Here is a 114056-nt window from a genome sequence, read left to right as displayed (position 1 = left end):
CGCCGAAGACGACAGAATGCACGGCGCCGATGCGGGCACAGGCGAGCATGGCATAGGCCGCTTCGGGTATCATCGGCATATAGATGGTGACGCGCTCACCCTTCTTGACGCCATGCTTCTTCAACACGTTCGCCATGCGGCAGACATGCTCGTAGAGCTCGTTGTAGGTGATCTTCTTGTGGAGCGAGGGCCCGTCCCCCTCCCAGATTATCGCGACCTGGTTTCCGTGGTCCTTCAGGTGTCTATCGATGCAGTTATGTGAGGCGTTGGTTTCGCCGTCCTCGAACCACTTGATCGAGACATTGCCCTCAAAGGACGCGTCCTTGACTTTGGTGAAGGGCTTCGACCAGTCGATGCGCTTGCCATGTTCGGCCCAGAAGGCATCGGGATTTTCGACGCTCTCCTTATACCATTCGAGATAAGTCTCATTGTCGATAAGCGTTCGTGTCTTTACGGACTCCAGGACAGGGTAACGATGGGATGCCACGAAATACTCCTCGGATTGTCTGAGTTGGCTTCGCGCTGCAATCGCAGCGCTAGTCCATTACGCTTTGCTTAGGGTCTCACCGCGCGTTGGAATAGCGGTCAGCAACGCGAACCTCCGAGCAGATCGTGCTCGATACGCACGACGGGTTCTTCGATCGGCTCGCAGAGCGGGATGGCCGCCATGGATGCTTACCTCCCCAGGCAGGACAGATTGCGTTAGATCAGCCGAGTGTGTGGCTGGCGAGCGCGTAGGTTCTGGGCTCGCGTGGCGCATCACCTTGACGCACAGCGAGCCAACGTCGCCCGAGCGACATGGTTGTCAAGGTGTCGTAGACCGGAAGGCCGCAGCGGGACAGAAACTCGGAAAACCTCCCGTCTCTTTCGCGGGTGTCGAGCCGTAGGAAGGAGGCGGCATGTCGGGTGGCATGCGGATGAACCACAGCGATTGCATCCCCGTCTCTGGCGGCCACAACAGGCCCGACGACGTGGCCACGCCCGAACGGCCGACAAAGCGAAAAAGCCTCGATCTTGCCGCCGCGCATCAGTCCGATGCCATTGGAGCATGCCAGCAGTCGGGCCAGCAATATCCTGCGATCTGCACCGAAGGCAGCCTTGTCTAACTCGACGATGGCATCCAGATCCATAGGCTCCAACGCCCGCAGCACGCTGCCGATCGGTGGATCAAGTTCCGGCGGAGCGATCGCTTCGCCATTGCACTGGTAGACAGTCCCCTCTTGAGTGAAATTCAGGGATTGGTACAGACGCCGCGCGGCTCGCGTGGCATTGAGCCCAAGGTCACGCCCTTCAAGCCGATCCAGCACATGGCCCATCAGCCATTGCCCGGCACCGTTCGATTGCAGACGGGGAGAGGTAATCACCATGCCGATCGTGGCAAAACGCACATCATAGGGAAACCACATCGCAGAGCCCATTATGCGGCCGATTTCGTCCATCGCAACGATGCCCTTGCCGATTTCCCGCAGCAACTGCCAGTCTTCGGCGCGATGCGGCCATCCGACAGAAATCGATAGCGCATGCAGCCGATCAAGCTCTGTGGTGCTGAGATCGGCAATGCGCATATCGAAACTGTCGACAACTCTCGATTCCTTTGGAACCACGTGCGTTTCTCCTGAACACCGATCTTCACGCCGAGCGCGATCACGCATCGGCAGGGCGACTTAATGCTATGCCAAGGCAACCGACAGAAATTGCTTGTGAGGTTACTGGAAACACAACAATCGACCAAATCTTGCGCGATTTCGGCATGTAACGCCTGGGTTGATGTCTAAACTCAACACGAACGCATGATCGACGGCACCGATTTCGGCAAGCAGGGTATGCTTTGAGGGCAACAATGATGCAGGCAATGGAAATCCTTGAAACGCTCGTTAGCTTCCCCTCCGTTGTCGGCACGCCCAATGCCGGGATCCTAACCTGGATCCGCGACTATTTACAAAGCCACGGCGTCGACGTCACGATCCTTCCCGGCCCGGAGGGTGACCGGTCGAACCTCTTCGCCACCATCGGCCCGAGGGACGTGGCTGGCTACATCCTTTCGGGTCATATGGACGTGGTCCCGGCTGCCGAGAGCGGCTGGACGAGCGACCCCTTCCAGCTGCGCGCCGAAGCGGGCCGACTATATGGTCGCGGCGCAACCGACATGAAGGGTTTCCTTGCCGCTTGTCTTGCTGCCGCTCCGGGCCTCGCGCAGGCGCCGCTCCGGCGTCCGATCCACTTCGCTTTCTCCTACGACGAAGAGGCGGGCTGCCGAGGGGTACCGCATATGATCGCGCGCCTGCCTGAGCTCTGTAAAACCCCGCTCGGCGCCGTCATCGGCGAGCCGAGCGGCATGCGCGCGATCCGTGCGCACAAGGGCAAGGCTGCCGCCCGGCTGACGGTCAACGGTCGTTCCGGTCATTCATCTCGGCCGGACCAGGGGTTGAATGCCATTCACGGTATCGCCGGCGTGCTCGCCCAAGCCGCGAGGGAAGCCGACCGGCTGGCAGGAGGTCCGTTCGAGTACGTTTTCGAGCCGCCCTATTCCTCTCTCCAGATTGGCACGCTGAGGGGCGGACAGGCGGTCAACATCATTCCGGATTCGTGCGAAGCCGAGTTCGAGGCGCGCGCAATTTCCGGCGTTGATCCCGTCGTGCTGCTCGCACCCGTCCGTGCCGCCGCCGAAGCGCTGACTGAACACGGCTTCAAGGTTGAATGGCAGGAGCTCAGTGCCTATCCGGCGCTTTCGCTTGCCGCCGATGCGCCGCTTGCAACGCTATTTGCGGACCTGACCGGGTGCGAGCCGCTCGCCGCCGTCAGCTTTGGCACGGAAGCCGGGCTTTTCCAGCGGGCGGGCATCGATGCGATCATTTGCGGGCCTGGCGACATCGGTCGTGCCCACAAGCCGGACGAATTCATCTGCGCAGACGAACTCTTCGCCTGCCAGGCGGTGATCGAGGCGCTCGGCGCCCGCTGCAGCGCCTGACGATCACGAAGGAACCACGATGACCTTCCTCTTTAACTCCAACGCCAAGCGCGGCGCAATTTTCGCCGAAGCGTTTGCGCACGAACTGCCCGACATTCCCTTTTCACTGGACCCGGAGACAGTCGATCCGGACGCGGTGCGCTACCTGATCACCTGGACGGTGCCGGAAAATCTCGCGCGTTATCGCAATCTCGAGATACTCTTTTCCATCGGCGCCGGCGTCGACCAATTCCGCATCGATGCCGTCCCCGCGCATGTGAAGGTGGTCCGCATGGTCGAGGAGGGCATCGCCCGAATGATGCAGGAATACGTGGCGCTCGCCGTGCTCGCGCTGCATCGCAACCTACCAGCCTATTTCGAGCAACAGAGACGACAATTCTGGCAGGCGATTGCTCCGGTTCAGGCTCAAGAACGCCGTGTCGGCGTGCTTGGCCTCGGCATGCTCGGCACCGCAGTGCTCGAACGTCTGAGGCCGTTCGGTTTCCCGCTGTCCGGCTGGAGCCGCAGCCCGCGCGAAATCGACGGAATCAGGTGCCTGAGCGGCCGGGACGGCCTCGATACACTGCTGCGCTCCACCGACATTCTTGTCTGCCTGCTGCCGCTGACGGACGAAACGCGCGGCTTTCTCAGCACAGAGCTCTTTGCGCTGCTCCCGGCCGGTGCCACGCTTGTCCATGTCGGCCGCGGCCCGCAGCTCGACCATCAGGCACTGCTCGACGCCCTCGACAGTGGGCATCTCGCCGGCGCCGTGATCGACGTCACCGATCCGGAGCCGCTCCCCGCAGACCATCCCTTCTGGATCCATCCGAAAATCCTGCTGACGCCGCATATCGCCAGCGTCACCCAACCCGAAACCGCCGCTATGGCGGTGATCGAAAACATCAAGCGCTTCCAAGCCGGCCTCGACCCTATCGGGCTGGTCGATCGCCACCGCGGCTACTGAATTATCAACCCACAGGAAAGAAAATCCATGTCCCTGTTGAAGACTATCGAAAAGAACCCGACCTTTGCGCCGCGTGAGTCCGACCCTCTTCCCGAACGGCTGATCTCGGGCAATCCCTCCTTCAAGACCTGGGCGCAGGATGTCGCCCGCGGAGAGATGGTCCATACCGGTGTCTGGGAAGCGACCCCTGGTGGAGACTCGCTCGATCAAGGGCGAAACCTTCGAATTCTGCCACATCCTTTCAGGCGTCGTCGAGCTCACCCAGGAAGGCGGCGAGCCGGTCATTTATAAGACCGGCGACAGTTTCGTCATGAAGCCAGGCTTTGTCGGGGTCTGGAAGACGATCGAGACCGTGCGCAAGATTTATGTGACCGTCATGTGACGCCGATGCGGCGCGACCCGATCGTCTTCGAATCTTCCTCCTCAGCACGGATCGCGCCCGCCTCGGTCCGGCAACGGTCCACCGCTTCCTGGCGGCCGATTCCTACTGGGCGCGCGGCATGACACTGGACCAGTTGCAGCGAGCGCTGGAATATTCTCTGCCGATTGGCGTCTACGCCGAAGACGGCACCCTCGCCGCCTTCGGCCGCGTCGTCACCGACGATGCCGTCTTCGCCTAACTGCGCGATGTCTTCACACTGCCGGCCCACCGTGGCAGAGGGCTCCCTGCTGGCTCGCCAAGAGATCCGCAGCCATCCGGAGCTCGCCGGCGTCACCAGTCGCATGCTGGCGACCGGTGACGCGCACGCCGTCTACGAGAAGGCCGGTTACCGTCCGGCTCCGCATCCCGAATATTACATGACCGTTCTGAAGCCGGACGAGACAGAGCCGCGCGAGCCATAACCGCAGGTTATCGGATTCCTTTCATGTCTTTCGTGGTCTCAACGGCTGCCTCCGCGCATCTTCTCATTGATCACACAAGGAGATGCGCCATGCATCGGCGCCACCGCCGAAGATTCGACTGCGGCGTCGCGCAAAACGTAATATTCCGCCGTCCAGGCATCGCCAGTCGATGCATGCTGCTTTTGTTATCGCCCTATCCTCGCCTTTAAGCCACGCAGAGGACGCGCAATGACACTAAGCTTTGATCCGGACAAACTTCCCTTGCCGGTCGGACACTTTATCGGCGACCGGCTGGTAGCGGCCGAAGGCGTCATCGACATGCATCGCCCATCCGATGCCAAGGCCTATGGCGGCTGCCCGGTCGCTGACGAAAACCTGGTTGATCGCGCTGTCCAAACCGCCAAACAGACCTTGAAGGTGAGCAACTGGGGCGGCGTACGCCCGCGCGAGCGTACTGTCGCGCTACAGCGTTGGGCGGACCTCATCGAGAGCGAGGCCGAAACGCTTGCGAAACTCGAGGCGGTTTCCTCAACACGCCCCGTCGGCCAGCTTGTCTCCGGCGACATTGCCGTCACCGCAGAGCAGATCCGTTTCTTCGCCGAATTCGCCGATAAGGAGGGAAGCGATCTCGTGCCGACGGACGACAGCAATCTCGGCATGATCATGGCGGAACCTTACGGAGTGGTTGGTGCCATCACGCCCTGGAATTTTCCTGTTTCCATGGCTGGCTGGAAGCTTGGTCCGGCACTTGCGGCCGGCAATGCGGTGGTTCTAAAGCCGTCCGAAATGACGCCGTTTTCGACCATTTATCTCGCCGAACTGGCAATCCGGGCCGGCCTGCCGGCAGGTCTCATCAACATCGTCCTTGGCGACGGCCAGGTCACGGGCAATGCCATTACCGGCCATCCGGAGATCGCCAAGATTAGCTTCACCGGCTCGACCGCAGCCGGTTCTGCCATCATGGCCAATATCGCCCGCAAGGGCGTCAAGCCGATGACACTGGAACTTGGTGGAAAGAGCCCGCAACTGGTGTTCGCAGATGCCGATCTCGACAAGGCCGCCTTGGTAATTTCCCAAGGCATACTTTCCAATGCCGGCCAGGCCTGTGTCGCCGGCTCCCGGCTGATCGTCGAGGAATCCATTGCTGCACCTCTCGCCGAAGCGATCGTCACGCGTATGAAGATGGTGAAGGCGGCGCCGACCTGGGACGAGACGAGCCAATATTCGCCGATCATCTCCAAGCGCCAGTTGGACCGCATCCACAGCATTGTCGAGTCAGCTGTTTCGGCGGGGGGCGAATGCTTGTTGGGCGGCGCACCGATGGATGCGCCGGGCTACTTTTATCAGCCGACGTTGATCGCCGTTCGCGACGCGTTCTCACCAGCAGTCATCGAAGAAATCTTTGGACCCGTCCTCACCCTACAGACCTTTGCCGACGAGGAGGAGGCGTTGATGCTGGCCGATCACCCAACCTATGGACTTGCGGCCGGGCTCTTCACTCGCGATCTTTCCCGAGCGATCCGGCTCACCCGCCGCCTGCAGGCGGGCACTATCTGGGTTAACCGTTACAGTCGCTCACGCGACCATATCCTGCCGACCGGCGGCTACAAGCAGTCCGGCATCGGCAAGGATCTCGGCCGCGAAGCCTATCTTGCCAACCGCAAGAGCAAAAGCGTGCTCATCAGCCTGTAAGGACCTGCGATGAAAACCTACAAGATCGCCCTTCTGCCCGGAGACGGAATCGGCCGCGACGTGACGGAAGCAGCCTGGGCCGTGCTCGAAAAGACGGCTCGCCCGAACGGATTTTCTCTTGATGCAACCAGCTATCCCTGGTCCTGCGACTTCTATCTGGAGAACGGCAGCATGATGCCCGCCGACGGCATCGAAACGCTCAGATCATTCGATGCCATCCTGCTTGGCGCCGTCGGCTGGCCTCGTAAAGTGCCCGATTCCGTGTCTCTGCATGGGCTTCTTCTGCCGATCCGCAGGGCTTTCGTGCAATATGCCAATATCCGCCCGCACCGGCTGCTGCCGGGTGTGCAGGGGCCATTAAGGGCTGACGGATTTGACATCCTCTGCATTCGTGAAAATACCGAGGGCGAATACTCCGGCGCCGGTGGCCGCGTCCATCAGGGTACCGACAGTGAGGTGGCGGTCGAGACCTCGATTTTCACCCGCAAGGGGGTTGAGCGCATCCTGCGTTTCGGCTTTGAGCAAGCGCGTGCGCGACGCGGCAAGCTCGCCTCGGTGACGAAGTCCAACGCGCAGAAGTATTCGATGGTCTTCTGGGACGAGATCACCCAGAGGCTTTCCGCCGAATATCCCGATGTCGAGGTGACCAGCTACCATATCGACGCCATGGCCGCCCGCATGGTCATGGCGCCGGAAAGCCTCGACGTCGTGGTCGCCTCCAACCTGTTCGGCGATATCCTGACCGACCTTGGCGCCGCCATACAGGGCGGGCTCGGTTTCGCAGCCTCCGCCAATATCAATCCCGATCGCTCAGCGCCATCCATGTTCGAACCCGTCCACGGCTCCGCGCCCGATATCGCTGATCTCCGCATCGCCAATCCGATCGCCGCCATCTGGTCAGGCGCGATGATGCTGGAGCATCTCGGAGAAACGGCTGCCGCCGGAAAGGTGATGGCCGCAATCGGGACGACGACGGCACGCGGCATCGGCGCAGTTCCTGGCAAGGACAAGACGGACGCGATCACGGCATCGGTGCTTTCGGCACTCGACTAGAGAATTTCCAGCAAAAGTACGCAGCGGCTTTGCGATCGGAATTGTAGAAACGGAATGCTCTGATGAAAGAGGATGGAATGAACGGATTGAGAGATAGCAGCCTGCTTCGCCAAAAAGGGCTGATCGACGGTGAATGGCGCGGGGCGGCAGCCGGGTGCACGATCGAGGTGATCGACCCGGCGACGCAGCATGTGCTGGGCACGGTGCCCGACATGGATGGAGCCGATACGAGGGCGGCAATCTCCGCGGCGGAAAAGGCCTTTGGTCCGTGGCGCGCAAAGACCAATGCCGAGCGTGCCGCGTTGCTGGAGGCCTGGCACGATCTGATGCTCGAAAATATCGAGGATCTGGCGCTGATCCTCACCCGGGAGCAGGGCAAGCCGCTCACGGAGGCGCGCGGCGAAATCCGCTACGGCGCCTCGTTCATCAAATGGTTCTCCGAGGAGGCGCGCCGCATCGGCGGAACGACCATTCCCTCCCCGACGGCCGACCGGCGGATCGTCGTTCTGAAGGAGCCTGTCGGCGTGTCGGCGATCATCACGCCGTGGAATTTTCCCAATGCGATGATCACCCGCAAGGTGGGGCCGGCGCTCGCCGCAGGCTGCACGGTGGTCGTCAAGCCATCGGAGCTGACCCCCTACTCGGCACTGGCCCTCGGCGTCCTGGCTGAGCGCGCGGGCATCCCCAACGGCGTGATCAATATCGTCACAGGCATGCCAGCCGCCATCGGCGACGAACTGATGGCGAACCAGACCGTCCGCAAGATCTCTTTCACCGGCTCAACCCGCGTCGGCTCGCTGCTGATGCGCGGCGCAGCCGATAGCGTCAAGCGGCTCAGCCTCGAACTCGGCGGCAATGCGCCCTTCATCGTGTTTGACGATGCCGATCTCGATCTTGCCGTGGAAGGCGCAATCGCATCGAAATTCCGCAATGGCGGGCAGACCTGCGTCTGCGCCAACCGCCTTCTCGTCCAGTCGGGTGTCTACGAGGCCTTTGCCGCCAAACTTTGCGCGCGCGTATCGGCCATGAAGGTTGGGGCCGGCACGGATGCCGGCACGGATATCGGGCCGATGATCAACAAGGCGGCGATCGATAAGATCAATCGTCACGTGGACGATGCGGTAAAAAAGGGAGCAAAGATCCTCACCACCGCGGGCTCCATGCCGGCAGGCGATCAATATGCGGCACCTATGGTGCTTGGCGGTGCGACGACAGACATGCAGCTTGCCAGCGAAGAGACCTTCGGACCTGTTGCCCCGCTTTTCCGTTTCGACAGCGAGGAAGAGGCAATCGTCATTGCCAACGCCACGCCTTTCGGCCTTGCGGCCTATTTCTACACAGAGAGCCTGAAACGCTCCTGGCGTGTCGGCGAAGCACTCGAATTCGGCATGATCGGCCTGAATACAGGGGCCATTTCGACCGAGGTCGCTCCCTTCGGCGGCGTCAAACAGTCCGGCCTTGGCCGGGAGGGCGCGCAATGCGGCATCGAGGAATATCTCGAAATGAAAAGCTTTCACATCGGCGGGCTCGCCTGACCGACCGGTGAGAGCGAATGGAGACGGGCGCCGGTGAACTCAACCTGGCGCCCTGTCTCATTGGCGCAATTTGAGTTGGCTGTGGATTCAGCCGATTCGGTTGCTCCGGAACGGGCTGGAGCGTAGTGTTGCGGCCGCTTTTGGAGCGGCAAAATGGACGATCTGGAGGTCGAGAGGCTGAAGGCGAGCGTGGCGGAGCAACTTGATCCGGCGCAATGCCTCGAGCTTTCCGAACTGCTGCGGCGCCTGGCTCGTGCTCGACGCGGTGACATTGCCATCGAACGCCGGACCCAGATGGTCCTGGAGAACCGCAGGGGTTCCTCTTGCGGCCATACCGATGTCGTGAAGCACGGCCGCGCCGGAAACGGCCGCCAGCGCTTTCGTTGCCGCAGCAAACTCACCGAGGATGGTGAAGTCCTCGCCTGCGAGCTGTTCGACACGCTCATCCATACCTATCTGCCGAACCCACCACATACGCCGGAAGTGCCATGAGCGGACCACTGTTCCACAGGATCGATTGTGTGATGCTCAAGGTGGCGGACCTGGATGCCGCTCTGGAGTTCTACTCCGAAGCCCTTGGGCATCCGCTTCTCTGGCGATCGCCAGAGGCAGCTGGGTTGGGAATGCCAGGAACGGACACGGAGCTTGTCCTGCATACCGATCTGGGTCCCGAGGTGGACCTGCTTGTGGACAGTGTCGACGCCGCGCTGGAGCGCTTCGTCGAAGCGGGCGGCACGATCATCAAGAAGCCGTTCGACATCCCGATCGGCCGTTGCGCCGTCGTTCGTGATCCGTTTGGCAATGCCCTGGTGATTCTTGACCAAACCAAAGGCACCTTCGTCACCGATGCGACCGGCCTAGTGCTGCGCGTCGAGTAAGTCCAGCGACAGAAGGTCGGCGGATGCGACGAAAACTGCGTGGATCCCTATGGTTCCGCAGCTAACTTAGATTGCACCTTCTCGTTTCTCGCTATTGAAACCGGTCCAGTGTCTTGTAGTACAAGCCGACCAACGGCAGGAACCAGGGTTTGCCGAAGTGGCCAGGAACGGCCGGCCAGTCGAGGCCCTTGATCGGGTTGCGATCAGCCTTGCCGAGGATGGCGTCGGCCATGATCATGCCGAGATGCGTGGACAGCTGTGCCCCGTGGCCGGAATAGCCCATGGCGTACCAGACACCATCGACGTAACCGGCACGCGGATAACGGTCCTTGGTCATATCGACAAGCCCGCCCCAGCAATAGTCGATCTCAACGCCCGAAAGTTGCGGAAAAATCTGAAGCAGGTTCCCCCGGAGGATTTCTCCGCTCTTTGCATCCGAACTCTGTTCGGATGTCGCCGAAAACCGCGCGCGGCCGCCGAAGATCAGCCGGTTATCGGGCGCCAGCCGGAAATAGTTGCCGATATTCATCGACGTCACGCAGGTCCGGTTTCCAGGCATCGTCGCTGCAATTTCGGCATCGGTCAGCGGGCGCGTGGCGATAATGAAGCTGCCGACCGAAACGATCCTGCGGCGGAAGTAGCCGAAGATCGGAGGCGAGTAGGCACCTGTCGCCACGAGAACGTGATCGGCCGTCAATGTGCCCCGAGCCGTCGTCAGGCTGTGCCGTCCGTTACCCTGCCGATGATCGGTCACCGCTGCCTTTTCGAAAGTGATGGCGCCATGGCGAGCGGCGGCATCGGCCAGCCCCACGACATAGCGCCCCATATGCATCATCGCGCTCTTTTTCGACAGCATGGCGCCATGAAAAGGCGAGCCGATTTCACCCTTGAGATCAGCCGCAGTCAGAAGTGCCGTGTCCGGATCAACCTCGGCGTGGACAGCCTCGAAATTGCGAGCAATGGCATCGAAATGCTGCGGCTTGGACGCGAGCTTCAGTTTTCCCGAGCGACGGAAATCGCAGTCGATCCCCTCCTCGGCGACAATCGCCTCGATCGTGTCGATGGAATCGTCGAACGCCTTATAGAGAGCGACGGCCCGCTCCACGCCGAGTGCAGCCTTGGCGGACAGGAAACTGTGAGCAAGGCCGTTGTTGAGGTGTCCGCCATTGCGTCCCGATGCCCCCCAGCCGATCCGTTCCGCCTCCAGCACCACGACCTTGGCGCCCGCTTTCGCAAGGTGGCGCGCCGCGGCAAGCCCGGTGAAGCCGGCGCCGATGACGGCGACGTCATAATGTCCCTCGACAGGGCCTTGCACGGCGCCTTGAAAGGTGGGCGCCGTGTCGTGCCAGTAGGATTTGAACTTCATCGCCATGTCCCCGTCAGAGCCCGACGACGCCAGGCAGGCCAGAGATATCCGGGATTTCGACATAGCCGTAGTAGGGGTTGGCTGGCTCGTGGCCGCGATTGACCCAAACCTTGTTCCTGATACCGAGATCGTGCGCCGACATCAGGTCGTAGCGGAATGAGGACGAGCAGTGAAGAATGTCCTCAGGCCCGCAGCCCAGCATATCAAGCATGTATTCGAAGCCCTTGAAGCGTGGCTTGTAGGATTGCGCCTGCTCGGCGGTATAGACGGCATGAAATGGTGCGCCGAGCTTTTCGACATTCGACATGATCTGTGAATTCATCGCGTTGGAAAGGATGACCAGCGGAATTTCCTTGGCAACCCTGGCAAGACCTTCCGGTACATCCGGATGCGGCCCCCAGGTCGGCACGCGCTCGTAGACCATCTGCGCGGCTGCCTCGTGGAATTTTATGCCGTTGCGCTTGCAGGTCCGCTCAAGCGAATTGTGAACCACCTCGTTGTACGGTTTCCAATCGCCGAGGATCTCGTCGAGACGGTAGGCGGCAAAGTTCTTGATGAACTCAGCCATGCGCGGCTCGTCGAGCTCTTCGCCGTAAAGATCGCGCGCCGCTTCCGCCATCTGGAAGTTGGTCAGCGTGCCGTAGCAGTCGAAGGTGATGTATTTCGGGCGGAAGCGAGTCATGGCCTGATCCTATACTGTGGCGGTTTCAACTGTAGCCATCATAGGCCGAGGTTGATCCTGCAGCTCGACTGAAATCCGAGCGATCAAAGCAGATTCTTTCGTATCCAAAGCCGGCTTTGGCAGAAGGTTGTGCGCCTTGGGTGCGGTTTGCGCTCTCTTCTGGGACAACGCATCTCTCGAGCGTGTCCCAGCCAGCATAAGATGCGGCGGCATGCGGCTGCAAAGCCATAAGATACCGTCCGGGCCGTGTCCTTCAGACGATCTTCCGGCCGACACTGCCTCACACTTGCGAGCAGAAACGAAGGACATTCCAATGCAAGCAAGTCAGATCGACCTTGTGACTTTCGGCCCCGACCACCTTGGGGCTGCCGTCAACCTCTCTCGGAAGGCAGGCTGGCCGCACCGGCCGGAAGACTGGCAGATGGCACTGGCGCTCAGCGAAGGGCTCGTAGCAGTTGAGAACGGCCAGGTCGTCGGCACCGTGCTCATGACGCCATATCGGGCGGAGTGTGCGACAATCAACATGGTTATCGTCGACGAGGCGATGCGCGGCCGCGGTCTTGGCCGCAGGCTCATGGACGCTGCATTCCAGATCGCGGCAGACAGGCCGCTGAGGCTCGTGGCGACGGCCGAAGGTCTGCCTCTCTACAAAAAGCTTGGCTTTTGTGAGATCGGCATCGTCATGCAGCACCAAGGCATTGTCGGAGAGATCGCCGTGCCAACGGAAACCCAGGACGCGGTCGCCACCGACCTTCCTGCGATCGCCGAACTGGACCGTGTCGCTTTCGGCGCCGATCGTGAGCGGCTCATCAGCTATGTCGCCGGGGTTGGTGAGTTCGCCGTCATCCGTCGAGACGGCCGCGTCTCCGGTTACGCAGCACTTCGCACCTTCGGCGGCGGAGAAGTGATTGGCCCCGTCGTCGCCGCCAGTCTCACCGATGCCAAAGCACTCGTCAGACATTTCATTGCGAAGCGACCGGGACGCTTCCTCAGGGTCGACACTACCGATGACAGCAACCTTTCGCCCTGGCTCGTGGAACTAGGCCTCGCCCACGTCGGCGGCGGCATCGCCATGGCCAAACCGCAGATCCACCACCTCGCAGATCGTGCTGCCGCCACTTTTGCCCTCGCCAACCAAGCCCTAGGCTGACCTGGAGACCGTCATGTTTAGCAATTCCTTGATCGAACTCGACCGCGCGCACCTCGTTCATCCGGTCGCCTCCTATCGCAGCCACGAAAATCTGGGCGTGCGGGTTCTCGCATCCGCCTCCGGCGCAACCGTCACCGATGCGAGCGGCAAGCAATTGATCGACGGCTTTGCCGGCCTGTGGTGCGTCAATGCGGGCTATGGCCATGACAGCATCGTCGAGGCCGCGGCAAGGCAGATGCGGGAGCTTCCTTACGCGACCGCCTATTTCGGCCTCGGCTCCGAGCCGGCGATCCGGCTCGCTGCCGAACTCGCTGAGCGCGCGCCAGGCGACCTCAACCATGTCTATTTCACGCTCGGCGGTTCGGATGCCGTCGACAGCACGATCCGTTTCATCCGCTACTATTGGAATGCGCGCGGACGGCCCGGGAAAGACCAGTTCATCTCAGTCGAACAGGGCTATCACGGCTCCTCGACAGTTGGAGCCGGCCTGACGGCCCTGCCAGCCTTTCATGCCGGTTTCGGCCTGCCATTCGACTGGCAGCACAAGATTCCCTCCCACTATGCTTATCGAAACCCCGCCGGCCCTAACCCTGAGGCCATCATCGCTGCCTCTGTTGCCGCATTGAAACAGAAGATCGAAGAGTTGGGCGGCGCCGATCGCGTTGCGGCATTCTATGCCGAACCGATCCAGGGCTCGGGCGGCGTGCTCGTGCCACCCAGAGGCTGGATGAAGGCGATGCGCGACCTCTGCCGCGATCTCGATATCCTCTTTGTCGCCGATGAAGTCATCACTGCCTTCGGCCGCACCGGCCCGCTATTTGCCTGCTCAGAGGACGAGATCGTGCCGGACTTCCTGACGGTCGCCAAAGGCCTCACCTCCGGCTACGTGCCGATGGGTGCCCTCTTCATGTCCGAGCATGTCTACCAGACGATCGCCGACGGCGCCGGCACGTCTGCTGTCGGGCATGGCTATACCTATTCGGCACATCCCGTTAGCGCCGCCGTCGGCCTTGAGGTTCTGCGGCTCTACGAGGGCGGCGTGCTCGAAAACGGCCGGAAGGCAGGAGCGCGCCTGATGGCCGGGCTTGAGAGCCTGAGGGATCATCCCCTCGTCGGCGATGTCCGCGGCCGCGGGATGCTGGCTGCCGTCGAGCTCGTCGTCGACAAAGAGCGCAAGACACCCCTGCCGGCTGACGCCGAGCCGGCACGCCGCATCTTTGACCGTGCCTGGAACAACGGCCTCGTCATCCGCGCCTTCACCCATGGCGTGCTCGGCTACGCCCCCCCGCTTTGCTGCACGGAAGCGGAAATCGACGCAATCGTCGAACGCACACGGCAGACGCTCGACGAGACGCTCGCGGACACCGATGTCCGGCGTGCCCTTATGGGCTGAGAATGGCGACCGTAAAATGTCGCGGAACCGTCATCTTCGGTATTTTGTGCCGCGCAGCGGCGTAATTTCGGAGACTTCTGGTTTGGGACAGCTGCCAAACTCAATTCCAGAAAAAGGCCGGTTCCCAGGAGCATGTGCCTTTTTCACCAAGAGCGGGAGCATCATCCCGCCAGGGAACAGAATATCCTTCTTCACGTAGCCGGCCTTCCCATGGAAGGCCGAGAACTGGGGATTTGCAAATGCGCAAGAGCCTTCCAGACTTCAAGTATCTGACCTTCGATGTCGTCGGCACGCTGATTGATTTCGAGGGCGGTCTTACGGAGTGTCTCGCCGGCATCGCCGCTGACGCGGGCGTCGCCATCGACGGTGAAGAGGCGCTGAGCCTTTACCGAGCAGCGCGCTACTCCAGGGATGCCGACCTCTTCCCGGATGATCTCGTTCGCGTCTATCTGGCGATCGCGCCAAAGCTCGGCCTGCCGATCGAGCGGAAATACGGCGAGCGGCTGCGCGATTCCGCAAAACGCTGGAAAGCCTTTAGCGACAGCGCCGAAGCACTGGCACAGCTCGGCAAGGACTACCGCCTGGTGGCCATGACCAATGCACGTCGTTGGGCCTTCGATTTCTTCGCCAAGGAACTGGGAAGCCCGTTTTACGCCGCCTTTACCGCCGATGACACTGGCACTGAAAAGCCCGACCCCGCCTTCTTTGAGAAGGTTTTCGACTTCGTAGCCGCCGAAGGACGTTCAAAGCATGAAATCCTGCATGTTGCCCAAAGCCAGTACCACGATATCGGAATTTCGCGGGAGCTAGGGATCAGTAATTGTTGGATCGAGCGACGCCACGGACAGAAAGGATATGGCGGCACCATTGAGCCGGCCAAATTCACCGAGCCCGACTACCACTTCACCTCCATGGCCGGCCTCGCCAATGCAGTGGCCGCTGCGCGAGGTGAATGAGAAATCTTGAACGCGAGACTGAACTCCGCACCAAGACGAAGACCTGCCAATCAAACCACGAAAAGGGGAATGCCATGAACGACAAGATCACAAACTGGACCACATCCGACGACACGATGGTCGAAAATGCCATCCGTCGTGGCGCCACGCGTCGCGAATTGCTTCACATGATGCTGGCCGGCGGTGTGGCGATGTCGGCGGGCGGCCTCATCCTCGGTCGCGCCTCGCGGGCGGTCGCCGCCACGCCGGTTTCCGGCGGCGCGCTGAAGGCGGCGGGATGGTCGTCATCGACCGCCGATACGCTCGACCCGGCCAAGGCATCGCTTTCGACGGACTATGTCCGTTGCTGCTCCTTTTACAATCGTCTCACCTTCCTCGACCAGGCCGGCGTCCCACAAATGGAGCTTGCGGAAGCAATCGAATCCAAGGATGCAAAAACCTGGACCGTCAAGCTCAAGAGCGGCGTTACTTTCCACGACGGCAAGCCGCTGACGGCAGAGGACGTCATCTTTTCGCTGAAGCGCCATCTCGACCCGGCGGTCGGTTCGAAGGTCGCGAAAATCGCCGCCCAAATGACGGGCTTCAAGGCAGTCGACAAACAGACCGTTGAGATCACCCTCGCCAATGCGAACGCGGACCTGCCGACCATCCTATCGATGCACCACTTCATGATCGTCGCCGACGGCACCACCGATTTCTCGAAGGCAAACGGCACCGGCGCCTTCGTCAAGGAAGCCTTCGAGCCCGGCGTGCGGTCGATCGGGGTCAAGAACAAGAACTACTGGAAGTCGGGCCCGAACGTCAACTCCTTCGAGTATTTTGCCATCAGCGACGACAATGCACGCGTCAACGCACTGCTTTCGGGTGACATTCATCTTGCCGCCTCGATCAATCCACGCTCGATGCGTTTGATCGAGACGCAAGGGGACGCTTTCGTGCTGTCGAAGACGACTTCGGGCAACTACACCGATCTCAACATACGGCTCGACATGGAGCCTGGCAGCAAGCGGGACTTCATCGAAGGCATGAAGTCTCTCGTCAACCGCGAGCAGATCGTCAAGTCGGCGCTCCGCGGGTTGGCTGTGGTCGGCAACGACCAGCCGGTGTCGCCCGTAAACTTTTATCATAATGCAGACCTAAAGGCGCGCGCATTCGATCCCGAAAAAGCCAAGTTCCATTTCGAAAAGGCCGGCGTTCTGGGGCAGTCCATCCCGGTGATCGCGTCCGACGCGGCGAACTCCTCAATCGACATGGCGATGATCATCCAGGCGGCCGGTGCCGAAATCGGCATGAAGCTTGACGTCCAGCGCGTTCCGTCCGACGGTTATTGGGACAATTATTGGCTGAAGGCCCCCGTCCATTTCGGCAACATTAATCCGCGCCCGACACCGGACATCCTGTTCTCGCTGCTCTACGCTTCCGATGCGCCGTGGAACGAGAGCCAGTACAAGTCCGAGAAGTTCGACAAGATGCTGAGCGAAGCGCGCGGTTCGCTCGACCAGGACAGGCGAAAGGCCATCTACAACGACATGCAGGTTATGGTCGCCCAAGAAGCTGGCACGATCATTCCGGCTTATATTTCGAACGTCGATGCCACCACGGCCAAACTCAAGGGCCTGGAAGCGAACCCGCTGGGCGGCCAGATGGGTTATGCCTTTGCCGAATACGTCTGGCTTGAAGCCTGACGAAGCAACTGGCCACGGGGCTCTCCGCACTGGCGCAGCCCCGGGCATCTTTGGATGCGGAACACCATCTCGAACGCTGAAAGGGAACGCGTGTGAAAAACCCGGTCCTATCGCTTGTCCTTGGAAGATTGCTCATTGCTGTGGTCACTTTGCTGATCGTTTCCTTCGCAGTGTTCTTCGCGACGACACTGCTGCCGGGCGACACGGCAACCATCCTTCTCGGCCAGGCTGCCACACCCGAGGCCGTCGCCGGTCTGCGCACCGCGATGCACCTCGACGAACCGGCGCTCTTCCGTTTCCTGCGCTGGATTGTCGGCCTGTTGCATGGCGATCTCGGCACCTCCTATGCCAACGACATGCCCATTGCCGATCTTATTGCCGGACGTTTCATCAACACCATGAAGCTTGCCGGCGTGACCGCCCTGTTCTCGGTCCCGATCGCGCTGACGCTCGGAATCACCGCTGCCATGCTGCGCGGCTCGCTCTATGACCGGATTGTCACCATTTTGACGATCGGCGTAATCTCCGTCCCCGAATTCATGGTCGCGACCTCAGCCGTGCTGATCTTCGCCGTCTACCTGAAGTGGCTGCCGGCGCTCTCTTTCGCCAACGAGGTTCACAGCTTGAGCGATATGCTGAGAGTCTATGCCATGCCGGTGATCACGCTGACCTTCGTCGTCTCGGCGCAGATGATAAGGATGACGCGCGCTGCAGTCATCGAGACGCTCAACACGCCTTATGTTGAGATGGCGCTACTCAAGGGGGCCTCCCGACCGCGCATTGTCTTTCGTCACGCGCTGCCCAATGCGCTCGGGCCGATCGTTAATGCCGTTGCACTCTCGCTTTCATATCTGCTGGGTGGCGTGATCATCGTTGAGACGATTTTCAACTATCCCGGGATTGCCAAGCTCATGGTCGACGCCGTCGCCACCCGCGACCTACCGCTGATCCAAAGCTGCGCGATGATCTTCTGTCTCGGCTACCTAATCCTGATCACGGCTGCCGACATCATCGCCATTCTTTCCAATCCGAGGCTCCGATGACAATGACGACTTCAAGCACTTCGACACCCGCCCGGAAATTTGGAATCCGGTTTGGCTATCGCTTCAACGTCGTGGGCATGATTGGCCTTGCGATCATCCTGTCCTGGGCGCTCGTTGCCATCTTCGCGCCGCTCGTGATCCCCTACCCGGTCGGTGAAATCATTGATATCGACTATTTCGGCCCGATGAGCCGGGATCTTTGGTTCGGCTCCGACTATCTCGGCCGCGACATGCTCTCGCGAATCCTGATGGGCGCGCGCTATACCGTCGGCATCTCGCTTGCAGCCGTGACGATTGCCTGTTTCAGCGGCGTGGTTCTTGGCATGATCGCCGCCGTCACTGGAGGCTGGATTGATACGATCTTAAGCCGCTTCCTCGACGCGCTGAACTCCATACCAAGCAAGCTCTTCGGGCTTGTGGTCGTTGCTGCCGTCGGCTCCTCGATCCCGGTGCTGATTTTGACGCTGTCGGTCATCTACATTCCTGGATCCTACCGCTTCGCTCGCGCACTTGCCGTCAATATTAACGCGATGGACTTCATCACCGTCGCGCGTATCCGTGGGGAGAGCACCCTCTATCTTATTCGATCCGAAATTCTACCCAACATCGTCGGGCCCGTGCTCGCTGATCTGGGCCTTCGTTTCGTATTCATCGTGTTGCTTTTATCCGGCCTGTCATTCCTCGGCCTCGGTGTTCAGCCGCCCTATGCCGACTGGGGCGCACTTGTCCGCGAGAATATCGGCGGCCTGCCTTTCGGCGCACCGGCCGTCATGTTCCCGTCGCTTGCGATCGCCAGCCTCACGATCAGCGTCAATCTGCTGATAGACAACCTCCCGCAGAAAATCCGAGATCGGAGCGAATGATGACCAATCTCGTCGAGATCTGTGACCTGAAGGTCGAAGCAACCACCGATTCCGGACGCCGCGTCGAAATCATCAAGGGCGTCAGCCTGACTATTGCTGAAGGCGAAATAGTCGCCCTGATCGGGGAAAGCGGTTCGGGAAAGACCACGATTGCATTGACGTTGATGGGTCACGCGCGCCCAGGCTGTCGCATTTCGGGTGGCACTGTTTCAGTCGCCGGCAAGAACTTGGTCGCGCTCACGGAAAAGCAGCGCGCCAGGATACGCGGCACCGAGGTCGCTTACGTACCGCAATCGGCTGCCGCCGCCTTTAACCCTGCCGCCACCATCATGGACCAGGTCATAGAGGTCACTCGCATCCATGGCCTCATGTCGCCGGATGACGCTCGCATCCGTGCCGTCGAGCTCTTCCGCGCATTGTCGTTGCCCGAGCCGGAGACGATCGGCAGCCGCTATCCGCATCAGGTTTCCGGCGGGCAGTTGCAGCGCCTAGCAGCCGCCATGGCTCTGATCGGCGACCCCAAGCTCGTCATCTTCGACGAGCCGACGACAGCACTCGACGTTACCACGCAGATCGAGGTGCTGCGCGCCTTTAAGGCCGTCATGAAGAAGGGCGGGATCGCCGGGGTCTATGTCTCGCACGACCTTGCTGTAGTCGCCCAGATCGCCGACCGCATCGTCGTTTTGAAAGGCGGCGAGACGCAGGAGACCGGCACGACCGAGGAAATCCTCAGCGCTGCGAAACATCCCTATACGCAGGAGTTGCTCGCCGCGTTCGAGCCGAAGCCGCGCGGGCCCGTCAATCCTTCCGAGGCTCTGCCCGTTCCGCTTCTAAGGATCGATGACCTTGTTGCCGGTTACGGCCAGCGTCAGAGCGACGGGCTGCCGCTCGTGCGCGCCGTGGAGCATGTGAGCCTCAAGGTGGAGAAGGGTCGTAACCTCGGCATCATCGGCGAATCCGGTTGCGGAAAGTCGACGCTCGCCCGCGCCATAGCCGGCATCTTGCCGGCCGCCGTCGGCAACATCGTCTTCGATGGTAAGGAACTTGGCCGCAACGCACGCGAGCGCTCGCGCGACCAACTGCGCCAGATGCAAATCGTCTTCCAATATGCTGACACCGCGCTCAATCCCGCAAAATCCGTCGAGGACATCCTTGACCGACCTCTCGTCTTTTACCATGGCATGGACAGAAAGGCGCGGAGCGCCCGCATCGACCAATTGCTCGATATGGTGCGGCTGCCGCGCAATCTGCGCCACCGGCGCCCGGGAGAGCTTTCTGGCGGCCAAAAGCAGCGCGTGAACTTTGCCCGCGCATTGGCCGCGGACCCGAAGTTGATCCTTTGCGACGAGATCACCTCGGCACTCGATACTGTTGTCGCCGCCGCGGTCATCGACCTCCTCAAGGAATTGCAACGCGAGCTCGGACTCTCCTACATTTTCATCAGCCACGACCTGTCCGTTGTCGAGGCGATCTGCGACGAGATCGTTGTGATGTATGGCGGCAGAAAGGTCGAGGAAATCACGCCGGCCAAGGTCAAGACTCCGCAGCACCCCTATTCGCAATTGCTCTTTTCCTCGGTGCCGAAGCTCGACCCCGCCTGGCTCGACGGACTCGAGCAGGACGCGGAGTTGGTTCGGGCCTATTGCCGGCGCTGAGGCGCCGGCGTTTCGTGTTCAATCAGGGTGATATGGAGAGATACGCAAAGCAAGATACAGCCTTACATCGGAAACAGGCTGGTCAGTGGCATGTGCGCCTTTACGATCGGCGACTTCAAAACGACGAAGCTGAAATATTTGTCGATGCCGACGTCCATGTCGGTGAGGCGTTCCATGATAGTTTGATACTCGCCGATTCCGGCAGTCACGAATTTCAGCAGATAATCGTACCCGCCAGATACCAGGTGGCACTCGATCACATTATCAATTTTCTCGATCGCGGCGAGAAACCGGGCAAAGTCTACCTGCCGGTGGTTCTTCAGCGTGATCTCAGTGAATACGGTAAGCGTCTGACCCAGCTTGCCGACATTGATCTGCGCAGCGTAGCCTCCGATGTAACCCTCCGACTGGAGCTTCTTCACCCGCATCAGGCAGGGGCTCGGCGAGAGAGCAACAAGCTCGGCAAGCTCCACATTGGTGATGCGTCCGTTCTTCTGCAGTTCGTAGAGAATCTTGATGTCAATCCTGTCGAGCTTCATGGGCCACCTTTTCGGATCCTCTATCTCAGCCAATGGCGCAGCAGATTCTGCTGCGGACACCTTTCGCTGAACCTAACACATAGAACGTGTCTGTCGATTCATTCTGCCTCATGTGTTCAAGCACAAAGGTCTGAGCACATTTGACAAGACAGAATTTTCTGCTGCCATCGCCCGAAGTCCGGCAACGATGGGGCAAAGAAACCGTTAGACTGCGTTCGAAACGGAGACCATGCCATGCCTGCACCGCTGAAATTTGTCACTACATCTACGGAGCTGCCCGCTGCTGCCGACGCGGTAATCATCGGCGGCGGTATTGTCGGTGTCTTTGCGGCCTATTATCTGGCCCAGCGCGGGGTGAAGGTAGCGCTCGTCGAAAAAGGTCGGATCGGCGCGGAACAATCGAGCCGCAACTGGGGCTGGTGCCGCCAGCAAAACCGCGACGCTCGCGAACTGCCCCTGGCAACGAAGAGCCTCGACCTCTGGGAGAGCTTTGCCGCCGAAACGGGAGAGGACACGGGCTTTCGCCGCTGCGGGCTCTTCTATTTGAGCAACAATGACGAGGAACTGGCCGGCTGGGCGCGCTGGCGCGACTTCGCCCGCACCACCGGGGTCACGACACATATGCTCGACAGTGCCGCGGCGACGGAGCGCGGCCGAGCGACCGGCAGGACTTGGAAGGGTGGTGTCTTTTCGCCGACCGACGGCACCGCCGATCCGGCGTACGCAGCACCGGCCGTCGCGGCCGCACTCCTGAAGCTCGGAGGAACGGTCTACCAATCCTGTGCCGCCCGCGGTCTCGAGACCGAAGGTGGTCGAGTCTGCGGCGTTGTCACCGAACACGGCACAATTCGCACTAAAATCGCGGTCCTTGCCGGCGGTGCCTGGGCCTCCTCGTTCTGCCATCAACTTGGCATCCGCTTTCCCCAAGCCTCGGTCCGCTCTTCGATCCTTTCCGTCTCGCCTGGCGCCACTGGCCTGCCAGACGCGCTACATACGGCGGCCGTTTCTGCCACCCGTCGCCGCGACGGCAGCTATACCCTGGCAATCAGCGGCGGCGGCCGCGTCGATCTGACGCCGCAACAGTTCCGCTTCGCGCCGCAGTTCCTGCCAATGTTCGTCCGGCGCTGGCGCAGCCTAGCGCCGGGTGGTTTGGAGGGAATTCGCTCTGGACATGAGACACTGGCACGCTGGCGGCTGGACGCGCCCACGCCGATGGAGCGCATGCGCATTCTCGATCCGGCCATCGATAAACGGACCATTCGCATTACCCATTCGCGCGCCCTCGGATTGTTGCCTGCTTTGAAGAACACCAAGATTGCTGCCGCCTGGGCAGGCTATGTCGACAGTACCCCCGATGGGGTGCCGGGGATCGGCGAAATAGCGAGCGTTCCCGGCTTCATCCTGGCCGCCGGCTTCAGCGGTCACGGTTTCGGCATCGGGCCGGGCGCGGGTCACCTGATTGCCGATATGGTCACAGGCGGTGAGCCGATCGTCGATCCTCGGCCCTACCATCCAGACCGCTTCTCAAAATCTGCCTGGGGGAAAGTGACTGATTTCTGAGCGGTGACGCCTTTAAATTTTAGTCTGGGCCGCAGCGAAAAAGCGTCCCGTGTGACGCGTCAATGGTCAACCCAGCCTCTGTCGCAATCGGCAGTCCTGCAGACGCAGAAAGAGCGATCAACGCCGCTGCACGGGGTGGATCTCAATCGGTACCCCACGATGTTGCCAATGATCTTGTCATTATCCTCAAGGTCCCGACCCAGACTTGCCCGAGCCGCTCGACGAGCTTACCCTTGCCCTTCGGGGCAGTTCAGGAGCGCGCGATGACCAGCGACACAGAACTTCTTGAGCACCTTTACGACCGTTTCAACGCGCGCGACATGGAAGCGGTGCTGGCGTTCTTGCACCGAGATGTCGTGTGGGCCAACGGATTGGAGGGCGGGCATGTCTACGGACACGATGGCGTTCGCGACTATTGGACGCGACAATGGGCGACGATCGACTCCCACGCGGAGCCGGTCGGCTTCTCGATCGGTGCGGATGGAACGACGGATGTTGAAGTCCACCTGACCGCGCGCGACCTCAAAGGCAACTTGCTGTTCGACGAGATGGGCGGCCATATTTTTCGGATAGAGAACGGCCTGATCAGACGCTTCGACATTCGTCTTCAGCCACCCTCGATCTAACCCCTGAATGGCAGCTATGCATTCACCGGGGTAACAGGTCGATGAGCAATCTCTTATGTTCCCCTCGAACGAAACAAATAAGCGAGGAACAATGAGATTTCCAATCAACCCACGCTTCACCGCGAAGAAGGTTCAGGGCGACCAGTGGTCCGTCTTCGACATGCACACCGGCAGGACAGCCAACGTGAACGGCATTGTCCTCGGTAAGCTGGACCATGGGATGGCCGTTGATCTGGCCAATTCGCTGAACCCTAAGGCACCTTCAATCAGGCTCTAAGCAGGGAGGCTCTGCCGCACGCGGATCACGTCATCGTGCCCCGGCCGCAGAACAACTGCACGAACACCCCGTTGATCCAATTGAAATTTGCTGAATTTTTGTGGTGCCCAGAGCCGGAATCGAACCAGCGACACGCGGATTTTCAATCCGCTGCTCTACCAACTGAGCTATCTGGGCATCCGTGCTTCGCAGAACATTCTTCGTTGAAAGAAGTGCGGGGCCTTGGTTCGCCCCCGGAAGCGAGCGGGTTATAGCATCTTGTCCGGCCATGGCAAGCATCAAATGACAGTTTTTTGCCAACCGGGGACATTTTGCTGATTCACAAGCAAATTGAATGGGTTCGCTGTGGATTTTCGCTACTTTTCGTCGTCGTAGTCCGCCCTCTTCTCGTCTTCGGCAACCGGAATGGCATAGGCGCCGTTCAGCCAGCGGGAGAGGTCGGCCTCGCGGCACCGGTTCGAACAGAAAGGATAGTGATCACGGTGCGAGGGCTTGGCGCATTCCGGGCAAGGGCGCGTCTTGCGCAGCGGTTCGACCTTGGCGGCGGTTTTATTCTCTTCGGGCACGGTGATCTTCCTCCGGGCTCAGCCTTCAGGCCACCGGCTATGCACGTCGAAGCCTTCGCCGGTCAGCAGCAGGATTGTTTCATAAAGCGGCAGGCCGACGACATTTGTGTAGGACCCCACCATTTTCTGCACGAAGCTGCCGGCCAGCCCCTGGATGCCATAGGCACCCGCCTTGCCGCGCCACTGGCCAGAGGCAAGATAGTTCTCGATCTCGAAACCGGAAAGCCGTTTGAAGCGCACTTTCGTCTCGGCGATCTTCTGGCGGATCTTTCGGTCGGGCGTCACCAGGCAGACGCCGGTATAGACCCAGTGGCTGCGGCCGGAAAGCAGATGCAGCGAGGCGGAAGCCTCGTCGGCGAACTCGGCCTTGCCGAGAATGCGGCGGCCGACGGCAACCACAGTGTCGGCAGCAAGGATATAGCTGCCCTTCCAGGCCATGTCGCTCTTGATCGCGGCAAGGGCCGCTTCGGCCTTTTCCGTCGAAAGGCGCCGGGCAAGCGAACGGGGATGCTCGGATTTCCTCGGCGTCTCGTCGATATCCATCGGCATCAGGCGCGAGGGCTCGATGCCTGCCTGGTTGAGCAGGTCGACACGGCGCGGCGAGCCGGAAGCCAGAATGAGCTTGTATGTGAGCGCCATGGACCCTCGACCGGAAACGGAAACCCTTGAGGCTTCCGGGCCAAGCTTATTTGAAACGATAGGTGATGCGGCCCTTCGTGAGATCGTAAGGCGTCATTTCCACAAGAACCTTGTCGCCGGCGAGAACGCGGATGCGGTTCTTGCGCATGCGGCCCGCCGTGTGGGCGATGATTTCGTGCTCGTTTTCGAGCTTCACACGAAAGGTCGCGTTCGGCAGAAGTTCGGTCACAATACCCGGGAATTCGAGGACTTCTTCTTTAGGCATATAAAGGTTTTCTTCCTGTCGGTTGAGATGACGGCATTGGCCGCCTTAAAATTTTCGCGGAAACTACACAATCAGGGGTCATTTGTGAACCTTGTTGATCGGGCTTTCTTCCTTTTGTTTCACGCCGATTGCGCCGCGATGCCATTTCTCCTGACGAGCCGTGTTTCGATGAGCATCTCAAGGTGATCACGCACCTCACGGTAGGCGTCCAGAATCTGCTCGCGGGTCCCGGTTGTGACCGTCGGATCCACCGTCGGCCAATAGATCACGTCGACGGCGCTCGACCGCGTCAGTTCCAGTGCGGCGTGATGGGCCTGCGGCGAGAGCGTGATGATCAGATCGAAGTAGTCATCCTCGAGTTCGTCAAGCGTCTGCGGCTGGCGACGCCCGAGCGAAAGGCCGATTTCATCGAGTACGACATCGACAAAGGGGTCGCGCTCGCCGGCGCGAACGCCTGCGGAACGTATATAGGTATTCCTGGGCAGGATGCTACGGGCGATCACTTCGGCGATCGGCGAGCGGATGGCGTTCAACCCGCACATGAAGAGAATCGCGCCGGGCGCCTTTCCTTCTGCCGTGGTCGGAGGCGGCGCCATCGCCGTCATCCGCGCCAGTAGAGCACGCAGACGAGCGTGAAAATGCGGCGCGCCGTGTCGAAATCGACCTCGATCTTGCCGGCAAGCCGGTCCTTCAATGTCTGCGAGCCCTCGTTGTGGATTCCGCGCCGTCCCATATCGATCGCCTCGATGCGGCTTGGCGAGGCAGAGCGGATCGCCTCGTAATAGCTTTCGCAGATCATGAAATAGTCCTTCACGAGCCGGCGGAAGGGGGTCAGTGACAGGATATGGGTCGCAACATTCCGTCCGTCTTCCGTGGTGATCGCAAAGACGAGCTTGGAATCGACCAGCGAAATCTTCAGCCGGTAGGGGCCGCCGCTGTGGCCGACTGGCTCGAAGCTGTTTTCCTCGATGAGATCGAAGATCGCGACGGCGCGCTCATGCTCGACATCAGGCGTCGAACGGCCGATCGTATCGTCAAGGACGATATCTGAGAGCCGGAAGTCGCCCTTCGCCATGCCTCACCTTTCGAGATTGAGACGGATCGCGACCGATCGCGCATGGGCGTCGAGGCCTTCGCAGACCGCGAGGGCGATCGCCGCCGGACCGAGATCGCGAAGCTGCTTCGGACCAAGCCGGAGGATCGAGGTGCGCTTGACGAAGTCGAGCACGGAAAGGCCGGAGGAGAAGCGGGCAGAGCGCGCGGTCGGCAGGACATGGTTCGAGCCTCCGACATAATCGCCGATCACTTCCGGCGTATGGGCGCCGATGAAGATCGCGCCGGCATTGCGGATTCCGTCAAGCAGCGCATCCGGATCGGCAACCGCGAGCTCCACATGCTCGGCGGCGATGCGGTTGGCAAGCGGTATCGCATCCTTCAGGTCCTTCACCAGGATGACCGCACCGAAATCCCGCCAGCTGCGGGCGGCGGTTTCCGCACGGTTCAAAGTCTTCAGCTGGCGCTCGACGGCGAGTTCCACGCCCTTGCCGAATTCGGCGTTATCGGTGACCAGGATCGCCTGGGCACTTGCATCATGTTCAGCCTGGGCCAGAAGGTCGGCGGCGATCCAGTCCGGGTTGTTATCCCTGTCTGCGATCACCAGCACTTCCGACGGGCCGGCGATCATGTCGATGCCGACCGTGCCGAAGACCTGGCGCTTGGCGGCGGCAACATAGGCGTTGCCCGGGCCGGTGATCTTTGCGACCGGGGCGATCGTCTCCGTGCCGTAGGCAAGCGCGGCAATAGCCTGCGCACCGCTGACACGGTAGATTTCCGAAACACCGGCAAGCTTGGCCGCAGCAAGTACGGCCGGATTGACCTCACCGCCCGTTGCCGGCACCGCAATGACGATGCGCTCGACGCCTGCGACCTTTGCCGGCACCGCATTCATCAGCACCGAGCTCGGATAGCTTGCCGTGCCGCCCGGCACGTAGAGGCCGACCGCCTCGATCGCCGTCCAGCGCGAGCCGAGCCCGACGCCCATGGCGTCCTCGTAGATATCGTCCTTCGGCAGCTGGCGGCGATGATGGGATTCGATACGGACGGCCGCAACCTTCAGCGCGCCGAGCACTTCGGAAGGCACTGCTTCCACCGCGGCATCGATTTCCGCTTCGGTCACGCGCATCGGCACATCGGCAAAATCGATGCCGTCGAATTTCTTGCAATATTCGGCGAGCGCTTCATCACCGCGGGCGCGCACGTCGTCGATGATCGTGCGCACGGCCGCGTTCACGTCTTCTGAAACCTCACGCTTGGTTGTCAAAAACGCGGCGAAGCGCTGCTCGAAACCGTCCGATGTCTGATCCAGCCAGATTGCCAACGCAGATATTCCTTCTCAATTCGACACGGGGACGTCTTCACGCACCGGGGTGGCGGGGCTTGGAGGCGGTTTCCCATGCCCCACCGATATCCGCAAGCTGCACTTCGATGCATTCGACGTCGAGGACGATCTCGGCTGCGCCGGCAAGCGTCAGCTCGACCGTGCCATCCGGCCCCTCGCCCTTCTGTTCGAAGCCGACGGACAGCAGGGACAGTACATCGTCCCGCCGCTCGCGGTCGATCCCGGTGGAGCGGACGGCCAGAACGCGCTTGAAGATCAGCGCCGCCCGGTGGCGCTCAAAGCCTTTGCGCTTGTTGAGGGCATCTTCCCAGACAAAGCGGTTGGCGGCTATCGAAAACTGCCCGTCCCGCGGCGACCAGGCCATGTCCCCGACCTTGAAGACGCTGTCCTGCATATGGGCGGAGACCACGGCAAGGTCTTCACTATCGAGCGCAAGAAGCTTCAAATCGGTCATGCAGGCAAAACCCCTGGATCCATCACGCACCGCCGGGATGGCGATGCGTTCGACAAGGGAAATAGGATGCCGCGGCTAAATGCGCAACCGGAATAAAGGGCGTAGAACCGCCCTTCCCTATTCGCTGACGCGCTCGACGATCGCGCCGCAGCGGGTGAGCTTTTCTTCCAGCCGCTCGAAGCCGCGATCGAGATGATAGACGCGCGACACCATGGTCTCGCCTTCGGCGGCAAGACCGGCGATCACCAGCGAAACGGAAGCACGAAGGTCCGTTGCCATCACCGGAGCGCCCTTCAGCCGCGGCACGCCCTCGATCTTCGCCGTCTGGCCGGAAAGCGAAATCTTCGCGCCGAGGCGGGCAAGCTCCTGCACATGCATGAAACGGTTTTCGAAGATGGTTTCCGTCACATGCGAAATGCCGGAGGAGCGCGTCATCAGTGCCATGAACTGCGCCTGCAGGTCCGTCGGGAAGCCGGGGAACGGATCGGTCACGACATCGACCGGCCTGATGCCGGCACCATTGCGCCTGACGCGCACGCCGTTGTTGGTCGGCGAGATTTCCGCGCCGGCACGGCGGAGGGTCTCGAATGCCGTTTCGAGCAGAGCTGCATCGGTGTTTTCCAGAACGACGTCGCCACCGGTCATCGCGACGGCCATGGCATAGGTGCCGGTCTCGATGCGGTCCGGCAGGACGCGGTGGCGCGCGCCGGAAAGCGATTGCACGCCTTCGATGGTGATCGTCGAGGTGCCCTGGCCGGAAATCTTCGCGCCCATGGCGTTCAGGCAGTTGGCGAGGTCGACGACTTCCGGTTCGCGGGCGGCATTGCCGATGACCGTGGTGCCGCGGGCAAGCGTTGCCGCCATCATCACTACATGGGTCGCACCGACGGAGACTTTCGGGAAAGTGTAGCGCGTGCCGATCAGGCCTCCGTTCGGTGCCGTCGCGTTGATATAGCCGCCGTCGATTTCGAGATTTGCGCCGAGCGCTGCAAGTCCTTCGAGAAAGAGATCCACCGGACGCGTGCCGATGGCGCAGCCGCCCGGCAAAGAGACGCGGCAGTGGCCTTCGCGCGCGAGCAGCGGTCCGATGACCCAGAAGGAAGCGCGCATCTTCGAGACCAGCTCATAGGGCGCGGTCGTATCGACGATGGTGCGGCAGGTGAAGTGGATCGTGCGTGCATAGGAGTCTTCCTGGCGCTCGCGGCGGCCGTTGACGGCAACGTCGACACCATGATTGCCGAGGATGCGCATCAAAAGTTCGACATCCGCCAGATGAGGGACGTTTTCGAGCGTCAAGGTATCGCTGGTCAAAAGCGAGGCGATCATTAGCGGCAAGGCAGCATTCTTGGCGCCGGAAATCGGAATGATGCCATTGAGCTCATTACCGCCGACAATTCTGATACGATCCATATGGGCTTACGGGCTGTGCCCGCCTTTCTGAAAGTTCTGCCTTTAAAAGGGATGGGGGTCTTTAGACGAATTCCGGGCACGCTTCAATTCGCCGTGAACCGAACATTACGATTCGTCCATTTTTGCGGCAGGAAGCCCATTTGTCTCGTCCGCTTGGCCGGAGCGGCGCGCCCGTGTCTGCTGTTTGCGGCGGGCGAGATTTTCGCGAAGCTTTTCGGCAGCGCGTTCGCGGCGCAGTTTCGCCTGCTCTTCGATCACCGCCTTGCGGCCCTTTGCGGCATTTTCGATCTTGTCGTCCATGCTTGATGTTTAGCGGATTCCGCCTCACGCAAAAAGGGCCTTGGCCTTAATACATGCGAAGTTGGAATTTGCGGCTTGCGCTTATCAAGAAGCTGTGGCAATAGGCCCCCCGTTCACGCAATGCAGCCGTTGGCTCATGCGTCCTGGTCCTGCTGCCGTAGCTCAGTGGTAGAGCACACCCTTGGTAAGGGTGAGGTCGGTGGTTCAATCCCACTCGGCAGCACCAGTTTTCCAGTAGAAACGTGGTCACAGCTTTCGCTCAACTCCTTGTGATCGAACCATCTCCCACGGACTGCGGTTCTATGAACAGACAATGGAGGATGCCCTCATGTTTATTCGTTTTATCGCGAGTTCGATCGTGGCGGTTGCCGTCGCAACCACTGCTCTCGCACAAACGACCGGCACCCAAGGAGGGTCCGGTGGCGGAACCACGATAGCTCCTACTCCCAACAATACCGGCTCGGCCCGCACGGATCCCGGCATCACCAACAGCACGATCAATTCCGGTGCCGTCGATCTGAACAGGAGCGGCAGCACGATCAACCCAAGCGGCGTCAACCCTGCGATTCCGTCATCGCCTGCCTGCACGAATGCAACGGGCAGCAGGACGACGCGGCAACCGGGACCTCCGGGCTCGGCTGCCCGCCACTTCCCCGATAAGGTCGCGAGGCGTAGATCTGGCTTTAAGAGCGCCCTGACTGCAAAAAGCGAGCGGTCACCTGGCAGGCGTGACGGCTCGGCGGCATCATTTCTGCCAAAAAATTCAATCCTCCGTCGCATCCGCGCATCTGCCGCGATCAATCCCGATTGCCGGCGACAAATATCCCGCTAATATATCCGTGTGCACGGTCCTTGTTAGGGGAACGCAAAGGGCTGGATGCGCGTTTTGGCGTAAACACTGGAGGAATACGCCTGTGGCAACAGAAAGATGGGGAAATCCGGTCAAAGTCGGCTTCGAAAACGCCGATGCGCGAACCGTGAACGGCCCGTTCGATGCATTGAAATGCCTTACCGACCTTTGGCCCGCAAACCGCGGGCTTCGTTATCTTAAGGCCCGCAGCGTCTGCCGCGCGGCGCTCGATGGACGCAAGACCGCCGAGGAAGCCCGCGCCGAGTTTCTGGCGGCGGCGGAAGAAGCCAAGCTGAAGCTGCACTGACGGGTGCACCGCGGCCGACTGTAATCGGAATTGCTGCCCTGTGCCGTTTAGGGATGGTTGTTCATTTTCTGTCGAAATCAGGTAGGCTGGAAACCCGTTCCAAAGGCGTTGCACGCGAGCGCTGGCTACCCATGAAACACCGCAGCCATCATGATGATGGTCAGAGGCTCGTTCCCCCAGCCATGCGCAGGCGAGCCTTGTCCGGGCAAAATCCCCATAGTCTTGCTCTTCAGCAGTTGCTGTCGCTTTCTATCTCGAGATAGCCGACGCCGATGATGGTGCCGTCCGGAGCACGGATGAAGGATGGCAGATAATGCGCGTCGGCCGGCTCACAGGCAGGCGCGCCGGTATATTCATTGAGCGCAATCTGATCCTGCGGCAATGCCGAATAATAATCGATATCGGTTTTGAGTGAGGCGGATGCAGGTGTGGCAAATGCGACGGATGCAACAAGAAGGGCGGCAGCGCCCAGTCGGAATGTCGTCCTCATAACAGTCTCCGGCGTTGAATTCAGACGATCAAACCCGTGAGATGCAGTTTTTGTTCCCGCTTTTTCTTGCGCATTCCCGCGAGAATCTTTTGGAACTTTTCTTTCGCTTGAAAAAGTTTAATTGAATTGTCTCAAATCACGGTATCCGAAGTAGAAATTGCCATGAGAACACTGATGCTTGTCATTATTGCAGCGATGATCGCCTCGATTCTCAGTATCCTGGTGGTCAAGCCTTTCGACAAGGGCGGGGGAAACGACGACACGCCACCGGAGACGATCCAGCAGCCAGAACCGAACTGACCGGTCGCCACCGCAGCAGTGGCTTTGACGCTCCAAAGCGGTTTTCCGTTGCATACCGGCACGCGGAGCTGATGGGGTCAACCATTGTCTTTGAAGCCACCCTTGGCGTTCGGTAGCAGGTTGCCCATATGCAACGGATCGACGGCCGGGGTAGTTCAATGAAAGTGATCATTTCGGCAATTTTCGCGGCGGTTCTGCTCTGCGCCTGCACATCCTCCGGCGCACGCCCATTCCCGGCAGCTTGACCTATGGCGGGCAGCCGCGAACCAAACTGACAAAATCACCGGTCGGCAGCGCCGTTTGCGACAATTTCTACAATTCAAGCGGCAACCGCGTGCGGGAAACCTACATTCTCCAGCCAGATCGGAGCTTGAAACTCATGCGGCAGGAAGTGGTGTCCGCCGTTCACTAAAGCTTGCGCTTGACAGGAATCATTATCGAGAACATTCAAGGAACGCCTAATCTGTCCGCGCCGTCATTGCGTGCGGGCGCCAACCGGATGGCTGGATGTATCTCGAAAAGCTCAATCCACAGCAGCGCATGGCAGTCGAACACGGCACGCTTGCCGGCGGTAGCCATGTTGCAGGTCCGCTTCTGGTGATCGCCGGCGCGGGTTCCGGCAAGACCAACACGCTGGCGCACCGCGTTGCGCATCTGATCGTCAAGGGTGCGGATCCGCGCCGCATCCTGCTGATGACCTTCTCCCGCCGGGCGGCCTTTGAGATGGCGCGCCGCGTCGAGCGGATTTGCGCTGAGGTTCTTGGCAGGAATTCCGGCATCATGGCCGATGCGCTGGCCTGGAGCGGTACCTTCCATGGGATCGGCGCGCGGCTGCTTCGCGATTATGCCGAGCAGATCGGGGTTGACCCCGCCTTCACCATCCATGACCGGGAAGACAGCGCCGATCTGATGAACCTCATTCGTCACGATCTCGGCTTCTCGAAAATGGAGAGCCGCTTCCCGACCAAGGGTACCTGCCTTGCGATCTATTCACGGGCCGTGAATTCGGAGACGGAACTGCCCCTGGTCCTGCGTGACGCCTTCCCCTGGTGTGCTGCATGGGAAAAGCAGCTCCGCGAACTTTTCGCCGCCTATGTCGAGGCCAAGCAGACCCAGAACGTCCTCGACTATGACGACCTGCTTCTCTACTGGGCGCAGATGGTCGCCGAACCGTTGATCGCCGAGGATATCGGCGGCCGCTTCGATCATGTGCTCGTCGACGAATATCAGGATACGAACCGCCTGCAGGCCTCCATCCTGCTTGCTTTGAAGCCTGAGGGACAGGGGCTGACCGTCGTCGGGGACGATGCGCAGTCGATCTATTCCTTCCGCGCCGCCACAGTCCGCAACATCCTCGATTTCCCGACCTCATTCAGCCCGGCGGCCAATATTGTCACGCTCGATCGCAACTATCGTTCGACGCAACCCATTCTCGCCGCGGCCAATGCCGTCATTGATCTTGCTTCGGAGCGCTTCACCAAGAACCTATGGACGGAGCGGCAATCGGGCGAGCGCCCGCGCCTCGTCACGGTGCGCGACGAGGCCGACCAGGCCCGGTATGTTGCCGACAAGGTGCTGGAAAACCGCGAAGAGGGCACGCGGCTGAAGAACCAGGCAGTGCTTTTCCGCGCCTCGCACCACAGCGGCGCGCTGGAAGTCGAGCTCACCCGCCGCAACATTCCCTTCGTGAAATTCGGCGGCCTGAAATTTCTCGACAGCGCGCATGTCAAGGACATGCTGGCCGTCCTGCGCTTTGCGCTCAATCCGCGCGACCGGGTCGCCGGCTTCCGGCTGATGCAGATCCTGCCGGGCGTCGGACCTTCGACGGCCCAGCGGGCACTCGACCAGATGGCGGAGGATCCAAGTCCCTTGCAGGCCCTCGCGGACATGCCCGCCCCGCCGCGCGCCGGCGAGAATTGGACCTCCTTCGTTTCGGTCATGCAGGAGCTGAGATCCGGGAAAGCCGGCTGGCCCGCCGAAATCGGCCTGGTCCGAGAATGGTATCAGCCGCATCTCGAGCGGCTGCACGAGGATGCCACAACGCGTCAGGCCGATCTCCTGCAGCTCGAGCAAATCGCCGGCGGCTATCCGTCGCGCGAACGCTTCCTGACCGAACTGACGCTCGATCCGCCTGATGCGACCAGCGACCAGGCGGGCGTGCCGTTGCTCGACGAGGACTATCTGATCCTCTCGACTATCCATTCGGCCAAGGGTCAGGAGTGGACCAAGGTCTTCATGTTGAACGTTGTCGACGGCTGCATTCCGTCGGATCTCGGCGTTGGCACCAGCGCGGAAATCGAGGAGGAGCGGCGCCTGCTTTATGTCGCGATGACGCGCGCCAGGGACAATCTCGATCTCGTCGTCCCGCAGCGCTTCTTCACGCACGGGCAGAATGCGCAGTGCGACCGGCACGTCTATGCCTCGCGCACCCGCTTCATCCCGGCGACGCTGCTGCAATTTTTCGAGGTCTGCGGCTGGCCGCAGGTCAAGAGCGAAAGCGCCTCCACGCAACAGGCGCGCCAAGTCCGCATCGATGTCGGCGCCCGCATGCGCGGTATGTGGCGCTAGAGGGCAAGCGGGCGATCGGCCGGTTTGAAGAACGGCGCGAGCACCTCTGCGTTTACCGCCTCGATGGTCGAAGGCGACCATTTCGGATTTCGATCCTTGTCGATCACCGCCGCCCGCACGCCCTCATAAAAGTCCCCGGATTTCAATATCTGCATACAGGCCCCTAACTCACGGTTCAAGCAGGCGGCGAGATTGACGCTCTGCCGTCCTTCCCTCAGCAGACGCAGAGTCAATTTCAGGCTCGTCGGCGAGCGCGTCTGCAGGGTCTTCCGTGTCTTGGCGGCGAATTCGCCTTGATCAGCGGCGAGCGCTTCCAGAACCTCTTCGACGCGATCGAAACAGAAGGCATGGTCGATCAACGGCCGAACGGCCTGCAAACGGCTTTCGGTCGCCTTGCCGGCAACATGCTTCAGCAGAGCCTCGCAAGCTATCGGCGATGACCCGACCGGCAGCCGAGCCAATGCGTCGATGACATCCGGCAGCCGCGACGACGGGATCTCAAAATCGGCAAGGCCGGCATAGATGGCATCCGCCGCATTCAGCTCCTGGCCGGTCAATCCTGCCCATGTTCCCGTCTCGCCGGGCATGCGCGGCAGCAGCCAGGTCGCTCCGACATCCGGGAAATAGCCGATGCCGGTTTCCGGCATCGCAAGCCTCGTCCGCTCCGTCACGATGCGGTGCCGCCCGTGCGCGGAAAGGCCGACGCCACCGCCCATGGTGATACCATCCATCAGGGCGACATAGGGTTTAGCGTAGCTTGCGATGCGGTGGTTGAGTGTGAACTCCTCGCGCCAGAACGTCTCCGCAAGGCCGGAACCCGAGCGCCCGCTTTCGTGAAGTGCACGAATATCGCCGCCGGCGCAGAAGCCGCGGTCGCCCTCACCCGTCACCACCACGCTTGCAACGCCGTCATCATCGGCGAATTCGTCGAGCGCCGCGTCGATCATGCGCACCATGCCGAGTGTCAGGCTGTTCAGCGCCTTCGGCCGATTGAGGCGGATGATCCCCGCCGTGCCGCGCCGTTCGATAATGACTTCCCGTTCGTGATTGTTCTGCATGTCCGCCGTCCACCCTCGATTGACCTCCCATCAATAAACAGAGGGAGCGCTTCATTCCAGTGGACTTTGCGTCGAAAAACAGGCGCAATCGCGTTTAGAAGGAAGCCGCGGCAAGAGCGCGGTGCACGCCCTGCAACTCCCCGACCCTGCGGTTGATCAGCGCCAGCTCCCAGTCCAGTGCGCTGCGAACGATCGTCTCAAGGGAATCGTATTTCGGCGTCCAGTCCAGCACGCGATGCGCCAAGGTGGCGTCGGCGACGACACTTGCGGCATCGCCCGGACGGCGTGGCGCCATATGAATTCTTGAACGCGTGGCCGTGCAGGCGCACCACCATGTTCAGCACGTCGAGCACCGTATAGCCGGAACCATAGCCACAATTCGCGACCAACGATCCCTTGCCCTTGCGCAGATGCTGCAGCGCCTTGAGGTGAGCCTCGGCAAGATCGGTGACATGGATATAGTCGCGCACGCCGGTGCCGTCATGCGTCGGATAGTCGATGCCGTAGACATGCACGCTGTCGCGCTTGCCGAGGGCTGCCTCGCAGGCGACCTTGATGAGGTGCGTCGCGCCGCTCGTGGATTGTCCGGCACGGCTGTGCGGATCGGCACCTGCAACGTTGAAGTAGCGGAGCGCCACATAGTCGAAATCATAGGCCGCAGCAGCGTCGCGCAGCATGAACTCCGTCATCAGCTTCGATTGGCCATAAGGATTTTCCGGGTTGAGCGGCGCTGTTTCCTTGACCGGATCGGAAGTCTTCTGCGGACCGTAGACCGCCGCCGTCGACGAGAAGACGAAATGGCGCACACCGGCAGCGATCGCCGCGCTCAGGAGCGCACGCGTCTTGCCGGAATTGTTGTCGTAATAGGAAAGCGGATCGGCAACCGAAGCCGGAACGACCGCGGAGCCTGCAAAATGGATGATCGCCTCGATGTCGTTCTCGATGAAGATCGTCTTCAGGACCTCAGCATCGGCGATATCCCCCAGGTAGAAGCGCGCAGCAGGCGCGACCGCCCAGCGAAAGCCGGTGGAAAGGCGATCGAGCACGACGACGTTCTCGCCTGCATCGAGCAGTGCCCAGACCATGTGACTGCCGATGTAGCCGGCGCCGCCTGTCACCAAAATTGCCATGTCCCGTTCCCTGTTTAATCGGACAGGGCATCTGACGCGGTTTTTCCTTTCAGATCTTCTTATCAGGCACCCGTTCGGACGCCTTTGAACCGGTAAGTTTGCTGCTGTGGTTAGAGGCTGATTTCCGGCTTTGCTACAATTTTAGCGATCCACCGTTTCCGACATCAAAAAAGGCCCGGCTGCGACGGCCGGGCCTTGAGCGTCAAAGCTTCAGAATGTAATCGCAGAGCTTGTCGGCTGCTACCTTGACCTGTAGCGGATCGCGCAGGAAACAGGCTCGCAGGAAAAGCTCGCCGCCTGCGCCGAAGGCGGTTCCGGGCGCCAGGCCGACGCCCGTCTTGTCGACGATATCCAGCGCTGCTTTGCGGCTGTCGGTGACGCCGTCGATCTTCAAAAAGGCGTAGAGCGCACCGTCCGGCTTCAACGTCTCGACGCGGTTTGTGGCAATCAGCGCATCGCAGAGGATGTCGCGCGAAAGAGCCGCCTTCCGGATATTGGCCTCGACGAACCCATCGCCCTCGTTGAGGGCTGCCACCGCACCCTTCTGCATGAATTGCGCAACGCCCGAGGTCGAATATTGGATCAGGTTTTCGAGCACCTGCCCGGTTTCCGGTGGCGCCACGATCCAGCCGACACGCCAGCCGGTCATCGACCAGTTCTTCGAGAAGGAATTGACGAACATGACCTTGTCGCCCGGTACCATGATATCAAGGAAAGAGGGCGCACGGGTGCCGGCGTAGAAATATCGGGCGTAAATTTCATCCGCCATGATCCAGAGATCGAGCTTGCGGGCAAGTTCAAGGATGTTCGCGAGATCCCTCTTCGTGGCGGTCCACCCTGTCGGATTGGATGGCGTATTGATGAACAGCGCCCTTGTCTTCGGGGTGATTGCTGCTTCGATGCGATTGAGATCGACCGCCCATTTGCCGCCCCCGAACTGAAGCTCAACCCCGACGGGGCGGGCACCGGCAATTTCCAGCGCAGCGGCGATATTCGGCCAGGCGGGCGTCAGATAGACCAGTTCGTCGCCCGGCGACGTCAATGCCTGCACCGCAATCTGGATCGCCTGCATGCCCGAGCCGGTGACATAGAAATGCTCCGCCGGCAGGCTGGTGCCGAAATGCCGGGCGTAATAGTCAGATAGTGCCTGACGAAGCTCCGGAATGCCGCGCTGCCAGGTATAGAAGGTCTCTCCCGCTGCCAGCGCCTCCATTGCCGCCCGGCTGATGAAATCCGGTGTCGGAAGATCGCCCTCGCCGACCCAGAGCGGCAGCAGGCCATCGCGGCCCCGGGCATAATTGACGACTTCGACGATCCCGCTTTCTGGCGCCGAAACGGCGCGCGGGCTGAGGCTGTTCATAATGGACATGCAGATCTCCGGTTTTCGCTTTCATAAAACAAAACCGGGCGCAAATCCCATGAGAATGCGTGATGCCCTATCGATTTTCGTGATAAATCAACCTCGCAAAATACGGGGCTGCGATGCCTTGATCAGACCGCCGGACGCTTGGCCAGCAGATCGCGGATTTCCGTGAGGAGCGCGACATCGGCCGGCGGCGGCGCCTCCTCCGCTGCCTTTTGCTCGTTGCGCTCGACCTGCCTGCGCAGCAAATTCACGCCCTTGATCATCAGGAAGATGATCCAGGCAAGGATCAGGAAATTGATGATCACGGTGATGAAATTTCCATAGGCGAAGACAGCACCCTGCGCGCGGGCCGCGGCAAGCGTCGGCGCGTTGACCGCAGACGAAAGACCGAAGAAGTAGTTGGAAAAATCGAAACCACCGACAAGCGCACCGACGATCGGCATGATGATATCGTCGACCAGCGATTTGACGATGCCGCCGAAAGCACCTCCAATGATGACGCCGACGGCAAGGTCCATGACGTTGCCTCGGGCGATAAAGGCCTTGAATTCATTGAGCATCCGATCTGTCTCCCTCTGATGCGCTCTCACGGACAGTCCGTTGTTTTTATTAGCTACATCTCTTGATTGATTATTCAATCGCAAAATCTGAAACAACCAGGACCTTCCTGCGCCTTGGACTTAATGCCTAGATCATCGCAATTTCCAAGACAGACGATTTCCCTTAGTCTTGATGTCTTTTGAAAGAACCGGCGGATGGCGCGCCGGCGGAGGGTCGATGCTTCAAGGCTGGGTCATCATCGCGTTTGCCTTCGGCTATCTGCTGCTGCTTTTTGCGGTCGCAAGCTATGGCGACCGTAGAAGCCAGAGGCTGGGCATACCGGATGGCGGCTGGCCGATCGTCTATGCGCTGAGCCTTGCGATCTACTGCACCTCCTGGACCTATTTCGGCGGCGTCGGGCTCGCTTCGCAGCGCGGCCTTGAATTTGCCGGGATCTATATCGGTCCGATCCTCGTCTTCACGCTCGGCATGCCGGTGCTGCGGCGGATCATCGAACTTGCCAAGGCCGAAAAGCTTACCTCCGTCGCGGACTTCCTCGCCGCCCGCTATGGGAAGAATCCCACGGTCGCAACGATCGTAGCGCTGATCTCGCTGATTGGCACAATTCCTTATATCGCACTGCAGCTGAAGGCGATCAGCAGCACGGTGACCGCGATGGTCAATCCTTCGGATTATGGCATCGGCAGCGGCAACCTCTACTTCCTCGATCTGCCGCTGATCGCAACCCTGGTGCTTGCCTGCTTCGCCGTCATGTTTGGCACGCGGCACACCGATGCGACAGAGCACCAGGACGGCCTGATCCTCGCCGTTTCGATGGAATCGCTGGTCAAGCTCGTCGCCTTCCTGACCGCCGGCATCTGCGTCATCTGGTTTCTGTTTGACGGGCCTGCCGACCTTTGGCGCAAAAGCGTGGACAACCAGTTGGTCAACGCAACCCTCGACTACAAGACGCCGATCAGCCGCTGGATCACGCTGATACTTTTGTCGGCCATTGCGATCATCATGCTGCCGCGCCAGTTTCACGTCACCGTCGTCGAAAACCGCTCGGCAAAACAGCTGCGGCTCGCCGGCTATCTCTTTCCGCTCTATCTCATTGTCATCAATCTCTTCGTGCTGCCGGTGGCGATCGGCGGCCTGCTGACCTTCGGCGGCGCAGGCAATGCCGACTTTTACGTGCTGTCCCTACCGCTTGCGGGGCAGATGCAGATCGTTTCGCTGATCACCTTCATCGGCGGCTTTTCGGCGGCGACCGCAATGGTCATCGTCGATTCCGTTGCGCTTTCCATCATGGTGTCGAACGACATCATCATGCCGATCTTCCTGCGCCGGAAGCTTGCCGGACGCACCGGCCAGCGCGACGACTTCGCGAAAAGCCTGCTCAACATCCGCCGCAGCGCGATCTTCGCCGTCCTGCTGCTCGGCTATGCCTATTACCGCTCGACCGACAGCACGGCCGGCCTTGCCTCGATCGGCCTTTTGTCCTTCGCCGCGATCGCACAGATCGCACCCGCCTTCTTCGGCGGTCTTATCTGGCGGCGGGCGAATGCACGCGGCGCCATTCTCGGCCTTACGTCGGGTTTCGTCATCTGGTTCTACCTGCTCTTTCTGCCTTCGCTCGGCGGGCCGGATTATTCCTATGTCGCGACCGCCTTCCTCAGCTTCATCTTTCCGGGCACGGCGCTTTTTGCAGCAGCCGATGCCGATCCGCTCGTCAACGCCACAGCGATGAGCCTGCTTATCAATACCGGCTTCTTCATCGTCGGCTCGATGACGCGCAACGCCCGCCCGCTGGAGCGCATCCAGGCAGGCATCTTCGTGAAGGGGCAGTCGCGCTCGCAATTTGCGACCCGCGGATGGAAGACCCGCATCAGCGTCGGCGACCTGAAAACGGCAATCTCGCGCTATCTCGGCGAAGAGCGCATGCAGCGATCGCTTGCGACATACGAGCAGAATTCCGGGCGCAAACTGGAGGACGACCAGCCGGCCGACATGGCGCTCATCCACTTCACCGAACAACTGCTCGGCAGCGCCATCGGATCCTCCTCCGCGCGGTTGGTGCTTTCGCTGATCTTGCAGAAGACCGAGGACGCTTCCGCCGACACGGCATGGCTGCTCGACCAGGCCAGCGAGGCGCTGCAGTATAACCAGGACATGCTGCAGACGGCGCTTTCGCAGATGGACCAGGGCATTGCCGTCTTCGACAGCTCCAACCAGCTGACGATCTGGAACCGGCGCTTCCGCCAGCTTCTCGACCTGCCGGAGGATGTCGGCCGTGTCGGCTTTCCGCTTTCGGAAATCGTGGCGATCTTGAGCCAGCGCGGTGACGTGCCAGCCGCCGAACTCAGCCAGACGGTGCGGCATTTCCTGACGCTCGACAAACCCTTCTCGCTCGTTCTCGGCGGCGGCGCACGGATCATCGAAGTGCGGTCCAACGCAATGCCGGACAAGGGCATCGTGGCGACCTTTACCGACATTACCCAGCGTGTTGCGGCCGACCAGGCGCTGAAGCAGGCAAACGAGACGCTGGAGCAGCGCGTTGCCGAGCGAACGGCGGAGCTGACGCGGGTGAACCGCGAACTCGGCGAGGCGCGAGCGGCCGCCGATGAAGCGAACATCGGCAAGACCCGCTTTTTTGCCGCCGCCGGCCACGACATCCTGCAGCCGCTGAATGCGGCGCGGCTCTACTCCTCCGCCCTCGTCGAGCGTATCGCGCAGTCCGAAAACGGTCCGATCGTGCGCAATATCGATTCCGCACTGGAATCGGTCGAAACCATTCTGGGGGCCGTTCTCGACATCTCGCGGCTCGATACGGGTGCCATGCGGCCGCGCCTGACATCCGTGCCGCTGGCCGGCCTGCTGGAGCGCATCGAGACCGATTTTGCGCCGATTGCCCGGGCGAAGAAGCTGAAGCTCGTCGTAATGCCGACATCGCTGCGGGTCCGCTCCGATCCCAACCTGCTGCGGCGCCTCGTGCAGAACCTTGTTTCCAACGCCATCAAATATACGTTGACAGGCAAGGTGCTGGTCGGCGCCCGGCGGCGGGGAAACCAGGTGGTGATCCAGGTGATGGATTCCGGCATCGGCATTCCGCCCTCGAAATTCCGCACCGTCTTCAAGGAATTCGCGCGCCTCGACGAAGGCGCGAAAACGGCCTCCGGCCTCGGCCTCGGCCTTTCGATCGTCGACCGCATCGCCCGCGTCCTCAACCATCCAGTCGAGCTGCATTCGACGCACGGCAAGGGCACGGATTTCCGCATCGTCATGCCACTCGATGTTTCCAAGGCCGGCGCGGCACCGTCCTCGGCAGCGCCGACCGAACGGTTGCCGCAGCCGCTCAAGGGATTAAGGATCCTTTGCATCGACAACGAGCCGAAGATCCTCGAAGGCATGCGGCTCTTGATTTCCGGCTGGGGTTGCGAGGTGGAGGCCATCGACTCCCTGGCCACGGCTTCGGGTTTCGACACGCGTCAGCCTGCGCCCGATCTCATCATCGCGGACTATCATCTCGGCGACGGGACCGGAATTTCCGCGATCCTGAGTTTGCGGGAGTGCTTCGGGACCGATCTCCCGGCGCTGCTGGTGACCGCCGACCGGACACCGGAGGTCAGGGTGGAGGCGGAGCGCCACGGCATCGCCATCCAGCACAAGCCGGTGCGCCCGGCCGCCCTTCGCGCCTTCATCACGCAGATTTCCGGGCTGAAGCGAGCAGCGGCGGAGTGATATCCAAGACGCTTGGCGCAAACGAAAAAAGGCCGGGCTAACCCGACCTTCCTGCCATCTCGACGAAACGTGCCAGTACATCCGTGGTCACGTTCCGGAGATGATATTCTCAAGCCTTGCGAGGCTCAGGCCGCCTGAAGACGGTCTGCCGACATCTTGCCCGAACGCTTGTCGGAAACGAGCTCGTAGGAAAGCTTCTGGCCTTCCTGGAGGTCGCGCATTCCGGCGCGCTCGACAGCGGAGATGTGGACGAAAACGTCGGCTGCGCCGTCATCCGGCTGAATGAAGCCGAAGCCCTTGGTTGCGTTGAACCACTTAACGGTACCTGTGTTCATGACGATATCCTTTAAAATCGTACGTAGAAGATAACGCACCGGCCAAAGCCGACACGCGATGAAGACCGATTTTGGAGGAAGTTCGCCAGGAACGGCACAAATGGCCGAAACAAAGTCCATCTAGCAAGATCGATGTGCGGGCTTCTACGCGAAAATTGTATCCAGTGCAAGACGGAACGAGAAGGAGCGCAATTTTCGTTCCTCATGGGCAGTCATACGATATCGGCGTTCCTCACCCGTCCGGCACTTTCATGCGCCGGTTTCCTCATCCTCCGCATCGCGCATACGCGCTGTCGTTGGGTGCGAGATTTGACCGAAGGCTCGTTTTATCTCGCAGGCACGATGCAGAACTGATTGCCCTGCGGGTCCTTCATCACCGTATAGCCTGGTTCCCTTCGCTGGACACTGCCGCCAAGCGCGGTGATGCGTTCGATTGCGGCTGGAACATCATCGACGGCAATATCCAGATGGACCCGGTTGTTGCTGTAATCGCGCAGCGGGACGCGCTGAAAACAGAGCGACGGGCCGGGGCCGTCCACCATCACGGTCGGGTCCGTCTCCGGCGTAAACCCACGCTTCGCCAGCCGGCTGATTTCGGCGTCGTCATAGGGACGGACCTGATAGCCATCGAGAATTGCCGCCCAGAAGGCGGCGAGGCGCGAGGGGGTTTCAGCTTCGACGACGATTTCGGCGATAGTGGCCATGAAAGTCTCCTGGGAAGGGGCGCGCCCCCTGCTCCGTCACCTTGAGGCTTAACAGACTAAACACAAACCATTGAGGCGGCTCACGCCACCTCCTTCTCCTTTGCATACGGATCAAACCGGCCATAAAACGTCTCGCCCTTCGCGGCCATGTCCTTCAGCAGCGACGTCGGCTTGAAATGCAATCCGTAAGAAGCGGCTAACGTTTCGCACAATTCCACGAATTTCTTGGCGCCCATGCCGTCGATGTAGCTGAGCGCGCCGCCAGTATAAGGCGCGAAGCCGAAGCCGAGGATGGAGCCGACGTCGGCTTCGCGGGGGTCGGTGACGATGCCTTCTTCGACCGTGCGGGCGGCTTCGAGCGCGATGGTGACCAGGAAGCGCTGCTTGAGGGTGTTGACGTCCACGCCCTCTGCCTTCTTCTGCGGGTAGAAGGACTTCAGTTCGGGCCAGAGGGACTTCTTGGCGGGCTTCGGAGGGTAATCGTAGAAGCCCTTGGAGTTCTTGCGGCCGAAGCGGCCTTCCTTTTCGACCATGCGGGAGACGAGCTCCATGTGGCGGGGGTCGATCGCCTTTTCGCCCAGGTCCGCGACCGTCGCCTTGAGGATCTTCAGCGACAGGTCGATGGCGACCTCGTCGTTCAGCGCCAAGGGGCCGACCGGCATGCCGGCCATCCTGGCGGCGTTCTCGATCATCGCGGGCGGCACGCCTTCGATGAGCATGTCATAGCTTTCGGCCATGTAGCGCAGCACGCAGCGATTGACGAAGAAGCCGCGGGTGTCGTTGACGACGATCGGCGTCTTCTTGATGGCGGCGACATAATCCAGCGCCACGGCGAGCGTATTGTCGCCGGTTTCCTTGCCGAGGATGACTTCGGTCAGCATCATCTTTTCCACCGGCGAGAAGAAGTGGATGCCGATGAAATTTTCCGGGCGTTTGGAATTTTTCGCCAGGCCGGTGATCGGCAGGGTCGAGGTGTTGGAGGCGAAGATCGCGCCTTCAGGGAGCACTTCCTCGACGGCTTCGATGACGTCCTTCTTGACCTCGCGATCTTCGAAGACGGCTTCGATGACGAGATTGGCGTCCTTCAGATCGGCGTAATCGGCAGATGGAGTGATGCGGGAGAGGATGGCGGCACCCTCTTCCTGCGTAAGACGTCCCTTACCGATGGACTCCTTCACCAGGCCTTCGCCGGTCGCCTTGCCCTTGTTGGCCGCGTCCATATCGCGATCGATCAGGATGACGTCGATACCGGCGGCGGCCGTAACATAGGCGATCGAGGCGCCCATGAAGCCGGCGCCGACGACGCCGACTTTCTTCAGGTCGGTCCTGGGCACACCTGCCGGGCGGCGGGCCCCCTTGCCAAGCTCCTGCATCGAGATGAAGAGCGAGCGGATCATCGAGAAGGCTTCGGTGGTCTGCAGCACCTGCGTGAAATAGCGCTGCTCGATCTTCAGCGCCGTATCGAAAGGCACCTGCAGGCCTTCATAGACACATTTGAGGATGGCAAGCGCGCCCGGATAATTCCCGGCGGTCTCGCGGCGCAGGATCGCGGGAGCGGCCGGCCAGAGCTGTGCGGAGGCAGGCGTCCAGATGCCGCCGCCGGGCGCCTTGAAGCCTTTCTCATCCCAAGGAGCGACGGGCTTCAGGCCGTCCTTGATCATCTGCTTGGCAGCCGGGATGAGCTGGTCCGGCTCGACCACCTGATGCACGAGATTGATTGCCTTGGCGCGGGAGGCAGAGAGCGACTGGCCGGTCGTCATCATCTGCAGGGCGGACTGGGCATCGGCCAGGCGCGCGACGCGCTGCGTGCCGCCGGCCCCCGGGAAGATGCCGACCTTGACCTCGGGAAGCGCGATCTTCACCGACTTGGCATTGGAGGCGACGCGGCCATGGCAGGCGAGCGACATTTCCAAGGCACCGCCCATGCAGGTGCCGTTGATCGCCGAGACCCAGGGCTTGCCGCAGGTTTCGAGCTTGCGGAAGAGGCCGGTCATGCGGCCGACGAGATCGAAGAGTTTCTGCGCAGCGGTCTGCGGGTTTGCGGCCTTCTCCTGCTGGTAGAGGGTAAACATCGACTTGATCATCGACAGGTCCGCACCGCCGGAGAAGGTGGACTTGCCGGAGGTGATGACGACGCCCTTGACGGCGGTATCGGCAACCGTGGCGTCGACGATGGCGTTCAGCTCGTCCATCACCTCTTCGGTGAAGACGTTCATGGACTTGCCGGGCATATCCCAGGTGACGAGCGCAATGCCGTCGGCGTCGGTTCTAACGGTGAAGTTCTTGTAGGTATTCATGGCGGGACTCCTCTCCCTTGAAATCTCTTCAGCAGTGCGACCCTGTACGGCCCCTTTCTCCCCGTCATGGTCGGGCTTGACCCGACCATCCAGCCCTTAGGCGGTGGATCCTCGGGTCAAGCCCGGGGATGACGGACATAGGCGAGCAGGCCGCCCCAAAGGCCTTCCGCGACTAAACTCTCTCGACCACCGTCGCCGTGCCCATGCCGGCGCCGATGCACAGCGTGACGAGCGCGGTATTGAGATCGCGGCGTTCGAGCTCGTCCAACACCGTACCGAGGATCATCGCGCCGGTGGCGCCGAGCGGGTGGCCCATGGCGATGGCGCCGCCATTGACGTTCATCCGGTCGTGCGAAATGTCGAAAGCCTGCATGTAGCGCAGCACGACGGCGGCGAAGGCTTCGTTGAGTTCAAAGAGATCGATGTCGGAAAGCTGCATGCCGGTGCGCTTCAGCAGCTTTTCGGTGACGTCGACGGGGCCTGTCAGCATCAGCGCCGGGTCGGAGCCGATATTGGCGAAGGCCTTGATGCGGCCGCGGGGTTTGAGGCCCATCGTTTCGCCGCCGGCCTTGGAGCCGAGCAGCACGGCAGCGGCGCCATCGACGATACCCGAGGAATTGCCGGCGTGATGGACGTAGTTGATGCGCTCGACCTCCGGATGGGCCTGGATGCCGACAGCCTCGAAGCCGCCCATTTCGCCTGGCATCTGGAAGGACGGATTGAGGGAGGCCAGCGCCTGCATATCGGTGCCGGGGCGCATGTGCTCGTCATGGGCAAGGATCGTCAGGCCGTTCTGGTCCTTCACCGGAATGACCGAATTCTTGAAGTAGCCCTTTTCCCACGCATTGGCGGCGCGCTTCTGGCTTTCGACGGCATAGGCGTCGACGTCGTCGCGGGAGAAGCCGTATTTGGTGGCGATGAGATCGGCCGAGACGCCCTGCGGCATGAAATAGGCGGGGAAATTGACCGACGGGTCCATGAACCAGGCGCCGCCGGACATGCCGAGGCCGACGCGTGACATGCTTTCGACGCCGCCGGAAATCACGATGTCATCGGCCCCTTGCGAAATCTTGCCGGCCGCAAGGTTTACGGCGTCGAGGCCGGAGGCGCAGAAGCGGGAGATCTGGATGCCGGGGGCGTGCGTCGAATAGCCGGCCTCGAAGGCTGCGGCCTTGGGAATGACGGCGCCGGCATCCATCACCGGGTCGACGCAGCCCATGATGATGTCGTCGACCGTCTTCGTGTCGAGCCCGTTGCGGTCGCGGATCGCCTCCAGCGTCTTGGCGGCGAGGCGGACGGAGGGCACTTCGTGCAGCGAGCCATCCTTCTTGCCGCGGCCGCGCGGCGTGCGGACGTGATCGTAAATGAAAACCTCGGTCATTGTCTCATCTCCCTATCGGCCGGGTGGCCGTTGAATTCCGTGTCTTCCCTTCCCCCCAAGCGGGGAGAAGTACCGAACAAGCGAGGCGATAAGGGTCTCCGGCAAAGCCGGAGCCAGAAGAAAGCCACGCCTGAGGCGCGCTCCCTCATCCGGCCCTTCGGGCTACCATCTCCCCGGCGGGGAGAAGGGGCAACCCAAATCAAAACGCCTCGGCGGGCAAGGTCATCATCGTCTCGGCGCCTGTCTCGATGCGGGCCTTGCGCAGCGCGGTTTCCGGCATGATGCGCTCCATGAAGAAGCGGGCGGTCACAAGCTTGTTCCTGAGATAGCTTTCGCGCGGCGAATCGCCGCTCGCAAGACCATCCTCTGCGGCTTTCGCCATCTTCGCCCACATATAGCCCAGAACGACGAGGCCGAAGAGATGCATGTAATCCGTCGAGCCGGCGCCGGCATTGTCGGGCTTTGCCATCGCATGCTGCATGAACCACATGGTCGCCGCCTGCACGTCGTTCAATCCCTTCTTCAGGTTCTTGGTGAAGAAGGTCATCTTCTCGTCGTTGCGGTTCTCCTCGCAAAAATCGCCGATCTCCTTGAAGAGCGCCATGACGGCGCGGCCGCCGTTGAGCCCCAGCTTGCGGCCGACGAGATCGAGCGCCTGGATGCCGTTGGCACCTTCGTAGATCATCGCGATGCGGGCGTCGCGCACGTACTGGCTCATGCCATGCTCTTCGATATAGCCGTGACCGCCGAAGATCTGCTGGGCCATGACGGCGTGATCGAAGCCCTTGTCGGTCATCACGCCCTTGAGGATCGGGGTGACGAGGCCGAGGATGTCATCTGCCGTCTGGCGCTCGGCATCGCTCGCGGCGCGGTGGGCGATGTCGGATTTCAGCGCTGTCCAGAGGAGGAACGCACGGCCGGCCTCGTTGAAGGCGCGAATGGTCATCAGCGTGCGGCGGATATCCGGATGGACGATGATCGGATCGGCCTTCTTGTCCGGCGCCTTCGGGCCGGAGAGCGAACGGCCCTGGATGCGCTCGCGGGCATAGTTCACGGCGTTCTGATAGGCAATTTCCGAGATCGAGAGGCCCTGTAGGCCGACGCCGAGGCGAGCCTCGTTCATCATCACGAACATGGCGTTCAGGCCGCGGTTTTCCGCGCCGATCAGGAAGCCGGTCGCCTCGTCGTAATTCATGACGCAGGTGGCATTGCCGTGAATGCCCATCTTGTGCTCGATCGCCCCGCAGGAGACGGCATTGCGGTCGCCCGGCGTGCCGTCGGCATTGACCAGGAACTTCGGCACGATGAAGAGCGAGATGCCCTTGGTGCCTTCCGGCGCACCCTCGATGCGGGCGAGCACCAGATGGACGATATTGTCCGTCATGTCGTGCTCGCCGGCGGAGATGAAGATCTTCTGGCCGGAAATCTTGTAGCTGCCGTCACCCTGCGGCACGGCCTTGGTGCGGAGCAGGCCGAGATCGGTGCCGCAATGCGGTTCGGTGAGGTTCATGGTGCCCGACCATTCGCCGGCAACCATCTTTGGCAGATAGGCCTGCTTCTGCTCGTGCGACCCGTGGACGAGGATGGCCGCAATGGCGCCTTGCGTCAGCCCCGGATACATCATCAGCGACATGTTCGCCGCGGAGGTATATTCGCCAACGGCGGCATGCAGCGTGTAGGGAAGGCCCTGGCCGCCGAATTCCTCCGGTACGGCAAGACCGATCCAGCCCCCTTCGCAATAGGTCTTGTAGGCTTCCCTGAAGCCCTTCGGCGTCGTGACCGAACCGTCGTCCGCCCGCCTGCAGCCTTCCTGATCGCCGGAATAATTCAGCGGGAAGAGCACTTCCTCTGCCACCTTTGCCGCCTCGCCCAGAATGGCCTCGATCATATCCGGCGTCGCATCGGCAAAACCCTGCAAATTATTGTAGCGCTCGATGCCCAGCACGTCGTTCAGCACGAAGAGCGTGTCATTAACCGGAGCCTTGTAGACGGGCATTGTTCGAATTCCTCCAATTCGGCAACCGGACGGGACCGGCATTTGAGAGTCTCTTACAAAATATTGACGTTTGCGTAAACGTCAAATCTTGCATGCAGGCAAATTTGTGGGAAAGAATCTCTACGCCTGTCGGAGGACCTCCGCTTGAAACGTCCTTGGGCTGTCAACCATTGTCAGCAAATAGACGAGGATACTATCCAATGGCCAAGGTCAGCACGAATATCTGGTTCGAAAAGGACGCAAAGGAAGCGGTCGAATTTTATGTCTCGATGGTGCCTAATTCTTCCATCCGGCGCACGACCGTAATTCCCGCGGATACGCCGAGCGGGCCGGAGGGCAGCTGCAAGGTTATCGAGTTCAGGCTTGGCGATCAGGAGTTCACGGCGCTGGAGGCCGGGCCGCTCGATCCGCTCAATCATTCCTTTTCGATCGTCGTCGCATGCGAGACACAGGCCGAAATCGACCGGCTCTGGGATGGCTTCCTGCAGAACGGCGGCGTGGAGGAGGCATGCGGCTGGCTGAAGGACCGCTGGGGGCTTTCCTGGCAGGTCGTGCCGCGCGTGCTCGGCGAGATGATGGCCGACCCGGACCGGGCCAAGGCGCGACGCATGACTGAAGTCATGCTGCAGATGGTCAAGCTCGATATCGCCAAGCTTGAAGCGGCATTCCGCGGCTGAGCGGGATGCCGGATGGTTCAGGCGGAGCCGTAGTTCCGCCTGCTGCTCTATCGCGCAAATTTCTTCGCTCCCGCAACGCAGGCCACGACGGCCAGCGTGACGGCAAACATGCTTAGGCTCACCTTCTCGTGAAGCAGCACAGCCGCAAGTGCCAGGCTGAAGAAGGGCTGCAGCAATTGCAGCTGGCCGACGGCTGCGATACCGCCGAGCGCAAGGCCGCGATACCAGAATATGAAGCCGATCAGCATGCTGAAGAGAGAGACATAAGCAAGACCGATCCAAGACGTGCTTGCTGCATCCGGGAAGGACGGCGGCATGACGACGAGTGAGAGCATGAACATGACCGGCAGCGAGAGAACGAGCGCCCAGGAAATAACCTGCCAGCCGCCCAGCTTGCGCGACAGCCGGCCCCCTTCCGCATATCCCAGCCCACAGACGATGATCGCCGCGAGCATCAAGAGATCGCCGACCGAGGATGCGGCATCCTCGCGCATCAGTGCAAAGCCCGCGACGATGGCGCTGCCGAGGCAGGAAAACAGCCAGAAGACCGGACGTGGGCGCTCGTCGCCGCGCAGCACGCCAAAGACGGCGGTCGCCAATGGCAGAAGGCCGATGAAAACTGTCGAGTGAGCCGAAGTGATATGCTTCAGCGCAAATGCGGTGAGCAGCGGAAAGCCGATAACCACGCCCAGCGACACCACAAGCAGCGAGAAAAGATCGGCGCGGGCAGGACGCTTTTCGCGAAAGGCGAGCAGCAAGCATAAGGCAAGTATGCCAGCGATCGCGGCGCGGGCGACGGTAAGGAACAGCGGATCGAAATTTGCGACCGCAACGCGCGTCGCTGGAAGCGATCCGCTGAAGATCAACACTCCCAGAAAACCGTTGATCCAGCCGCCTGTCCTGTCCATCGCCATGCTCCTGCGTTTTCATCGCTATCGACCGCAAGGGCTGGAACCGCCAGAGACAAAGCTATACAATCAGAACAAACTGTTATGGATACGGATACAGTACAGATGGATCAACAGTCGACGAAGCGCGATAGCGGCGGCAAGCGCATAGAAGCCGTCATGGCGGAAATCCGCGGCCGGATCGCAGCACGCGGGCTCGTGCCGGGATCCCGCCTGCCTTCGGTGCGCGCCTTCGCCAGGACGATGCAGGTCTCGCCTTCGACTGTCGTGGAAGCCTATGAACGGCTGGCCGGCGAAGGCCTGATCCGTTCACGGCCGGGTTCCGGCTTCTACGTTTCGAGCCCGCTTGCGCCGCTTACGCTTTCCGAGATCGGGCCGAAGCTCGATCGGGCGATCGATCCATTGTGGGTCTACCGACAGTCGCTGGAAGACGCGCCCGAACTGCTAAAGCCCGGATGCGGCTGGCTGCCGGCAAGCTGGATGCCGGAGGCAGCAATCCGGAAGGCGCTTCGCGCGATCTCCCGCGGCGAAGGGCGGGTACTTGCAGATTATGGAACGCCGCTTGGGCTGCCACAGCTAAGGCAGCTACTCTCGCGCCGCATGGGCGAGCGCGGCATTGCAGCAGCTCCCGACCACATCATTCTTACGGAGTCGGGCACGCAGGCGATCGACCTTCTGTGCCGCTTTCTGATCGAGCCAGGTGATGGCGTATTGGTGGACGACCCCTGCTATTTCAATTTCCATGCACTGTTGCGCGCTCACCGTGCGAACGCCATTGGCGTTCCGATGACGCCCAGCGGGCCGGATATCGAGGCATTCGAGCGGGCGATCGATGAGCACCGGCCGCGGCTCTACATCACCAACTCATCAATCCATAACCCGACAGGCGCGACCTGTTCACCTGTTGTGGCACACCGCCTGCTGAAGCTTGCCGAGCGCGCCGGCCTGACAATCATCGAAGACGATATCTTCGCCGATCTCGAGGACGAGCCGGCTCCTCGTCTCGCCGCATTCGACGGGCTGGAGCGTGTGGTCCATATCGGCAGCTTCTCCAAGACGCTTTCTGCCTCTGTCCGTTGCGGCTTCATAGCCGCGAGACCGGACTGGATCGAGCCGCTCACCGACCTCAAGATGGCGACAAGCATCGGCGGCGGGCGGCTCTCGTCCGAACTGATCCTTCTGCTTTTGAAGGATGGCAGCTACCGCAAACATCTGGACGCACTGCGCGTTCGCCTTTCAAGAGCGATGGACGAGACGGCAGCGCGGCTTGCGCCGCTCGGCATCACGCCATGGATAAGGCCGCAGGCGGGCATGTTTGTCTGGTGCAAGTTGCCGGACGGCATAGACGCTGCCGATATCGCGCAATCCTGCCTTGCCGACAACGTCGTCTTAGCGCCGGGCAATGCTTTCAGTCTGTCGCAGACAGCACGCGGTTTTCTTCGCTTCAATGTCGCCCAGTCGGATGATCCGAGGATATTCCGGTCGCTGGAGAGGGCGCTGAAGAATGCGGCGCGCAGCCTGGCCTGCTGACTGGCAAGCGCTGACTGGCAAGCGCTGACTGAAAGCAGCGTTTGCTTCTGCGGGCGAACACGCTACATTTCGCTGGCTAACCGAAGAGAGCCCTGGGAGGAGCGATTTCATGAGACGGATGTGGCCTGAGGAGTTCAATTCCATCCTGGACGGCGCACAGGAAGTGACGCTGACGCTGCCGGCGGTCGTCCACGAGGACGGATCGCGGAGCGAGGCGATCAGCAGGCAGGCTCTGAAAGTCCGCATTCCGATGGAGGATTACGAGCGCATCTGGCCATTGGCGGAAGCCCGCTACCGGCTCGGCGGAAAATTTTCCGGCAAGGCGATCACGCTGATCACCACCAATCCGCATTACCATGCCTGGCACCCGGCTGACGGCGGCAGTATCGAGAATACCTCCGATAGCGGCAGGCGCTACAGGACGAATTACATCGTAGCGCATTTTCTGCTCGATGATGTGCGGGAGACGGCGGCGGCCTGAGGCCGCCTGCCCTTACGCTTCGTCCAGAGCGAGCGCCAGATCGGCGATCAGATCGTCCGGATGCTCGATGCCGATCGACAGCCGGATTGTCGATTCCAGAACGCCGATGCGCTGGCGCACATCTGCCGGAACGCCGGAATGGGTCATCGCAGCCGGATGGCTGGCGAGCGATTCCGTGCCGCCGAGGCTGACGGCAAGCTTGAAGATCTTCAGCGCGTTCAGGAACTTGAAGGAGGCCGGCTGGCCGCCCTTGATATCGAAAGAGAAGGTGGAGCCGGCGCCTGTGCACTGCGTGGCAAAGGTGCGACCGACCGGCGATTGCGGATCATGGTAGGGCAGATAGTGGATCGTCTCGACCTTCGGGTGATCCCGCAGGAAATCGGCAACGGCGCGCGCATTGCTGTTGGCCCGCTCCATACGGATCTGCAGCGTTTCCAGCGAGCGCCCGAGCATCCAGCAGGAATGCGGATCGAGCTGCGTGCCGATCGAGCCGCGAAGCGCCTTGACCTGTTTGATCACCGCTTTGGGGCCGAGGACGGCGCCGGCGATGAGGTCCGAATGGCCGCCGACATATTTGGTCAGCGAATAGAGCGAGATATCCGCGCCATGTTCGATCGGGCGCTGGAAGACCGGGCCGAGCAGCGTGTTGTCGCAGACGACGATCGGCGTGTGGTCCTGCGTTTTTCCGATCGCATCGGCGATGCGGCGGATCATGGCGACATCGACGAGGCTGTTCGTCGGATTGGCGGGCGTTTCGACGAGGATGACCGAGACCCGGCCTTTCGACATAGCTTCTTCTGCAGCCGCTTTTACCGAAGCCTCGCTGACGCCATCGGCGAAGCCGACGGCGGAAACGCTAAGATTGAGGAAGGTCTTCGCCAGCAGCGTCTCGGTGCCGCCATAGAGCGGCTGCGAATGAAGGATCGCATCGCCCGGCCGGACGAAGGCAAGCAGCGTGGTTGCGATCGCCGCCATGCCGGAGGAGAAGAGCGCGCCGCTTTCCGTCCGCTCATAGACGGCGAGCCTGTCTTCGACGATCTCGCTGTTCGGGTGGTTGAAGCGCGAATAGACGAGGCCGGCACCCTTGCCTGCCGGCGGTTCGCGGCGGCCCGACACATAATCGAAGAAATCGCGGCCATCCTCGGCGGTGTTGAAAACAAATGTCGAGGTCAGGAAGACCGGCGGCTTGACCGCGCCTTCGGAAAGTTCCGGATCGTACCCGTAGTTCAGCATTAGCGTTTCCGGATGCAGCGCGTGATTGCCGATATGGGTTCTCGAAGGGTGCGGCGCGGTCATTGACGGTCTCCTCAGGCCGATGGATTGGAACTGAAACAGCAAATTATATCAAATGCGGAGGCACGTTCTTGCTATTTGGCGCAGGAGGATGTCTTTGGAAGCAACTTCCTGCGGAGCAATCTGAAATATGGCGCAGAAAATTGCCGATGAGACGGACCGGCGAATCCTGAAGGAACTGACGGCCGATGCGCGGATCACCAACAACGAGCTTGCCGAGCGCGTGGGGCTTTCAGCTTCCGCATGCCTTCGCCGGCTGCGGCGGCTGGAGGAGACAGGCGTCATAAAGGGCTACACGGCGCTGGTCGATCCGACCGCGGAAGGCTGGACGATGACGGCAATCGCCTCCGTACGGCTCAGCCGCCAGCACGAGGACGAGATCCAGATGTTCGAGACTGCCGTGCGCAGCTGGGACGAAGTGCTCGAATGCCATCTCGTCACCGGTTCGCGCGACTATGTCCTGAAGGTGATGAGCGCGGGGCTGGATCAATACGAGCGCTTCATCAAGGAGAAGATCGCGCGGCTGAAATGCGTCGATACCATCGAGACCAGCTTTGTGATGAACACCATCAAGGAGCGGCGCATCTAGCTCAAAATGTGTGCCGATTTACCGAAACATTAAAAAATTTTCACGGACATTAACGGCTTGTTTACCACGTTTCGTGAAAGGTGCGGGGTAAGCAGTGGTGATCCGCATTCCTTTTTCAAGTCTCGCGTTTACTTGGAGTGCCGCTACGCCGTTCAAGTTGAGAAAAGTCTAATAAACGGCTCTCCGGTGAACGGTCTCTCAAGCCAATGGCCTGGCCCTGACGAGGGTCCCGAGCAGACGAAGCGAGCAGGAAGATGAACGGATCGCGATCCAATATCCCCCGGCATTCCGACAGAGCATCGCTCGATGCGCTAAACCGCACGATCGAGGGGCTTGAGGCACGCATCGAAGGGCTGATGGGCAAGGGAAGCCGCGAGCCGAGACAGCAGCCGGCCGCAGCGGAGCGCGAAAGCTACGGCAGACCTTACGAACCGGCTTACATGAGGCCGGAAGCCCGGCCTGATCCGCTCGCAGAAATCCGCGAGCGCCAGCGCACGCTCGATGCCGGTCGTGAACGCGCAGCCGCCGAACGTGCAGCTTACCGCGAACCGGCATCGGCCCCGCGCATGCCGGCACCGCAGGCCGCACCTGCTTTTGGCGCCTCGCCCGACACGATGACCGAGATTGCCCAGGCGCTCGTCAACCTGCGCCAGGACCTGAAGCGCGACATTTCGGACGGGGTAGCGCGCGAGATGGATGCGCTGCGCACGGAACTGCGCGAGATCAAGACGAGCGCGCAGGACCGGCATTTCGCCGACGACATCCGCGAAGACATGGGCCGGCTCGCCCAGAGCATCAACCAGCTCTCCAGCCGTTCGGCTGGCCCGGAGACTGCGGGCCTGCGAAACGAATTCGAAGAACTGCGCTCACTGATGGACGGGCTTGCCCGCGAGGATTCCATCCGCCACATGGAACGCCGCTGGGACGGCTTCGAAAACCAGCTGCATGCGCTGGACACAGCAGGCCTGCAGGAAGAGCTGGTGTCGCTCGCCTATCGGCTCGACGATATCAAGCGCCATATCGGCGGCATGGGCGAAAGCCCGGCAGTGCGCGCGCTGGAAGACAAGCTGATTGCGATCGCGACCGCGATGGAGCAATTCGGCAGCATGATCCAGCCGCATGACCGCGCCATGGCAGAGCAGTTTGCCGCGATGGATATGCGCCTTGACGAGATCAGCCGTGCGATCGCGGCGAGCGGGCGCAGCGCGGCAAGCGGCGACCCGGCGCTGATGCATCGCCTCGAAGGCCGGCTGAACGCGCTGGCCGAGCAGATCGATATGGTGGGCCGCAGTGCGGAAAGCCACGCCCTGCCCGCCGAGGGCCTTGCCGAGCGGCTGGAAATGCTGACGCGGCGCGTGGAGGAACTCGCCAATACCAAAGCGACGGCACGCCTCGACGAGCGGCTCGAGCAGCTTTCCTTCATGCTCGAGCGTGCCCAGAAGACGGTTCCGCAGGCAGATCTCAACGGCACGCTCGCCGACATCTCCCGCAAGATCGACGCACTGGAAAGCGGCGCAGTCAACGACGTGCTGGCGGAACGGCTGGACTATCTTGCCCGCCGCATCGACCAGATGGACGTGCAGCCTGCGCCTGGCGCGGCTACCGATGACGGTGCATTCCGCCGCATCGAAGGGCGCCTCAGCGACATCGCGGCACGCCTCGAGGAAAGCACGGCGGCGCCCCCGACGGATTCGAGAGCCCTGAAGAACCTCGAAGACCAGATTGCCGGTCTTTCAGCGCTGATGAATACGCCGCGCGCCGGCGGTGACGGCATTCCCGTCGAGCTCGAGCGCCGCATGGGCGCGATCGAAGACTATATGGCGACCAGCGACGAATACATCATCGAGGCGGCCCGCCAGGCGGCAGAAGCCGTCGTCGAGGCTTATTCCCGCAACGGCGGTCTTCAGGTCGGCGGAGTGCCAGCCGCCGATATGTCGGCGCTAAATGCACTCGCCGAAGATCTGCGGCATCTGGAGGAGCTTAGCCGCAGCAGCGACGAACGCACGCACAAGACGTTCCAGGCGCTGCACGAGACGCTGGTGCAGATCGCCGACCGGCTGGACGACATGGAAACCCGCAGCCGGCCGGCCGCACGAATGCCCGCCGCAAATGCCGATTTCGAGATCGATCCTTACGCGCTGGTCCCCGCCGGTGCCGAGGAAAGCGAGACGCAGGCCGTGTTCGGCCAGAAGGGTGCCTCGCCGCTCCTGCGCACGGCCGAAAGCGTCAGCGAGCCTGTCGTGCCTGCGCATGTTCCGCCCAAAGCCGATACGAGCGTGAGCGCGATCGAAGCTGCAACCAATCCCGCTGGAGCTGCCACGCCCGCAAAGGGCAGCCTGCTTGCAGCACTCGGCAAGCGGCTGATTCCGGGCAAGAAGACGGAGAAGGCGAAGGCTGTCGAGCGGACCGTCATCGATCCCGCGCCGTCGATCGATCCGGTCGACCTGATGCCTGGCGAGGAAGCATCGAACGAGCCGCTGGAGCCGGGCTCGGGCGCACCGGATGTGAAGAAGATCCTGGAGCGGGTACGCGCCAGCCAGGCCACGGCACGCCAAAATCCGAAACCGGCAACGGAAAACGAGCGCGCCGACTATATCGCCGCCGCCCGCCGCGCAGCCCAGGCCGCCGCCATGGAAGCCGATCCAAAGGCCCAGCCGGTCAAGGCGGAGAAGAAAACCAAGGCACCAAAGCCGGCCGGCGGCGCCGGTGCCTTCAGCCGCTTCCGCCGTCCACTTATCCTTGCTGCAGGCGCCGTGCTGCTCGCCATCATGGCCTTCCCCCTTGCCCGCACGCTGACCAGTGGCGAACAGGCGCCTCCGGCCGAAGTCTCGGTGCTTTCGGATGCCGCGCAGAACCCCGTTGCAGCCAATAGTTCGGCCATGCCGGGACAGAGTGTGGAAGCAACCGCAGCCGTCACTCCGACGGGTCCTGCAGAACCCGAGGCCCCAGTACCGCTCGCCTCAGGGACGGCACAGACCGAGCCCGAAGCGATGCAGCCAGCACCACCCGGCCACCTGACCGACGCCGTACCGCTTGACGGCGAAGGTGCCTCGACGCTGACGCCAGGCGCGCCGGCACAGGATGCTGCAGCGTTTTCGCCCAAGGATGTACCGGCTTCCACGAATGCCTCGCCCGCGGCACCTTCCATATCCGTGCCCGATACCATTCAGCCGCAGGCGCTTGCAGACGCCGCCCGCAACGGCGACCAGCTTGCGCTCTTCGAGATCGGCGCACGCTATACCGAAGGCCGCAACGGCCTGGCGGCCGACCAGGCGCAGGCCGCAAACTGGTATCAGCTTGCCGCCGACAAGGGCTTTGCTCCGGCGCAATACCGTCTCGGTAGCATGTACGAGAAGGGGACCGGCGTCGCACGCGATATCGGCAAGGCCAAAACCTTCTACGAGCAGGCTGCCAATCAGGGCAATGCCAGCGCCATGCACAATCTGGCCGTGCTCTACGCCTCCGGCGCACTCGGCGAGCAGGACTACACGACCGCGGCAAACTGGTTCACCAAGGCCGCCGATCTTGGCATCACCGACAGCCAATTCAACCTGGCGATCCTTTGCGCCCGCGGCAACGGCGTGGCGCAGGACCTCGGCGAAAGCTACAAGTGGTTCGCCATCGCTGCAAAGGGCGGCGACAAGGACGCCGGCGCCAAGCGCGACGAAGTGGCAAAGGCGATGAAGCCCGCCGACCTTGAAAAGGCACGGGCTGCAACGAGTGCATGGAAGCCGCAGCCGCTCGACAACAAGGCCAACGGCATCGAAATCCCGGACGGCTGGGCGAGCAACGGCACGAAGACCTCGAGCGTCGACATGAAGAAGGCGATCCGCAACATTCAGGCGATCCTCAACAACAACGGCTTCGACGCCGGCCCGCCGGACGGCGAGATGGGCGCGAAGACGACCGCCGCGATCAAGAGCTTCCAGAAGTCGGTCGGCCAGGAGCCGAGCGGCAGGATCAACGACGACACGGTAAAGGCGCTCCTGGAGCGCAACGCCAAGAACACGACCAAGGCTTGAGGCAAGGACAACGAAAGCGTCCGAAACTGATTGGGAGTGAGCCCTCGTTCTACGTCCGTCAGCTCACGGGCCGTCGATTGCAAGCGGCCTGAACAAATCCGGCTGAGGCAACCGGACGCTAACAGGATTCTCTCTGACGGAAGCGAAGGACCGCTCATCTTGTGGCATTTGCCTATGCCGCAATTTTGAACGACCCTTTGCGTCCGCCGCAAAAGGGTCGTTTTGCTTGTGGAATTTCCCGGCGTGACTTGATCACCGATGGGGGATTCGTGAATATTCAGCGGGCCGACGTGCCCTATTTCAGCCAATGGGAAACGCCCGAGATGACGCTGGCGGTCGCGGCGGAGGGCTCTGCGGCGCTCATGCGCGATCCGCTGTGGCGGCATTCCGGCGCGCAGACGATCGAGGAATATGCCCGCTGGGGCGTCAATGTCTGCGGTATGGCCTGCCTGAAGATGATCCTTGCCGCGCGCGGTGAACTCCATGCGACGCTCGATCTTGCCCGCGGCTGCGCGACCTATGGCGGCTATGTCGTCAATGAGGCCGATGCCTCGATCAAGGGGCTGATCTATGCGCCGTTCGTCAAGTTCGTCACCGAACGTTTCGGGCTAGGCGCGGAGACCGTGACGAATGTCGATACGGCCGCCATTCCCGAACTTCTTTCCAAGCGGCAGTTTTTCATCGCCTCGGTGCATCACGCAATCCGCTGGCCAGAGCGTGAGCCACCATCGAAGGGCGGCCACCTGGTGCTGGTGACGGCGGCCTCGCCCGAAACCATCCGCTTCCACAATCCTTCAGGACACAATCTGGAAAGCCAGGCGCATGTGACGCTGCCGCTTGCCGTCTTCGACCGCTTCTTCGCCAACCGCGGCATCGCGGTCGGCTTCTAAGGCTTTTCAACACCAAGTTATTCCGGAGATTTTTACATGACTGCTGCATCAAACCGACTGCGCATTGCCGTGCTCTTCGGCGGACGCTCGACCGAGCACGATGTCTCGGTGCTTTCGGCTACGAACGTGATGCGCGCGCTGGAGCCTCAGAAATACGACGCCATTCCGGTGTTCGTCACCCGCGAAGGGCAATGGCTGTTGAGCAGCTTCGAGGATGGCACGCTTGCGAAACCGGAAAAGGGAGCCGAGGTCTGCCTCGTGCCGGGCGGACGCGGACGTATGTTTGCAATTCCCGCTGGCGGATCGGCTTACGAACTGCCAACGATCGACATCCTCTTTCCGGTCCTTCACGGCCTGCATGGCGAGGACGGCTCCGTGCAGGGCCTTGCGGAGGTTGCCCGCGTGCCGCTTGCCGGCTGCGGCATTCTCGGATCGGCGACCGCGCTGGACAAGGACATCGCCAAGCAACTCATGAAGGCGGCCGGGGTGCCGATCGCGCGCTCCGTGACAATTCATGAGGGCGCACAGCCTCCCTTCGCCGCGCTGGAAAACGACCTCGGCCTGCCGCTCTTCATCAAGCCGGCGCGGCAGGGCTCATCGGTCGGCGTCAGGAAGGTCCATGCCAGCCAGGAATTCGACGGCGCGCTTGCGGAAGGCTTCCGGCACGACCGCAAGCTGCTTGCGGAGGAGTTCGTTCGTGGGCGCGAGATCGAATTTAGCGTGCTGGAAGATACGGCAGGCAACCTCTTCGTTTCACGGCCGGGCGAGATCGTGCCGGCGGAGAGCCATGGCTTCTACAGCTACAATGCGAAATATATCGATGAGAACGGTGCAGCGCTGAAAATACCGGCAGAATTGCCGCCGGAGGTCGAGGCCGGCATGCGGGATATGGCCGCAAGGGCTTTCAGGGCCGTCGGCTGCGACAGCATGGCGCGTGTCGACTTTTTCCTGACACCGGACATGCGATTCCTCGTCAACGAGATCAACACCATCCCCGGCTTCACCGATATCAGCATGTATTCCAAGGCAATGGCGGCAAGCGGCGTGAGTTATGCCGAAGTCATCGACCGGCTCGTGGCGCACGGGCTGGCACGGGCCGGGCAGTGACGATGCGATAGCCCTCAGGCGCGGTCCTCGACTTGCCTTGCAAGCTGCTCGATACCCATGCCCCCAGCCATCGTGGAAGCCCACTTCGGCGTGCATGAGCGGTCGGCGCTGTCTGAAGCACGAGAGAGTCATGTCAAACGGCTCCGCGAGGTCGCTGATGCCGGCCGGGCCTTCGCATAAACGGCCGAGCACTGCACGGCGCGTCGGGTCCGCAAGCGCGAGAAAGATGCCGCTCAGCTGTTCTGAATACTGATCCATGAGGCTAAGTATCGCGGGAGAATACTTAGCCTCATGGATCGGTATTCTCCCGCGAACAAAACTCCTCGCGCGCCGTCGTCACAAAATCTGAAAAAAGCCCAATTAATCGGGACTTATCGCTCGCGTAATGCGCGGATCGCATGTCGTTTATCGAAAGCCTCTGGCAACGATTTCACCGTATGATGCGCCATTCGAACGGGACGCAAGATACCTGCCCGGCGGGGGCAGTTCATAATTCGGGGTCGGCTGTGACAATCTATCTGCCCATCGCAGAATTGTCGGTGAACATCTTCATCATCCTCGGCATGGGTGCGGCCGTCGGCTTCCTGTCCGGCATGTTCGGCGTCGGCGGCGGCTTTCTGATCACGCCGCTTCTCATTTTCTATAACATTCCGCCCGTGGTTGCCGTCGCGACCGGCGCCAACCAGGTGGTCGCTTCCTCGATCTCCGGCGCGATCACGCATTTCAGGCGCGGGACGCTGGACGTGAAGCTCGGGACCGTATTGCTTGTCGGCGGTCTTGCAGGCGCGACGATCGGCATCTGGATCTTCTCGCTGTTGAGACGGGTCGGTCAGCTCGATCTCATCATCTCGCTGATGTACGTCATCTTCCTCGGCACCGTCGGCGGGCTGATGCTGCTCGAGAGCATCAACGCCATGCGGCGCGCGGCCAAGAACGTGCCGCCGACACCGCGCAGGCCCGGACATCACCACTGGGTCCACCGCCTGCCGCTGAAGGTGCGGTTCAAGAAATCGAAGATTTTCCTCAGCGTCATCCCGATCGTCGCGCTCGGCTTTGGGATCGGCATCCTGACCTCCATCATGGGCGTCGGCGGCGGCTTCATCATGGTGCCGGCGATGATCTACCTGCTGCGCATCCCGACCAATGTCGTCGTCGGCACATCACTGTTCCAGATCATCTTCGTGACCGCCTACACAACCGTGGTGCAGGCTGCGACGAACTTTTCCGTCGATATCGTACTTGCCTTCATCCTGATGGTGGCCGGCGTCGTCGGCGCGCAATACGGCGTGCGCGTCGGCCAGAAACTGCGCGGCGAACAATTGCGGGCGCTGCTCGGGCTGCTCGTTCTCGCCGTCGGCATCCGCCTGGCGGTAGCGCTGGTCGTGACGCCCGCGGACATCTATTCCGTCGTGATGGGGGCGTACTGATGAAGCGCCTGCGCCTTTGCCTTTTCGGTCTCTTCTGCCTGCTGCCGGGGATTGGTGCAGCGCAGATGCTGCTGCCGGGACAGAATTCCGAAGAAGAGCGCGAGGGGCTGGAGATCGGCACGTCCAGCAGCGAAATCGCCATCACGTCCGATTTCCGCGGCGCGGACCTGACGATCTTCGGGGCGCTGACCAATACCGACAACCTTTTGCTTGCCGTCGGCCAATACGACGTCGTCGTCGTTCTGGAGGGGCCGCGCGAAGATGCGACGGTGCGCAAGAAGGAACGCGTCTTCGGCATCTGGATCAATACCGACTCCATGACCTTCGAGGGCGTGCCGCATTCCTATTCGATGTCGAGCTCGCGATCGATCGACGACGTCGTGACACCGCTCGACCTCACCGATCAGGGGATCGGCATCGACCATATTCCACTGACGCCCGTCGGCTTCGTCGGAGACGGCAGCAGCCTCGGCGAGTTCCGCACCGCCTTCCGGCGGCTGCAGCAGACCGGCGGGCTCTACGAGCGCGACCCGACCGGCGTGCGCTTCGTCAGTTCCAATCTTTTCAAGGCAAGCCTTCGCCTGCCCGCCAACATTCCGAACGGCGTGCATACGGTGCGTGCCTATCTCTTCAAGAGCGGTGTGTTCGTGACCCAAAAGTCGGTGCCGCTGCGCGTCATCAAGACCGGTATCGAGCAGATGCTCACCGATGCGGCTCATGAACAGCCGATTCCCTACGGCATGTTTGCCGTGTTCCTGGCGATCGTGACCGGCTGGGGCGCAAGCATCGTCTTCCGCAAGGATTGATCAGGCGGACTTTTTCTTTTTCGCAAGGACGTCGAGATAGGCTTCGGTCAGACGGCCTAGCACCGAGGGCGTTCCGGCTGGCAGTTGCTTGCCCAGGTGTTTGGCCCGCAATTCGTCCATGAAATCTTCCCAAAGCCGCAGGCCGCCATTTTCCAACAACTCGGCGCGAATGGAGAGCTCTTCAGACACCGGCAGATGCCTGCGGCCCCACGCGCCCATATGGGCAAAGAGCGGCACGAGGTCGATCGCCATTTCGGTGAGACTATAGATGGCTTTCTGCTTATGCGTGGGATCGTCCTCCCTGGTCAGCAAGCCCTTGTCCATGAGGCGGCGCAGGCGGTCGGCAAGGATGTTCGAGGCGATGCCCTCCTGCGAATTCTGCAGCAGCTCGCGGAAGTGACGGCGATTGCCGAACATGATGTCGCGAATCACGATCAGGCTCCATCGGTCGCCGAGGATTTCCAACGTCAGATTGATCGGGCAGCCGGAGCGGTGACGGTCGTCCATTTTTTCATTCTCCAAAAACCACTTGCATTTTGCCATCGGTTTATCTAGTTTTCAACCGGTTGCTTGTTGCAACCGGTTCTGTTGTGGTATGGATTGACTATCGGATGGAGGAAATCGACATGAGAAAGCTTGTTGTCTGGAATCTGATGACGCTCGACGGCTACTTCGAAGGCAAAAAGCCCTGGGACATCGACTTCCACACTCTGGTCTGGGGGCCGGAACTGCAGAAATACTCCGAACAATTGGGCGAGGAAGGCGACCTGCTCGTCTTCGGCCGGAAGACCTACGAGGGTATGGCCGCCTATTGGCCGACGGCAGAAGAGAACGACAAGATCAAGCAATACATGAACAACACCGCAAAGATCGCCGTGTCGCGGACGATGAAAGAGCCGGGCTGGAACAATGCCCGCATCGTCAGCGATCCGGTTTCCGAGCTTCAAAAGCTCAAGAAGGAGGATGGCAAAACGATTTTCATTTTCGGCAGCGCCGAACTCAGCGACGCGATGCTGAAGGCCGGTCTTGTCGACGAGATCCGCATCTGCCTGGTGCCGGTGGTTCTCGGTGCGGGCAATCCGCACTTCAAGTCGGCGACGGCGCAGCTACCGCTGAAGCTGCTGGAAGCGACACCGTTGAAGACCGGCGCGGTGATCTTGCGCTACGAACCGGCGAGCGCAGCGTGACGCCGACATTCGCGACAATTTGATGTAGATCAAGGTGTTAGGCCGGTTCCTCCGTCAATATGCGAGCGTTGAAGGAGGAGCCAGCCCATGCTCAAACACATTCTCATCCCGACCGAAGGTTCGCAGCTTTCCAACCGATGCGCTTGAAAAGGCGCTTGCCTTTGCAAAGGAGATCGGCGCCAAGGCAGCGGTCGTGACCGTCGTCGAACCGTTCCCTATCTTTTCCACGAATATCGATCAGCTGGAATCCACGCGCGAAGACTATGACCGGCACAGCCAGCAAGCGGCAGACCGGATCCTGGCGGATGCAGGTGCCCGGGCCAGAACGCATGGCCTCGATTGCGATAGACCCAGGTGACCAACCACGAACCCGCGAAGGTCATCATCGACACAGCCGCGAGCGCGGCTGCGACCTGATCGCCATGGCATCGCACCGACGCGAAGGCTTCACCCGCATTCATGGTCGGCAGCGTGACGATGAAGGTGCTCGCCCGTTCAAAGATCCCGGTTCCGGTCTACCGGTGATGAGACCCGGCGCTTGCGGCAGCGGGGCAAGCCTCGGTGCGTTGTGCATGTTCGCCTTTGACTAAAAACCGAGTGTTAAGATTTACGAGTTAGTAATCTCTCGAAAGCGAGAGGTTTTGTTTTGCGTACCCGTACTCTTCTCGCCCTGGTGCTGCTGGCGCTCGCCGCCGGCTGCGCCACGGCGCCTCGTCAGACCAGAAACATCTGCGCCGTCTTCGAACAGCGCAACGGCTTCTTCAGCAACTGGCAGCACGCGGCCGAGCGCGCCGAGAAGAAATACGCCGTGCCGGTGCCGATCCTGATGGCGACGATGTATGTGGAATCCGGTTTCCAGCCGAACGCCCGCCCGCCGCGCACGAAGCTTTTTGGCTTCATTCCCTGGACGCGTCCGTCGACCGCCTACGGCTATTCGCAGGCGCTCGACGGCACCTGGGACCACTATCAGTCGGCGACCGGCAATTGGGCTGCGCGGCGCACCAATTTCGCCGACGCGATCGACTTCATCGGCTGGTACCACTACAGCAACAGCCAGGCGACGGGCATCCAGCTCAACGACGCCTACAGGCTCTACATCGCTTACTATTCGGGGCCGAAGGGCTACAAGCGCGGCGACTGGCGCTCGAATGCGCAGCTGCAGAAGACCGCACAGAGGTTTGCCGATATGGCAGCGACCTATCAGCGGCAGTTGCAGGGGTGTAATTGAGCTCCGATTTCCATGGCGTGTGGCCATTCTCGTCTTTCGAGGCTTCGCCCTTGGAGCAAGCGCAGCATTGCCTATCGAAAAGCAACGGCGGCGAGAGCCCTCATCCTGAGGCGCCAGAGGGGCCTCACAATGGACGAGGGCGAGCGCTCAACGTCAGCTGCGCAAATTCGCGAATCTCACCGAATAAATCCGATCCCGCCCGAGAAGATGAGCGACCAGGGACGACCTGTCGAACAGGCCTGTCAACGCCTTGTGGCCGAGATCCAGTCCGCCGGTCATGACGCCGAAGGCGGGCATGAGGAGGCGGGCGCCGTCGGTGGCGAAACAGGGGCGGCGGACGGCTTTTTCCCGGCGGCGGACGGTGGCCGCGGGGTGCAGGTGACCGGCGATTTCACCGCTTTGCCACCCACCCTTCGGCTCGTGACGGAAGGTCAGGCCGGCGTAGTGCATTTCATCGACCGAAGAGCCGGGCAGATCGACCGTGCCGTCAGGGTCGTGATTGCCGTTGATCCAGATCCATTCGCGGCCGCGGGCCATAGCGTCGATCAGGGAGCGGAAAGTCTCCGGTAGATGCGCCGAGCCGACCCGGTCGTGGAAATTGTCGCCGAGGGAGACGACAAGCTTCGGATTGTAGCGGGTGATGACGGCGCTGAGCACCGTCAGCGTCGCCAGCGTGTCGTAAGGCGGCAATAGCATGCCGCGGCGGGCGAAGGCGGCGCCCTTTTCGAGATGCAGGTCGGAAACGACGAGCACGCCGGCGTCCGGCAGGTAGAGCGCGCCGAGCGGATCGCAGACGGCCGCAACGCCATGAACACTGGTTTCGACGCCCGGCATCGCGACCAATCCGTTCAATTCACGCGCAAGCGCCAGGCGGTTCATCAATTTCGTCTATCCTGCATTATCAAGCCATGGCCTCGGCGATCAGATCCCCGGCCGCTTCGGCGAGCACGGCATCGTGGGCCTCGCCGTGAACAGCCTCCTTGCCGATCTCCAGCATCACCGGCACTGCGAGCGGGGAAATATGATCCAATGCGCGATGCGTAATGTGGCCCTTGATTCGTCTCAGCATATCGCCAAGCCGGGAAATATCCAAAAGGCCGCTCGCTGCATCCTGGCGCGTCGCCTGTAGCAGGATATGGTCCGGCTCGTGGCTGCGCAGCACGTCGTAGATCAGATCGGCGGATACGGTGACCTGCCGTCCGGTCTTTTCCTTGCCGGGGTGACGGCGCTCGATCAAGCCTGCAATCACGGCACAATTGCGGAAGGTGCGCTTCAGCAGGAAAGATTCGTCGAGCCAGGCTTCGAGATCGTCACCGAGCATATCCTCGTCGAAGAGATCGGAAAGGCCGAGACGGTCGTTGCGGATCATCAGGCCCATGTCTTCCAGCCCCCAGATGCCGAGCGAATAATCTGTTGCGACGAAACCGAGCGGCTTGGCGCCGGCCCGCTCCAGGCGCCGGGTAAGCAGCATGCCGAGCGTCTGATGCGCGAGGCGGCCCTCGAACGGATAGGCCACCATGTAGGCGCGGCTGCCGCGCGGAAAAGTCTCGATCAGCAATTCGTCGCGCTTCGGGAGCATCGACTTGTCCTTCTGCAGCGACAGCCAGTCACGGACCTGATCCGGCAGATGGTGCCAACGGTCGGGATCGGCGAGCATCGATCGCACCTGGTCGGCAAGATAGGTCGAAAGCGGAAACTTGCCGCCGGCATAGGACGGGATTTTCGGATCAAAGGAGAAGGCCTGGGAGACAAGCGCCTCGTTTTCGCGGATGCCTTCGAAGCGGAGCACCTTGCCGGAGAAGATGAAGGTGTCGCCCGCAGAAAGCTGTTCGAGAAAATATTCCTCCACCTTGCCGAGGGTGCCGCCGCCGCGGCCAATCTTGCCTGTCTCGCCACGCTTCACCATCCGGATGTTCAGCATCGGGCTTTCAACAATGGTGCCGAGATTCAAGCGGTACTGCTGGGCAACCTGCGGATTGGAGACACGCCAGAGGCCCTCCTTCGTTTTGCGGATGCGCGCATATCGTTCGTAGGTGCGCAGCGCATAGCCGCCGGTCGCGACGAAATCGACGATCTGCTCGAAGGTTTCCCAGGAGAGATCGGCATAGGGCGAGGCGCTCCTCACCTCATCGTAGAGTTCCAGCATATCGAAGGGTTCGGCGCAGGCCATGCCGAGCACGTGCTGGGCAAGCGCATCGAGCGCGCCGCGGCCGACGGGCGGGGTGTCCTGTGCGCCGATATAGTTGGCGTCGAGGGCTGCCTGGCATTCCATGACCTCGAAACGGTTGGCGGGAACGAGGATCGCCTTGGAGGGCTCGTCCATGCGGTGATTGGCACGGCCGATGCGCTGGGCAAGGCGCGAGGCACCCTTCGGTGCACCGACATGGATGACGAGATCGACATCGCCCCAGTCGATCCCGAGATCGAGCGTCGAGGTGGCGACGACGGCGCGTAGCCTGTTGGCCGCCATCGCGGCCTCCACCTTGCGGCGCTGGGCGACATCGAGCGAGCCGTGATGCAAAGCGATCGGCAGGTTTTCCTCGTTGACCGTCCAGAGTTCCTGGAACAGCATTTCGGCCTGCGATCGCGTGTTGACGAAAAGCAGCGTCGTTTGATGCTCGGTCAGCTGCCTGTAGATATCGGGGATCGCGTATCTGGCGGAATGGCCGGCCCAGGGAATGTGCTCATCCGTCGAAAGGATCGAGATATCCGGCTTGGCGCCGCCTTCGACGGTCACGAGACCTGCGTGCCGTTCCCTGCCCTTCACCTGCGCAACCAGCCATTTCTGCAGGTCGATCGGTTCGGCAACCGTGGCGGAGAGGCCGATGGTGCTGAGGCCCGGCGCAAGGCGGCGTAGCCGGGCAAGACCAAGGGACAGCATGTGGCCACGCTTCGACGTGACCAGAGAATGGAGCTCGTCGAAAACGACATACTTCAAGTCCTTGAAGAAGCGTTCGGCTTCCTTATTGGCGAGCAAAAGCGCTACCTGCTCCGGCGTCGTCAGCAGGATATCGGGCGGATTGAGCTTCTGGCGCTGTCGCTTGGCGTTCGGCGTATCGCCGGTGCGGTTCTCCACGGTGACGGGCAGGCCCATCTCCCCTACCGGCTTCATGAGGTTGCGCTCGATATCGACAGCAAGTGCCTTCAGCGGCGAAACATAGAGCGTGTGGATGCCTTTAAAGCCGGCACCCGGCCGGCGTTTGCCGCGGCGGGTGAGATCGGTCAGCGCCGGCAGGAAACCGGCAAGCGTCTTGCCGGCGCCGGTCGGTGCGATCAGCAGCGTGCTTTCGCCTGCTTCGGCGCGGGCCAGCAATTCCAGCTGATGAGCGCGCGGCCGCCAACCCTTTTCCGCGAACCAGCGGATGAAGGAGGCGGGCAAGGCGGCGCGGGCTTCGGTTTCGATCTGGTCCACGGGACAAAGGTAATGAAACCGACGTGAAATAGAAGAGCGGCCGCGCTTCACATGGCGATATAGCGGTCCTTGCGATGGTTGATGGCGAGCGTGAGGTTGAGCACCACGGCGCCGAGCACCGAGCAGGCGACGATGAAGGGGCTGGCGACGAAGAAGGAGAGCGCCAGGACGAGGCCATCGAAACCGAGCTGAACGAAACCTGCGCGCCAGCCGAAGCGATCCTGGATGTAAAGCGCCAGGATGCCGATGCCGCCGAGGCTTGCGCGATGGCGGAACAGCGCCAGCATGCCCGCGCCGATGACGAGGCCGCCGAAGAGAGCACCGGCGACGGGATCGACGTGCGAGAGCCCGATGAGACGCGGCGCGATTTCCGAAAGCACCGAAGTAAGTGCAATCGCCACAAAAGTCTTGACTGTGAAGGCGGGGCCGAGGCGGCGGAAGGCGAGATAATAGAACGGCAGGTTCACCGCAAAGAAGCAGAGGCCGAAGCTCCAGCCCGTCGCATAGTGCAGCAGGAATGCCATGCCCGCCGTGCCGCCTGCCAGAAGGCCGGCGCTGGAGAGAAGCGAGACGCCGAGCACAGCGAGCATGCTGCCCGCCACAAGTCCCTGTGCGTCATCGAAAAGCGAGTGTCTGTCCGACGACGAGTTCACAAGTCCGGCCAGAGCGGCTTTTTCTGCCATTGTTTTCCCCTTGGTATGTTCGGTTGTTCTATCCAGCCGTTCGGGCTTGGCAAGCAGGATTTCGATCGGTTGTTGACACATCGATGAATCATGGATATTTTTTATCCACGAATTGAAGAGGACCCCGCATGAAAATGGGTGACGGCGTCGAACAGGCGATCCACAGCGTCGCGATGCTTGCCGGGCTTTCGGAAGGCGGCGTGCTGTCGGCGGCTGCGATCGCAGAGTTTCATGGCGTTTCGACGAGTTACCTGCTGAAGCACCTGCAGGCGCTATCCGGCGCGGGCATTCTCGACACGGTGCCGGGGCCGAAGGGCGGATACAAGCTTGCGAAAGTGCCAGAGGGTGTTTCCCTGCTCGATATCGTGCTTGCCGTCGAAGGACCGGCACCAGCGTTCCGCTGTGCTGAAATCCGCCAGCGCGGGCCAAACCCGCTGCCGCAGCGCTATTTCGCCAAGCCCTGCCAGATCAGCGCTGCGATGCAGAAGGCCGAGCGCGCCTACCGCACCGAACTCGCCAAGATCAGTATCGCCGACATCCTGGCCGAGCTTTCCGCCGCAGATGATGGCGGGATCGCCGCACGCGGCTGCGCATTCCTTGAGACCCACGAACGCAAAAAGGCTCTCTGAGCCATAACCCAAAGGAGAAAGATCATGCAGCCACGTTTTAACTTCGCAAAGGCCTCGCCGGAAGCCTACAAGGCGGTTGCCGCCCTGGAGCAATATGTCCAGAGCTCCGGCCTCGAGCGCCGCTTCATCCACCTCATCAAGCTGCGCGCCTCGCAGATCAACGGCTGCGCCTACTGCGTCGACATGCACGTCAAGGAAGCCCGCCATGACGGTCTTGGCGAACAGTGGATCAACCTGATCTGCGCCTGGAAGGAATCGCCAGTCTATGACGCGAAGGAACGCGCCCTGCTCGGCTGGGTCGATGCTGTCACGAAGATCGCAGAGACCGGCGCACCTGATGCGGACTTCGAAGCCCTCAAAGCGCATTTCAGCGAGGAGGAAATCACCAAGATCACGGTGGCGATCGGCACGATCAACGTCTGGAACCGGCTGGCCGTCGGCTTCCGCAGCCAGCATCCGATCGATCAGCCGGCGAAGGCTGCGTGAATTTTGCGCGCAGCAAAATGCCTGAGGCACAGCTCGAAGCGACCGACCCGATGAAAATCGGGTCGGCAAAAATGTCGATCAGTTGCTACGGGCACCTGATCCATCGAAGTTATTGATAATCTCACGGATGACTTGGGCGATCTTTTCCGCTGAGGAGCCCTTGGCGTACTCCTCGTTCATGCGGCGTCTGATAAGCTCTTCCAACTCTGACATGTCTTCACCTCATCTATCCGGCGCGGGGCGAGTGTCGCTCCCAGCCTGAGAGGAGGCAAGTTACGATTTGTTTATGATTGAACTGCCGCTTCGGGAACCTACAGCGCGATATAACGATCCGCGCGGTGGTTGATGGTCAGGAAGAGATTGAGGACGACCGCGCCGAGAACGGAATAGATGACCACCTCCGGCGTGGTGACGAAAAAGGCGGCGGCAAGCACACACATGTCGACGGAAAGCTGCACGAGACCGGCGCGGATGCCGAAACGCTCCTGCATGTAGATGCCGAGAATGCCAACGCCGCCGAGACTGGCGCGGTGGCGGTAAAGCGCAAGTAGGCCGAAGCCGAGCAGCAGGCCGCCGAGTAGCGCTGCCCAGGCCGGATGGATGCTGGAAATCTCAAAAAAACGTGACTGCACATCGGCAAGCACCGACGTGAGACCGATGGCGACAAAGGTCTTTATCGTGAAGGCGATGCCGAGACGCTTCCAGGAGAGATAGAAAAACGGCAGGTTGAGCAGGAAGAAGGCAAGGCCGAAATTCACGCCGAAAGTATAGTGCAGCAGGAAGGCGATGCCGGCCGTACTGCCGGTGAGAAGCCCGGCGCTGGCGAGCACATAAAGGCCGAGTGCAGACACGAGGCTGCCGGAGAATATGCCCTGCACATCTTCGAGCGGCGTATGGCGCGTTGCGCTGGTGTTCCAGAAACCGAGGGCACCGATGAGTTGAGCCATGGCGGCAATCTCCAACAGCAGAAGAGTTCAAAGCGCCGGAGAAGCCCCCGCGCAACGGATCGTGTATGGTGAACGGGCTGAGGCGTTCCTGCTTGTTCTTCCGCGGCGCCGGTCAGCTATGATGGAATTATCGGGCTTTTCGCACTTGCGAGCAAGCGAAATATGTAAGTAATGCTGACCTATTTTCAAATCGCAATATTTATGCGCAAAAGGCTATCGTCGTGCAAGGAACAGAATGCCGGCGACCGGTTTGCCGCCATCCTTTCGAATAGTGGTTTTGACGGTTTCGATGATTTCGAAACCGCAACGGCGACAAAGGCTGCGAACATAGGCTTCCGTGTGAGCGTAGCGCAGCGACGGCGCGAGATGAAAACCGTCTCCCTCGCCCGCGTCTTCGACCGAGAAGGCGAAATCCGCACCGGATGCGGCGAGGCGATCGACGATTGCGAAGGTGCTTTCGAGATTGCCGAGATACATGAGCACATCGGCAGCCGCGATCAGATCAGCGCGATATTCTGCGCCATCCGCAAAGACGCCTGAGCCTTCTGGCGCAAGAGAAAGGTCGGCCTGGGCCAAGTGATCGTAGATCGCCTTCTCCTCGGCCTTGGCGAGCATGTTGTGCGAGAGGTCATAGCCTTCAAGCCGCCCGGCACGGGCGCAAATTTCAAAACCAAGCAGGCCGGTGCCGCAGCCGAGATCAACGGCCAGCGAATATTTGCGGCCGGTGGCGGCGACAAGTGCTGCGAGTTTCTGAGGAACGGTATAATCCAGCTTTTCGACGAGCGAGGTTTCGAAACGGGCGGCATAATCATCGAACAGCCGCTCGACATAGCGGCTCGGAGGCCGGTCCGGCGTTTCGGAATCACCGAGCAGGGCGAGCTTGAGGCTTGCGCCGAAGATATCCTCGGGATCGAGCGCCAGCGTCTTGCGATAGGCTTCGATCGCAGATTGCACTTTGCCGGCCTTCTCGCGGTAGGTCGCGAGGCGATACCAGCCGGCAGCCCAGACGGGCGTCAATTCCAGCGCCTGCTCCATCAGTTCGGCGGCCGCATCCGGCTCGCCGCCCTCGTTAAGCATCTTCGCATAGTCGGCGCGGCGGTCGGCGATGACGTCGCCGGAGGAAAGCTGGCTTTGCTGCATGATGTGGCCCGTTGAATACCTGCGCATTTGGCGGCGGCCACAAAAAAACTCAAGTCCTATTTCAGAGGCGGAACGGCCGGTTCCGGAAAAGGCTTGCGGGCGACGCGCCGCAACCGTATTTCAGGGCAAACAGGAGATGGCGCATGTCCGATCAGGTAAACAAATTTCTGGGCGACTCGCTCGGCCGCACATTGGTGAAACTCTTAGTCGTTTCGCTGATTGTCGGTTTCGTGATGACCGTTTTCGGATGGGCGCCGCTGGACCTCGTCTATAGCATCCGCGATTTCATCCGCGAGATCTGGTACCGGGGTTTTTCGGCTCTCGGCCGCATCGGTGATTATCTGCTGCTTGGTGCAACGGTCGTCATTCCGATCTTCATTATCATCCGACTTTTCAACTTCCGCCGGTAAACATGACATCGATCGATCTTTCCAGGCGCAATCTGCTGCGCATATCAGGCCTTGTCCTCCTGACGGGCGTCGCAAGCTGCACGACCGCACCCAGAATATCCTCCACGCCTTCGGACGGGGACGACGAGACGGCGGCGGCGCTGCCGCTCGTCAACCAGCTTCGTGCCAAAAGCGGCCTGACGGCGCTTCGCGTCGATCCGGCGGCAAGCGCTGCGGCAATCTACCAGGCCAAGCGAATGGCAAGCGCCGGCAAGATGACGCATCTGATGGGCATGGCCGACAGTTTCGGCGCACGCGTGACGAAAAGCGGCGTGCAGCTTCCAGCGGCCGAAAACATCGCCGCCGGCCAGCAGAGCGTCGAGGCCGCGGTGACGGCCTGGATCAACTCGCAGCACCATCTCGAAAACATGCTGGGACGCTATAACGGGCTCGGCGTGGCTGTTGCGCACAATACGTCTTCCCGGAACATACCTTATTGGGCCATGGTTCTTTCTAGCTGAGGCGATTCTGCCTCTCGCGACCGAGGCAGAAATGGATACCGGAACCCGCGAAAACCGGCTGGCATTCGATGTGACGCACCGGCTGGTGCTGTCGATCGTTGTGCCATTTTCCATTTGCCAATCCTATCGCGCCTCTTTGCGGCGGCACCTTGTCGTTTCGACGTCCTGAGATCATCTGGTCATCCTGCAGGCGACCCGCCGAAGGGCCATGCTGGACGCGCGTTCGTCAGATTGGGTCATCTCATTGAGGCGCGCCTTTCGGTTCAGTAGGAAATCTGCCCGTCCACGATCTGCCCTCCGCCCGGGGAAAGCTCCCGCTTCAGGAGCTCGCGCTTCAAGACCTCGCGCGCCTCCGGATTGATGACCGCGACGGGAGCCGCAACGGCTACGCGCGCTGCCGAACCGGCGAGATTGGCCGGCAGTCATTCCGATCTGCTTCGTAACGCTCGCCTTTCCGCCATCCAGGCTCTGTCCCGCCAGCCGCCGCCCGAGCAGGCGAACGATCTCGGGAGTGTCGGCGAAGGCATTGTGGCCGAGCGGATCGCTCGTTGCGATGGCGGTCGTGTCGATGACTGAAACGCCGAGTTCTTCGAGCAACGGTGCATAGGGCCTGAGATCGGATCCACCGACGCGGTCGACCCCGCCCGACAGCCAACTGGAGACCTCCAGGGCCTTGTCGCGTGTCGACGTCAAGATTGCAAAATGCGGCCGTTTTGGCCCCATTTCAACGAACTGACGACGAAACACGTCGATATCGATGTCCGGCGAGGCCAGTATGACATTCTTGACCTTCGCCGGGATCGATTTCTCGCGCATGGCGACGCCCCGCAACGCCTCTGCCGCAAGCCAGCCTCCCATGGAATGAGCGAGAATCGTCACGTCTTGAACATCAGGACTTCTTGCGGCCTGAAGGATGAGATCCTCCAGTGCCCGACGCGAGTAGTTGGCGCTCTCCTTGTCATAGAGGTAGTCGAACGCGCGCCCCCGCGACGGCCAGGTGAAGAGGATCGGCGCGGCGTCGGTTCCGGAGTCATGGACAATCTGCGCGAAGCGGAAGACCGCGTCGGCATAGGTGTTGTTAAATCCATGTACGAAAATGATGACCTGACGCTTGGAGTTTCGATTCCTGCGGTACCAGTCCAGGGCCTTGCCTTCGGACCGGACTTTCGCGACTTGCGTGACCGCAAACTCCCTTTCCGGCTTGGGCGGCATGCGGTACGGCCACTGCACCTCCCCGATCTTGCGGTTGCGGTCGGGAGGTATGGACACATCGACGCTGTTGAGGGAAATCGCCGTCCCGCGGTCGCCGGAATAGAGTTTGCCAGGATCCTGCGACGGTTTGCGCGTCGTGGCGACCAGCATGGTGACCCGGTTCGTGTCCGTCGGGGCTACGGCGAGCGGCTGAAGAACATCCTGCACCCGGTTGGCGCAACCCGATGCAACGAGACATAGGGTTAGAAGAAGCGGGACGGTTCGCTCGATGCACGCGCGATGGATGGCAGCGATCGTCTGAACGAACCCAAGCAGGGTGAGCCCCTGGGCATTGCGCCTAGGGAGCAAGAAGGATGTTGTCATCTCAGGGCTGCTCGATTTCACGGGGTATCCGGAACCAGGCAACGTAGAGCGCCGGCAAGAAGAGGAGCGTCAGCGCCGTGCCCACGACGATACCCCCCATCATCGCATAGGCCATGGGTCCCCAGAATATCTCGTGCGAGATCGGGATTAGCGCGAGCGTCGCGGCTGCGGCGGTGAGCATGATGGGCCGCATGCGGTGTTCGGTCGCCTCCACCACCGCCTTCCAGGGCGACTTTCCCGCGGCTCGCAATTCCTCGATCTCCACGATCAGGATCACGGAGTTGCGGATGAGGATGCCGACGAGCGCGAGCACGCCCAGGAGTGCGACGAAGCCGAGCGGCGCATGGCTGGTAAGCAGCGCAACGACGACGCCGATCAGCGCCAGCGGGGCAACCGAGAAGACCAGGAAGAGCCTGTGGAAGCTCTGGAGCTGGATCATCAGGAGCGTCGCCATGATAACGAACATGGCCGGTGCCGCGTTTGCAATGGGACCCTGGGACTTGGCGCTTTCCTCGACCGCGCCGCCGACTGCAACGGAATACCCAACCGGCAGCGTCTTTTCGAAGGCCGCAACCTTGTCGGAGAGCGCCTTCACGACGGTCGCCGGCTGGGTTGCATCGCCGATCCCGGCCTTGATCGTGATGGTCGGAACTCTGTCGCGCCGCCAGATCGTCGGCTGTTCGAGCTCATAGTGGAAGGTTGCGACCGATGACAGTGGGACGGATTGACCACTGCTGCTTTGCAGTTGCAGATCAAGCAGGGTGTCGATCGAGCCGCGCTCCTTTTCTGCGGCACGGCCGATGACGTCGACCAGATAGATGTTGTCCCGGACCTGCGTCACCGCGTTTCCCTGTACGACGGTGTTGAGCGCCATTGCGATATCCTTCGACGAGACGCCAAGCTGTCGGGCCTTGTCCTGTAGCACGTCTATCTTCACGACGCGGGCCGGCTCGTTCCAGTCGAAGGCAAGGTTCCTTAGGGAAGGGTCAGTGCCGACGATCGATCCAAGCTTCCGTGCCAGGTCGCGCACCGTCTGCAGATTTTCGCCGGACACACGGTACTGAATCGGCTTGCCGACCGGCGGTCCGATTTCAAGCAGCTTCACATAGGCATCCGTTCCGGGAAAGGTCTTCTGAAGATAGGCTTCCGCTTCTTGCTTCAGCTTGTCGCGGGCGTCGAGTCCCTTGGCAACGATGATCGTCTGACCGAAGGAAACGTCAGCCGGCTGCACGTCGAAGGAAAGGATGAAGCGCGGCGCGCCTCTCCCGACATATGTCGACCAGTGCTCGACCGTCGGGTTGCCGGCCAGCATCTCGTGTTCGAACTGAGCCATTTGACGGCTCGTTTCGGCAATTGAGCTGTTCTGCGGCAGATTCCAGTCAACGATCAGTTCCGGCCGATCCGAACTCGGGAAGAACTGCTGTTGCACCATTGTCAGGCCGACGATCGATCCTGCGAAGAGAACGATTGTTGCGGCGATCGTCATCCAGCGCCAGCGTAGGCAGAATTGCAGCATGCTCGAGAATGCTTTCGCAAACCGGCCCTTGTGCTCGGCATGCTTCTTCATCGTCTTCGGCAGCAAGGTCACACCGATCAGAGGCGTGAACAGGACGGCAACGATCCAGGAGACGACAAGCGATACGGCGATAACGACGAAGAGGGTGAAGGTGAACTCGCCCGCGCTGCTCTTGTTGAATGCGACGGGGATGAATCCCGCGACAGTCACGAGCGTGCCGGTCAGCATCGGAAAGGCCGTCGACGTGTAGACGTAAGTGGCGGCCTTCCTGAGACTGTCACCCATTTCCAGCCGTGCCACCATCATCTCGACGGCAATCATGGCGTCGTCGACGAGGAGGCCGAGCGCGATGATCAGCGCTCCGAGCGAGATACGCTGCAGAGATATGCCTGTATAGAGCATCACCATAAAGGTGATGCCGAGAACGAGCGGGATCGCGATTGCCACGACGAGGCCGGCCCTGAACCCGAGACTGATGAAACTGATCGCGAGCACGATCGCGACCGCCTCGAACAGGGCCTTCGTGAAGCCACCCACTGCCTCGTCAACCACTTTGGGCTGGTCGGAGACCTGTTCAACGGAAACGCCGACCGGAAGATCCTGTACGATCTTGCTCATCGTCTTTTCGAGCGTTTCGCCGAAGGCAAGCAGATTGCCGCCCGTCTTCATACCAATCGCAAGCCCGATGGCCGGCTTTCCGTTGAAGCGGAAGAGCGACGTCGGCGGATCGACGTAGCCGCGCGTGATCGTTGCGACGTCGGTCAGCGGGAAGAAGCGGTCGTTTACCCGAAGGTTGATCCCACGCAAGGTCTCTTCGGAGATGAAGCGTCCGCCGACCCGCAAAGCGACCCGCTCCGGCCCGGTTTCGACAAAACCGGACTGGGTGACGGCGTTTTGCGCCTGCAGCGTGTCAATGATGGCGGCGCGGTCGATACCGAGGGCGGCGATCTTGCGGGTGGAGAACTCGAGATAGATCACCTCATCCTGCGCACCGACGATGTCGACCTTGCCGACGTCCTGGATCTTGAGAATCTGCGTTCGGGCACCTTCGGCGAAATCGCGCAGTTCCCTCTGACTGAGGCCGTCGCCCGTGAAGGCAAAGATATTGCCATAGACGTCGCCGAACTGATCGTCGAAGAAGGGTCCGACCACGCCTTGGGGAAATTCGTGCTTGATATCGTCGATCAAGTTGCGGACACGCGACCAGGTGGGCTTTACGTCCCGCGCGTTTGTATCCGGCAACAGAGTCGACGAAGACGATCGTCTGACCAGCGGTCGTGATACTGCGGGTATGTTCCAGCTTGTCGAGTTCCTGGAGCTTCTTTTCGATGCGGTCGGTAACCTGCTGTGTCACTTCCTCGGCAGAAGCGCCGGGCCATTGGGCCTGGATCACCATCGTCTTGATCGTGAAGGATGGATCTTCCTCGCGGCCGAGCGCCAGATAGGCAAAGGCGCCCGCGACTGCGAACATGATCATGAAATACCAAACGAGAGAACGATGCTCGAGCGCCCAGTCAGAAAGATTGAATTTATTCACGGGCGTGGCTCCTGTTCGAGTTTCACCTTCTGTCCATCGGCAAGTTCATTGACTCCGGCGATGACGACTTCTTCTCCCTCCCGCAAACCGGACAGAACCCGGACGGAGCGGGCGTCGGACGCCCTGTCATCGAGCTGAACCGGCCTCGGGGTGACTGTGGCTAGCGACCGATCCACCACCCATACGTGGCTGGCACCGCCTTCGCTGCGGATAGCGGAGACTGGCAGCGCGATCGCCTGCTTCCTTTCTTCGGCAAACGGTGTTGCGGTGACCACTGCGCCGAGACGGAAGATGTCCGGCGCACGATCGATGGCGATCTTCAGCCGATAGGTGCGGGTATTCGGATCGGCCTGAGGCGCGATCTCGCGGACGACACCAATGGCTCGAATCCTGCTGTCAAGCTGAAGGGCGACATTAAAGCGGTCGTCCAGGCGAATATTGCTGAACTGCGCCTCCGGAACGTCGACGACCACGTCGCGCTGCTCCAGGCGTGCCAGCTTCAAGACAGGCTGGCCCGCCGAGACGGTCTGGCCCATTTCTCCGAACGTTTCGGTGACGACGCCATCGAACTCAGCCCTCAGCTCGGAGTAGCCAAGCTGCTCATGCGCCTTGGCAAGGCTGGCCGTTGCTTTGGCAGCATTGGCTGCAGCCGACTTGAGCTGCTGTTCGGCAAGATCGTGATCGGCAATGCTGGCTGCATTGCTCTGGACGAGCCTTCGCTTGCGCATTTCGGTCGTCGCGGCGTTCTCCAACTGCGCCTGGGCGTTGCGCAGATCGGCTTCCGCGCTCTTGACCGCGAGCTGCAGACTGAGAGGATCGATCTCCGCAAGGACATCGCTCTTGTGGACCAGGTCGCCAACATCGACCTTGCGAGACACCATCCGCCCGAGAGTCCGGAACGCCAGATCGGTCTCGATGCGGGCTCGCACGACGCCAGGCAAGCTTGCCGCTTGATCCCGTTCGGCCGCAGCGATGACAACTTTGACGGGACGGGGACCTGCCTGCTCTCCTGCAACCGAGCTTTGGTCGCAGCCGACAAGCAGGGAGACTGATAGAATAAGTGGAAGAGAGGTGCATATGCGGTTGAGGGTCATCTCACTTGCCTTCCCAGGAGACTGCCTGGCCTTCCTTGAGGAACTTTCCGCCTTCGGTGACGATCAGGTCGTGCGGCGCGACGCCGCTGGTCACGACGAAATTGCTTTGGCGGTAACGGCCGACCGATATCTTGCGGAGCGAAACGGAGCGGTTTTCGGGGTTGACCAGCCATACGGCGGGTTCGCCTTTGGCGGACGCGATCGCGGTATAGGGCAAAGCGATCCCCTGGCGCGGCGGTGAACGGAGCTTGCCTACCACCGGCGTGCCGAGCGGCCATAGCGCGGCCTCCTGGAGCCCGACCTTGATCCGGATTGTGCCGGCTTTCGCGTCTATCACGGGAGAGACCTCCCGAATCTTGGCGTGCACGTCGAGCGCGCGGTCCGTCACTCGCGCGACATCCACGTCGGTCAGCGGCGGGCCATCCAGAAAGAATGCCTCGAAGACATCAAATACCGCGTCTCGCGGGCCGTCGTGGGCGAGCGTAAAGGCGGACTGTGCTGCAGACACCACCTGCCCTTCTTCTATGCTGCGCGCCGTGATGATTCCGTCTGCGGCGGACTTCAACTCCGTGTAGGACAGCGCGTCCTCGGCCGTCGCGAGCGCGGCCTCGGCGACCTCCAAGGAAGCCTGCGCACTCAGCAGTTCCTTTTGGGCATCATCAAAGATCGCCCGCGGCAACTGCCTGTGACCGTAGGAGCGACCTTGATCGCTCGAAAGCCAATGTCTTTTGTCTGACAACGGCCTGCGCCGATTCCAGTGCCGCGCGGGCGACGCGAACGTCCGCCTGTTGTTCCGTGTCGTTGAGCCGGGCAAGGACGTCGCCGGCGCGAACATGCGATCCAACGTCGACCTTTCTCTCAAGAACGCGACCACTGACGCGAAAGGAGAGTTCGCTCTGAACTGTCGCCTTCACCTCACCGGTGATTTCCGCACCCTGTTGATACTGAGCCTCGGCAGCCGCAACGACGCGCACTTGCTGCGGCGGCGGCGCCACTTCGGCTTTGTCTTCGCAAGCAGCCAGACATGCACAGGCGAGACCAATTCCCAGCAATCGAAAGGACTGCATTTTTTTCTCCGGTACGGTTTGCGACCAAAAGAGAGCTGCGCTGTTCGTCGCAGTCTCCAATCTGATGCGTGTAATGGGCCATCGCCCGATGTTGACAGCGCCCACTTAAGGGTTAGAGTGGGCATTGTCAACATCGTTTGCGTAAAAAGTTGACACGCGCAACTTATAAACCTAAATGGACGATCATGACCAAAGACATGTCCAGCACAGAGACGCGCCCCTACCACCATGGTGACCTGCACAGGGCGATTGTCGGGGCCGCACTCGATGTCCTCAGCGAATCCCAAAGCACAGAGTTCTCGCTTCGGGAGCTCGCCCGTCGCGCGGGCGTCAGTCATAACGCCCCTTACAAACATTTCGCCGACAAGCGTGAATTGCTGGCGGCCGTCTCGGCGGTAGGGTTCGAGCTCCTTGCAAAGCAGATGACCGCCGCGACGAAAGAACTCGACAGTCCGCGCGAGCGGCTGGCAGCTATAGCGCGCGCTTACGTTTCCGGCGGCGTCAACAATCCTGCGCTCTACAGATTGATGTTCGGCGGCTATCTTACCGGTCAGGACAATGGGCGCCCTGCTGTCGAAAGAACTGCGGCAGAGAACATGAAAGCGCTTCTGGTGGACGCGATAAGCGACGGGGCGCTCGGGCGGCTCATTCCGAACACGGCCGCAAATACGCGGAAGATTGACGGTGCTATTCTAATTTTCTGGTCGCAAATGCATGGTCTCACTTTGCTGCTGGTAGACCGCCTCGTCGGCCCCAACGACAAGATGGAGGCGCTGACCGAGAGCGTCTTGCAAGGCATGCTCGACGGATTGGCGAATAGTATCCCCGCGATACCAGCGGGCGTGTGGGTAGGACCTCGGCCCGCCGAATAAAACGTCCCAAGCCTCGCGCTCAGTAACCAGCTGACATTTTGGCGAGGATGCTTGTATTGGGGCTGATGTTTTGCTGGCGACTGAGCGGGTGATTTCCGCACTCAAATCAAATTGGCCGGGATTGGGGTGCTGCGCTCGTAGACCTGGGAAATATCCGACCGACCTTAGCCTTAAGCCGCTGCTGTCAACATATTTCCGACCTGGGTATACGACGACTTGGCCTTCGCAGCCTTCTCCCTCAAAGCAGCCAGCTCTTCAGCAAGCAGTTCCACGGCGATCTTCTGGACGGCTGCCTTCAACCGATCCTCGACTTCGAAACTGTCCAGCATGTAACTGGTTATTGCGTCTTTCATCAGTTCTTCGATGGCAGGATCATTTTGCTCCAGCATATCAGTCATACTGTGCTTCCTTTGGTTGCGGGCATTTCCCTTCAGTTGGCACCTTTGAAGCTAGTCCCAAGCGTTATCTCGGTCCATAATACTTGCGGAAGACTTTCTGAATTCTAGGCATGCTCATTTCCGCCTTTGGTTTAACCCGCTCCACCAGATTCCCGGAAGCTATCGCGCTTTATCCTGCGAGGCTTTGGCGGAGGTCGCAGTGGCTATTTCAGTTTGGACCCGGCTGATAGGATTGGAAAGATCAAAGTCGGCGCCGAAGGCAACGGTGGGAGTGTTTGGATCGGCTGGTTTTTCCTCCCTGTTCTGAAGTCATTTGCAACGATTTCGGCCGATCCGCGCCAGCGCTTGTCGACGAGCCGAGGCATTGGGGACCTTGAGTTCCCGCAAGTCGGCCAACCTAGCAGCTTTATTGACGCAAAGGCGGATTGGCGACGTACCGTATCGGTTCGATAACTCAGGGGGGATCGGTCGAGGAGTGGGCGCCGTCATACTGGACGAAGGACCGATGGCGGACAGAAATGTGCGGCTTAGTGAAGACGGGGGCACGCACGACATCCGCGTCATAGTTGGTTAGCAATCATGCCCGAAATCATGTCGACCGACCGCGCCTTCGACCGTTTGCCAACCGACCAGGATCTGGGGCGGCTGCAATTCACCACCTTTGCTTTACTATCTCCAATGCACGAACCCGGACAACGGTCTGGTTCGCGACAAAACCGAACCGAATGCCCCAGCAAGCATCGCGGCAATTGGCATGGCTCTGGCGACAATCCCCGTTGTTGTCGAGCGCGGGGTAATCATCCGCGAATTAGCTGCAAAGATCACCCGCAAGCGAATGCGGTTTTTGATGGAATGCCCGCAGGGGCCACAGCCCGATGCATCCGGGTACATGGGCTTTTTTTATCATTTTCTGGACATCGAAACGGGCCGCCGGGCCCGGCAATGCGAATTGTCCACCATCGATTCGGCTTTCCTGTTCGCCGGAGCCCTGACCGCAGCGACCTATTTTGATGGCGATACGGCCGATGAGGCAGACATCCGCCAGCTTGCGACGGCGCTTTACGAGCGAGCCGACTGGATGTGGGCTTGCGATGGCGGCCCCACTTTGACGCATGGCTGGCACCCGGAAAGCGGGTTTATTCCCTATCGTTGGCGCGGTTACGATGAAGGTCTGCTGCTGTACATTCTCGGGTTGGGATCGCCAACCCATCCACTGCCTCCGGAGAGTTACGCCGCCTACACCGCGAGCTATGAATGGAGAAACATCTATGGTCGCGAATTGCTTTATTCGGGGCCGCTTTTTCACCCACCAGTTGTCGCACATGTGGGTAGACTTTCGAGGCATTCGTGACGAGTTCATGCGCCAGCACCACAGCGACTACTTTGAAAACAGCCGGCAGGCATCATTCGTGCAGCAGGAATATGCAATTCGCAACCCGATGCGTTTTGCGGGTTACGGGGAATATTGTTGGGGGTTTACCGCCTGCGACGGACCAGGTTGGGGTAAGCAGGCGATCAATGGCGTCGACCGGGAGTTCTTCGACTACATCGCCCGTGGCGCGCCCTTCGGACCTGACGATGGCACCGTCGCGCCATGGGTCGTTGTCGCCTCGCTGCCGTTCGCGCCGGAGATCGTCGTGCCGACAGTCCTCAACTTTGCGCGAATGAAGCTCGGCATGACGCGCCTTTACGGTTTCAAACCGTCGTTCAACCAGACCTATGCCGTGGAAAACAGTCCGACCGGATGGTGGGTGAGCCCCTATCACTTTGGCATTGACCAAGGCCCGGTGGTGCTGATGATCGAAAACTACCGAACCGGTTTGCTCTGGAACATCATGCGTCGATGCAAGCCTCTGGTAATCGGATTGCGTCGCGCGGGATTTTCAGGGGGATGGCTTTAGATTGGATGCGCTCCGATCCCTTGAGTTTGCCTCGCCTACTGCGGCAAATCGGACCCAGAGGTTGTGGTTACGTCGAAGCCGTTGAACCCCGGATTGAAGTGGAGGTGCAGCCCGCTTTGCCTAGGAGAGGTCTTTGCGACCTCATGAACCGCTTTCGCCCTCGCTACTGAGAGCCAGCGCAGAACGGATGCAATCAAGCAAAACCTGTTCGCCAAACGGTTTTGTCAGGCAGCCGATGATGTCTGCGCCCAACGCAGACGCGCGCACATTCTTTTCCGGAAAGGCGGTGATCAAGACAGTCGGAATGCTCTTGCCCAGCGCGACGAGCCGGCGGTGCAGATCGAGCCCGCTCATTCCGGGCATATTGATGTCCGTCACCAGGCAGGCCGTGCGGCGCATATGGGGGAATCTTCAAGAAATCATCCGCGGATGAAAAGGTCTCGGCGTCAAATCCCATCGACCTCATGAGCCCCTTGATAGCCTCGCGCATCGACTCGTCGTCGTCGACGATCGCAATCAGAGGTTTCTTGGTTGGCACTGCCGCCTCCCGACTTCGCCGATCGGCGTCTTACCGAATTGGCGTTGTGGCGCGCTTGAATGGATGGATTTAGTATCTAACGGCGACGAAGCCATCGCAAGCTATACGATCGTATAGATTGTGTGAGGCTTGCGGCAACGAGTGCGGCATCTGCTCAGGAGCGCCCGCTCATGGGGATGAGACAGTCGATGTAATTTTGAGATCGACGCGCCCTGCGAAAGCGGCACCAGGCGCGCGTCGGGCTGGTCGGCCGATGCAGAATAGGTCGGTGCGAGGAAGGTCTCGACTGTTCGCGCGGAAGGGTGGCGAAATGGCCGCACAGCGGCGCGGCCACCAGGAGCTTTGGCTGCGGCTTGGCCACGTGCGGCGCCTGGTCCAACTCAATCGCCCGGCCGAAGGGGCCCTGATCGCGCCGGTGAGGCCGCCTGAGCTTCCGATTGACCGCGACCAGCCGGCCGAAGGGGCGTTCCCAGGCGATGATTTCGCTCAGACCTGCTGGCCGTCAAGGAGCGTGGTCGCAAGCCTGAACGCCGGCTTGTCGTGGGCCCGCGTCGTCGTCTCGATGAGCGGGCAGACGGCGGCGATGGTCCGGGCGTAGACTGTGCCGGCGAGAGGGTCGCATCGATGCTCGAAGATCCGTTTCATCCCCGCTTGGCTGCCCGTGCAGGAGCGAGCATCACTCGGCACAGCGTCGCTAATGCTTGGTTTGGCTGCCTCGCGCCGCTCACACTTGCGGCACCCGTCCCTCGTGAGGCAGACGCCGGCCATGGAGCGCATCGGCACGCTATGGCAGATTGCAGGACGCGCAAGCGCTCTCGTGGGCAGCCCGCATTTAGCCTTGTGGCCGAAGTTATTAGCGCGCATTCTGGTGTGCGAAAAAACTCCGTTTCGGCATCGACGAAGGAGAGAGGAGGAGTGTTCTCATCGCGTCATTGGCGCTCTGCTGGTTGGGCTTTGCCCGCTGTTGCTGCAGTGGGTGCAGATCCTGCACGTCCCAACGCTTCGGTTGACCTTGGGGGGCGCTGGCGATGACCGAGGCAACCATCATTGTCATCGATGATGATCCGGCGATCCGCGACGCGCTTGGCAGTCTGCTGCGTTCCGTCGGTTTTGACGTGAAACTCCTCGCCTCTGTGGACGACTTCCTCAGGTCTGGACGACCCGACGGACCGACCTGTCTCGTGCTCGATGTCCGGCTTCCGGGACAAAGCGGTCTTGATTTTCAGCTCGAGCTGTCACGAGAAAATATTCAGCTGCCGATCGTCTTCATCACCGGGCACGGCGACATTCCCATGTCTGTCCAGGCGATGAAGGGGGGCGCGGTCGAGTTCCTGACGAAACCGTTCCGAGACCAGGATTTGCTCGACGCCGTTCACGTCGGCCTGGCGCGCGACCGCGTGTGGCTTGAAAATGAAAAGGCATTGGCGACGGTGCGCGCGCGTTTCGATAGCCTGACCCCGCGCGAGCGCGAGGTGATGGCTTTGGTCGTGGCCGGACGGCTCAACAAGCAGATTGCCGGCGATCTAGGCGTGAGCGAGATTACCGTAAAGGTTCATCGCAGCCAGGTCATGCAGAAGATGGGTACCAGGTCCCTGCCCGAACTCGCGCGTATGGCTGACAAGCTGATGTTCGCGCCGGGAAAGCCGCAAACGCACTCATAAAGGTCTTGGCCGCGCGTATAGGTCACCCCCTCCTCATTGATAATCGATCCTTCCTGGTGACCAATAGCCCGGGCGGGAGCCCTCCTCTATGATGCGGGTTCCTTCCTCCTCCCAGGCCGTATCGCCCCCGATCGGCCCGCCTTGAGCCTCCCAACCCCCGGGAGGCTTCTTTTTGGATCTCTCGCATGGCAGACAAGGTCGCGCTCTCAAGACCGACCGAATGGATTTGTCTATAAGATCGCACCACGGCATGTGGGGCTGCCGGGGTCATGGTTAACAAGTGCTCTGTGCCGGGGGAGAATGCCGTGCGATTCGGGGGACCAATCCTCGTCAAAAGGTACGGGCGGCCGGATGGGATATGAGCTCACCAACGAGGTCCGCATGAGCGCAAAGGTGCCGGAGCGCCATCGCTAGTGCAGCTTCGGCCAAAATGGAGTCGCCACGGCTGCACTATCTTTTTGATTTTATGCAAATTCCGGACCGATCCACACTTTTCCTGGATTTGTTCTAGGCGGTCGGGCCTCCGTGCTGACGACGAACGCGATCTTTGTCTGCGGCGTCTCGATCATGCGAGACGCCGTAATGGGGTGGCAGCGAACTCACGGTGTCTATAGTGAGAAGGAATCCCGCGCCATGATGCGTTGGAGGCTTCTTCGATGCATACAAAGCGTGCGCGCAGTGCGCGATACGTTCGCCCCGCACATGGTGTAAATTCTCTTAATATGCTCGATGCGAACGGCCTCGGGGCGCGAAATCGTATCGGGTATCGGCGCGGAATCGAGATTTCGTCCGAGCAGCACGGCCAGCACGACATCGACCTCCATCGGCTTCGGCAAAACGTCACTGGCTCCCTCTCTGACGGCACGGACCGCCGTACTGATGTTGCAGTAGCTACTTTGGACCACGACGCGTGTAGTGCCCAGTTTTGCCAACGCTTCGACGATCTCAAAACCATTGCCGTCAACGTATTTGAGTTCAATCAGTGCGAAATCGGGCACGTCGCTTTCAAGCTGCGCCTTGGCTCCGGCAACGCTGCGTGGCCAGTCCGAACCGTCAGTCCCTCAGAAAGGAGACGTGCAACAAGCGGGGAAAAAACGTCGATTTCCGGATCCGCGACCAACACACTGGCTTTCCTGGTGCTGGATGCCGAGGACGCCTCGGGGACAAAGTATGAGGATACCATCATGACCGCTCCCTGTTTCAGGATCGCTTCGAGTCTAAGACAAGGCGGCTGGAGAGGACATTATACGCTTGGATAGTTTTCAATAGCCGATGGTTGTTGACGGTGCCTGCTTCAGCTGGCTAACGCGCCTGGAGCGACGGTGGTAATTGCCGATCGATGAACATGTCTCGCGCTGAGCACGTTCGCGGATGGGCTCGATGCTGGTATTCCAAAGTATCGCAAGGAGAAACCGCCGTATAGTTTTCCGTCGTCTTTTTAATCGCTAGTCTCTAGTCGTTGCCTCACGACAGGCAGGTAGCGAATTTCCCCCTGCTACCAACAAGCTTCGCCGGCTCCAGGCTCCGAAGCTCTGCGGTTCCACGATCCGCCCGTCCATCCGGCCGTCGCTGGGCGGTCTTTCGTCAGCAGAGGCGGACCATGCATCGAAGGGGCGAGTGGTCGCCGCTCGGCTGATCCGCTGGGACGAACAGGCGAGATGTGGTAAGAAGGCAGGGAAGTGATTACGGTTCATCATATGTGCTCGCTTTGGCCAATGTGATTGGACGGATCTCCGAAACGAGAGTGGCAGTGCCAAATGAGACAGGCGAGGTGACGAAGTCGGCAAGTAAGCACATCCTCTTTCTTCGGCGTTGGTGGAGATAGCAGTTTGGAGGTTTTCTGGGAGGATGGTGATCGCGTGTTCCACCGGGAACGGCGCAGGGGCGCCGACGGCAAGTGGAACCCGGTACTGGTCGTGCTTCCTGCCCTCGAGCACCCGACACTTTCAAGCCTCGAACGCCTCGACCATGAATATGGATTGAAGGATGAGCTCGATAGCGCATGGGCGGTGCGACCGCTTGAGTTGGTGCGTGAAGGCGGCCGGACCATGCTGGTGCTTGAAGATCCGGGCGGCGAGCCGCTCGCCCGGCGGCTCGGAACGGCAATGGAAACGGAGCTTTTCCTGCGCCTCGCGATCGGCATCGCCGCTGCGCTCGGCAAGGCCCACCAGCGCGGCCTCGTCCACAAGGACATCAAACCGGCCAACATCCTGGTAACGGACGCGGGCGCCGAGGTGCGGCTCACCGGCTTCGGTATCGCCTCGCGTCTCTCCCGCGAACGGCAGGCGCCTGAGCCGCCCGAAGTGGTCGCCGGAACGCTTGCCTATATGGCCCCCGAGCAGACCGGGCGCATGAACCGCTCGATCGATTCCCGCAGCGACCTTTATGCGCTCGGCGTGACCCTCTACGAAATGCTGACCGGGAGCCTGCCCTTCGCCGCTTCCGACCCGATGGAATGGGTGCATTGCCACATTGCACGGCAGCCGATGCCGCCCAACGAGCGGGCGGCGGATGTTTCACCGGCGGTCTCGGCCATCGTCATGAAGCTGCTCGCCAAGACGGCCGAGGAACGATACCAGACGGCAGGCGGCGTCGAGCACGATCTGAGCCGCTGTCTCAGCCAATGGGAAATGCAATGCCGGATTGATGCATTCCCGCTCGGCGAACGCGATATCCCGGACCGCGTGCTGATTCCCGAGAAGCTATACGGGCGAAAGCGCGAGGTCGAGACCTTGCTCGCTGCCTTCGACCGCGTGGTGTTGAGCGGGGCGCCGGAGTTGGTGCTCGTCTCTGGCTATTCCGGCATCGGCAAGTCGGCGGTGGTCAATGAACTCCACAAAGTACTGGTGCCGCCGCGCGGGCTGTTCGCGTCCGGCAAATTCGACCAGTACAAGCACGACATCCCTTATGCGACCCTGGCGCAGGCCTTTCAGGGCCTCCTCAAGGGACTCCTTGCCAAGAGCGAGGCCGATTTGGCACCGTGGCGCGAGGCGCTGAGCGAAACGCTGGGGCCGAACGGACAGCTGATGGTCGATCTCGTCCCCGAACTGAAGCTCATCATCGGCGACCAGCCGCCGGTCGCTGAACTTCCGCCACAGGACGCGCAACGGCGATTCCAGCTGATATTCCGGCGGTTCATCAGCGTCTTTGCCCGGCCCGAACATCCGCTAGCGCTGTTCCTCGACGATCTCCAATGGCTCGACGCGGCGACACTCGACCTGCTGGAGGATCTGCTGACCCGATCGGATCTGCAACAGCTCATCCTGATCGGTGCCTATCGCGACAACGAAGTCACCGCCGCCCATCCTTTGATGCGGAAGCTTGACGCGATCAAGACCGCCGGCGGCAAGGTCGCGGAAATCACGCTTGCGCCGCTTACTCAAGACTATCTCCGGCAGTTGATTGCGGATGCGCTCCACTGTCAGCCCGAGCGTGCAGCCCCGCTCGCACAGATGATGCTCGACAAGACCGGCGGCAATCCGTTCTTCGTCCGTCAGTTCCTGTTTTCGCTCGCCGAAGAGGGAATGCTCACCTTCGATCATGACGCGGCATGCTGGTCCTGGGATCTCGAGCGTATTCACGCCAAGGGATACACCGACAACGTCGCGCACCTCATGGTCGGCAAGCTCGCGCGCCTGCCGCCCGAAACGCTGGAGGCGTTGCAGCAGTTCGCCTGTCTCGGAAACATCGCAGATACCACGATGCTTTCGCTCGTCCTCGAAACCCCGGAGGAGCAAGTCCCCGAGGCCCTGTGGCCTGCCGTCGCTCATGAACTGCTCGAGCGTCTGGCAGGCGCCTACCGGTTCGTCCACGATCGCGTTCAGGAAGCTGCCTATTCGCTGATCCCGGAGGAGCGGCGCGGCCAGTTGCACCTTCGCATAGGGAGACTGCTTGCGGCGAACACCGCGCCGGAACTGATTGAGGATTATGTTTTCGAAATTGTCAGCCAGCTTAATCGCGGGGCCGCACTGATCACCTCAGCTGAGGAGCGCGAGCAACTGGCGAAGTTCAATCTGCTGGCCGGCAGGCGCGCCAAGGCCTCGACGGCCTACGCCTCGGCGCTCAACTATTTTGTTGCCGGCACGACACTGCTGCCGGAAGACGCCTGGGCGCGCCAGCACCAACTGGCGTTCGCGCTTGAGCTGAACCGAGCCGAATGCGAGTTCCTGATTGGCGCGCTGGCGGACGCGGAGGAGCGGTTAACACAGCTTTCCAATTGTGCTGTGTGCTCCGACGACCAGGCTGCTGTCGCCTGCCTGCGCATCGATCTCTATGCTGCGCTCGGTCAGACCAGTCGCTCCGCCGCCGTCGGTCTTGACTACCTGAGGCAGCATCTCGGCATCGACTGGTCGCCGCATCCGGCCGACGAGGAGGTGCAACGAGAATACGGCCGGATCTGGGCGCAGCTGGGGAGCCGCGCAATCGAGGAGCTCATTGATCTGCCGTTGATGAGCGACCCGGCATCCTGCGCGACGCTGGATATCCTCACCCGGCTCGTTGGGGCGGTATGGCATACCGATGCGGAATCTTGCATGCATGGCGATCTGCCTGGCTGTTAATCTGAGCCTCGAGCGAGGCAACAGCGACGGTTCCTGCTACCATTATGTGTCGCTTGGCTATATTGCCGGACCGCGCTTCGGCGACTATGCGGCCGGATTTCGATTCGGTCGGCTCGGCTGCCAACTTGTCGAAGAGCGCGAACTGAAGCGCTTCCAAGCCAGGACTCATAAAAGACTTCGCGGCCCACGTCATACCGTGGACGAAACATGTCAGAACCGCCCGCGACATCTTGCAGCGAGCGCTTGAAATTGCCAACCAGAGCGGCGACCTCACGTTTGCCGGATACAGCTATGCCAGTTTGAATTCGAACCTGCTGGCGGCGGGAGATCCGCTTACGGAAGTGCAACGCCAAGCGGAGATTGGCCTTGCGTTTGCGCAGAAGGTGCGGTTCCAGTTCGTCATCGACCTCGCCAGCGCGCAACTCGGCCTCGTCCGGACGCTGCGCGGGTTGACCCGGAAATTCGGCTCCTTCGACGACGACGGATTTGACGAACTTGAGATCGAACGCCGGTTTTCCGACGATCCGAATTTGATTCTTGCGGAAACCTGCTACTTCGTCAGAAAACTCCAGGCGCGGTTCTTTGCGGGCGACTATGAGGCGGCCGTCGATGCGTCATTGCGGGCGCAGAGGCTACCATGGACATCGGTGTCGCATTTCGAAGAAACGCCGGAACATCATTTCTACGCCGCCTTGGCCCGCGCCGCATGCTGCGACTCTTCTGTGGCTGAACAGCGGGAGCGGCATACGGAGGCCCTGGTCGCCCACCACCGACAGCTTCAGATCTATGCGAAGAATTGCCCTGAGAACTTCGAGAACCGAGCCGCGCTGGTCGGCGCCGAGATAGCACGCCTTGAGGGCCGCGAAATCGACGCCGTGCGGCTTTACGAACAAGCGATCCGCTCGGCGCGTGCCAACGGGTTCATTCATCATGAAGCCCTCGCATATGAACTCGCCGCCCGCTTTTATGCGCAGGGAGGTTTCGAGGACTTCACTCGTCTCTATCGCCGCAACGCACGTGGCTGCTATCTGCGCTGGGGCGCCGACGGTAAGGTGAGGCAACTCGACCAACTTTATCCTGATCTGCGAGGGGAAGAACGCGCTCCTGATCCAACCAGCACCATTGGTGCACCGATCGAGCAACTCGATCTCGCAACCGTTATCAAGATCTCGCAAGCCGTTTCGGGCGAGATTGTCCTTCAAAAGCTGATCGACACGGTCTTGCGCACCGCCGTTGAGCAGGCGGGGGCCGAGCGCGGCCTGTTGATCCTGCCGCGTGGCGGTGAGTCACGGATCACGGCGGAGGCCACGACCGGCGGCGACACGGTCGTGGTGCAGTTGCGTGATGAGATCGTCACCGCGCTCACGCTGCCGGAATCGCTCCTTCATTATGTCTTGCGCACAAACGAAAGCGTGGTTCTCGGCGACGCCATAGCTCAGAATCCATTTTCCGCGGACCCCTACATCTGTCAGCACCATGCTCGTTCCATTCTCTGCGTGCCGTTGCTCAACCAGGGCCAACTGACCGGAGTACTCTATCTTGAGAACAACCTCGCCCCTCGGGTCTTCGCGCCGGCCCGGATCGCGGTGCTGAAGCTGCTCGCCTCTCAGGCGGCGATCTCACTGGAGAATACCCGGTTGTACCGCGATCTCGCTGAACGCGAAGCCAAGATCCGTCGCCTCGTCAAGGCCAACATCATCGGGATCGTCATCTGGGATATCGAAGGTCGCATTCTTGAGGCCAACGACGCCTTCCTCCGCATGGTGGGATACGACCGGGAGGATCTCGCCTCGGGTCGGCTATGCTGGACGGACCTGACGCCGGCCGAATGGCGCGACCGCGACGCGCGGACCATCGCAGAGCTGAAGCTGATCGGGGCAGTCCAACCGTTCGAGAAGGAATACTTTCGGAAAGATGGCAGCCGTCTGCCCGTGTTGATCGGCGGTGCACTGTTGGAAGGAAGCAGGAACGAAGGTGTCTCTTTCGTCCTCGATTTGACGGAGCGCCGGCAGGCGGAAGAGGCGTTACGCGAGAGCGAGGAAGCCTTGCGCGAGGCGCAGGGGCAACTGGCCCACGCAAACCGCGTCGCCACCATGGGGCAGCTCACAGCCTCCATCGCCCATGAAGTCAATCAGCCGCTCGCCGCGTCGCTTACCAACGCCCAGGCGGCCTTGCGCTGGCTCGGAACCTATCCGCCGAATCTGGAGGAGGTGGCTCAGGCGCTCGGCCGGATCGTCGAGAACGCCAATCGGGCCGGCGATGTCATTGGCCGGATCCGCGCCTTGGTCAAGAAGGAGCCCCCTCGCAAGGGGCAGTTCGACCTCAATGAAGCCATTCGTCACGTGATTGCCTTGACCGGCAGTGAAGTGCTCCGGCAAGGCGTGACGCTGCAGACCGAATTCGCGACGAGCCTTCCGCCCGTGGAAGGGGATCGCGTCCAGCTACAACAGGTGATCCTAAACCTGATCATGAACGCCGTTGAGGCGATGAGCGGCATTAATGAGGAAGAGCGCGAGTTGCTGATCAGCACCGAGACAGAGGCCTCAGGAGGCGTGGTCGTCGGGGTGCGCGACTCGGGTCCAGGCCTGGACCCGCAAAGTATGGACCGCGTTTTTGAGGCCTTCTACACGACCAAATCCACCGGTATGGGTATGGGCCTGGCGATCTGCCGTTCGATCATCGAGGCTCATGGGGGCCAGCTATGGGCCACCGCGAATAAACCTCGTGGGGCGGTGTTTCTGTTCACCCTGCCTCTCGAACGAGACGAGCCCGCTGGCGCAAAGCATGCCGACGAAATGGCAATGTTGGGAAACTAATCGGGCGAACGGCTGGCTGAAGCTCTCGCAGCTAGTGCAGGTCTCTGCGAAGAGTGAAGGCCGTCGGCCTGGCCCCTCTCCACCGCAAGACCGACTGAGGCGTGGCCGAAGCTGAATTCATCTTCATGACGCGCCATTGTTGTCGGGCGAAATGAACGGAAGATGAGGCCGGATCATATGCCGGTTCCATTCCGGCTGGCCGGCGCAACCAACGTATGAGATGAGTTTTGGACGCGATGGCTTGGGAGCGGGCTTAGCCTTGACCTTGCGGGCTTTTGCCTTCAGCTTCTTGGGTTTGCTGGCTTTAGCGGGATTGGTTGATCCCTTCGCCCTGCCCTTGCGCGCGATAATGACGACTTCGCAGTCTTCCGGCCTCGCATAGCATCGGAACGCCGTCTTGCCGTTATAGCCTTCGCCCTTCAACATCTGGGCCAAGCCCATGTCGCGAAGCTGGTAGTAGAGGTAATAGATCGAGCGGCGATGACGGTAGCCGAGGTCCGTAGCTGCCTCTTCGATGCTAAAGGCTATGTCCGTGCCGATCGGCCCCCATGACGACATATAAGCAAGGAAGGTTTCCTGAGCTTCTGTTATTCTCAAAGGCGCGGTCATGATCACGCTCCCTGGTTCGGAACGAATAGGCAAAGCGTATGGTCGCCTAGCTCAAAGTTGGCGCCCTTCCTCAAAGGCAATATTTGGCCCTGATTGACCATCCGCCGGCATCCGGAGCGGAGAGCCCGGCGCCAGCGCCCCAGCCTGCCGATATGCGCTGGGAAAACAGCGTCAACGGGACCAGATCGATTTCGATGCGGTTGAGTTCTTGTGTCATGGTGACAATCCTTAAAAGGAGCGCGGAGGAACGAACAGGCAAATGGTGCGACCCGTGGGCTCGCCGGCCACCGTGCATTGGTGAAACTGCCCGTCTGGACTGTTCTTGATGCGAGTATCCAGTGGCGTTATGAGCTCCCCAGTGAGCTTGATGACATATCCGCGGGGGCCCTCGAGAACCCCTTGATCGCGGACCTCGCGGCAATCCATCCCGCTGCAGCACGAAAACGGATATGTCCATCCGTGCGGCTGTGCCGCCGTTGGCGTCGCATCATGCGCCACTGCCGGAGCAGCGATCACGACTGCAAAGAAAATAGCTGCTGGCTTGCTCATGATCCGCACCTCGATTCGAAGCTTTCCCTTCGATCCGCTACGAATAGCGTCTCCATCTGTCCGGGCAGCTCCACGTCCCGAAGCGCCCTTTCATTGTTTGCGGCACTGCGGGAGGATGTACCCTGACCGTAGCAGGACGCTGCCCGACCTGCATATTGATCGGGAGGAAGGATCGGGTAGCGAAGAGGAGGGGATGACTTATACGGGGGTTTAGAAGTCCTTGATCCGAGGCCGGCAACCCGCGTGATGTTTCCGCTAGAAAGTCGAGCATCACCCCGCTCCTTCGCGTTTGGATGCCGCCGGCCGGGATCGACGACCATGACGCCGATATCGACCATGCAGTAGCTAGGCAATACCCGGACGTGGCTGACGCTGTTGTGGCAGGAATATCGCCGACGGCACGCCATGCACCTGGTGGAACCAGTTGACCCACTCAGCGCACTTAGGAAATCGCTGACCAACTGCCACAGGATCTAAAGCCGCATGCAGGAAGTTGAAGCGAAGGTTCCGCATGGTCGCCCCGCGAAAGGAGAAATGGGCGATGTCCCTTTTCAGCCGCCCTAAACCGGTTCCTGAGCGGCGAACCAAGCGGAGATCTCGGGCATATTGCGTTCAAATCCACCGGGTATGAAAAGATTGAGCAGCCTGGCGGTCGTCTCTCCGGGGTTTCGGAAATCGTGGACGACGCCGGCCGGTATTCGCAGGAAAGTGCCCGGTGTGCACCGCCGCCAGCAGTCGCCGACGAGGATTTCGGGCACACCTTCAAGCACGTAGAAAACCTCGTCATTTGCTGCATGGCTGTGCCCGCCGACACCTTTCAGACCAGTCTCGAGAATCCACTCGGACACGGAATAGGCGGCCCCCGTCTCGGCTTCATCGGCCTTGAACACGCCCGTGAGCGGGCCGAGCTCGGTAGCGCCGCCCCTCTCCCAACTCTAGAAGGATCACGTCACAGCAGCGGTGCGATGGACTGCCTTCCCCCGCTCCGCCGTCTCCTTCACTTCGATTTCCGTCGGCCGCGTTCACGCCCCGGTCTCCTCGTCCCAGCGGCGCTGCATTTCTTCAGGCGCCACAACTTCGATCTTCTGCGAGAGCATCCATCGGTGACCGAATGGATCGACGACCATGGCGACGCGCTCGCCATAGGCCTGATCTGCGGCGGCACGCAAAACGACGGCCCCCGCTCCGACGGCCCGCGCAAGATTTGCGTCGACCGTCAAAGTTGCCAGGTGGAAGGTTACGGGAGAGCCCCCGATCGTATCGGGGCTCAGTGCGCCGAAGTCTGGATACTCGTCGGCGATCATGACCGTGTTTTCGCCGAGCTTGAGCTCCGCGTGGCCGATCCGACCGTCATGCGGGTCGGTCAGCCGGAAAAGCTCCTCGGCCCCGAAGGCGCGGCCATAGAAAGCAATCGCTTCCCGAGCATTCTTGACGATGAGATAAGGCGTCAGGGATTGGATCGAGGTGGACATGGCTGGCCCCTTGCCGCTGGCATATAATTACGTTACGTTACGTTTCATAATTAGTTGAGTCAAGAGCACATGAGCCCACCGAAACGGCGTGGAAGACCGCCAAGCCAATTGGCCCGGGCGAGAATCCTGAAAGCCGCGCACGACATACTGATCGAGGATGGATTCGGCCGTCTCACCGTCGAGGCGGTTGCCTCGAAGTCCGGCGTAGGCAAGCCGACGATCTATAGGCAATGGGCGAATGCCTGCGAACTCGCTATGGCTGCGCTGATGTCCGGAGATTCGGGCGCCATCGAAGAAGACGGCATAAATTTGCGATCGGCGCTGACGGCGCAAATGCGATCGCTGATCCAGGCTTTTGCGACCACCAGAGGGCGCCAAATCGCCATGACGCTCGCGGCCGCCGACCCCGAAAGCGAATTCACCAAGGCCTTCCGCAATCAGGTCATTCTCTCGAGCCGCGAGGCGGGTCGCGCCTTGTTGATCGAGGCAGCCGCTCGAGGAGAAATTATGCTGCCGCAAAACCTCGAGGTGCTGCTCGATATGATGTACGGACCTGTTTTCTACCGGCTGCTGGTCGGACATCGCCCACTCGACGCGAGCTTTGCCGAAAACATCGTCGCGATCGCGCTGAAAGTTGTAGCGAGCCCGTAGCGACGGCTAAGAGCTAACGGCCGACGGCCGATGTTCCCGTTGATACATTATCGATTTCGAACATAGAACGGGAATATTTCCGTGGTTCGCGCCTAGGCCCGCGTCGGGCGGCTCCTCTCGACACGTTACGCACGGACCGATCTGGCGCGTCTATAGTTATTCGGACGTCCCACCGGATGCCCGACAGCGCTTCGAACTCGGACGCGCGACCGGCCTGGAAAGACGCGGGCATCAGCGCCCGCTGAAGCACCTCCTCCAGTCGCAAAGAGTTTGGCCTCAAGTGCCTTCCGCAGGAAATGACGTGAGGCTTGGCTTCCGGGCCGGATCGGCTTGCCCACCAAAACTCCCATTGCAATGCACTGCACTGTGCAGTATAGGCACATTGTGCACTTGGTAGTGCAAACGATAGTAGTAGAAAGGTATTGGGCATGAAAGTTTGCAATGGTCCAGACGAGGCCTTCCTGAAGGCCCGGTCACCTGCGCGGCACGCCGGCAGTGCGCCGACTGGTCTGTCGCCGCGGTGGCCAGCGCTGAAGACGATAATCTTTGGGAATGCCAGTCGGGCCGCTTTGTTCGGCGTCTTTGTAGGGTTCGCTGCGGTGCCGATAGCCCGAGCAGCTGAACCGGATCCGCCGTTCAAGCCGGCGATCAGCGATGAAGCAGCCACCGCCGTCTCGCAGATGGGAAAGACGCTCCTGGCCAAGGAACAGTCGATTACGGCGAGAACCATCAGGGTTTATCTGGGCGAATCCGGACAGCCGCTTCACGTCTTCCACACGATGAAGATCGTCGTGCGTCGGCCTAGTCGAAATCGCCGTCGAGGTTGCCGGCGACGACGGCAAGCACAATCTGTTCTACAACGGCAAGGCGGCCTCAATCTTTTTCCCCGACAGCAAAGAGTACGCGGTGATTGCCGCATCCGGCGATATACCGTCGGCACTCAATGAGGTGGTAGACAAGATCAACGTTGATTTTCCGCTCGGCGGCTTCTTTGTGGACTCTCCGGACAAACTGCTGTTGAGCGATGCTATCTCCGCCTGGCAGGTCGGGACGGCCAATGTCGACGGAGTCGAATGTCGGCATCTGTTTTTCCATCAGAAGTCTGGCATCGATCTGGAGTTGTGGGTCGAGAAGAATAGCGCGGCCACACCACGTCGCCTCGCCGTCACCCACCGGCTGCTCCCGGGCCAACCCAGTTTCATCGCGGAATTCACCAGCTGGAACACCAAAGCCCGCCCATCCGAGTCCGAATTCGCCTTTCAACCGCCCGCCGGTGCAAAAAAGATCGAGCTGACTGCGGCCGCAGCGCCGGCAACTAAGAGGACCCAGTGATGAACCATCTCAAACGAACCTTCGTCGCTCTTCTTGCGATAACGGCGGCAACTTCGGGCGTCGCGTTTGCCCAGTTCGGTCCGCCGCCGGGGGGCCTGCCGCGTCCGCCGATGGGCGGGCCGCCGCGCCCGCCCATGGAGCGGCCGCACCGCCCGCCGGTGGAGCGCCCGCACCGTCCACCGGTGGCCAGCCACGGTCGTCCGCCGGTGAGCGCCCACAACCGTCCGCCGGTGAATCGTCCCACCCATGCGCCAAATGTCGGTGGCGCAAAGGGGCGATTGGCGGAAGGGGCTGGCCGCGGAGGGAATGGTTTACCCGGGAATATCAGCCGCAAAACGCTGCACTCCGGAGGTAACATCAATGCGAACCGCACCTTCGCCAACACCGGAGGCAATATCATCGCAAAGGACTCAGGCAATCTCACGGTGAACAGTTCTGGCGATATCAAAGTCTCTGGTAACGGCAACGGATACTTTGGCCGTGGAATCTATAGCCGCGGAGACTATGGCGGCGGAGACTATGGAGACGGAGACCATTATGGTCGTGGATACTATCGCCGCGCGGCCTACGCCCTCGGCGGATACGCGGTCGGAGTGACCACTGGTGCCGCGATCGCTTCGAGCGGTACCGGAAACACATATGATTACGGATCTCAGTCGGGGTCTTCTTACACGGGTTCTTCTCCCTCAACTTACTCGAGTTCGTCCTCTCCAGGTTCGTCTGGCGGCACGTCTTCGGGCTCCTCTCGCTCAACTTACTCGAATTCGTCCTCTTCGGGTTCGTCTGACGGCACGTCGTCCGGTGCGTCTTACGCAACCTCCTCGGGTTCTTCCGGCGGGACTTCTTCAGGTGCTTATAATCAGGGCAGCTCCGAGGCATCCGTTGGCGGTCGGCAAGCCGGATCGAATCAGGGCGGCAGCAACGGGAGCGCGCCGTCTGTGAATCTGCTGATGGTGGGCCTGTTTGAGAGCCTGCCGCCGGATGGCACGGCATGGACCATGGAAGGTGCGGTCGGTTGGCTTCAGGCAGCCGCGGCCAACCTGCGGATCGCTTACAAGATTCCGGAAAATATCGCGGTCACGGGCGAAACTTTGCCGTCTGATCATAGCAGCGCGCCGGGCGGGAACTAGAGCCTGTTCGAAATGGTGACGGCAGAGGTTCAGCTCGGTGGGCCGGATCGGCCACGCATCCGGCCCTTGAGATGCACTAGACCGTGCAATACATTGTGAATGCACTTATTGTGCAAGGAGATTGCTATGGATACTCACACTGGTTCAAACGAAGTCGGCGCGAAAGCCCGGCAGGGCGGGTCGAGGGAGGCGATCATCGAGGCGGCCGGGCGGCTATTTCTGGACCGGGGGTTCGGTTCAGTTAGCATGGACGACTTGGCTAAAGCCTCCGGCGTAGCGCGGCGGACGCTCTACAACCAGTTCGAAACAAAGGAGGAAATCTTCCGGGAGATGCTCCTTCAGGGTATCGGGACAGCTCGAGGGTGCGTTTCCGTCCGGCATCGAACCTGACGGCGACGTCGAGGACGTGCTGCGTGTCGTCGCGCGCACGATTTCGGAGTTTCACAAGAAGCCGGAATACTGCGGGTTTCTTCGAATGGTGGTGGCCGACTCCCGGCAGTTTCCTTGGATCGCCGAGGAGTTCGCCGCGGTGATGGAGCCTCGGACGGAGAGACTTGTGCGCTACCTCGCCCATCTGACTGCACTGGAGATCCTGGACTGCCGCAATCCGGTGCTTGCGGCTCACCAGTTCATGGGGATGCTGAACGAGATATCTCTGTGGCCCTGGATGATCGGTCGCGAAGGCCTACCCTTCGCGGCCGACGAGGTCGTTGACGAGACGATTCGGATGTTTCTGCAGCGATATCGGCGCCCACTATCGAAGGGGAAATAAATGCCTCGCAGGCGCGCATTTTGTGCATACAAAACAGTGCGACTTGCGAGGTCGGTTCTCCCAGGAGGACGGAGATCGCGCGGGCTCACCAGCCGAGAACTTCGAGCACACGCTGAGTTATCTGAAGAGCGTGCTGGCTTTCATCGGCATCGCCAATCCTGAGGTCATCGCTGCCGACGGGGTCAACATAAGTTCCGATCAGCGAAAGTCGTCCCTGACGAAGGCAGAGGCACAGGTTGCCACCCTAAAGATAGCATAATTCCATATTGCCGTCGGGTGGCGAATATAACTGGGAAATCCAAGCCGTACGTCCGTGACGGCGGCGACTAGTTTGCAGAGCTGAAAGGAAAAGGATCCGAGCACCTCGCCCCAAGGCAGCTGTCGCCGTCAATCGCAAGCTGATCCCTGTCGCTTTCGGCCGGGCTCAAGTTCATCTGGCCAGAATCGGCGGTCGCGCAGCCGACGTGCATCTATTTCTCCATCCGGATCCTTGCCGCCCCTGCAGCTCTCGCGAACTATGCGATCCTCGGTTTGGTGCTCGGGCGCTGGCAAGGCGGCACCCGGTTTTTTCTGCAGGTGCTGATCAACGGCCGGCGCGGCCTGGGGCCTGATGGTGGGCGAGACGGCCGGTGCGCTGGCTGGCCTCTTCCCCGTTCTCAGAAGCTTCAACGCCGCCGATCGCCAAGTCGCACGGAAATCTTCTCGCAGCATCGGCTGGCGGAACTCTTCGCGCTCAATCTTGACATCCTGATCCGCACTTGCGGGCCATGGCTGTCGATGAACGCCTTCCAGCTCTTCCGCGGCTTCTTCCGGTCCATGCTGGCGAAGCGGCGGACTTATCAGACGTTTTGGGTGGCCCAGCGATCAGCGCGCGTGTCTCGCAGTTGGCGGATCGACGAGACCTGCTCACGGTCGAGGAGCTTTGAAAGGCCGCGTACGATCTCGCCCGGAAGACCCGGGCCCTCATAGACCATGCCGGAATAAAGCTGCACCAGATCGGCCCCCGCCCTGATCTTTTCCAGTGCGGTCTCCGCCGAGGAAACGCCGCCGACGCCGATGATCGGGAGCGCTGCGCCGACACGCTTGCGCATTTTCGCGAGAACCGCGGTCGACTTGTCAAAAAGCGGCTTGCCGGAAAGACCGCCCGCTTCCTTCGCCTGCCGCTGATCCTTCAGACCGTCGCGGGCGAGCGTCGTGTTCGAGACGATCAGGCCCTCCAGCCCATGGGAGAGCGCTTCGGCGGCGATATCGTCCATGCCCTCCTCGGTGAGATCGGGCGCAATCTTGAGGAAGACCGGGATTTTCCGGCCCGATGTCTCGGCCTCTTCATCGCGGGCGGCAATTACGGCGGACAGAAGAGCGGCCAGGCTCTCACGTGCCTGCAGGTCACGCAGGCCCGGCGTATTCGGCGAGGAGATGTTGGCGGTGAAATAGCGCGCCACCGAATAGAAACGGCGGATGCCGGCCACATAGTCGGCGATGCGGTCTTCGCTGTCCTTGTTGGCGCCAATGTTGACGCCGATAATGCCCTGGCCGCGGATCGCCGACAGACGCCGGAAGGCGGCGTCATGGCCCTCGTTGTTGAAGCCGAGGCGGTTGATAACCCCCTCGTCGTCCACCAGACGGAAGATGCGCGGGCGCGGATTGCCTGATTGCGGCTTGGGCGTCACCGTGCCGATCTCGGTAAAGCCGAAACCGAGCTTCAAGAGGGCCTCCGGCACTTCGGCATTCTTGTCGTAACCGGCCGCCATGCCGAGCGGATTTTCGAAGGTGAGGCCGGCGACCGTCTGCACCAGCCGCGGATCAGGCGAAATACGGCAGGCGGGAACCAGGCCGGATTTAAGCGCGGCGATTGACATGCCGTGCGCCGTTTCGGGATCGAAGAGGAAGAGCCCCTTGCGGGCAGTGTGCTTGAAGGCGCCAATCATGACAGGAGTTCCGGGAAGATATGCTGTCCGGCATCATCGAGCGGCAACGGCCTTTCCCAGATAACTGCCGAAAGCGGCAGTTCGGCATAAAGATGCGGGAAAAGATCGCCATCCCTGGAGGGTTCGAAGATCAGCTTGTCGCCGAGCTTGCCGCTATCAATGGCAATGAGCAGCAGGCCTGGCTGGCCTGCGAAAAACAGCGCCACGGTCTGCCGCACCTGTTTTTCCGTCGAGAGATGAATGAAATTGTCCTTAAGGTCGATGCCTGCGCCGCGAAAAACGCCGCTTTGCCTGGCTTCTTGCCAGAGAGCCTCGGTCACGATCTTGTAAACGACGGGTGTCACGCTCATGATGGCCTCATGCAATGGCTGATGCTGTAGGTGAGCGCTTTGCCGGAAAGGAACGGCGATGTCCACGGCTCCCCCATGAAAAACAGGATAGCCGCAACAGAAATCCGGAGGATCAATCATGAAGACGATCGCAATCGGGATTGCCGCAATTCTTCTGTCGCTGACAGCGCTCGCCGCCGAGCCGGACCCGGCGCGCTACCAGCTCGAGCGCAGCGGCGACCATTTCGTCCGCCTCGACAAGCATACGGGCGCGATGGCGCTTTGCGAGGAAAAGGACGGTTCGCTGGTATGCCGCATGGCGGCGGACGAACGTGCAGCTTATGACGACGAACTCGACAGGCTTTCCGACCGCGTGACTGCGCTCGAAAACAAGAGCATCGTCAACAAGGCGCTGCCCACCGATGCCGAGATCGACCGCTCGATCAGCATCATGGAGCGAATGATGAAAAGCTTCATGGGCATGGTGAAGCAATTCCAGGAGGAAGAAAAGTCCGCGCCTCTTCCGCAGAAGACCTGATTTGATGTAGTAATATGAAGCGAAGGCATGTGCGGCGCGAAGCCTCGCACATGAGGGGGATGAAATCGAGCTCTTGGGAGGGAGTTTTCGATGCAGGAACAGACGATCATCATTGCGGACGACCATCCGCTTTTCCGGGATGCGCTGCGCCAGGCCGTGACCGGCATGGAGGGGCAGCATGCGATCGTGGAAGCCGGCGATTTCTCGGCCGCGCGTGCTGCCGCGACCGATCATCCGGACGCGGATATCATGCTGCTCGATCTTGCCATGCCGGGCGTCAGCGGCTTTTCCGGGCTGATGTCGCTGCGTGCCGAATTCGCCAGCCTGCCGATCGTCATCATTTCCGCAACCGACGACGCGACGACGATCCGTCGCGCGCTGGAACTCGGCGCTTCCGGCTTCATTTCCAAATCGTCCGGCATCGAAGATATCCGCAGCAGCATCCAGACGGTGCTTGCCGGCGATATTGCGACGCCGGAGAATTATCGCGACGGCCATGAACAGGATCCGGACGTGGCCGATCTCATTCACCGCCTGCACACGCTCACGCCGCAGCAAAGCCGCGTGCTCACCATGCTCGGCGAAGGTCTGCTCAACAAACAGATCGCCTACGAACTCGGCGTTTCCGAAGCGACGATCAAGGCGCATGTCTCGGCCATCCTCCTGAAGCTCAACGTCGACAGCCGCACGCAGGCCGTCATCCAGCTCGGCAAGATCAACATGGCGATGGTCGCCTTAGACTCCAAGACAGGATTTTATTCCTCTTTTTGCTTTACTCTGAGAAAGCTTGGCGTTAGTCTTCCTGCCGACTGGAGAGCGGCACGGGGCGCAGGATCAGGCAAGATGCTGTCACACGAGCAGATTTGGGCAGCGATCGACAGGCTTGCCGAACGGCATGACCTGACGCCGTCTGGTCTTGCGCGCCGGGCGGGTCTCGACCCCACCTCCTTCAACAAATCCAAGCGGCTATCTGCCGATGGCCGCCTGCGCTGGCCTTCGACGGAATCGATTGCCAAGGTACTCGTTGCGACAGGCGCCACCATGGAGCAGTTCATGGGCTTCATGCGGCCGGCAAACAGCTTGTCCGCGCTGCCGGACGGCACGTTCCCGCCGCAGGCAGGCTCCATTCCCCTGCTCGGCTTCGCACAGGCCGGTGCGGGTGGCTTTTTCGACGACGGCGGTTTCCCCGCAGGCCAGGGATGGGATGTGGTGGAATTTCCAGCCGCCCCCTCAGCAGAAGGCTGGTGTCTATGCGCTCGAAGTGCAGGGCGACAGCATGATGCCGCTTTATCGCGATGGTGACGTGCTGATCGTCGAGCCGGGCGCGCAGGTGCGCCGCAACGATCGCGTCGTCGTCAAGACGCGCGAGGGCGAGGTGATGGCAAAGGTGCTGCTGCGCCACAGCCCGCGTTCCATCGAACTGATGTCTCTCAATCCCGAACATCCGAACCGGACGATCGAGCTTTCCGATGTGGATTGGATCGCGCGCATTATCTGGGCCAGCCAATAGGAAAATCTTCCATGCGGCCTGCAGCACTTCTGACAGCTGTTGCGGGAATAACAATCGTCGCCGGGATGCTGGCGGCAGGCAGGGAGCGATTTGCCGAACCGGACGCGGCGGCAACCGCGAGCGAAGAACCTGCCACAACTGCCAAATCCAAGGAGACTCCAAAGCCGCCGCTTGCCCTTCCCGATCCGAAAGATCAGCATGAGCGCGCGGCCGGTTGATGAAGCCAGCCGATTTTATCCAGCGCAGGCGGATGGCAAGCCGCTCGAACGGGTTGCCACGGCCGAGCCGGAAAAGCCAAAGCCGGAGCCGCAGAAGGCCGCGACATTGCCGAGGCCGCTCGCCGAGAGTGCAGGCATTCTCGCCTTCGGAAACAGGACGCTGCGCCTTGCCGGTATCGTTCCGACACAGGCCGACAAGGTCTGCAAAGAACCGGATGGGAACGAATGGCCTTGCGGCATGCTGGCAAAGACGAATTTCCGGCTCTTTCTGCGGCTGCGCTCGGTCACTTGCGATCTGGAGGATGCCAACTGGACCGGTACTCACGACCGCCTCCTGCAAGATCGGTGCGCAGGACCTTTCTCAATGGCTCGTCGAAAACGGCTGGGCGGATGCGGCCCCCGGATCGGCACTGACCGAAGCCGGTGCGAAGGCCAAAGCGGAGAAGAAAGGCGTCTATGGCGAGGATCCGCGCAAGGGCGCGCCGCTGACATTGCCACCCGGACCGCCGCCGGACAATCCTCTCGATCCGATCTAGCGATCCCTTGTAATGGCGCACGGCAATTCCTAAACTCCTGCCGAAACAGAGGGAATGACCGTATGAACAAGCCGCTTTCCGCCCATGACGCGCTGATTTACGTGATGGTGATGGCATCCGCTGTCGACAGCACGATGAACGACCGGGAAATGGAGCGCATCGGCCAGCTGATCGGCTTTCTACCGGTCTTCAAGGATTTCGACCACGACAAGCTGATTTCGATTGCCCGCGACTGCGCATCGCTGCTGGCCGGACCGGAGGGCCTCGATGTCGTTTTGGAAACCGTGAAGGACACGCTGCCTTCGCGGCTCTACGATACCGCCTATGCACTTGCCGTCGAAGTCGCCTCCGCCGACCTTTCGGTCAAGGCCGAGGAGCTTCGGCTGCTGAGCATGCTCCGCGACAGGCTGGAACTCGACAAGCTCACCTGCGCTGCCATCGAACGCAGTGCGATCGCCCGCTTCCGCAAGGGTTAAAAGAGCCCGTAAGGGAAATAACGCAAATAGATTTCCTGCAGGCGGCCGTTTTTGGAAAGCGCTGCAAGCGCGTGGTCCAGCGCTGCGGTCAATACGCCGTCGTTCTGGCGAAGCATGATCGTCATGCCTTCCCCCAGAAACTGCTCCGACAGATAAGGGCCGTCGAAGAGCGCACAGCATTTTGCTGACGCCTGGGAGGAAACCCAGAAGGATAGCTGCAGGGCATCGGCAAAGGCGGCATCCACCTTGCCGTCCTTAAGAGCAGTAAGCATCGCTTCCTTGTTCTCGAAAGGCACGGCTTTTATTGCCGGAAAAAAGGCGGCAAGCATGGCCTCATGGACCGTCGCCTTGACGACGCCAACCGGACGTCCGGAGAGCGATGCGGCGGTATTCCCTTTGATCTCTGCCTTCGCATTGCGCACAAAGCGGGCCGGCAGCATGAGGTAGGGACGGGTGAAGGTAAACTGCTTTCGCAAGTCCGCGGTTACGGCCAGTCCCGCGATGACGGCATCGCCCTGAGAGGCTGCAAGCGCTTCCTTGAGATCGGCGAAGGGCAGGGCCTGGATCTCGCATTTCGCTGCAACTTCCAATTCATCGCAGATCTCGCGGGCCAGATCGATACTGAAACCCGCCAGCTTGCCGTTCTGATCGGTAAAGTTGAAGGGCGGGAAGTCGACTGAGGTCGAGAAAGCGGAGGCGGACGAGCGACGAAAGGTCCGGCTTGGCAAGTCTTTCGCGAGCATCAAAAAGCAGCGGCAGCGACGACGGCGTCTGCTGCGCAAAGCCAGGCGCCGCAGATAATGCAGCCAATAATTGCAGTAGGGTTGAAAACACCTTAAACTTCATAGAGGCGAGGAAAGATTGTCTCATGTCCGGCTCGTGGGGTCGGGGCATCGTCGCTCGGTGATCCGTGTATCAGAGTCATGCGTTTCGGGGAATATGCGCCGGGCCGCACCGTCTCGACGATGGCAAACGGCGGTGTCGAGGTGCAGCAGATGGGTATCTCGGCTATGGGTATCCTCGGCTTTGACGCGCGGCAACGGATATCCGCTCCGACAAAAGGCGCATGCCGAGATCGGCCTCCCCATCCCGCCTCGTCGATCCTGTCGGCATCGATCTCTTTCATCGTCTTCTGGGGCTATACGTCTTCATTCTGCTCGGGCGAATTGAAGATGGACAGCTGCAAACAGGCGACCCGGCTGCGACGGATCGGGCGCCGCTCGGCCGGCTCATGCTGTCCGCCGCCGCGTAGCGAGCCGTGCTAGGAGCTCCGGACGAGCCCTTCTTCCGGCACAATACGCCTCATACTCCGAGCGAGATTCCAGCATAGGAAATTGCGCGAAATGCGCGCCTCGAATTACTGGGGATCGGCTTTGAACGTTAGGCCACCGTTAAGCAAATTCAATTCTTATGCCGCAGACGACGACGGCTTTTATTCAGCCAGCTGCATGACGCAGACGTCGAGCCTCACCAGATCATTTCGAACATGCCGCAGCTCTATGCCGAGTTTCGAACCATTGATTTTCCAGAATGCCGGGCAAGCAGAAGGCCTAAGAAAGCGGGTATTTTCCATGCGAACACTGCTGAAGAACCTGAAAATTCGAACCAAGATCATGTCCATCCTCATGCTTCTGGGGGTGATCGCCATGGGCGGTTTGATTTACGTCATCACCGAGTTCCGTCATGCGGATGCGACATACAGCGCCTTCATCGACCATGAAGCATTGGCGGCCATGCAAGGCGCGCGCGCCAGCGCGTCTGTCGTCGCCGCCGTGCTGCAGACCACGAGGCTGGCGAGCCTGAAGGCGGGCACGCCCGCTTTCCATACCGCGCTTTCCACACCGAGCAAGCTGCCGCAAGCGCGTGACCGTCTCAACGAGGCGGCCGTTCTGGTGCCCAGCCGTAAGCCGGCGATAGACGATATTCTCAGCGGAATCGCCGAAATAGAAACGATTTCAAGCAAGGTTGCCGAGATGAGCAAGTCCGGTGACAGCGCCGGAGCCCAGATTGCAGCCGCTCAGCTGAACGCCAAGCTCACCGTACTGACACCGAAGATGACGGCGAATAACGATGCCTTGATGTCGATGCTCAACGATGGCGGAGACGCCGTTTCGGCAAGCGTCAATGACCGCATCAATCTCTGCCTTGCGATAATCGCGGCGGCCGTTATCGGCGCCATCGCGCTCGGCATCGTCATCGCACAGGCCGGCATCACGTCGCCGATGGCGAAGCTTCGTGAGCGAATGACACGCCTTGCCGAAGGCGAGACCGACGGCGATGTGCCGGGCCTTGAGCGCCGCGACGAAGTGGGCCAGATGGCCGAAGCGCTCGAAGTTTTCCGCAACAACGCGATCGAGCGCGCCCAGCTCGAAGCCCAGGCGGAAATCGATCGCAACCTGACCGATGGCGAACGCCGCGAGCGCGACGCCCAGAAGGCTCGCGAAGCGGCGGAATTATCCGGCGCGGCAGAGGCGCTCGGCGACGGGCTGCGCCGTCTCGCATCGGGCGATCTTGCCTCGCATATCGATGTTCCGTTCGCAAAACATCTCGATGGATTGCGCCAAGAACTTCAACCATTCGGTCGAAAAGCTGAACGAGGCCATGCGCACCGTCGGCGCCAATGCGCGGGCGATCGGCGCGGGGGCGAATGAAATCCGTTCATCGGCCGACGAACTTTCGAAGCGCACGGAGCAGCAGGCCGCATCGGTGGAGGAAACCGCTGCCGCGCTGGAACAGATCACAACGACTGTAAAGGACGCCGCCTGCCGCGCGCAGGAAGCAAGCGAACTCGTTGCCCGCACCCGCGCCAGGCGCCGAGAAGTCCGGCGAAGTCGTCCGCCATGCCGTCAAGGCGATGCAGCAGATCGAGCAGTCCTCGGCCGAGATCAGCAATATCATCGGCGTGATCGACGACATCGCCTTCCAGACGAACCTGCTCGCCCTGAATGCCGGCGTCGAGGCAGCACGTGCGGGCGAAGCGGGCAAGGGCTTTGCGGTCGTCGCTCAGGAAGTGCGCGAACTGGCGCAACGTTCGGCGAATGCGGCAAGGGAGATAAAGTCGCTGATCACCAATTCCGGCACACATGTCCGGACCGGCGTTGCCCTTGTCGGCGAAACGGGCAAGGCGCTCGATGCCATCGTTCATGAGGTGCAGGAGATCAACCAGCACGTCCACGCAATCGCGGAAGCTTCCCGTGAGCAATCGACAGGCCTGCAGGAAATCAATACGGCCGTGAACACTATGGATCAGGGCACGCAGCAGAATGCCGCCATGGTCGAAGAAAGCACGGCAGCAAGCCACAGCCTGGCAACGGAGGCCGCCGCGCTCAACGAACTGCTCGGCCAGTTCAAGCTGAGCGGAACGGATAGCCTCATCGCAGCGGCACGTCCGATGCCGCAAGCACCAGCACGGCCTGCGGTGACCCGTCCGGTGCCGTTATCAAAACCCGCAATCCGCATGGCGACAGTGGGCACGCGGCCCGCCGCTTCGCCTGCACGCGCACTTGGCCAGACGCTTGCCGGCGCATTCGGCATGAACAGCGCTTCGGAAAACAAGGACGCCGATTGGACAGAATTTTGAGAGCGGGCGGCCAGAGGCCGCCCAACCGTTTATAGGCGCCCCACCTGTGGATCCGTGAGCAGCTGAAGGGGGTGAAGGGGATCGAACCCTCGTATTCAGCTTGGGAAGCTTCGAGAACCTTGAGGAAAAACAAGGCGACGTTTCACTAACAAGTCCCCTCGCCGGTTAACATCCGGCGAGGTTTTGAAACGCGAGATGGGAAGTCAGGTGTCCGGCAAACGTGAGAAATCAAAGACTTGCAGAAACGTGGGACCATTTTCCAATCAACGAACCTATTATACTTTTCGTTCTAAGTGTCCCACAGTTTGAGTCATGCTGACCGAAATTTCAGGCTGCTTTTTGGGGCCTGGAGGGCGTGCGAAGAATGCCTCGCCGTTGATAAACTTCGGAATTGTTCGGTTTGGGACGGGCAATGATGACGGAAGAATATCAGCCGAAATACAAATGGCGGGAGACATGGCCAGGCGAAGACCACCAGGACTTTGTCTCATTGGATGGCGACTTGCAGTTCGTGCGCATTTATCTCGACCTGACCAGCGGGTCGCGCGCCCGCCAGTGGCGATGGGCGATCAATACCATCCCTTGGCAGAGGCAGAACATCCTACCGCACAACGGCTGGGAACCAACGGCCAGAGAGGCGTCGAGAAAGGTCGAAGAGCTATACGAGCAGATCAAATGGCTGCATGGACGGTAAGCGATTTGCGTTTCATCCTGCGTTCAGGATTGATCTTCGAAAATAGACCATCTTCTTGGGGAGTGCTGAACCATGACCAGAGATGATTTCGCTGCGAACGATGCACCATTGCAGAACGAAGATATCGTGATCTGCAAAAGAGTCTTCGATCATATCTGCGCGACCGGGCACATAACGGGTGACGACGCCTGCGACGAGCTCGCAACCCAGATCATCTATTTCTATCAGCACGGCGTCAGGAACGAAGAGAGCTTGGAACAGTTACTCGCCAGTATTGCCGAGAAACAGAGGTAGACGTGAATATGCCAATACGCCTGCAGTACTACGCCAGACGCGACGGGGATGGCAGCTGGTCGATCGTCCATACGCAAACGCACAGGGTCGCTGTCATTGCTGAAACTCTGCCGCTAACACGCCTTGATGAATCCACCGCCATGGAGATTATCGATGCCCTGAGTGAGAGGCATTCGGCGTCCGAAGCGCCGGCACGTTCCCTGAATGCGCAGGGGACCGGACTGAGCCGTTTTAACTGATTTGCTCTCTTTTGATCGTCTGTCGCACGTTACTCCGGCCAAGGAGCGCGGCCGGAATACAGGGTCGCGTCGCGCCGCACTCATTCCGTGCAGCGAAGGAACTATATCCTGCCGGTAGCGTTTTATCGGCACACTGAAAATCCTGGGAGGATAACATGAAAAAACTGGTCATCTCTGCCGTATCGCTGTTTCTGTCGCTCGGTGGGGCGGCGGTCGCGCAGACAGCGACGGTCGTCGTTCCCGGCGAGGTCAGAACCTATGTTCTTGAGCAGAAATCGCCATCGGTCAAATTCGAAGGTGAAGTTGCGGTCGGTACGGCGCTGCCTGACACAGTCGAGATCCACACGATCCCCGATCAGCCCGATTACGGCTATGTGGTCGTCAACGAAAAGCGCGTCCTCGTCAATCCGAAGACCCGCGCGGTGATCGAGGTCGTCGAATAACTTGAAAGCACTGCGGGCCCGCCCCCGGGCCCGCGATTTCTCCCCGACGGCACGACGACCTAAGCCGTTTTAACTAATTTGCTCTCTTTTGATCGTCTGCCATTCTACTAGTGCGCGGTAGAGGCGAACCCCTTCCCCTCTTTCACGCGGTTTGCAAAAGGGCTCGCGTTGTTCATCCAGCGCGAGCCTTTTATAGAAGCGGACGACGAGGAACATTCAACCGCCTTGGACGTTCGGCGGAATGGATCGTGCGGCCAAGCTCTCCTGTAACCGTGCTTTAGCCCCTTGCATGCGGCTGTGCGATCCGCACCAGGTACCTGTGCCTGTATCGAGGACTGATCCCCTCCAACACATGGCCTCGCTTCATTTGGCGGGGCTGCTGGCGGAACACTCTCTGCGGTTAAGTCGTTGACTTGAACGGATTGCGCGGCACCATCTACGCTCGCGCATCTAGCCGGCGACCTGGCCCTGCTCAACACCCCGTACGCAGGGCCGCTTTTTGTGCGGAATCGCACTAATACCTTTGGGCTAGTTTAACGGTAGATCGCCTCACCCATGTTATAGGAGCCGCGCACCCCTAATGAGCGGTATTCGTCACTTCCCCTTTGCCCCGTCGATCGACAGCGGGGCGCTTTTTTTAAATCAATCTCTCTTCAGGTGCGCTTATGGAGCTATTGCGCCATCTTTTTTGATCACTTCGGCGAACATAATAGCCATGACGAGCGCGACAAAGATCATTCCCCACATCTCAAGCGTATGGCCTTGAGCGTGCTTCTTTGCCGCTATGAATATGCAAGTGCCACATAGGGTAAGCCAAGCCAGCCCTATCAGCCTCTCAATTGCCAATTCCCAATCCATATTAGGGAGCCATTATGTGCGCCTTCGGTGCGATCGATAGGACCGCGTTACCGTCACCCGGCGCGCTCTTGCCATATCCAGTGATCGCTAGGCCGATGAATGCCACAACGAATAGAATGGATAGGACGCCGATCCAGTCCGCCCGGAGCGTTACGCCAGCGCTTGCCCTTTGCGTGTCTGCTATGTCTGTCATGCCTTAACCCCTTAGCCTTCCCTCCCATGGCGCTAAGATAGACGGTCAGCTGCACCTAATGAACACGCCAATGACGCCCACGGAACATCTAGCGGGTAATCGCCAGCCAATCGCCGGGTCATTTTTTGACATTATGTCAGTGAGAGCTTGCCTGTGGGAGCCGATCGCGTTCAGGTTCGCGACCGAAAGCCGTGTCGTGCCGGTCCTTCGCGTTCATATATCCCACTAGGGCACTTGCAAGGCCAAACGATAAGCGAACTTGAACTGCGTCCTCCCATACCGCGACCTGATCGTTTCTTCGATGATCTATGATACGGTAGGTTCCGTTGTTTTCCCGCTCAATTTCGTATCTCATCGCCGCGCCTATCTTGAACTCAGACGACACATAAAGCCGTATTCTAGCTGATTCGCCATTTTGTGACATTATGTCAGTTAGTAGAGTCTAATAAACTATCTCCTTTAGTTCACTCTTGGTTGCTTCTCGGTTCCCTTCATTACCTCTTTTGGTTGACCTGAACGGTCCCCTTGGAGAAGATCGTCGGCGACCGAGATATTAACGCCTTTAAAGCGTCCGACTTTTCCCGTTGGTTCACCGGCTGGAAAAAGAAGGGGCACCGTCGAGCTTCAGGCGCGATCAAGCTTCTCCGCTTGATCCTTTCCTACGGCGCAGGCGAGCGGCTCCGTGGCTACAAGCAGGCGCGAGATATCCTCTCGGATATGCGCTTCGAGCAGCCAGACGCGCGTACGGTCACTATGACCTACGATCAGTGCTTGGCAATCGTTAAGAAGAGCGCCGAGAGGAATGCCCCTCGATTGGGTTCGTCGAGGCGCTGAAGTTCGAGGCGGCGCTGCGCCGTATCGACGTTATCGGCGAATGGTGCCGCCTCCCGAAGGTGGCGAGTTCCGTTGGCGCGGTCTCATGGCCGGCGATATCTCAAAGGATATGATCCTGACCCTGAAGACCAGCAAGACGGGAGCTGCGGTCGCTCGCGATCTGAACAGCTATCCGCTCGTGACCGAAGCTCTGAAAGCCTACACGCTTCCAGAGATCGGTCCGGCCGTGATTGATGAGGACTACGGGAAGCCTTATTGGAAAACCGGATGCGGAGAAGTTCCGCAAGGTTCGCGTTGCTGCGGGGGTTCCCAACAATGTCTGGTCGATGGACACGCGCGCAGGCGCGGTTTCGGAGACGGTCGAGGCAACCGGATCGATCGAAATGGCAAGCAACCTCGCTACCCGCTCGACGGTGAAGATGACGAAAAAGTACAGCCGTGGCGACGGGCTGAGGCTAGCCGCAAGATCGCCGAGGCCCGCGCCGAATCGCGCAAGTGAAACGGCAGTGAAACGCCAATTTTAAGTTATTGAAGTTGCTGGAGCGGGTGAAGGGAATCGAACCCTCGTATTCAGCTTGGGAAGCTGCTGCTCTACCATTGAGCTACACCCGCGATGACGGAAGCCTTCCAACAGATGGGTGGCGGTGTCAAGGCTCTCAGATGCGGAAGTGCTTCGAGAGTTTCAGGCCCTGGGCCTGGTAGTTCGATCCAAGGCCGGAGCCATAAAGGCTTTCGGGTTTCTCCAGCATGTGCTCGTAAACCAGGCGGCCGACGATCTGGCCGTCCTCGAGGATGAAGGGCACTTCATGGCTGCGGACTTCGAGAACGGCGCGGCTGCCCATGCCGCCGGCAGGTGCGTGGCCGAAGCCTGGATCGAAGAAGCCGGCGTAGTGCACGCGAAACTCGCCGACGAGCGGATCGAAGGGCGTCATTTCGGCTGCGTAGTGCGGCGGAACGTGCACGGCCTCGCGCGAAACGAGAATATAGAACTCATCCGGATCGAGGATCAATTCGTTGCGACCGCGGCTGTAAAGCGGCTCCCAGAAATCGAAGATATCGTGCTCGGCCTTCTTATCGACATCGACGACGGCCGTGTGATGCTTGCCGCGGTAGCCGATCAGGCCATCATTGTCGCCTGCCAGGTCGATCGACAGCGCAATGCCGCCGCCCGAAACGTTCGGCTTGGCGCTTGCGACCAGCGTTTCCGCATCATGCAGCGCCTGCAGTTCCGGCTCGCCGAGAATCGAATACCCGACCCGGAACCGTATCTGCGAGAGGCGCGAGCCACGGCGCACGACGACAGGGAACGTGCGCGGGCTGATTTCCAGATAGAGCGGGCCAGAATAACCGGAAGGTATCTTGTCGAATTCCTGCGCGTAGTCGGTAATGACACGGGTGAAGATGTCGAGGCGGCCAGTCGAGCTCTTCGGGTTGGCCGAGGCGGACATTTCAGCCGGAAGATCGAGCCGCTCCATGAGAGGCACGATATAGACGCAGCCCGTTTCGAGCACGGCACCTTCGGAGAGATCGATGACGTGCAGGCTCAGCCGGTCGAGCTTGTCGGCAACGAGATGCGAGGGACCCGGCATGAAACTTGCCCGGACGCGGAACGCCTTGGCGCCCAAGCGCAGGTCCAGGCTGGCCGGCTGGATCTGATCGCGGTCCAGTTCCCGCTCACTCGTGAGGCGGCCCGTTTCAAACAGCGCAGCAATTGCGCGATCGGCCAAGATTCCAGTTTCCCGAGCCATCATGCTCCATCCATAATTTGCCTCAGACAAAACCAAACTCAAGGAATTGACGCAAGAAGCTATCAGCAGTATTGCAGCTTTATCCCGTGGTGATTTGGCCGGTCGGCTTGCAGCCACGTTAAAGAAGTGGCTAAAAAGACCGGGTATGAAACCGGTCTGCTTTTGCGGCCGGTTTTTTTGTTGTTTGAAGGTGGTGATGGCATGAGCAAGACTTGGCGCCCGGCAACCCAACTCGTTCACGAAGGGACGCTGCGCTCGCAATATGGCGAGACTTCGGAAGCGATCTTCCTGACGCAAGGTTTCGTCTATGATACCTCTGAAGCGGCGGAAGCCCGATTCAAGGGCGAGACGGACGGCTTCATCTATGCCCGATACGGAAGCCCGACCAACGATATGTTCGAAAAGCGGATGTGCGCGCTCGAAGGCGCCGAAGAC

Annotated in this window: 102 protein-coding genes, 3 tRNA genes, 15 pseudogenes and 1 riboswitch (2 of these 121 running past the window's edge); of the genes and pseudogenes, 67 read left to right on the top strand and 53 right to left on the bottom strand. The window is 60.7% G+C overall.

Features of this window, described 5'->3' with window-relative positions; translation table 11 throughout:
- Positions 1-487: the start of an acetate--CoA ligase gene (gene acs, locus ACW4PC_RS17620; protein WP_455874619.1), read on the bottom strand. It extends 1454 nt beyond the left edge of the window; only the first 487 of its 1941 coding nucleotides appear in the window; its start codon is at positions 485-487; its stop codon lies off the left edge, out of view.
- 220 nt (positions 488-707) lie between these two features.
- The gene (locus tag ACW4PC_RS17615; protein WP_455874618.1) at positions 708-1652 is read right to left on the bottom strand and encodes a GNAT family N-acetyltransferase; all 945 of its coding nucleotides are present in this window, start codon (positions 1650-1652) and stop codon (positions 708-710) included.
- A 191-nt stretch (positions 1653-1843) separates the two neighbouring features.
- On the opposite strand from ACW4PC_RS17615, the gene argE reads away from it, so the two are divergent.
- The 9 genes and pseudogenes from argE (at position 1844) to ACW4PC_RS17570 (ending at position 9912) form a co-directional block, all read left to right on the top strand.
- A complete protein-coding gene (argE, locus tag ACW4PC_RS17610; RefSeq protein WP_455875048.1) occupies positions 1844-2968 on the top strand; it encodes an acetylornithine deacetylase in 1125 nt (374 codons plus the stop codon).
- A gap of 19 nt (positions 2969-2987) precedes the next feature.
- A complete protein-coding gene (locus ACW4PC_RS17605) occupies positions 2988-3911 on the top strand; it encodes a 2-hydroxyacid dehydrogenase (RefSeq protein ID WP_455874617.1) in 924 nt (307 codons plus the stop codon).
- Between the two features lie 27 nt (positions 3912-3938).
- Positions 3939-4293, top strand: a pseudogene (locus ACW4PC_RS17600) (cupin domain-containing protein).
- A 269-nt stretch (positions 4294-4562) separates the two neighbouring features.
- A complete protein-coding gene (locus ACW4PC_RS17595; protein ID WP_455874616.1) occupies positions 4563-4754 on the top strand; it encodes a hypothetical protein in 192 nt (63 codons plus the stop codon).
- 228 nt (positions 4755-4982) lie between these two features.
- Complete coding sequence (locus ACW4PC_RS17590; RefSeq protein WP_455874615.1) at positions 4983-6446, top strand: aldehyde dehydrogenase family protein; 1464 nt, start codon at positions 4983-4985, stop codon at positions 6444-6446.
- 9 nt (positions 6447-6455) lie between these two features.
- Positions 6456-7499 (top strand): tartrate dehydrogenase, encoded by a 1044-nt coding sequence (locus tag ACW4PC_RS17585; RefSeq protein WP_455874614.1) that lies wholly within the window; start codon positions 6456-6458, stop codon positions 7497-7499.
- Positions 7500-7576: 77 nt separating this feature from the next.
- Complete coding sequence (locus tag ACW4PC_RS17580) at positions 7577-9034, top strand: NAD-dependent succinate-semialdehyde dehydrogenase (protein ID WP_455875047.1); 1458 nt, start codon at positions 7577-7579, stop codon at positions 9032-9034.
- A 153-nt stretch (positions 9035-9187) separates the two neighbouring features.
- Positions 9188-9526, top strand: coding sequence for an IS1/IS1595 family N-terminal zinc-binding domain-containing protein (locus tag ACW4PC_RS17575; RefSeq protein ID WP_455874613.1), 339 nt, complete (start codon positions 9188-9190; stop codon positions 9524-9526).
- Positions 9523-9912, top strand: coding sequence for a VOC family protein (locus ACW4PC_RS17570; protein WP_455874612.1), 390 nt, complete (start codon positions 9523-9525; stop codon positions 9910-9912). Before ACW4PC_RS17575 ends, ACW4PC_RS17570 begins: the two co-directional genes overlap by 4 nt.
- Before the next feature lie 91 nt (positions 9913-10003).
- Here the strand turns inward: ACW4PC_RS17570 and ACW4PC_RS17565 are convergent, their stop codons facing one another.
- Positions 10004-11278 (bottom strand): NAD(P)/FAD-dependent oxidoreductase, encoded by a 1275-nt coding sequence (locus ACW4PC_RS17565; RefSeq protein ID WP_455874611.1) that lies wholly within the window; start codon positions 11276-11278, stop codon positions 10004-10006.
- A gap of 13 nt (positions 11279-11291) precedes the next feature.
- Positions 11292-11960 (bottom strand): haloacid dehalogenase type II, encoded by a 669-nt coding sequence (locus ACW4PC_RS17560; RefSeq protein WP_455874610.1) that lies wholly within the window; start codon positions 11958-11960, stop codon positions 11292-11294.
- 313 nt (positions 11961-12273) lie between these two features.
- Between ACW4PC_RS17560 and ACW4PC_RS17555 the strand changes: the two genes are divergently transcribed.
- From ACW4PC_RS17555 to ACW4PC_RS17525, 7 genes are all read left to right on the top strand, one after another.
- Positions 12274-13110 (top strand): GNAT family N-acetyltransferase, encoded by an 837-nt coding sequence (locus ACW4PC_RS17555; protein ID WP_455874609.1) that lies wholly within the window; start codon positions 12274-12276, stop codon positions 13108-13110.
- Positions 13111-13123: 13 nt separating this feature from the next.
- Positions 13124-14503: an aminotransferase class III-fold pyridoxal phosphate-dependent enzyme gene (locus tag ACW4PC_RS17550; protein ID WP_455874608.1), complete on the top strand. Its 1380-nt coding sequence runs from the start codon at positions 13124-13126 to the stop codon at positions 14501-14503.
- A gap of 239 nt (positions 14504-14742) precedes the next feature.
- Positions 14743-15459, top strand: coding sequence for an HAD-IA family hydrolase (locus tag ACW4PC_RS17545; RefSeq protein WP_455874607.1), 717 nt, complete (start codon positions 14743-14745; stop codon positions 15457-15459).
- A 74-nt stretch (positions 15460-15533) separates the two neighbouring features.
- The gene (locus tag ACW4PC_RS17540; RefSeq protein ID WP_455874606.1) at positions 15534-17144 is read left to right on the top strand and encodes an ABC transporter substrate-binding protein; all 1611 of its coding nucleotides are present in this window, start codon (positions 15534-15536) and stop codon (positions 17142-17144) included.
- Between the two features lie 92 nt (positions 17145-17236).
- On the top strand, positions 17237-18187 hold the full coding sequence (locus ACW4PC_RS17535; protein ID WP_183927597.1) for an ABC transporter permease: 951 nt from the start codon (positions 17237-17239) through the stop codon (positions 18185-18187).
- Positions 18184-19050: an ABC transporter permease gene (locus ACW4PC_RS17530; RefSeq protein WP_455874605.1), complete on the top strand. Its 867-nt coding sequence runs from the start codon at positions 18184-18186 to the stop codon at positions 19048-19050. The genes ACW4PC_RS17535 and ACW4PC_RS17530 overlap by 4 nt, the downstream gene beginning before the upstream one ends.
- Complete coding sequence (locus ACW4PC_RS17525) at positions 19050-20705, top strand: ABC transporter ATP-binding protein (protein ID WP_455875046.1); 1656 nt, start codon at positions 19050-19052, stop codon at positions 20703-20705. Before ACW4PC_RS17530 ends, ACW4PC_RS17525 begins: the two co-directional genes overlap by 1 nt.
- A gap of 62 nt (positions 20706-20767) precedes the next feature.
- On the opposite strand, the gene ACW4PC_RS17520 is transcribed toward ACW4PC_RS17525, so the two are convergent.
- Positions 20768-21244, bottom strand: coding sequence for an Lrp/AsnC family transcriptional regulator (locus tag ACW4PC_RS17520; protein WP_022718242.1), 477 nt, complete (start codon positions 21242-21244; stop codon positions 20768-20770).
- Positions 21245-21478: 234 nt separating this feature from the next.
- Here ACW4PC_RS17520 and ACW4PC_RS17515 point away from each other — a divergent pair, with 234 nt between their 5' ends.
- From ACW4PC_RS17515 to ACW4PC_RS17505, 3 genes are all read left to right on the top strand, one after another.
- The gene (locus ACW4PC_RS17515; RefSeq protein WP_455874604.1) at positions 21479-22804 is read left to right on the top strand and encodes an NAD(P)/FAD-dependent oxidoreductase; all 1326 of its coding nucleotides are present in this window, start codon (positions 21479-21481) and stop codon (positions 22802-22804) included.
- A gap of 263 nt (positions 22805-23067) precedes the next feature.
- Entirely contained in the window at positions 23068-23430 is a 363-nt protein-coding gene (locus tag ACW4PC_RS17510) for a nuclear transport factor 2 family protein (protein WP_194730073.1), read from the top strand.
- A gap of 91 nt (positions 23431-23521) precedes the next feature.
- Positions 23522-23707, top strand: a complete 186-nt coding sequence (locus ACW4PC_RS17505; protein ID WP_239595607.1) for a hypothetical protein — start codon at positions 23522-23524, stop codon at positions 23705-23707.
- 101 nt (positions 23708-23808) lie between these two features.
- Here ACW4PC_RS17505 and ACW4PC_RS17500 read toward each other — a convergent pair.
- From ACW4PC_RS17500 to ACW4PC_RS17455, 10 genes are all read right to left on the bottom strand, one after another.
- Positions 23809-23884, bottom strand: a tRNA-Phe gene (locus tag ACW4PC_RS17500).
- A gap of 179 nt (positions 23885-24063) precedes the next feature.
- Positions 24064-24273 (bottom strand): DNA gyrase inhibitor YacG, encoded by a 210-nt coding sequence (gene yacG / locus ACW4PC_RS17495; protein ID WP_455874603.1) that lies wholly within the window; start codon positions 24271-24273, stop codon positions 24064-24066.
- An 18-nt stretch (positions 24274-24291) separates the two neighbouring features.
- Positions 24292-24912: a Maf-like protein gene (locus ACW4PC_RS17490; RefSeq protein WP_022718246.1), complete on the bottom strand. Its 621-nt coding sequence runs from the start codon at positions 24910-24912 to the stop codon at positions 24292-24294.
- Positions 24913-24958: 46 nt separating this feature from the next.
- The gene (gene infA / locus ACW4PC_RS17485) at positions 24959-25177 is read right to left on the bottom strand and encodes a translation initiation factor IF-1 (protein ID WP_003545338.1); all 219 of its coding nucleotides are present in this window, start codon (positions 25175-25177) and stop codon (positions 24959-24961) included.
- 119 nt (positions 25178-25296) lie between these two features.
- Positions 25297-25773 (bottom strand): arsenate-mycothiol transferase ArsC, encoded by a 477-nt coding sequence (locus ACW4PC_RS17480; RefSeq protein WP_455874602.1) that lies wholly within the window; start codon positions 25771-25773, stop codon positions 25297-25299.
- Between the two features lie 5 nt (positions 25774-25778).
- Positions 25779-26252: a UPF0262 family protein gene (locus ACW4PC_RS17475; protein ID WP_074066604.1), complete on the bottom strand. Its 474-nt coding sequence runs from the start codon at positions 26250-26252 to the stop codon at positions 25779-25781.
- Between the two features lie 3 nt (positions 26253-26255).
- On the bottom strand, positions 26256-27554 hold the full coding sequence (hisD, locus tag ACW4PC_RS17470) for a histidinol dehydrogenase (RefSeq protein ID WP_455874601.1): 1299 nt from the start codon (positions 27552-27554) through the stop codon (positions 26256-26258).
- A 37-nt stretch (positions 27555-27591) separates the two neighbouring features.
- Positions 27592-28029, bottom strand: a complete 438-nt coding sequence (locus ACW4PC_RS17465; RefSeq protein ID WP_455874600.1) for a DUF2948 family protein — start codon at positions 28027-28029, stop codon at positions 27592-27594.
- Between the two features lie 117 nt (positions 28030-28146).
- Entirely contained in the window at positions 28147-29439 is a 1293-nt protein-coding gene (murA, locus tag ACW4PC_RS17460; RefSeq protein ID WP_455874599.1) for a UDP-N-acetylglucosamine 1-carboxyvinyltransferase, read from the bottom strand.
- Between the two features lie 105 nt (positions 29440-29544).
- Positions 29545-29739, bottom strand: a complete 195-nt coding sequence (locus ACW4PC_RS17455; RefSeq protein WP_039843891.1) for a hypothetical protein — start codon at positions 29737-29739, stop codon at positions 29545-29547.
- A 151-nt stretch (positions 29740-29890) separates the two neighbouring features.
- Here ACW4PC_RS17455 and ACW4PC_RS17450 point away from each other — a divergent pair.
- A tRNA-Thr gene (locus ACW4PC_RS17450) sits at positions 29891-29965 on the top strand.
- A gap of 688 nt (positions 29966-30653) precedes the next feature.
- Positions 30654-30896, top strand: a complete 243-nt coding sequence (locus ACW4PC_RS17445) for a DUF982 domain-containing protein (RefSeq protein WP_039843888.1) — start codon at positions 30654-30656, stop codon at positions 30894-30896.
- 229 nt (positions 30897-31125) lie between these two features.
- Here the strand turns inward: ACW4PC_RS17445 and ACW4PC_RS17440 are convergent, their stop codons facing one another.
- Positions 31126-31386 (bottom strand): hypothetical protein, encoded by a 261-nt coding sequence (locus tag ACW4PC_RS17440; RefSeq protein WP_455874598.1) that lies wholly within the window; start codon positions 31384-31386, stop codon positions 31126-31128.
- A gap of 162 nt (positions 31387-31548) precedes the next feature.
- Between ACW4PC_RS17440 and ACW4PC_RS17435 the strand changes: the two genes are divergently transcribed.
- The 3 genes and pseudogenes from ACW4PC_RS17435 to ACW4PC_RS17425 all read left to right on the top strand — a co-directional run bounded on the left by ACW4PC_RS17435 (position 31549) and on the right by ACW4PC_RS17425 (position 34254).
- The gene (locus tag ACW4PC_RS17435) at positions 31549-31686 is read left to right on the top strand and encodes a hypothetical protein (RefSeq protein WP_455874597.1); all 138 of its coding nucleotides are present in this window, start codon (positions 31549-31551) and stop codon (positions 31684-31686) included.
- 158 nt (positions 31687-31844) lie between these two features.
- A pseudogene (locus tag ACW4PC_RS17430) lies at positions 31845-32098 on the top strand (hypothetical protein).
- Positions 32099-32193: 95 nt separating this feature from the next.
- Positions 32194-34254 carry an ATP-dependent helicase gene (locus tag ACW4PC_RS17425; protein WP_455874596.1) on the top strand — a complete coding sequence of 687 codons (2061 nt, stop codon included), beginning with the start codon at positions 32194-32196 and terminating at the stop codon, positions 34252-34254.
- Here ACW4PC_RS17425 and ACW4PC_RS17420 read toward each other — a convergent pair.
- The 4 genes and pseudogenes from ACW4PC_RS17420 to mscL form a co-directional block, all read right to left on the bottom strand.
- The gene (locus ACW4PC_RS17420; protein ID WP_455874595.1) at positions 34251-35312 is read right to left on the bottom strand and encodes an enoyl-CoA hydratase/isomerase family protein; all 1062 of its coding nucleotides are present in this window, start codon (positions 35310-35312) and stop codon (positions 34251-34253) included. The two genes, ACW4PC_RS17425 and ACW4PC_RS17420, sit on opposite strands and share 4 nt — an antisense overlap.
- 94 nt (positions 35313-35406) lie before the next feature.
- Positions 35407-36442: pseudogene (gene galE / locus ACW4PC_RS17415) on the bottom strand (UDP-glucose 4-epimerase GalE).
- 202 nt (positions 36443-36644) lie between these two features.
- A complete protein-coding gene (locus ACW4PC_RS17410) occupies positions 36645-37811 on the bottom strand; it encodes a pyridoxal phosphate-dependent aminotransferase (RefSeq protein ID WP_455874594.1) in 1167 nt (388 codons plus the stop codon).
- A gap of 122 nt (positions 37812-37933) precedes the next feature.
- Positions 37934-38368: a large conductance mechanosensitive channel protein MscL gene (mscL, locus tag ACW4PC_RS17405; protein WP_455874593.1), complete on the bottom strand. Its 435-nt coding sequence runs from the start codon at positions 38366-38368 to the stop codon at positions 37934-37936.
- 217 nt (positions 38369-38585) lie between these two features.
- Between mscL and ACW4PC_RS17400 the strand changes: the two genes are divergently transcribed.
- The gene (locus ACW4PC_RS17400) at positions 38586-42089 is read left to right on the top strand and encodes a hybrid sensor histidine kinase/response regulator (RefSeq protein ID WP_455874592.1); all 3504 of its coding nucleotides are present in this window, start codon (positions 38586-38588) and stop codon (positions 42087-42089) included.
- Between the two features lie 125 nt (positions 42090-42214).
- Here the strand turns inward: ACW4PC_RS17400 and ACW4PC_RS17395 are convergent, their stop codons facing one another.
- The 5 genes from ACW4PC_RS17395 to ACW4PC_RS17375 form a co-directional block, all read right to left on the bottom strand.
- Positions 42215-42424 (bottom strand): cold-shock protein, encoded by a 210-nt coding sequence (locus ACW4PC_RS17395; RefSeq protein ID WP_022718262.1) that lies wholly within the window; start codon positions 42422-42424, stop codon positions 42215-42217.
- Between the two features lie 326 nt (positions 42425-42750).
- Positions 42751-43128: a VOC family protein gene (locus ACW4PC_RS17390; RefSeq protein ID WP_074066592.1), complete on the bottom strand. Its 378-nt coding sequence runs from the start codon at positions 43126-43128 to the stop codon at positions 42751-42753.
- A gap of 80 nt (positions 43129-43208) precedes the next feature.
- A complete protein-coding gene (locus ACW4PC_RS17385; protein ID WP_455874591.1) occupies positions 43209-45425 on the bottom strand; it encodes a 3-hydroxyacyl-CoA dehydrogenase NAD-binding domain-containing protein in 2217 nt (738 codons plus the stop codon).
- A 172-nt stretch (positions 45426-45597) separates the two neighbouring features.
- Positions 45598-46806, bottom strand: a complete 1209-nt coding sequence (locus ACW4PC_RS17380) for an acetyl-CoA C-acetyltransferase (RefSeq protein ID WP_039843877.1) — start codon at positions 46804-46806, stop codon at positions 45598-45600.
- 199 nt (positions 46807-47005) lie between these two features.
- Entirely contained in the window at positions 47006-48802 is a 1797-nt protein-coding gene (locus tag ACW4PC_RS17375) for an acyl-CoA dehydrogenase C-terminal domain-containing protein (RefSeq protein ID WP_455874590.1), read from the bottom strand.
- 200 nt (positions 48803-49002) lie between these two features.
- On the opposite strand from ACW4PC_RS17375, the gene ACW4PC_RS17370 reads away from it, so the two are divergent.
- Positions 49003-49479, top strand: coding sequence for a VOC family protein (locus ACW4PC_RS17370; RefSeq protein ID WP_455874589.1), 477 nt, complete (start codon positions 49003-49005; stop codon positions 49477-49479).
- Positions 49480-49526: 47 nt separating this feature from the next.
- On the opposite strand, the gene ACW4PC_RS17365 is transcribed toward ACW4PC_RS17370, so the two are convergent.
- A complete protein-coding gene (locus tag ACW4PC_RS17365; protein ID WP_455874588.1) occupies positions 49527-50387 on the bottom strand; it encodes a DMT family transporter in 861 nt (286 codons plus the stop codon).
- Between the two features lie 105 nt (positions 50388-50492).
- Here ACW4PC_RS17365 and ACW4PC_RS17360 point away from each other — a divergent pair, with 105 nt between their 5' ends.
- Positions 50493-51917, top strand: coding sequence for an aminotransferase-like domain-containing protein (locus tag ACW4PC_RS17360; RefSeq protein WP_455874587.1), 1425 nt, complete (start codon positions 50493-50495; stop codon positions 51915-51917).
- Positions 51918-52026: 109 nt separating this feature from the next.
- The gene (locus tag ACW4PC_RS17355) at positions 52027-52398 is read left to right on the top strand and encodes a hypothetical protein (protein WP_455874586.1); all 372 of its coding nucleotides are present in this window, start codon (positions 52027-52029) and stop codon (positions 52396-52398) included.
- Between the two features lie 12 nt (positions 52399-52410).
- Here the strand turns inward: ACW4PC_RS17355 and ACW4PC_RS17350 are convergent, their stop codons facing one another.
- The gene (locus tag ACW4PC_RS17350) at positions 52411-53694 is read right to left on the bottom strand and encodes a cystathionine gamma-synthase family protein (protein ID WP_455874585.1); all 1284 of its coding nucleotides are present in this window, start codon (positions 53692-53694) and stop codon (positions 52411-52413) included.
- Positions 53695-53821: 127 nt separating this feature from the next.
- Here ACW4PC_RS17350 and ACW4PC_RS17345 point away from each other — a divergent pair, with 127 nt between their 5' ends.
- From ACW4PC_RS17345 to ACW4PC_RS17320, 6 genes are all read left to right on the top strand, one after another.
- Positions 53822-54280: an Lrp/AsnC family transcriptional regulator gene (locus ACW4PC_RS17345; RefSeq protein ID WP_283070703.1), complete on the top strand. Its 459-nt coding sequence runs from the start codon at positions 53822-53824 to the stop codon at positions 54278-54280.
- A 254-nt stretch (positions 54281-54534) separates the two neighbouring features.
- Positions 54535-58302, top strand: a complete 3768-nt coding sequence (locus ACW4PC_RS17340; protein WP_455874584.1) for a peptidoglycan-binding protein — start codon at positions 54535-54537, stop codon at positions 58300-58302.
- Positions 58303-58577: 275 nt separating this feature from the next.
- Complete coding sequence (locus tag ACW4PC_RS17335; RefSeq protein ID WP_455875045.1) at positions 58578-59192, top strand: C39 family peptidase; 615 nt, start codon at positions 58578-58580, stop codon at positions 59190-59192.
- Positions 59193-59228: 36 nt separating this feature from the next.
- Positions 59229-60299, top strand: coding sequence for a D-alanine--D-alanine ligase family protein (locus ACW4PC_RS17330; protein WP_455874583.1), 1071 nt, complete (start codon positions 59229-59231; stop codon positions 60297-60299).
- A 506-nt stretch (positions 60300-60805) separates the two neighbouring features.
- Positions 60806-61726, top strand: a complete 921-nt coding sequence (locus ACW4PC_RS17325; RefSeq protein WP_074070157.1) for a sulfite exporter TauE/SafE family protein — start codon at positions 60806-60808, stop codon at positions 61724-61726.
- Complete coding sequence (locus ACW4PC_RS17320) at positions 61726-62532, top strand: TIGR02186 family protein (RefSeq protein ID WP_455874582.1); 807 nt, start codon at positions 61726-61728, stop codon at positions 62530-62532. Before ACW4PC_RS17325 ends, ACW4PC_RS17320 begins: the two co-directional genes overlap by 1 nt.
- Here the strand turns inward: ACW4PC_RS17320 and ACW4PC_RS17315 are convergent, their stop codons facing one another.
- A complete protein-coding gene (locus ACW4PC_RS17315) occupies positions 62533-63039 on the bottom strand; it encodes a winged helix-turn-helix transcriptional regulator (protein ID WP_455874581.1) in 507 nt (168 codons plus the stop codon).
- Positions 63040-63158: 119 nt separating this feature from the next.
- On the opposite strand from ACW4PC_RS17315, the gene ACW4PC_RS17310 reads away from it, so the two are divergent.
- From ACW4PC_RS17310 to ACW4PC_RS17300, 3 genes are all read left to right on the top strand, one after another.
- Positions 63159-63719, top strand: a complete 561-nt coding sequence (locus ACW4PC_RS17310) for a dihydrofolate reductase family protein (RefSeq protein ID WP_455874580.1) — start codon at positions 63159-63161, stop codon at positions 63717-63719.
- Between the two features lie 263 nt (positions 63720-63982).
- Complete coding sequence (locus tag ACW4PC_RS17305; RefSeq protein ID WP_455874579.1) at positions 63983-64309, top strand: hypothetical protein; 327 nt, start codon at positions 63983-63985, stop codon at positions 64307-64309.
- Between the two features lie 56 nt (positions 64310-64365).
- Complete coding sequence (locus tag ACW4PC_RS17300) at positions 64366-64947, top strand: transglycosylase SLT domain-containing protein (RefSeq protein ID WP_022718280.1); 582 nt, start codon at positions 64366-64368, stop codon at positions 64945-64947.
- A gap of 153 nt (positions 64948-65100) precedes the next feature.
- On the opposite strand, the gene pdeM is transcribed toward ACW4PC_RS17300, so the two are convergent.
- From pdeM to ACW4PC_RS17285, 3 genes are read right to left on the bottom strand one after another with little or no spacing between them, the layout of a single operon-like run.
- Positions 65101-65826 (bottom strand): ligase-associated DNA damage response endonuclease PdeM, encoded by a 726-nt coding sequence (pdeM, locus tag ACW4PC_RS17295; protein ID WP_455875044.1) that lies wholly within the window; start codon positions 65824-65826, stop codon positions 65101-65103.
- A gap of 22 nt (positions 65827-65848) precedes the next feature.
- The gene (locus ACW4PC_RS17290; protein ID WP_455874578.1) at positions 65849-68359 is read right to left on the bottom strand and encodes a ligase-associated DNA damage response DEXH box helicase; all 2511 of its coding nucleotides are present in this window, start codon (positions 68357-68359) and stop codon (positions 65849-65851) included.
- A gap of 47 nt (positions 68360-68406) precedes the next feature.
- Complete coding sequence (locus tag ACW4PC_RS17285) at positions 68407-69042, bottom strand: YitT family protein (RefSeq protein WP_455874577.1); 636 nt, start codon at positions 69040-69042, stop codon at positions 68407-68409.
- Positions 69043-69170: 128 nt separating this feature from the next.
- On the opposite strand from ACW4PC_RS17285, the gene ACW4PC_RS17280 reads away from it, so the two are divergent.
- Both ACW4PC_RS17280 and ACW4PC_RS17275 read left to right on the top strand, forming a co-directional pair.
- Positions 69171-69671, top strand: a complete 501-nt coding sequence (locus tag ACW4PC_RS17280; protein WP_455874576.1) for an RrF2 family transcriptional regulator — start codon at positions 69171-69173, stop codon at positions 69669-69671.
- 24 nt (positions 69672-69695) lie between these two features.
- Positions 69696-70157: a carboxymuconolactone decarboxylase family protein gene (locus tag ACW4PC_RS17275; RefSeq protein ID WP_455874575.1), complete on the top strand. Its 462-nt coding sequence runs from the start codon at positions 69696-69698 to the stop codon at positions 70155-70157.
- 78 nt (positions 70158-70235) lie between these two features.
- Here ACW4PC_RS17275 and ACW4PC_RS17270 read toward each other — a convergent pair whose 3' ends face one another.
- The 3 genes from ACW4PC_RS17270 to ACW4PC_RS17260 all read right to left on the bottom strand — a co-directional run bounded on the left by ACW4PC_RS17270 (position 70236) and on the right by ACW4PC_RS17260 (position 72244).
- Positions 70236-70370, bottom strand: a complete 135-nt coding sequence (locus tag ACW4PC_RS17270; RefSeq protein ID WP_455874574.1) for a hypothetical protein — start codon at positions 70368-70370, stop codon at positions 70236-70238.
- Between the two features lie 98 nt (positions 70371-70468).
- Entirely contained in the window at positions 70469-71104 is a 636-nt protein-coding gene (locus ACW4PC_RS17265; protein WP_455874573.1) for a YitT family protein, read from the bottom strand.
- Positions 71105-71317: 213 nt separating this feature from the next.
- A complete protein-coding gene (locus ACW4PC_RS17260) occupies positions 71318-72244 on the bottom strand; it encodes a methyltransferase (RefSeq protein WP_455874572.1) in 927 nt (308 codons plus the stop codon).
- A 143-nt stretch (positions 72245-72387) separates the two neighbouring features.
- On the opposite strand from ACW4PC_RS17260, the gene ACW4PC_RS17255 reads away from it, so the two are divergent.
- From ACW4PC_RS17255 to ACW4PC_RS17245, 3 genes are read left to right on the top strand one after another with little or no spacing between them, the layout of a single operon-like run.
- A complete protein-coding gene (locus ACW4PC_RS17255; protein ID WP_022718289.1) occupies positions 72388-72654 on the top strand; it encodes a DUF6460 domain-containing protein in 267 nt (88 codons plus the stop codon).
- A 2-nt stretch (positions 72655-72656) separates the two neighbouring features.
- Positions 72657-73154, top strand: a complete 498-nt coding sequence (locus tag ACW4PC_RS17250; protein ID WP_455874571.1) for a CAP domain-containing protein — start codon at positions 72657-72659, stop codon at positions 73152-73154.
- Positions 73155-73185: 31 nt separating this feature from the next.
- Positions 73186-73323, top strand: coding sequence for a hypothetical protein (locus tag ACW4PC_RS17245; protein WP_455874570.1), 138 nt, complete (start codon positions 73186-73188; stop codon positions 73321-73323).
- A 94-nt stretch (positions 73324-73417) separates the two neighbouring features.
- Here ACW4PC_RS17245 and ACW4PC_RS17240 read toward each other — a convergent pair.
- The 4 genes and pseudogenes from ACW4PC_RS17240 to ACW4PC_RS17225 all read right to left on the bottom strand — a co-directional run bounded on the left by ACW4PC_RS17240 (position 73418) and on the right by ACW4PC_RS17225 (position 79943).
- Positions 73418-74729: pseudogene (locus ACW4PC_RS17240) on the bottom strand (alpha/beta hydrolase).
- Between the two features lies 1 nt (position 74730).
- Positions 74731-77782: pseudogene (locus ACW4PC_RS17235) on the bottom strand (efflux RND transporter permease subunit).
- The gene (locus ACW4PC_RS17230; RefSeq protein ID WP_455874569.1) at positions 77779-78876 is read right to left on the bottom strand and encodes an efflux RND transporter periplasmic adaptor subunit; all 1098 of its coding nucleotides are present in this window, start codon (positions 78874-78876) and stop codon (positions 77779-77781) included. The pseudogene ACW4PC_RS17235 and the gene ACW4PC_RS17230 overlap by 4 nt, the downstream one beginning before the upstream one ends.
- A gap of 1 nt (position 78877) precedes the next feature.
- Positions 78878-79943 (bottom strand): annotated as a pseudogene (locus tag ACW4PC_RS17225) (efflux RND transporter periplasmic adaptor subunit).
- A gap of 185 nt (positions 79944-80128) precedes the next feature.
- Here ACW4PC_RS17225 and ACW4PC_RS17220 point away from each other — a divergent pair.
- Positions 80129-80815, top strand: coding sequence for a TetR/AcrR family transcriptional regulator (locus tag ACW4PC_RS17220; RefSeq protein WP_194728886.1), 687 nt, complete (start codon positions 80129-80131; stop codon positions 80813-80815).
- A 170-nt stretch (positions 80816-80985) separates the two neighbouring features.
- On the opposite strand, the gene ACW4PC_RS17215 is transcribed toward ACW4PC_RS17220, so the two are convergent.
- A complete protein-coding gene (locus tag ACW4PC_RS17215) occupies positions 80986-81213 on the bottom strand; it encodes a hypothetical protein (protein ID WP_455874568.1) in 228 nt (75 codons plus the stop codon).
- A 579-nt stretch (positions 81214-81792) separates the two neighbouring features.
- On the opposite strand from ACW4PC_RS17215, the pseudogene ACW4PC_RS17210 reads away from it, so the two are divergent.
- Positions 81793-83114: pseudogene (locus ACW4PC_RS17210) on the top strand (glucoamylase family protein).
- A gap of 141 nt (positions 83115-83255) precedes the next feature.
- Here the strand turns inward: ACW4PC_RS17210 and ACW4PC_RS17205 are convergent.
- Positions 83256-83652 (bottom strand): annotated as a pseudogene (locus tag ACW4PC_RS17205) (response regulator transcription factor).
- Between the two features lie 486 nt (positions 83653-84138).
- Positions 84139-84297, bottom strand: a complete 159-nt coding sequence (locus ACW4PC_RS17200) for a hypothetical protein (RefSeq protein ID WP_455874567.1) — start codon at positions 84295-84297, stop codon at positions 84139-84141.
- Between the two features lie 383 nt (positions 84298-84680).
- Between ACW4PC_RS17200 and ACW4PC_RS17195 the strand changes: the two genes are divergently transcribed.
- Positions 84681-85313, top strand: coding sequence for a response regulator transcription factor (locus tag ACW4PC_RS17195; protein ID WP_455874566.1), 633 nt, complete (start codon positions 84681-84683; stop codon positions 85311-85313).
- Positions 85314-85921: 608 nt separating this feature from the next.
- Here the strand turns inward: ACW4PC_RS17195 and ACW4PC_RS17190 are convergent.
- Positions 85922-86332, bottom strand: a pseudogene (locus ACW4PC_RS17190) (response regulator transcription factor); the annotation flags it as partial.
- 810 nt (positions 86333-87142) lie between these two features.
- On the opposite strand from ACW4PC_RS17190, the pseudogene ACW4PC_RS17185 reads away from it, so the two are divergent.
- Positions 87143-92688 (top strand): annotated as a pseudogene (locus ACW4PC_RS17185) (trifunctional serine/threonine-protein kinase/ATP-binding protein/sensor histidine kinase).
- A gap of 123 nt (positions 92689-92811) precedes the next feature.
- Here ACW4PC_RS17185 and ACW4PC_RS17180 read toward each other — a convergent pair.
- The 4 genes from ACW4PC_RS17180 to ACW4PC_RS17165 form a co-directional block, all read right to left on the bottom strand.
- The gene (locus tag ACW4PC_RS17180) at positions 92812-93297 is read right to left on the bottom strand and encodes a hypothetical protein (RefSeq protein ID WP_455874565.1); all 486 of its coding nucleotides are present in this window, start codon (positions 93295-93297) and stop codon (positions 92812-92814) included.
- Positions 93298-93367: 70 nt separating this feature from the next.
- On the bottom strand, positions 93368-93514 hold the full coding sequence (locus ACW4PC_RS17175) for a hypothetical protein (RefSeq protein ID WP_455874564.1): 147 nt from the start codon (positions 93512-93514) through the stop codon (positions 93368-93370).
- A gap of 892 nt (positions 93515-94406) precedes the next feature.
- The gene (locus ACW4PC_RS17170; protein WP_455874563.1) at positions 94407-94736 is read right to left on the bottom strand and encodes a cupin domain-containing protein; all 330 of its coding nucleotides are present in this window, start codon (positions 94734-94736) and stop codon (positions 94407-94409) included.
- Positions 94737-94868: 132 nt separating this feature from the next.
- The gene (locus tag ACW4PC_RS17165) at positions 94869-95318 is read right to left on the bottom strand and encodes a VOC family protein (protein ID WP_022713633.1); all 450 of its coding nucleotides are present in this window, start codon (positions 95316-95318) and stop codon (positions 94869-94871) included.
- Positions 95319-95387: 69 nt separating this feature from the next.
- Between ACW4PC_RS17165 and ACW4PC_RS17160 the strand changes: the two genes are divergently transcribed.
- The 7 genes and pseudogenes from ACW4PC_RS17160 to ACW4PC_RS17130 all read left to right on the top strand — a co-directional run.
- Positions 95388-95969 carry a TetR/AcrR family transcriptional regulator gene (locus ACW4PC_RS17160; RefSeq protein WP_455874562.1) on the top strand — a complete coding sequence of 194 codons (582 nt, stop codon included), beginning with the start codon at positions 95388-95390 and terminating at the stop codon, positions 95967-95969.
- A gap of 810 nt (positions 95970-96779) precedes the next feature.
- Complete coding sequence (locus ACW4PC_RS17155; RefSeq protein ID WP_455875043.1) at positions 96780-97301, top strand: DUF2092 domain-containing protein; 522 nt, start codon at positions 96780-96782, stop codon at positions 97299-97301.
- Between the two features lie 938 nt (positions 97302-98239).
- Positions 98240-98431: a hypothetical protein gene (locus ACW4PC_RS17150; protein WP_455874561.1), complete on the top strand. Its 192-nt coding sequence runs from the start codon at positions 98240-98242 to the stop codon at positions 98429-98431.
- Between the two features lie 99 nt (positions 98432-98530).
- Positions 98531-98821, top strand: a complete 291-nt coding sequence (locus tag ACW4PC_RS17145; protein ID WP_455874560.1) for a TetR/AcrR family transcriptional regulator — start codon at positions 98531-98533, stop codon at positions 98819-98821.
- Between the two features lie 16 nt (positions 98822-98837).
- Complete coding sequence (locus ACW4PC_RS17140; RefSeq protein WP_455874559.1) at positions 98838-99203, top strand: TetR/AcrR family transcriptional regulator C-terminal domain-containing protein; 366 nt, start codon at positions 98838-98840, stop codon at positions 99201-99203.
- A gap of 43 nt (positions 99204-99246) precedes the next feature.
- Positions 99247-99462 carry an NAD(P)H-dependent oxidoreductase gene (locus ACW4PC_RS17135; RefSeq protein ID WP_455874558.1) on the top strand — a complete coding sequence of 72 codons (216 nt, stop codon included), beginning with the start codon at positions 99247-99249 and terminating at the stop codon, positions 99460-99462.
- A gap of 146 nt (positions 99463-99608) precedes the next feature.
- Positions 99609-99962, top strand: a pseudogene (locus ACW4PC_RS17130) (MATE family efflux transporter); the annotation flags it as partial.
- A gap of 80 nt (positions 99963-100042) precedes the next feature.
- Here the strand turns inward: ACW4PC_RS17130 and ACW4PC_RS17125 are convergent.
- Both ACW4PC_RS17125 and ACW4PC_RS17120 read right to left on the bottom strand, forming a co-directional pair.
- The gene (locus tag ACW4PC_RS17125) at positions 100043-101131 is read right to left on the bottom strand and encodes a quinone-dependent dihydroorotate dehydrogenase (RefSeq protein ID WP_455874557.1); all 1089 of its coding nucleotides are present in this window, start codon (positions 101129-101131) and stop codon (positions 100043-100045) included.
- Positions 101128-101481, bottom strand: a complete 354-nt coding sequence (locus ACW4PC_RS17120) for a DUF952 domain-containing protein (protein WP_455874556.1) — start codon at positions 101479-101481, stop codon at positions 101128-101130. The genes ACW4PC_RS17125 and ACW4PC_RS17120 overlap by 4 nt, the downstream gene beginning before the upstream one ends.
- A 118-nt stretch (positions 101482-101599) precedes the next feature.
- Between ACW4PC_RS17120 and ACW4PC_RS17115 the strand changes: the two genes are divergently transcribed.
- The 4 genes and pseudogenes from ACW4PC_RS17115 to ACW4PC_RS17100 all read left to right on the top strand — a co-directional run bounded on the left by ACW4PC_RS17115 (position 101600) and on the right by ACW4PC_RS17100 (position 103726).
- A complete protein-coding gene (locus ACW4PC_RS17115; RefSeq protein ID WP_455874555.1) occupies positions 101600-101998 on the top strand; it encodes a hypothetical protein in 399 nt (132 codons plus the stop codon).
- Between the two features lie 90 nt (positions 101999-102088).
- Positions 102089-102733, top strand: a pseudogene (locus ACW4PC_RS17110) (response regulator); the annotation flags it as partial.
- A gap of 108 nt (positions 102734-102841) precedes the next feature.
- Positions 102842-103508 (top strand): annotated as a pseudogene (locus ACW4PC_RS17105) (S24 family peptidase).
- Positions 103509-103519: 11 nt separating this feature from the next.
- On the top strand, positions 103520-103726 hold the full coding sequence (locus ACW4PC_RS17100; protein ID WP_455874554.1) for a hypothetical protein: 207 nt from the start codon (positions 103520-103522) through the stop codon (positions 103724-103726).
- Positions 103727-103741: 15 nt separating this feature from the next.
- On the opposite strand, the gene ACW4PC_RS17095 is transcribed toward ACW4PC_RS17100, so the two are convergent.
- Complete coding sequence (locus tag ACW4PC_RS17095; RefSeq protein ID WP_455874553.1) at positions 103742-103864, bottom strand: hypothetical protein; 123 nt, start codon at positions 103862-103864, stop codon at positions 103742-103744.
- A 164-nt stretch (positions 103865-104028) separates the two neighbouring features.
- Between ACW4PC_RS17095 and ACW4PC_RS17090 the strand changes: the two genes are divergently transcribed.
- Positions 104029-104262 (top strand): hypothetical protein, encoded by a 234-nt coding sequence (locus ACW4PC_RS17090; RefSeq protein ID WP_455874552.1) that lies wholly within the window; start codon positions 104029-104031, stop codon positions 104260-104262.
- A 62-nt stretch (positions 104263-104324) separates the two neighbouring features.
- Positions 104325-104738: a tellurite resistance TerB family protein gene (locus ACW4PC_RS17085; RefSeq protein WP_039843844.1), complete on the top strand. Its 414-nt coding sequence runs from the start codon at positions 104325-104327 to the stop codon at positions 104736-104738.
- Here the strand turns inward: ACW4PC_RS17085 and ACW4PC_RS17080 are convergent.
- A pseudogene (locus ACW4PC_RS17080) lies at positions 104735-105608 on the bottom strand (transporter substrate-binding domain-containing protein). The gene ACW4PC_RS17085 and the pseudogene ACW4PC_RS17080 sit on opposite strands and share 4 nt — an antisense overlap.
- Positions 105609-105661: 53 nt before the next feature.
- On the opposite strand from ACW4PC_RS17080, the gene ACW4PC_RS17075 reads away from it, so the two are divergent.
- From ACW4PC_RS17075 to ACW4PC_RS17055, 5 genes and pseudogenes are all read left to right on the top strand, one after another.
- Complete coding sequence (locus tag ACW4PC_RS17075; RefSeq protein ID WP_455874551.1) at positions 105662-106003, top strand: hypothetical protein; 342 nt, start codon at positions 105662-105664, stop codon at positions 106001-106003.
- 315 nt (positions 106004-106318) lie between these two features.
- A pseudogene (locus ACW4PC_RS17070) lies at positions 106319-108318 on the top strand (methyl-accepting chemotaxis protein).
- A gap of 412 nt (positions 108319-108730) precedes the next feature.
- Entirely contained in the window at positions 108731-109012 is a 282-nt protein-coding gene (locus ACW4PC_RS17065) for a hypothetical protein (protein ID WP_455874550.1), read from the top strand.
- A gap of 72 nt (positions 109013-109084) precedes the next feature.
- On the top strand, positions 109085-109306 hold the full coding sequence (locus ACW4PC_RS17060; RefSeq protein WP_455874549.1) for a hypothetical protein: 222 nt from the start codon (positions 109085-109087) through the stop codon (positions 109304-109306).
- Between the two features lie 394 nt (positions 109307-109700).
- A complete protein-coding gene (locus ACW4PC_RS17055; RefSeq protein WP_455874548.1) occupies positions 109701-109988 on the top strand; it encodes a DUF1236 domain-containing protein in 288 nt (95 codons plus the stop codon).
- Positions 109989-110847: 859 nt separating this feature from the next.
- Here ACW4PC_RS17055 and ACW4PC_RS17050 read toward each other — a convergent pair.
- Entirely contained in the window at positions 110848-111039 is a 192-nt protein-coding gene (locus ACW4PC_RS17050; protein ID WP_455874547.1) for a hypothetical protein, read from the bottom strand.
- 525 nt (positions 111040-111564) lie between these two features.
- Here ACW4PC_RS17050 and ACW4PC_RS17045 point away from each other — a divergent pair.
- A complete protein-coding gene (locus ACW4PC_RS17045; RefSeq protein WP_455874546.1) occupies positions 111565-111873 on the top strand; it encodes a hypothetical protein in 309 nt (102 codons plus the stop codon).
- Positions 111874-111958: 85 nt separating this feature from the next.
- Complete coding sequence (locus ACW4PC_RS17040; RefSeq protein ID WP_455874545.1) at positions 111959-112372, top strand: hypothetical protein; 414 nt, start codon at positions 111959-111961, stop codon at positions 112370-112372.
- A 39-nt stretch (positions 112373-112411) separates the two neighbouring features.
- Here ACW4PC_RS17040 and ACW4PC_RS17035 read toward each other — a convergent pair.
- Together ACW4PC_RS17035 and ACW4PC_RS17030 are read right to left on the bottom strand one after the other, a co-directional pair.
- Positions 112412-112485: transfer RNA gene (locus ACW4PC_RS17035), tRNA-Gly, on the bottom strand.
- Positions 112486-112529: 44 nt separating this feature from the next.
- The gene (locus ACW4PC_RS17030) at positions 112530-113624 is read right to left on the bottom strand and encodes a 2'-deoxycytidine 5'-triphosphate deaminase (RefSeq protein WP_455874544.1); all 1095 of its coding nucleotides are present in this window, start codon (positions 113622-113624) and stop codon (positions 112530-112532) included.
- 73 nt (positions 113625-113697) lie between these two features.
- A riboswitch (SAM riboswitch) is annotated at positions 113698-113776 on the top strand.
- 46 nt (positions 113777-113822) lie between these two features.
- On the opposite strand from ACW4PC_RS17030, the gene ACW4PC_RS17025 reads away from it, so the two are divergent.
- Positions 113823-114056, top strand: the 5' end (the start) of a protein-coding gene (locus ACW4PC_RS17025; protein ID WP_455874543.1) for an O-succinylhomoserine sulfhydrylase. The gene runs 951 nt beyond the window's last position; 234 of the gene's 1185 nt are visible here — the first part of the coding sequence; it begins with the start codon at positions 113823-113825; the stop codon falls past the right edge of the window.

It is taken from the genome of Rhizobium yanglingense, from assembly GCF_977109285.1.
This window is presented reverse-complemented; position numbering and strand designations above follow the sequence as displayed.

Coding starts and splice junctions, on each gene's coding strand:
- ACW4PC_RS17565 (WP_455874611.1), bottom strand. CDS start 11,278: ATGAAGTTCAAATCCTACTGGCACGACACGGCGCCCACCTTTCAAGGC.
- ACW4PC_RS17180 (WP_455874565.1), bottom strand. CDS start 93,297: ATGACCGCGCCTTTGAGAATAACAGAAGCTCAGGAAACCTTCCTTGCT.
- ACW4PC_RS17575 (WP_455874613.1), top strand. CDS start 9,188: ATGGACGATCTGGAGGTCGAGAGGCTGAAGGCGAGCGTGGCGGAGCAA.
- ACW4PC_RS17605 (WP_455874617.1), top strand. CDS start 2,988: ATGACCTTCCTCTTTAACTCCAACGCCAAGCGCGGCGCAATTTTCGCC.
- ACW4PC_RS17090 (WP_455874552.1), top strand. CDS start 104,029: ATGCCAACTGGACCGGTACTCACGACCGCCTCCTGCAAGATCGGTGCG.
- ACW4PC_RS17505 (WP_239595607.1), top strand. CDS start 23,522: ATGAGATTTCCAATCAACCCACGCTTCACCGCGAAGAAGGTTCAGGGC.
- mscL (WP_455874593.1), bottom strand. CDS start 38,368: ATGCTCAATGAATTCAAGGCCTTTATCGCCCGAGGCAACGTCATGGAC.
- ACW4PC_RS17220 (WP_194728886.1), top strand. CDS start 80,129: ATGACCAAAGACATGTCCAGCACAGAGACGCGCCCCTACCACCATGGT.
- pdeM (WP_455875044.1), bottom strand. CDS start 65,826: ATGAACCGCCTGGCGCTTGCGCGTGAATTGAACGGATTGGTCGCGATG.
- ACW4PC_RS17390 (WP_074066592.1), bottom strand. CDS start 43,128: ATGGCCACTATCGCCGAAATCGTCGTCGAAGCTGAAACCCCCTCGCGC.
- ACW4PC_RS17250 (WP_455874571.1), top strand. CDS start 72,657: ATGACATCGATCGATCTTTCCAGGCGCAATCTGCTGCGCATATCAGGC.
- ACW4PC_RS17530 (WP_455874605.1), top strand. CDS start 18,184: ATGACAATGACGACTTCAAGCACTTCGACACCCGCCCGGAAATTTGGA.
- ACW4PC_RS17410 (WP_455874594.1), bottom strand. CDS start 37,811: ATGTCCATTATGAACAGCCTCAGCCCGCGCGCCGTTTCGGCGCCAGAA.
- ACW4PC_RS17420 (WP_455874595.1), bottom strand. CDS start 35,312: ATGCAGAACAATCACGAACGGGAAGTCATTATCGAACGGCGCGGCACG.
- ACW4PC_RS17270 (WP_455874574.1), bottom strand. CDS start 70,370: ATGTCAGAGTTGGAAGAGCTTATCAGACGCCGCATGAACGAGGAGTAC.
- ACW4PC_RS17145 (WP_455874560.1), top strand. CDS start 98,531: ATGCACTTATTGTGCAAGGAGATTGCTATGGATACTCACACTGGTTCA.
- ACW4PC_RS17160 (WP_455874562.1), top strand. CDS start 95,388: ATGAGCCCACCGAAACGGCGTGGAAGACCGCCAAGCCAATTGGCCCGG.
- ACW4PC_RS17465 (WP_455874600.1), bottom strand. CDS start 28,029: ATGACCGATTTGAAGCTTCTTGCGCTCGATAGTGAAGACCTTGCCGTG.
- ACW4PC_RS17175 (WP_455874564.1), bottom strand. CDS start 93,514: ATGACACAAGAACTCAACCGCATCGAAATCGATCTGGTCCCGTTGACG.
- murA (WP_455874599.1), bottom strand. CDS start 29,439: ATGGATCGTATCAGAATTGTCGGCGGTAATGAGCTCAATGGCATCATT.
- ACW4PC_RS17545 (WP_455874607.1), top strand. CDS start 14,743: ATGCGCAAGAGCCTTCCAGACTTCAAGTATCTGACCTTCGATGTCGTC.
- ACW4PC_RS17260 (WP_455874572.1), bottom strand. CDS start 72,244: ATGCAGCAAAGCCAGCTTTCCTCCGGCGACGTCATCGCCGACCGCCGC.
- ACW4PC_RS17030 (WP_455874544.1), bottom strand. CDS start 113,624: ATGATGGCTCGGGAAACTGGAATCTTGGCCGATCGCGCAATTGCTGCG.
- ACW4PC_RS17475 (WP_074066604.1), bottom strand. CDS start 26,252: ATGGCGAAGGGCGACTTCCGGCTCTCAGATATCGTCCTTGACGATACG.
- ACW4PC_RS17065 (WP_455874550.1), top strand. CDS start 108,731: ATGATGACGGAAGAATATCAGCCGAAATACAAATGGCGGGAGACATGG.
- ACW4PC_RS17320 (WP_455874582.1), top strand. CDS start 61,726: ATGAAGCGCCTGCGCCTTTGCCTTTTCGGTCTCTTCTGCCTGCTGCCG.
- ACW4PC_RS17195 (WP_455874566.1), top strand. CDS start 84,681: ATGACCGAGGCAACCATCATTGTCATCGATGATGATCCGGCGATCCGC.
- ACW4PC_RS17215 (WP_455874568.1), bottom strand. CDS start 81,213: ATGACTGATATGCTGGAGCAAAATGATCCTGCCATCGAAGAACTGATG.
- argE (WP_455875048.1), top strand. CDS start 1,844: ATGCAGGCAATGGAAATCCTTGAAACGCTCGTTAGCTTCCCCTCCGTT.
- ACW4PC_RS17050 (WP_455874547.1), bottom strand. CDS start 111,039: ATGACAGACATAGCAGACACGCAAAGGGCAAGCGCTGGCGTAACGCTC.
- ACW4PC_RS17165 (WP_022713633.1), bottom strand. CDS start 95,318: ATGTCCACCTCGATCCAATCCCTGACGCCTTATCTCATCGTCAAGAAT.
- ACW4PC_RS17230 (WP_455874569.1), bottom strand. CDS start 78,876: ATGACCCTCAACCGCATATGCACCTCTCTTCCACTTATTCTATCAGTC.
- ACW4PC_RS17055 (WP_455874548.1), top strand. CDS start 109,701: ATGAAAAAACTGGTCATCTCTGCCGTATCGCTGTTTCTGTCGCTCGGT.
- ACW4PC_RS17385 (WP_455874591.1), bottom strand. CDS start 45,425: ATGAATACCTACAAGAACTTCACCGTTAGAACCGACGCCGACGGCATT.
- ACW4PC_RS17355 (WP_455874586.1), top strand. CDS start 52,027: ATGAGACGGATGTGGCCTGAGGAGTTCAATTCCATCCTGGACGGCGCA.
- ACW4PC_RS17510 (WP_194730073.1), top strand. CDS start 23,068: ATGACCAGCGACACAGAACTTCTTGAGCACCTTTACGACCGTTTCAAC.
- ACW4PC_RS17380 (WP_039843877.1), bottom strand. CDS start 46,806: ATGACCGAGGTTTTCATTTACGATCACGTCCGCACGCCGCGCGGCCGC.
- ACW4PC_RS17255 (WP_022718289.1), top strand. CDS start 72,388: ATGTCCGATCAGGTAAACAAATTTCTGGGCGACTCGCTCGGCCGCACA.
- ACW4PC_RS17560 (WP_455874610.1), bottom strand. CDS start 11,960: ATGACTCGCTTCCGCCCGAAATACATCACCTTCGACTGCTACGGCACG.
- ACW4PC_RS17200 (WP_455874567.1), bottom strand. CDS start 84,297: ATGAAACGGATCTTCGAGCATCGATGCGACCCTCTCGCCGGCACAGTC.
- ACW4PC_RS17365 (WP_455874588.1), bottom strand. CDS start 50,387: ATGGACAGGACAGGCGGCTGGATCAACGGTTTTCTGGGAGTGTTGATC.
- ACW4PC_RS17370 (WP_455874589.1), top strand. CDS start 49,003: ATGGCCAAGGTCAGCACGAATATCTGGTTCGAAAAGGACGCAAAGGAA.
- infA (WP_003545338.1), bottom strand. CDS start 25,177: ATGCCTAAAGAAGAAGTCCTCGAATTCCCGGGTATTGTGACCGAACTT.
- ACW4PC_RS17570 (WP_455874612.1), top strand. CDS start 9,523: ATGAGCGGACCACTGTTCCACAGGATCGATTGTGTGATGCTCAAGGTG.
- ACW4PC_RS17100 (WP_455874554.1), top strand. CDS start 103,520: ATGCGGCCTGCAGCACTTCTGACAGCTGTTGCGGGAATAACAATCGTC.
- ACW4PC_RS17280 (WP_455874576.1), top strand. CDS start 69,171: ATGAAAATGGGTGACGGCGTCGAACAGGCGATCCACAGCGTCGCGATG.
- ACW4PC_RS17585 (WP_455874614.1), top strand. CDS start 6,456: ATGAAAACCTACAAGATCGCCCTTCTGCCCGGAGACGGAATCGGCCGC.
- ACW4PC_RS17425 (WP_455874596.1), top strand. CDS start 32,194: ATGTATCTCGAAAAGCTCAATCCACAGCAGCGCATGGCAGTCGAACAC.
- ACW4PC_RS17095 (WP_455874553.1), bottom strand. CDS start 103,864: ATGCCTGCACTCTCGGCGAGCGGCCTCGGCAATGTCGCGGCCTTCTGC.
- ACW4PC_RS17310 (WP_455874580.1), top strand. CDS start 63,159: ATGAGAAAGCTTGTTGTCTGGAATCTGATGACGCTCGACGGCTACTTC.
- ACW4PC_RS17360 (WP_455874587.1), top strand. CDS start 50,493: ATGGATCAACAGTCGACGAAGCGCGATAGCGGCGGCAAGCGCATAGAA.
- ACW4PC_RS17480 (WP_455874602.1), bottom strand. CDS start 25,773: ATGGCGCCGCCTCCGACCACGGCAGAAGGAAAGGCGCCCGGCGCGATT.
- ACW4PC_RS17615 (WP_455874618.1), bottom strand. CDS start 1,652: ATGCGTGATCGCGCTCGGCGTGAAGATCGGTGTTCAGGAGAAACGCAC.
- ACW4PC_RS17490 (WP_022718246.1), bottom strand. CDS start 24,912: ATGGCGCTCACATACAAGCTCATTCTGGCTTCCGGCTCGCCGCGCCGT.
- ACW4PC_RS17265 (WP_455874573.1), bottom strand. CDS start 71,104: ATGGCTCAACTCATCGGTGCCCTCGGTTTCTGGAACACCAGCGCAACG.
- ACW4PC_RS17580 (WP_455875047.1), top strand. CDS start 7,577: ATGAACGGATTGAGAGATAGCAGCCTGCTTCGCCAAAAAGGGCTGATC.
- ACW4PC_RS17060 (WP_455874549.1), top strand. CDS start 109,085: ATGACCAGAGATGATTTCGCTGCGAACGATGCACCATTGCAGAACGAA.
- ACW4PC_RS17440 (WP_455874598.1), bottom strand. CDS start 31,386: ATGAGGACGACATTCCGACTGGGCGCTGCCGCCCTTCTTGTTGCATCC.
- ACW4PC_RS17285 (WP_455874577.1), bottom strand. CDS start 69,042: ATGGCAGAAAAAGCCGCTCTGGCCGGACTTGTGAACTCGTCGTCGGAC.
- ACW4PC_RS17085 (WP_039843844.1), top strand. CDS start 104,325: ATGAACAAGCCGCTTTCCGCCCATGACGCGCTGATTTACGTGATGGTG.
- ACW4PC_RS17550 (WP_455874608.1), top strand. CDS start 13,124: ATGTTTAGCAATTCCTTGATCGAACTCGACCGCGCGCACCTCGTTCAT.
- ACW4PC_RS17455 (WP_039843891.1), bottom strand. CDS start 29,739: ATGGACGACAAGATCGAAAATGCCGCAAAGGGCCGCAAGGCGGTGATC.
- ACW4PC_RS17435 (WP_455874597.1), top strand. CDS start 31,549: ATGAGAACACTGATGCTTGTCATTATTGCAGCGATGATCGCCTCGATT.
- ACW4PC_RS17245 (WP_455874570.1), top strand. CDS start 73,186: ATGGATACCGGAACCCGCGAAAACCGGCTGGCATTCGATGTGACGCAC.
- ACW4PC_RS17520 (WP_022718242.1), bottom strand. CDS start 21,244: ATGAAGCTCGACAGGATTGACATCAAGATTCTCTACGAACTGCAGAAG.
- ACW4PC_RS17330 (WP_455874583.1), top strand. CDS start 59,229: ATGACTGCTGCATCAAACCGACTGCGCATTGCCGTGCTCTTCGGCGGA.
- ACW4PC_RS17125 (WP_455874557.1), bottom strand. CDS start 101,131: ATGATTGGCGCCTTCAAGCACACTGCCCGCAAGGGGCTCTTCCTCTTC.
- ACW4PC_RS17120 (WP_455874556.1), bottom strand. CDS start 101,481: ATGAGCGTGACACCCGTCGTTTACAAGATCGTGACCGAGGCTCTCTGG.
- ACW4PC_RS17375 (WP_455874590.1), bottom strand. CDS start 48,802: ATGCCCGTCTACAAGGCTCCGGTTAATGACACGCTCTTCGTGCTGAAC.
- ACW4PC_RS17350 (WP_455874585.1), bottom strand. CDS start 53,694: ATGACCGCGCCGCACCCTTCGAGAACCCATATCGGCAATCACGCGCTG.
- ACW4PC_RS17340 (WP_455874584.1), top strand. CDS start 54,535: ATGAACGGATCGCGATCCAATATCCCCCGGCATTCCGACAGAGCATCG.
- ACW4PC_RS17540 (WP_455874606.1), top strand. CDS start 15,534: ATGAACGACAAGATCACAAACTGGACCACATCCGACGACACGATGGTC.
- ACW4PC_RS17115 (WP_455874555.1), top strand. CDS start 101,600: ATGAAGACGATCGCAATCGGGATTGCCGCAATTCTTCTGTCGCTGACA.
- ACW4PC_RS17040 (WP_455874545.1), top strand. CDS start 111,959: ATGGCCGGCGATATCTCAAAGGATATGATCCTGACCCTGAAGACCAGC.
- ACW4PC_RS17525 (WP_455875046.1), top strand. CDS start 19,050: ATGACCAATCTCGTCGAGATCTGTGACCTGAAGGTCGAAGCAACCACC.
- ACW4PC_RS17395 (WP_022718262.1), bottom strand. CDS start 42,424: ATGAACACAGGTACCGTTAAGTGGTTCAACGCAACCAAGGGCTTCGGC.
- ACW4PC_RS17315 (WP_455874581.1), bottom strand. CDS start 63,039: ATGGACGACCGTCACCGCTCCGGCTGCCCGATCAATCTGACGTTGGAA.
- ACW4PC_RS17275 (WP_455874575.1), top strand. CDS start 69,696: ATGCAGCCACGTTTTAACTTCGCAAAGGCCTCGCCGGAAGCCTACAAG.
- ACW4PC_RS17400 (WP_455874592.1), top strand. CDS start 38,586: ATGCTTCAAGGCTGGGTCATCATCGCGTTTGCCTTCGGCTATCTGCTG.
- ACW4PC_RS17590 (WP_455874615.1), top strand. CDS start 4,983: ATGACACTAAGCTTTGATCCGGACAAACTTCCCTTGCCGGTCGGACAC.
- ACW4PC_RS17305 (WP_455874579.1), top strand. CDS start 63,983: ATGACCGGCACAGCCAGCAAGCGGCAGACCGGATCCTGGCGGATGCAG.
- ACW4PC_RS17075 (WP_455874551.1), top strand. CDS start 105,662: ATGCGTTTCGGGGAATATGCGCCGGGCCGCACCGTCTCGACGATGGCA.
- ACW4PC_RS17345 (WP_283070703.1), top strand. CDS start 53,822: ATGGCGCAGAAAATTGCCGATGAGACGGACCGGCGAATCCTGAAGGAA.
- ACW4PC_RS17555 (WP_455874609.1), top strand. CDS start 12,274: ATGCAAGCAAGTCAGATCGACCTTGTGACTTTCGGCCCCGACCACCTT.
- ACW4PC_RS17515 (WP_455874604.1), top strand. CDS start 21,479: ATGCCTGCACCGCTGAAATTTGTCACTACATCTACGGAGCTGCCCGCT.